Annotated in this window: 90 protein-coding genes and 1 pseudogene (1 of these 91 cut by a window edge); 59 read left to right on the top strand and 32 right to left on the bottom strand. The window is 71.7% G+C overall.

Annotated elements, in window-relative coordinates; translation table 11 throughout:
- Window positions 1-315 precede the first annotated feature (315 nt).
- Window positions 316-1911, top strand: coding sequence for a DHA2 family efflux MFS transporter permease subunit (locus ACF06X_RS12360; RefSeq protein WP_392287186.1), 1596 nt, complete (start codon window positions 316-318; stop codon window positions 1909-1911).
- A gap of 200 nt (window positions 1912-2111) precedes the next feature.
- Here ACF06X_RS12360 and ACF06X_RS12365 read toward each other — a convergent pair whose 3' ends face one another.
- The 3 genes from ACF06X_RS12365 to ACF06X_RS12375 all read right to left on the bottom strand — a co-directional run bounded on the left by ACF06X_RS12365 (window position 2112) and on the right by ACF06X_RS12375 (window position 4023).
- Entirely contained in the window at window positions 2112-2600 is a 489-nt protein-coding gene (locus ACF06X_RS12365) for an SRPBCC family protein (RefSeq protein ID WP_392287187.1), read from the bottom strand.
- A gap of 61 nt (window positions 2601-2661) precedes the next feature.
- Complete coding sequence (locus ACF06X_RS12370) at window positions 2662-3531, bottom strand: M56 family metallopeptidase (protein WP_392287188.1); 870 nt, start codon at window positions 3529-3531, stop codon at window positions 2662-2664.
- A gap of 135 nt (window positions 3532-3666) precedes the next feature.
- Window positions 3667-4023 (bottom strand): BlaI/MecI/CopY family transcriptional regulator, encoded by a 357-nt coding sequence (locus tag ACF06X_RS12375; protein ID WP_392287189.1) that lies wholly within the window; start codon window positions 4021-4023, stop codon window positions 3667-3669.
- 144 nt (window positions 4024-4167) lie between these two features.
- Between ACF06X_RS12375 and ACF06X_RS12380 the strand changes: the two genes are divergently transcribed.
- The 18 genes and pseudogenes from ACF06X_RS12380 to ACF06X_RS12465 all read left to right on the top strand — a co-directional run.
- Complete coding sequence (locus tag ACF06X_RS12380; RefSeq protein ID WP_392287190.1) at window positions 4168-5319, top strand: hypothetical protein; 1152 nt, start codon at window positions 4168-4170, stop codon at window positions 5317-5319.
- Window positions 5320-5323: 4 nt separating this feature from the next.
- Window positions 5324-5722: an iron-sulfur cluster assembly scaffold protein gene (locus ACF06X_RS12385; protein ID WP_392287191.1), complete on the top strand. Its 399-nt coding sequence runs from the start codon at window positions 5324-5326 to the stop codon at window positions 5720-5722.
- A complete protein-coding gene (locus tag ACF06X_RS12390) occupies window positions 5715-6920 on the top strand; it encodes a cysteine desulfurase family protein (protein WP_392287192.1) in 1206 nt (401 codons plus the stop codon). The genes ACF06X_RS12385 and ACF06X_RS12390 overlap by 8 nt, the downstream gene beginning before the upstream one ends.
- Before the next feature lie 70 nt (window positions 6921-6990).
- Window positions 6991-8037, top strand: coding sequence for a peptidase U32 family protein (locus ACF06X_RS12395; RefSeq protein ID WP_392287193.1), 1047 nt, complete (start codon window positions 6991-6993; stop codon window positions 8035-8037).
- 40 nt (window positions 8038-8077) lie between these two features.
- Window positions 8078-8905 carry a hypothetical protein gene (locus tag ACF06X_RS12400; protein WP_392287194.1) on the top strand — a complete coding sequence of 276 codons (828 nt, stop codon included), beginning with the start codon at window positions 8078-8080 and terminating at the stop codon, window positions 8903-8905.
- A gap of 8 nt (window positions 8906-8913) precedes the next feature.
- Window positions 8914-10113 carry an acyl-CoA dehydrogenase family protein gene (locus ACF06X_RS12405; RefSeq protein ID WP_392287195.1) on the top strand — a complete coding sequence of 400 codons (1200 nt, stop codon included), beginning with the start codon at window positions 8914-8916 and terminating at the stop codon, window positions 10111-10113.
- Window positions 10110-10418 (top strand): acyl carrier protein, encoded by a 309-nt coding sequence (locus ACF06X_RS12410; protein ID WP_392287196.1) that lies wholly within the window; start codon window positions 10110-10112, stop codon window positions 10416-10418. The genes ACF06X_RS12405 and ACF06X_RS12410 overlap by 4 nt, the downstream gene beginning before the upstream one ends.
- Window positions 10419-10429: 11 nt before the next feature.
- Window positions 10430-12109, top strand: coding sequence for an AMP-binding protein (locus ACF06X_RS12415; protein WP_392287197.1), 1680 nt, complete (start codon window positions 10430-10432; stop codon window positions 12107-12109).
- On the top strand, window positions 12110-12634 hold the full coding sequence (locus ACF06X_RS12420) for a flavin reductase family protein (RefSeq protein WP_392287198.1): 525 nt from the start codon (window positions 12110-12112) through the stop codon (window positions 12632-12634).
- Between the two features lie 94 nt (window positions 12635-12728).
- Window positions 12729-13541, top strand: a complete 813-nt coding sequence (locus ACF06X_RS12425) for a 4'-phosphopantetheinyl transferase family protein (RefSeq protein ID WP_392287199.1) — start codon at window positions 12729-12731, stop codon at window positions 13539-13541.
- Window positions 13542-13635: 94 nt separating this feature from the next.
- Window positions 13636-15315, top strand: coding sequence for a class I adenylate-forming enzyme family protein (locus ACF06X_RS12430; RefSeq protein ID WP_392287200.1), 1680 nt, complete (start codon window positions 13636-13638; stop codon window positions 15313-15315).
- Between the two features lie 104 nt (window positions 15316-15419).
- Window positions 15420-16622, top strand: coding sequence for an aminotransferase class I/II-fold pyridoxal phosphate-dependent enzyme (locus ACF06X_RS12435; RefSeq protein WP_392287201.1), 1203 nt, complete (start codon window positions 15420-15422; stop codon window positions 16620-16622).
- A gap of 32 nt (window positions 16623-16654) precedes the next feature.
- The gene (locus ACF06X_RS12440) at window positions 16655-17788 is read left to right on the top strand and encodes an acyl-CoA dehydrogenase family protein (RefSeq protein ID WP_392287202.1); all 1134 of its coding nucleotides are present in this window, start codon (window positions 16655-16657) and stop codon (window positions 17786-17788) included.
- A gap of 313 nt (window positions 17789-18101) precedes the next feature.
- On the top strand, window positions 18102-19388 hold the full coding sequence (locus ACF06X_RS12445; RefSeq protein ID WP_392287203.1) for an aminotransferase class V-fold PLP-dependent enzyme: 1287 nt from the start codon (window positions 18102-18104) through the stop codon (window positions 19386-19388).
- 232 nt (window positions 19389-19620) lie between these two features.
- Window positions 19621-20127 (top strand): DinB family protein, encoded by a 507-nt coding sequence (locus ACF06X_RS12450; protein ID WP_392287204.1) that lies wholly within the window; start codon window positions 19621-19623, stop codon window positions 20125-20127.
- Between the two features lie 793 nt (window positions 20128-20920).
- Entirely contained in the window at window positions 20921-21376 is a 456-nt protein-coding gene (locus ACF06X_RS12455; protein ID WP_392287205.1) for a hypothetical protein, read from the top strand.
- Between the two features lie 86 nt (window positions 21377-21462).
- A complete protein-coding gene (locus ACF06X_RS12460) occupies window positions 21463-21978 on the top strand; it encodes an RICIN domain-containing protein (protein WP_392287206.1) in 516 nt (171 codons plus the stop codon).
- A 61-nt stretch (window positions 21979-22039) separates the two neighbouring features.
- Window positions 22040-22183 (top strand): annotated as a pseudogene (locus tag ACF06X_RS12465) (IS630 family transposase); the annotation flags it as partial.
- A 68-nt stretch (window positions 22184-22251) separates the two neighbouring features.
- Here ACF06X_RS12465 and ACF06X_RS12470 read toward each other — a convergent pair.
- The 3 genes from ACF06X_RS12470 to ACF06X_RS12480 all read right to left on the bottom strand — a co-directional run bounded on the left by ACF06X_RS12470 (window position 22252) and on the right by ACF06X_RS12480 (window position 24177).
- The gene (locus ACF06X_RS12470; RefSeq protein WP_392287207.1) at window positions 22252-23046 is read right to left on the bottom strand and encodes an IclR family transcriptional regulator; all 795 of its coding nucleotides are present in this window, start codon (window positions 23044-23046) and stop codon (window positions 22252-22254) included.
- Window positions 23047-23140: 94 nt separating this feature from the next.
- Entirely contained in the window at window positions 23141-23374 is a 234-nt protein-coding gene (locus ACF06X_RS12475) for a hypothetical protein (RefSeq protein WP_392287208.1), read from the bottom strand.
- Window positions 23368-24177 (bottom strand): SDR family NAD(P)-dependent oxidoreductase, encoded by an 810-nt coding sequence (locus ACF06X_RS12480; RefSeq protein ID WP_392287209.1) that lies wholly within the window; start codon window positions 24175-24177, stop codon window positions 23368-23370. Before ACF06X_RS12480 ends, ACF06X_RS12475 begins: the two co-directional genes overlap by 7 nt.
- Window positions 24178-24588: 411 nt before the next feature.
- Here ACF06X_RS12480 and ACF06X_RS12485 point away from each other — a divergent pair, with 411 nt between their 5' ends.
- The 6 genes from ACF06X_RS12485 (at window position 24589) to ACF06X_RS12510 (ending at window position 32721) form a co-directional block, all read left to right on the top strand.
- Window positions 24589-25359 carry an IclR family transcriptional regulator gene (locus tag ACF06X_RS12485; protein ID WP_392287210.1) on the top strand — a complete coding sequence of 257 codons (771 nt, stop codon included), beginning with the start codon at window positions 24589-24591 and terminating at the stop codon, window positions 25357-25359.
- Between the two features lie 320 nt (window positions 25360-25679).
- Window positions 25680-27035, top strand: coding sequence for an MFS transporter (locus ACF06X_RS12490; protein WP_392287211.1), 1356 nt, complete (start codon window positions 25680-25682; stop codon window positions 27033-27035).
- Window positions 27036-27060: 25 nt separating this feature from the next.
- Window positions 27061-28125 (top strand): Rieske 2Fe-2S domain-containing protein, encoded by a 1065-nt coding sequence (locus tag ACF06X_RS12495; protein WP_392287212.1) that lies wholly within the window; start codon window positions 27061-27063, stop codon window positions 28123-28125.
- Complete coding sequence (locus tag ACF06X_RS12500) at window positions 28122-29291, top strand: PDR/VanB family oxidoreductase (protein ID WP_392287213.1); 1170 nt, start codon at window positions 28122-28124, stop codon at window positions 29289-29291. Before ACF06X_RS12495 ends, ACF06X_RS12500 begins: the two co-directional genes overlap by 4 nt.
- A gap of 387 nt (window positions 29292-29678) precedes the next feature.
- On the top strand, window positions 29679-30632 hold the full coding sequence (locus ACF06X_RS12505) for an immunity 49 family protein (RefSeq protein WP_392287214.1): 954 nt from the start codon (window positions 29679-29681) through the stop codon (window positions 30630-30632).
- Window positions 30633-30891: 259 nt separating this feature from the next.
- Complete coding sequence (locus ACF06X_RS12510; RefSeq protein WP_392287215.1) at window positions 30892-32721, top strand: SpoIIE family protein phosphatase; 1830 nt, start codon at window positions 30892-30894, stop codon at window positions 32719-32721.
- A 64-nt stretch (window positions 32722-32785) separates the two neighbouring features.
- Here the strand turns inward: ACF06X_RS12510 and ACF06X_RS12515 are convergent, their stop codons facing one another.
- The gene (locus tag ACF06X_RS12515; protein ID WP_392287216.1) at window positions 32786-33079 is read right to left on the bottom strand and encodes a YkvA family protein; all 294 of its coding nucleotides are present in this window, start codon (window positions 33077-33079) and stop codon (window positions 32786-32788) included.
- 208 nt (window positions 33080-33287) lie between these two features.
- On the opposite strand from ACF06X_RS12515, the gene ACF06X_RS12520 reads away from it, so the two are divergent.
- Window positions 33288-33989 carry a GNAT family N-acetyltransferase gene (locus ACF06X_RS12520; protein ID WP_392287217.1) on the top strand — a complete coding sequence of 234 codons (702 nt, stop codon included), beginning with the start codon at window positions 33288-33290 and terminating at the stop codon, window positions 33987-33989.
- Window positions 33990-34071: 82 nt separating this feature from the next.
- Here ACF06X_RS12520 and ACF06X_RS12525 read toward each other — a convergent pair whose 3' ends face one another.
- Entirely contained in the window at window positions 34072-35019 is a 948-nt protein-coding gene (locus ACF06X_RS12525; protein ID WP_392287218.1) for a methionyl-tRNA formyltransferase, read from the bottom strand.
- A gap of 260 nt (window positions 35020-35279) precedes the next feature.
- On the opposite strand from ACF06X_RS12525, the gene ACF06X_RS12530 reads away from it, so the two are divergent.
- From ACF06X_RS12530 to ACF06X_RS12545, 4 genes are all read left to right on the top strand, one after another.
- Window positions 35280-36632 carry a lysine N(6)-hydroxylase/L-ornithine N(5)-oxygenase family protein gene (locus ACF06X_RS12530; RefSeq protein ID WP_392287219.1) on the top strand — a complete coding sequence of 451 codons (1353 nt, stop codon included), beginning with the start codon at window positions 35280-35282 and terminating at the stop codon, window positions 36630-36632.
- A 152-nt stretch (window positions 36633-36784) separates the two neighbouring features.
- Window positions 36785-37822: an iron-siderophore ABC transporter substrate-binding protein gene (locus tag ACF06X_RS12535; protein WP_392287220.1), complete on the top strand. Its 1038-nt coding sequence runs from the start codon at window positions 36785-36787 to the stop codon at window positions 37820-37822.
- Window positions 37823-38045: 223 nt separating this feature from the next.
- Complete coding sequence (locus ACF06X_RS12540) at window positions 38046-53675, top strand: amino acid adenylation domain-containing protein (protein ID WP_392287221.1); 15630 nt, start codon at window positions 38046-38048, stop codon at window positions 53673-53675.
- Window positions 53672-53881, top strand: a complete 210-nt coding sequence (locus tag ACF06X_RS12545; protein ID WP_392287222.1) for an MbtH family protein — start codon at window positions 53672-53674, stop codon at window positions 53879-53881. Before ACF06X_RS12540 ends, ACF06X_RS12545 begins: the two co-directional genes overlap by 4 nt.
- A gap of 551 nt (window positions 53882-54432) precedes the next feature.
- Here ACF06X_RS12545 and ACF06X_RS12550 read toward each other — a convergent pair.
- Complete coding sequence (locus tag ACF06X_RS12550; RefSeq protein WP_392287223.1) at window positions 54433-56343, bottom strand: ABC transporter ATP-binding protein; 1911 nt, start codon at window positions 56341-56343, stop codon at window positions 54433-54435.
- The gene (locus ACF06X_RS12555; RefSeq protein ID WP_392287224.1) at window positions 56340-58052 is read right to left on the bottom strand and encodes an ABC transporter ATP-binding protein; all 1713 of its coding nucleotides are present in this window, start codon (window positions 58050-58052) and stop codon (window positions 56340-56342) included. Before ACF06X_RS12555 ends, ACF06X_RS12550 begins: the two co-directional genes overlap by 4 nt.
- A gap of 241 nt (window positions 58053-58293) precedes the next feature.
- On the opposite strand from ACF06X_RS12555, the gene ACF06X_RS12560 reads away from it, so the two are divergent.
- The 7 genes from ACF06X_RS12560 to ACF06X_RS12590 all read left to right on the top strand — a co-directional run bounded on the left by ACF06X_RS12560 (window position 58294) and on the right by ACF06X_RS12590 (window position 64600).
- Entirely contained in the window at window positions 58294-59358 is a 1065-nt protein-coding gene (locus ACF06X_RS12560; protein ID WP_392287225.1) for a FecCD family ABC transporter permease, read from the top strand.
- Window positions 59355-60479, top strand: a complete 1125-nt coding sequence (locus ACF06X_RS12565; protein WP_392287226.1) for a FecCD family ABC transporter permease — start codon at window positions 59355-59357, stop codon at window positions 60477-60479. Before ACF06X_RS12560 ends, ACF06X_RS12565 begins: the two co-directional genes overlap by 4 nt.
- An 11-nt stretch (window positions 60480-60490) precedes the next feature.
- Window positions 60491-61402 carry an ABC transporter ATP-binding protein gene (locus tag ACF06X_RS12570; protein ID WP_392287227.1) on the top strand — a complete coding sequence of 304 codons (912 nt, stop codon included), beginning with the start codon at window positions 60491-60493 and terminating at the stop codon, window positions 61400-61402.
- A gap of 36 nt (window positions 61403-61438) precedes the next feature.
- Complete coding sequence (locus tag ACF06X_RS12575; RefSeq protein ID WP_392287689.1) at window positions 61439-63019, top strand: amidohydrolase; 1581 nt, start codon at window positions 61439-61441, stop codon at window positions 63017-63019.
- Window positions 63016-63246: a hypothetical protein gene (locus ACF06X_RS12580; protein WP_392287228.1), complete on the top strand. Its 231-nt coding sequence runs from the start codon at window positions 63016-63018 to the stop codon at window positions 63244-63246. Before ACF06X_RS12575 ends, ACF06X_RS12580 begins: the two co-directional genes overlap by 4 nt.
- An 83-nt stretch (window positions 63247-63329) precedes the next feature.
- The gene (locus ACF06X_RS12585) at window positions 63330-63953 is read left to right on the top strand and encodes a 4'-phosphopantetheinyl transferase family protein (protein ID WP_392287229.1); all 624 of its coding nucleotides are present in this window, start codon (window positions 63330-63332) and stop codon (window positions 63951-63953) included.
- 113 nt (window positions 63954-64066) lie between these two features.
- Window positions 64067-64600: a GNAT family N-acetyltransferase gene (locus ACF06X_RS12590; RefSeq protein ID WP_392287230.1), complete on the top strand. Its 534-nt coding sequence runs from the start codon at window positions 64067-64069 to the stop codon at window positions 64598-64600.
- 37 nt (window positions 64601-64637) lie between these two features.
- Here the strand turns inward: ACF06X_RS12590 and ACF06X_RS12595 are convergent, their stop codons facing one another.
- From ACF06X_RS12595 to ACF06X_RS12635, 9 genes are all read right to left on the bottom strand, one after another.
- Complete coding sequence (locus ACF06X_RS12595; protein ID WP_392287690.1) at window positions 64638-65768, bottom strand: acetylornithine transaminase; 1131 nt, start codon at window positions 65766-65768, stop codon at window positions 64638-64640.
- A gap of 47 nt (window positions 65769-65815) precedes the next feature.
- The gene (gene argB, locus ACF06X_RS12600) at window positions 65816-66871 is read right to left on the bottom strand and encodes an acetylglutamate kinase (protein WP_392287231.1); all 1056 of its coding nucleotides are present in this window, start codon (window positions 66869-66871) and stop codon (window positions 65816-65818) included.
- A gap of 59 nt (window positions 66872-66930) precedes the next feature.
- Window positions 66931-68082: a bifunctional glutamate N-acetyltransferase/amino-acid acetyltransferase ArgJ gene (gene argJ / locus ACF06X_RS12605; protein ID WP_392287232.1), complete on the bottom strand. Its 1152-nt coding sequence runs from the start codon at window positions 68080-68082 to the stop codon at window positions 66931-66933.
- A complete protein-coding gene (gene argC, locus ACF06X_RS12610) occupies window positions 68079-69116 on the bottom strand; it encodes an N-acetyl-gamma-glutamyl-phosphate reductase (RefSeq protein WP_392287233.1) in 1038 nt (345 codons plus the stop codon). Before argC ends, argJ begins: the two co-directional genes overlap by 4 nt.
- 80 nt (window positions 69117-69196) lie before the next feature.
- Window positions 69197-69865: an isochorismatase family protein gene (locus tag ACF06X_RS12615; RefSeq protein WP_392287234.1), complete on the bottom strand. Its 669-nt coding sequence runs from the start codon at window positions 69863-69865 to the stop codon at window positions 69197-69199.
- A 99-nt stretch (window positions 69866-69964) separates the two neighbouring features.
- Complete coding sequence (locus tag ACF06X_RS12620) at window positions 69965-70684, bottom strand: siderophore-interacting protein (protein ID WP_392287691.1); 720 nt, start codon at window positions 70682-70684, stop codon at window positions 69965-69967.
- Between the two features lie 2 nt (window positions 70685-70686).
- Window positions 70687-71412, bottom strand: a complete 726-nt coding sequence (locus ACF06X_RS12625; protein ID WP_392287235.1) for a DUF2470 domain-containing protein — start codon at window positions 71410-71412, stop codon at window positions 70687-70689.
- A gap of 92 nt (window positions 71413-71504) precedes the next feature.
- Entirely contained in the window at window positions 71505-73004 is a 1500-nt protein-coding gene (locus ACF06X_RS12630) for a UDP-N-acetylmuramoyl-L-alanyl-D-glutamate--2,6-diaminopimelate ligase (RefSeq protein ID WP_392287236.1), read from the bottom strand.
- 219 nt (window positions 73005-73223) lie between these two features.
- Complete coding sequence (locus tag ACF06X_RS12635; RefSeq protein ID WP_392287237.1) at window positions 73224-73367, bottom strand: hypothetical protein; 144 nt, start codon at window positions 73365-73367, stop codon at window positions 73224-73226.
- 189 nt (window positions 73368-73556) lie between these two features.
- On the opposite strand from ACF06X_RS12635, the gene ACF06X_RS12640 reads away from it, so the two are divergent.
- From ACF06X_RS12640 to ACF06X_RS12650, 3 genes are all read left to right on the top strand, one after another.
- Window positions 73557-74240 (top strand): esterase/lipase family protein, encoded by a 684-nt coding sequence (locus tag ACF06X_RS12640; protein ID WP_392287238.1) that lies wholly within the window; start codon window positions 73557-73559, stop codon window positions 74238-74240.
- Between the two features lie 174 nt (window positions 74241-74414).
- Window positions 74415-74783 (top strand): PRC-barrel domain-containing protein, encoded by a 369-nt coding sequence (locus ACF06X_RS12645; protein WP_392287239.1) that lies wholly within the window; start codon window positions 74415-74417, stop codon window positions 74781-74783.
- 137 nt (window positions 74784-74920) lie between these two features.
- Window positions 74921-75262 (top strand): hypothetical protein, encoded by a 342-nt coding sequence (locus tag ACF06X_RS12650; protein WP_392287240.1) that lies wholly within the window; start codon window positions 74921-74923, stop codon window positions 75260-75262.
- Window position 75263: 1 nt separating this feature from the next.
- On the opposite strand, the gene ACF06X_RS12655 is transcribed toward ACF06X_RS12650, so the two are convergent.
- Window positions 75264-77357 carry a SpoIIE family protein phosphatase gene (locus ACF06X_RS12655; RefSeq protein WP_392287241.1) on the bottom strand — a complete coding sequence of 698 codons (2094 nt, stop codon included), beginning with the start codon at window positions 77355-77357 and terminating at the stop codon, window positions 75264-75266.
- Window positions 77358-77505: 148 nt separating this feature from the next.
- Window positions 77506-78006: a MarR family winged helix-turn-helix transcriptional regulator gene (locus ACF06X_RS12660; protein ID WP_392287242.1), complete on the bottom strand. Its 501-nt coding sequence runs from the start codon at window positions 78004-78006 to the stop codon at window positions 77506-77508.
- 103 nt (window positions 78007-78109) lie between these two features.
- On the opposite strand from ACF06X_RS12660, the gene ACF06X_RS12665 reads away from it, so the two are divergent.
- A complete protein-coding gene (locus tag ACF06X_RS12665; RefSeq protein WP_392287692.1) occupies window positions 78110-79282 on the top strand; it encodes a PP2C family protein-serine/threonine phosphatase in 1173 nt (390 codons plus the stop codon).
- A 78-nt stretch (window positions 79283-79360) separates the two neighbouring features.
- On the opposite strand, the gene ACF06X_RS12670 is transcribed toward ACF06X_RS12665, so the two are convergent.
- Both ACF06X_RS12670 and ACF06X_RS12675 read right to left on the bottom strand, forming a co-directional pair.
- Window positions 79361-79915, bottom strand: a complete 555-nt coding sequence (locus ACF06X_RS12670) for a hypothetical protein (protein WP_392287243.1) — start codon at window positions 79913-79915, stop codon at window positions 79361-79363.
- A 90-nt stretch (window positions 79916-80005) separates the two neighbouring features.
- Entirely contained in the window at window positions 80006-80464 is a 459-nt protein-coding gene (locus ACF06X_RS12675; protein WP_392287244.1) for an FhaA domain-containing protein, read from the bottom strand.
- 131 nt (window positions 80465-80595) lie between these two features.
- On the opposite strand from ACF06X_RS12675, the gene ACF06X_RS12680 reads away from it, so the two are divergent.
- The gene (locus tag ACF06X_RS12680) at window positions 80596-81018 is read left to right on the top strand and encodes a DUF6003 family protein (protein ID WP_392287245.1); all 423 of its coding nucleotides are present in this window, start codon (window positions 80596-80598) and stop codon (window positions 81016-81018) included.
- A 135-nt stretch (window positions 81019-81153) separates the two neighbouring features.
- Complete coding sequence (locus tag ACF06X_RS12685; protein WP_392287246.1) at window positions 81154-82872, top strand: SpoIIE family protein phosphatase; 1719 nt, start codon at window positions 81154-81156, stop codon at window positions 82870-82872.
- A 34-nt stretch (window positions 82873-82906) separates the two neighbouring features.
- On the opposite strand, the gene ACF06X_RS12690 is transcribed toward ACF06X_RS12685, so the two are convergent.
- Together ACF06X_RS12690 and ACF06X_RS12695 are read right to left on the bottom strand one after the other, a co-directional pair.
- On the bottom strand, window positions 82907-83647 hold the full coding sequence (locus tag ACF06X_RS12690; RefSeq protein ID WP_392287247.1) for a class I SAM-dependent methyltransferase: 741 nt from the start codon (window positions 83645-83647) through the stop codon (window positions 82907-82909).
- 192 nt (window positions 83648-83839) lie between these two features.
- Window positions 83840-84241, bottom strand: coding sequence for an STAS domain-containing protein (locus tag ACF06X_RS12695; protein WP_392287248.1), 402 nt, complete (start codon window positions 84239-84241; stop codon window positions 83840-83842).
- A 211-nt stretch (window positions 84242-84452) separates the two neighbouring features.
- Here ACF06X_RS12695 and ACF06X_RS12700 point away from each other — a divergent pair, with 211 nt between their 5' ends.
- The 6 genes from ACF06X_RS12700 to ACF06X_RS12725 all read left to right on the top strand — a co-directional run bounded on the left by ACF06X_RS12700 (window position 84453) and on the right by ACF06X_RS12725 (window position 89966).
- Complete coding sequence (locus tag ACF06X_RS12700; RefSeq protein ID WP_392287249.1) at window positions 84453-85382, top strand: STAS domain-containing protein; 930 nt, start codon at window positions 84453-84455, stop codon at window positions 85380-85382.
- The gene (locus tag ACF06X_RS12705; protein WP_392287250.1) at window positions 85379-85798 is read left to right on the top strand and encodes an STAS domain-containing protein; all 420 of its coding nucleotides are present in this window, start codon (window positions 85379-85381) and stop codon (window positions 85796-85798) included. The genes ACF06X_RS12700 and ACF06X_RS12705 overlap by 4 nt, the downstream gene beginning before the upstream one ends.
- Before the next feature lie 185 nt (window positions 85799-85983).
- Entirely contained in the window at window positions 85984-86367 is a 384-nt protein-coding gene (locus ACF06X_RS12710; protein ID WP_392287251.1) for an ATP-binding protein, read from the top strand.
- Window positions 86364-87368, top strand: coding sequence for a SpoIIE family protein phosphatase (locus tag ACF06X_RS12715; RefSeq protein WP_392287252.1), 1005 nt, complete (start codon window positions 86364-86366; stop codon window positions 87366-87368). Before ACF06X_RS12710 ends, ACF06X_RS12715 begins: the two co-directional genes overlap by 4 nt.
- Complete coding sequence (locus ACF06X_RS12720; protein ID WP_392287253.1) at window positions 87365-88627, top strand: PP2C family protein-serine/threonine phosphatase; 1263 nt, start codon at window positions 87365-87367, stop codon at window positions 88625-88627. The genes ACF06X_RS12715 and ACF06X_RS12720 overlap by 4 nt, the downstream gene beginning before the upstream one ends.
- A 142-nt stretch (window positions 88628-88769) precedes the next feature.
- Window positions 88770-89966: a PP2C family protein-serine/threonine phosphatase gene (locus tag ACF06X_RS12725; RefSeq protein ID WP_392287254.1), complete on the top strand. Its 1197-nt coding sequence runs from the start codon at window positions 88770-88772 to the stop codon at window positions 89964-89966.
- 15 nt (window positions 89967-89981) lie between these two features.
- Here the strand turns inward: ACF06X_RS12725 and ACF06X_RS12730 are convergent, their stop codons facing one another.
- Window positions 89982-90488 carry a MarR family winged helix-turn-helix transcriptional regulator gene (locus tag ACF06X_RS12730; protein WP_392287255.1) on the bottom strand — a complete coding sequence of 169 codons (507 nt, stop codon included), beginning with the start codon at window positions 90486-90488 and terminating at the stop codon, window positions 89982-89984.
- Between the two features lie 195 nt (window positions 90489-90683).
- On the opposite strand from ACF06X_RS12730, the gene ACF06X_RS12735 reads away from it, so the two are divergent.
- Window positions 90684-91460: a SigB/SigF/SigG family RNA polymerase sigma factor gene (locus ACF06X_RS12735; protein WP_392287256.1), complete on the top strand. Its 777-nt coding sequence runs from the start codon at window positions 90684-90686 to the stop codon at window positions 91458-91460.
- A gap of 150 nt (window positions 91461-91610) precedes the next feature.
- Here the strand turns inward: ACF06X_RS12735 and ACF06X_RS12740 are convergent, their stop codons facing one another.
- Window positions 91611-92117, bottom strand: a complete 507-nt coding sequence (locus ACF06X_RS12740) for a MarR family transcriptional regulator (RefSeq protein WP_392287257.1) — start codon at window positions 92115-92117, stop codon at window positions 91611-91613.
- 407 nt (window positions 92118-92524) lie between these two features.
- Between ACF06X_RS12740 and ACF06X_RS12745 the strand changes: the two genes are divergently transcribed.
- Window positions 92525-93385, top strand: coding sequence for a PP2C family protein-serine/threonine phosphatase (locus ACF06X_RS12745; protein ID WP_392287258.1), 861 nt, complete (start codon window positions 92525-92527; stop codon window positions 93383-93385).
- A gap of 54 nt (window positions 93386-93439) precedes the next feature.
- On the opposite strand, the gene ACF06X_RS12750 is transcribed toward ACF06X_RS12745, so the two are convergent.
- Complete coding sequence (locus ACF06X_RS12750) at window positions 93440-94684, bottom strand: globin domain-containing protein (protein ID WP_392287259.1); 1245 nt, start codon at window positions 94682-94684, stop codon at window positions 93440-93442.
- 155 nt (window positions 94685-94839) lie between these two features.
- On the bottom strand, window positions 94840-95235 hold the full coding sequence (locus ACF06X_RS12755) for an ATP-binding protein (protein ID WP_392287260.1): 396 nt from the start codon (window positions 95233-95235) through the stop codon (window positions 94840-94842).
- Between the two features lie 194 nt (window positions 95236-95429).
- On the opposite strand from ACF06X_RS12755, the gene ACF06X_RS12760 reads away from it, so the two are divergent.
- The gene (locus ACF06X_RS12760) at window positions 95430-96164 is read left to right on the top strand and encodes a restriction endonuclease (protein ID WP_392287261.1); all 735 of its coding nucleotides are present in this window, start codon (window positions 95430-95432) and stop codon (window positions 96162-96164) included.
- A 73-nt stretch (window positions 96165-96237) separates the two neighbouring features.
- Here ACF06X_RS12760 and ACF06X_RS12765 read toward each other — a convergent pair whose 3' ends face one another.
- Window positions 96238-97134, bottom strand: coding sequence for an RNA polymerase sigma factor SigF (locus ACF06X_RS12765; RefSeq protein WP_392287262.1), 897 nt, complete (start codon window positions 97132-97134; stop codon window positions 96238-96240).
- Between the two features lie 289 nt (window positions 97135-97423).
- Between ACF06X_RS12765 and ACF06X_RS12770 the strand changes: the two genes are divergently transcribed.
- A complete protein-coding gene (locus tag ACF06X_RS12770; protein ID WP_392287263.1) occupies window positions 97424-101473 on the top strand; it encodes a HAMP domain-containing protein in 4050 nt (1349 codons plus the stop codon).
- Complete coding sequence (locus ACF06X_RS12775; protein ID WP_392287264.1) at window positions 101470-103893, top strand: SpoIIE family protein phosphatase; 2424 nt, start codon at window positions 101470-101472, stop codon at window positions 103891-103893. Before ACF06X_RS12770 ends, ACF06X_RS12775 begins: the two co-directional genes overlap by 4 nt.
- 33 nt (window positions 103894-103926) lie before the next feature.
- On the opposite strand, the gene ACF06X_RS12780 is transcribed toward ACF06X_RS12775, so the two are convergent.
- Window positions 103927-105147: a phosphatidylserine/phosphatidylglycerophosphate/cardiolipin synthase family protein gene (locus ACF06X_RS12780; protein WP_392287265.1), complete on the bottom strand. Its 1221-nt coding sequence runs from the start codon at window positions 105145-105147 to the stop codon at window positions 103927-103929.
- Between the two features lie 148 nt (window positions 105148-105295).
- Window positions 105296-105709 carry an STAS domain-containing protein gene (locus ACF06X_RS12785; RefSeq protein WP_392287266.1) on the bottom strand — a complete coding sequence of 138 codons (414 nt, stop codon included), beginning with the start codon at window positions 105707-105709 and terminating at the stop codon, window positions 105296-105298.
- 313 nt (window positions 105710-106022) lie between these two features.
- On the opposite strand from ACF06X_RS12785, the gene ACF06X_RS12790 reads away from it, so the two are divergent.
- The 5 genes from ACF06X_RS12790 to ACF06X_RS12810 form a co-directional block, all read left to right on the top strand.
- A complete protein-coding gene (locus tag ACF06X_RS12790; protein WP_392287267.1) occupies window positions 106023-106595 on the top strand; it encodes a VanZ family protein in 573 nt (190 codons plus the stop codon).
- Between the two features lie 144 nt (window positions 106596-106739).
- Window positions 106740-109829 carry a type 2 lanthipeptide synthetase LanM family protein gene (locus tag ACF06X_RS12795; RefSeq protein WP_392287268.1) on the top strand — a complete coding sequence of 1030 codons (3090 nt, stop codon included), beginning with the start codon at window positions 106740-106742 and terminating at the stop codon, window positions 109827-109829.
- A 109-nt stretch (window positions 109830-109938) separates the two neighbouring features.
- Window positions 109939-110145, top strand: coding sequence for a hypothetical protein (locus tag ACF06X_RS12800; protein WP_392287269.1), 207 nt, complete (start codon window positions 109939-109941; stop codon window positions 110143-110145).
- 117 nt (window positions 110146-110262) lie between these two features.
- A complete protein-coding gene (locus tag ACF06X_RS12805) occupies window positions 110263-113376 on the top strand; it encodes a helix-turn-helix transcriptional regulator (RefSeq protein WP_392287270.1) in 3114 nt (1037 codons plus the stop codon).
- 240 nt (window positions 113377-113616) lie between these two features.
- On the top strand, window positions 113617-115343 hold the 5' portion of the coding sequence (locus ACF06X_RS12810) for a BTAD domain-containing putative transcriptional regulator (protein ID WP_392287271.1). 109 nt of this gene lie beyond the right edge of the window; the window shows 1727 of its 1836 coding nt (coding positions 1-1727); it begins with the start codon at window positions 113617-113619; its stop codon lies beyond the right edge, outside the window.

Genomic DNA, 115343 nt, shown 5'->3' on the forward strand with positions numbered 1-115343 from the left:
ACGTTCTGCGACGACGTCTGCGACGACGTCTGCGACGACGTCTGCGACGACGTCTGCGACGACGTCTGCGACGACGTCTGCGACGACGTCTGCGACGACGTCTGCGACGACGCCTGCGGCTGCGCCCCAGGATGTGCCTGCTGCAACTGACCTGAACAACGCTGCTGCTCGCGGCAGCCGGGGCCTGGCGCCCTGAACTTCATGAGGGGGCTGTGCATCGGCCCCCTGAGCGGCATGGCAACAGCTCAGGGGGCTTTCGACTGCGCACCCCGGCACTTCATCGACTCTTAGTCTGCGCCCTGCTGAGGAGCATCCATGGCAATGCCCGGCACCACCGCAACTGATCCATCATCGCCCGGAAACAGCGGGCTCGCACGTAACCGCTGGCTGGCTCTGGCCGCGCCCGTCTTCGGCTTGATGATTGTCGGCCTGGACGCGACGATCCTGACGGTCGCGCTGCCGACGCTGGCCACGGATCTCGAGGCGACGACCACTGAGCTGCAGTGGTTCACCGACGGCTACACCCTTCCCTTCGCCGGTCTGCTCCTGCCGTTCGGCGTGCTCGGCGACCGCATCGGACGCCGACTCGTCCTTGTCGGTGGCCTGTTGCTGTTCGGCATCGGCTCCCTGATGGTCCTGGGCGTCGACAGCCCTGACGGCCTGATCGTCGCTCGCCTCGTCATGGGTGCCGGAGCTGCGGCGATCACCCCGCTGGCGTTGTCGATCGTGCCGCTGATGTTCCCCCAGGAGGAGCGGTCCAAGGCCATGGCGATCGCCACCGCCGGGTTCGCCCTCGGGCTCCCGCTCGGCCCGCTGGCCGGCGGCTGGCTGTTGAACAACTTCTGGTGGGGCTCGATCTTCCTGATCAACGTCCCCGTCGTCATCGTGGCCGTCATCGGCATGCTGCTGTTCGTGCCGGAGACCCGCGACCCGCACGCCAAGCGACTCGACTTCATCGGCGCCGCCCTGTCGCTGCTGGGCGTTTCGGCGTTCGTCTACGGCGTCATCGAGGTCCCGAACGCCGGCTGGGACGACCCCGTCGTCCTGCTGACCATGATCGGCGGCCTTGTCCTGTTGGGCCTGCTGCTGGTGTGGCTGCGTAAGGCGTCCAGCCCGCTGGTGGACCTGGGCTTCTTCCGTAACGCCCGCTACACCTGGTCCAGCGTCGCGATCTCCGCGGTGATGTTCATCCTGTTCGGAGTGCTGTTCGTGGTGCCTCAGTTCCTGCAGCAGGTACAGGGCAAGGACGCCATGGACACCGGCCTTCACCTGCTGCCGATGATCGGTGCGCTGATCATCGCGGCCGCGGTCGGCGGCCGTCTGGTCGGCAAGATCGGCACGAAGGTCATCGTCGCCACCGGAATGGTGCTGTGGGTCGCGGGGCTCGGGCTGCTCTCCACCGTGGATCCCGACACCGACTTCACCGTGACCGGCGCGGCACTGGCCATCATGGGCCTGGCGCTGGGCTTCACCATGCCCACCACGCTGGACGCGATCCTCAGCTCCCTTCCCGCCGACCAGGTCGGTGCGGGGTCCGCGCTGGCCAACAGCATGCGCCAGATCGGCGCGTCGGTGGGAGTCGCCGTCCTCGGCAGCTCACTGAACTCCGCTTACCGCAACAATGTCGAGGACGACATCCCCTCCGCGCTGCCGGAACAGGCGCAGGAGACGATCCGGGACAACGTGGCCGGAGCCATCCAGGTCGCGGAGAAGCTCCCTGCCGCACAGGCAGGTGGCATCGCGGACTCGGCACGCGATGCCTTCGTGGCCGGCATGTCCACGGTCTCGCTGATCTGCGCGGCCCTCGCCGCGGTCATCGCGGTGGTGGTGGTCGCACTGCTCCCTGCCCGGGACAAGACTCCGGTCCCGGCAGAGCCGACCGGTGCGAAGGTCGAAAGCGCGAGCCCGTAAAGGCCCCTGGCCGCCCCGGCCCGTGCCGGGGCGGCCAGGCCGGGCGCGGTACGGCTCCTTCCCCCGTGCCGTGCCGCGCCCACCCGCTGTGGGGCCGGTCACCCCCGCCCGGCCTGGCAGCACGGCCCCCTGGGCCGACTGCCCGCGGACAGCGGCGGGAGGGGCACACCATGCCGGCGTGCCCCTCCCCGTCCGCGCGGTCAGGTGGACCGGTGTTCCTTCTCCAGTGTCTCCTTCAGGCGCTGGAGGGTTACCCGCATGGTCTGTCGGTTGTGGGTGGCCCGGTCGTGGATGCCGCTGACCTTGGGGCCGATGAAGTGCATGAACCAGCCGCGCTGGTCGATCCAGGTCTCGGTGACCTTGGTCGCCCGGCCGTGGTCGAGCGGCTCGAAGCGATAGCTCCACAGGGCGACGCGCAGCCCCACACCGCGGGAGAGGAAGGTGAACTTCACGCCCGGCTCCGCCGCGGTGACGGTGCACTGGGTGGACCACGGCCGCTTGGCGGAGCGGTTGTGGCCGGTGAACTTCATACCGGCCCGCACCTGCCGGCGCGGGCCCTCGTCCTTGACGCTCGCGCCGGTGCATTCCGGGCTCCAGCGGCCCATGTCGGCTACGTTCGTCACCGCCGCGTACACGACGCTCGGCGGCACAGCGATCTCGATGGACTCGGAGACTCGCGACTCTGTCATCAGCGATCCCTTCTCGAAGAACGTTCTCGGCTCAACAAAAAAGCCCTCGTGTGGAGGGCGGTCAGTGGCACATCCAGGCACAGAGGGCGGCTAGGACGCCGGCGGCCGTGAGGGCCGCGGGAGCGACAGCGACGGCGCAGGCCACGCAGAAGACCGTGGAGGCGGTCAACGAGGTGCAACATCGGTCGTTGGTCAGCAGGTGCCGGCGTCGTGCGGCCACCGGGCAGCCGAAGTCGGCGTCGGTGTCAGGGCTCTTGTCGTACGCCATACGCGCGAGCGCGGACGCGGTGGCGCGGCGGCCGCACCGGACGCTGGCGGCGCAGTCGGCCCGCATCTCGATCAGACCGTGAAAGCGCTCGGCGAAACGGACGGCGAAGGAGCGCTTGGACAGCGCCGCGCACCAGGCGTCGCTGAACTCGGTGAGCAGGTGATGGCGTTGCCGCAGGTGGGCTTTTTCGTGGGCGAGGACGGAATCGACCTCCTCGCGGGTGAACTCGGCCAGGACGCGGTCGGAGATGACGGCGTGGCCGCCGTCGGGTCCTGGCACGCTGTACGCGAGGGGCTGACGGCTGGGCAGTATCACCGCCTGGAGGTCGTGCACGCTCTTGCCGAACAGCGTCAGCAGGTGCAGATGCCGCTGACGCCGCTTTCTTCCTTTGCGATGGATCCGGACGTAGGCGCTCAGGACGCGACCGGCGAAGCCCCAGGCGACGAGGACAGCGGTGAGGTCGACGGGCAGCAGCAGGATCTGGTGCCGCGCGATCTCCTCGAAGTGGACGACCATCGCGTAGCTGGCGGTCAGCAGGCCGGTCAGCGCGGCGACGCATCCGGCGAGCCAGAGGCACAGGGCCGCGCACGGGGCGCGGTAGGGCCATTTGGTGTGGGTGACCACAGCTGACACTCCTGCCAGCAGCAGGATGGACAACAGCACAAGACACAGCGCATCCACGTAACCCCCCGTTACTTTGGTTTCACTTGTTCTCGCCTGTGCGGCCTGGCTTCCACCCCTGGAGTCAGGCTTGGTGCCGGCGCGGCGTCACGCTGTCCGGCCTGTGGCGTCGCTGGATCACGCCCGGTTGTCGCGCTCGAGCCTTTCGGCCAGGGCCGCGCGGGCCTCAGGGCTGATCCCGTCGACGAACCGGAGCATCGCCTCGTGCTCGTCGCCGGCGATCCCCAGGGCGTCGGTCATGAGCTCGGTGAACATCTCCTCCCGGGTGGCCACCGCGCTGAAGAGGTGGGCCCGGGCCTGCGCGTCCTGGGTGACCATGCCCTTGCGCGCGAGGCGCTGCAGCGTGGTCATGACGGTTGTGTAGGCGAGCTGCCGTTCGGCGAGCGCCTCGTGCACCTCGCGCACGGTCTGCGGCTGCTCGGCCTGCCACAGGCAATCCAGTACCGCTCGCTCAAGGTCACCCAGTCTCGCCATGGCGAGCAGCATAGGACATCGGACGATCCTTGACTATCCACGTAGTACTACTGCAATAGTAGGTCGCGCCGCGGTCAGGGTCGGTTCGAGCCAACCACCCGACCGCAGTGTGCAGTTCTCGCTGCCCAAATCCAAGGGGGATTCATGGAACTCGCTGCCATGCTCGGCTGTCCGGACGTCGCTTTCCGCCAGCCCGAGAGCGAGTGGGAAGCCTCGGTGACCGCCGCGATGCGCGGCTCGTTCGCCGAGCACGCCGAGCACAACGCCTTCTACCGCGCCCAGTGCGAGGCCGCCGGTGTGTCGGCCGACGACATCAGGACGCCGGCCGACCTGGTGAAGATCCCGCTGCTGCCGGTGCGGATGTTCAAGCAGCCCGACGCGCACGTGCTGATGACCGCGCCGCTGACCGATGTCGAGCTGGAGATCCGCTCCACCGGCACCGGCGGCGTGCCGAGCGTCGCCCGTCGTGACGTGAAGACGGTCAGCCGCGTGATGACCGCGATCTTCGCCCAGTACCGGGAGTTCTTCCAGGTCGGCAAGGGCGCGGGCCTGTTCCTGTGCCCTTCGACGGCCGAGACGCCGGAGATGGGCATGGTCAAGGCGTTCAACGTCCTCAACGGCCTCCTGGACGACCACGCCTACATCGTGCGCGACTACGCCTTCGACCCCGAGGAAGCGCTCGGTCAGCTCGACAAGTGGGAGGAGTCGATGACACGGCACATCATCGGCCCGCCGTTCCTCGTCGGCCGGCTCCTGCGCTACCTGGAGCTGGAGGACATCACTCTCAAGCTCGACCCCGAGTCCCTCGTGATCACTCTCGGCGGTTGGAAGCGGTACACCGGCGAGTCGATCAGCCGCGAGGAGTTCAACGCCAAGATCGAGAAGTACCTCGGCATTCCCGCCGACCGGGTCCGCGACATGTACGGCATGATCGAGTCGAACATGCTGGCCATGGAGTGCGAGCACCACCGCAAGCACGTCCCGCCGTGGTCCTACATCTCGATCCGGGACGTCGAGAACACCGACGTCGAAGTCGCTCCGGGCAAGACCGGCGTCATCGCCCTGCTGGACGCTCTGTCCACCGGATACCCGGCCTTCATCCTCAGCGAGGATGTCGGCGAGGTCGACCACACTCCCTGCCCGTGCGGCCGCACCGGTCAGACGGTCTCCTTCCGCCGCCGCCTGCAGGGCGCCGAACTCGGCTGCTGCGCGGTGAGCATCGAGAAGTTCATCGACAGCCAGGAGATCGTCGCCGAGTGCGAGGTCCCCGCCGCTGCCGCGCCGATGGAGGGCTGACACGATGCCCCGCTACAGCCCCACCGTGGTGGACCACTTCACCAACCCACGCAACGCCGGCGAGCTCGAGAACCCCGATGTGCGGGCCTTCATCGGCAACCCGGTGTGTGGCGACCAGATCATGCTGACCGCCCGCATCAACGACGGCACGGTGGCCGAGATCCGCTTCCGCGCCCACGGTTGCGCCGCCTCGCTGGCCACTGCCAGCGCCATCACCGAAGCCGCCCTGGGGGCCGAGCTCGGCGAGATCGAGGCGTGGGACGACGAGCGGGTCGAGGCCCTGCTCGATGGCCTCGCCCCCGACCAGCGGCACGTCGCCGCGCTCGGCCGGCAGGTGGCACACCGCCTGGTGACCAACCACCGGGAGGGGGTCGACGATGACGCACCCCTCATCTGTGCCTAGCCCGCCCCAGCCCACGGTGGGCGGCCCGGGCATCTACCTCGACCACGCCGCCACCAGTCCCGTCTGCCGTGAAGCGGTCGACGCGGTCCTGGCCGGGATGAGCATCACCGGCAACCCCTCCAGCCGGCACGACGCCGGCGACGAGGCCAAGGAGGCCCTGGAGTCCTCCCGGGCCCAGATGGCGGCCCTGCTGGACTGCGCGGCGGACGACGTCGTGTTCACCGGCGGCGGCTCCGAGGCGGACGCACTCGCTGTGTGCGGCACCGTCCTGTCTGCCACTTCCGGCGGCAGGCCGGTCCACGTGATCACCACCGCCATCGAGCACTCCGCGGTCCTCGAATCGTGCGCCATGGCCCGCGAACTGGGCGCTGAGATCACGGTCCTCAGGCCGGACGGCAGGGGCTGGATCGACCCCGAGGACGTACGTCGCGCGCTGCGGCCGAACACGGCGCTCGTGTCGGTCATGCACGCCAACAACGAGACCGGCGTCATCCAGCCCGTCGCCGCCATCGCCGCCATCGCCCACGAAGCCGGTGCGCTGATGCACACCGACGCCGTGCAGACCGCGGGCAAGATCTCCCTCACCGGACTCGGAGCGGACCTGGTGTCCGTCTCGGCGCACAAGTTCTACGGCCCCAAAGGCGTCGGCGCGCTGAAGGTCGCCCCAGGGGTGAGACTGTCACCGCTGATCCGCGGCGGCAGCCAGGAGCGCGGCCTGCGCGCGGGAACCGAGAACGTCCCCGGCGTACTGGGCATGGCCGCGGCCGCCACAGCGGCCCTGCGCCACCTGGACGATCCTTCCTATCAGGCGTACCGGCACACGGTGCGTGCCCATCTCCTGAAGGGGCTTGAGGAAGCGGGCGACATCGCGGTCAACGGCGACGGGGCGCCGTGCCTGCCGGAGACGCTGAACGTGTCCTTCACCGGAGTGCGCGGCGACACCCTTGTCGACGTCCTCGCGGCGCACGGCGTCTGCGTCTCGGCCGGCTCCGCCTGCCATGCGGGCAGCGACGAGCCGTCCCATGTGCTGACCGCCATGGGGATCGGGGCCCAACGGGCCCGCTCCGCGGTCCGGTTCAGCCCCGGCCGTACCACCACCGTGGAGTCCGTCACCGCGGCCGCGGCGCGAACGGTCGACGCGGTCGGCAAGCTGCGGGCGCTCGGCCCGGCCGACGCGCCACAGCCGACCCACGCCTGACATCCGGGGACCGGCCCGGGGCCGGTATCCCAGCACGACACACAGCGGTAAGCGACGGGGGCGCAGAGCAGTGAGCAATGACGCGAGCGAGCAGTGGGAGATGGCGCCGCCGCACACCGAACGCGAAGTGGCGTTCGTGGCGGTGCCCGATCCCGCGGCGGCGGCATCGGTGGGGATCGACGCACCGGTGCGCAACCTGCAGATGCTGGAACTGCAGATCACCGGAGGCGCGACCGAGATCTACCTCGCCCACCGGCCACCGGCCGGTACGGGAGCCAGCTTCGACGCCCTGCCGGGCAAGCGGGACGGAGACCCCACGCAGGTCTCCAACCGGCGTCTGCTCAAGGAGATCATCACCCAGGCCCACGCGGCCGGTATGAGAGTCCACTTGTGCGCGGACGCCCCCGCCGTCACCACCGGCGACAAGGACACGTTCCTGGCCCATGTCGCCCAGGGCATCGACGCGGGCGCCGACACCGTCGTCGTCGGCGCCCTGGCCGCCGCCCGCTGGATCGCCGACGAGCATCCGGGCGTGCCGCTCGTCGCCGGCTCCCACCTCGGGGTGACCACCGTCGCCTACGCGAAGCGGCTGCGAGAGGTCTACGGGGTCGGGCGGATCGTCGTCCCGCACGCCACCACGCTGGATGAGATCGCGGCGTTCTGCGCGGTCGACGGCCTGGAGGTCGAAGTCCCCGTGCAGACCGGGTCCGGCGGGAACTGCCACGCCTGCCGACTGCCCGACCAGCCCGGCTCCGGCCTCGGCTGCCGCGCCGGCTACCAGGGCAGCCCTGCGCCTGAGGAAGCGGTGAGGGACCTGGGCGGATTCCTCGACGGGGCGTCCGACTGCGCCCTGTGCGACGTGCCCTCCCTGGTGGCGCTCGGAGTGACGGCGCTGCAGATCCCCGGCCGGGAGAGCCCCATCGTCCGCCAGAACGCCAAGATCACCCAGATGTACCGGCGTGCTCTGAACGGTGTCGCCAAGGGCTGGAGCACCAAGCGGACGATCGCCGACATCGACCGCGTCGAGCTGATGTGGCAGATGGGCTGGGTGCCCCGGATGTGCGAGCAGCAACGCTGCCGCTTCCGTGACACCGCCCGCCGCCGCGCCCACGTCTGACAAGAAACGCGCCCACGTCTGACAAGAAAGGGGGGAAGCAATGACTGTGGAAGTCCGCCTGACCACCCTGGGCCGGCTCGACGAGGTGCTCGGCCTGCCGGTCGACGCGGTGAGCATCGGGCAGGAAGGCTGCGCGGCCAAGCTGCCTGACGAGAACGCGTTGCGCCAGGCGATGGACAGGATCCGGCAGGCGGGGCTGCGAGCCGGTGTCGTCCTGCCGGCCGCCTGGCAACGCACCGGTACGCGCCTCGTCGGCCTGGCACGGGACCTGGCGGGGCACGGGCCGCTCACCATGACCGTCAACGACCTCGGTACCGCCGCCGCGCTCACCGACACCTGCTGCGAACTGGCCGCGGGCCTCGCCCTGATGCCCGGACGGCCCCACGACGCCGCTCAGGCGCCGCGCGGCCCGCTCGAGGAGCCGGTGTTCGAGGAGGCTTACCTGCACGAACTGGCCGTCTTCGGCATCACGGCCCTGGAGAGCGAGGCCGCCGCCCGCGTCCCCGAGAAGAGCGGTCTGACGGTGCGGCGCCTGCTCGACGTCACCCCGCTCGCCTGGGCCCGTTCATGCCCCACCGCCCGCCACCACCAGCTCGCCCCGCCGGCCTGCGCGAGCGCCTGCGACAGGCCCACCGACATGGTGGCCACCCACCGTTGGCAGCTCGGACACGGGCACCGCGAACCCATTCCCGTCGCCGACCGGCCGGCCCAGCTTTCGTTGACCGTGTACGGGAACGCCGTCTACGCCGGCACACCAACGACCGCACCGCCCGCCGGTGACGTCATCATCGACGCCCGCTTCTACACGCCGGAACAGCTGGCCACCCGTGTGACCTCGCTGCGGCACCCGGTGTCCGCGGCCTTCTAGGAGCTTTCATGGTTGACCTCGCACTGAGCAGTGAACAGCAGGACATCGTCGACCAGGCCCGGGCGGTCGCCCGCCGCTGCCTGGCACCCCGCGCCGCCGAGCACGACCGCGACGCCGGCTTCCCGACGCGGAACTTCGCAGACCTCCACGACGCCGAGCTCCTCGGCCTCCTGGTGCCCACCCGGTACGGCGGCACCGGCGCCGACCTCACGTCGTGGGGACTGGCCGTCGCCGAGCTCGCCGAAGCATGCGGATCGACCGCGCTGATCTTCGCCATGCACTCGGGGGCCGCACGCCTCCTGGCCGCCGACGCCGCGACCAACCCGGTCGCCGAACGCGTCCTGAAGGAGGTCACCTCCGAGGGGAAGCTGCTCAGCTGGGGATTCTCCGAACCCGGCACCGGCGGCAACATCCTCAACCCTCAACTGCGCGCCACCCCCGACGGGGACACGGTCCACCTGGCCGGTACGAAGGCGTTCTGCACCGGCGCCGGGCACGCCGACTACTACCTCATCAACGCCCACAGCGGCGAAGCCGAGTTCCGCCGCAGCCAGACCATGGCCGTCATCCCCGCCGACCACGACGGCCTCACCGTCAAGCAGACCTGGGACGCGATGGGCATGCGTGCCAACAGCGCCAACACCCTGCTGCTCGACTGCCGTATCCCCGCCGCGAACTGTGTCGGCGGCCCCGGCGGCGGCATGACCCGTCTCACCCACGCCCTGCCGGCCCTCATCCTCGGACTGGCCTCCGCCTCCCTCGGCATCGCCCGAGCCGCCCAAGGCTTCGCCAAAGACCACGTCATGCGCCGCAAACTGGCGCCTACCGGCCAGCCGCTGGCCGCATTCCAGGGTGTACGCCTCCACGTCGCGGACATGGCCACCACCGTCCACACCGCCGGCCTGTCCCTGCTGCACGGAGCCTGGACGGCCGAGAACGACCCCCTCGAAGCACTCCCCGCGCTGAACATGACCAAGTACATCTGCAACAAGGCCGCCATCGCCGTCGCCGACACCGCCATGCAGGTCACCGGCGGTCACGGCTTCCTGCGCGCCAACCCGCTCGAGCGGCACTACCGCGACGCCCGCGCCGGCGCCGTCATGGGCGCCAACCTCGACGCCCTGCGCGACATGATCGGCAAAGCCGCGCTCGGCCTCGACCCGCGAAGCGACACCATCACCGCACCCACAGGAGAGACCCGGCCGTGACCACCACACCCGCCGCCGCCACCCCCACCGACGACGAGCTGCTCACCGCACTGCGCGAGGCCCTCACCGAGGTCCTCGACCCGGCCGACCTCGCCCACGTCGACCTCGACCAACTCGACCGCACGACGCCGCTGCTCAGCCTGCCGCTCGACTCCATCACCCTGGTCGCCGCGATGAGCCGCATCGAGAACACCTTCCGGGTCTTCATCCCCGAGCAGAAGGCGTTCGCCTTCACCCACATCGGCGACCTCGCCGACTACGTCCGCGAGCGAGTGACCGCCAAAGCCGCCCGCGCCTACAAGTGAAGGACCAGCCCATGGCCGTCACCACTGTCGACGAACCCGCCCTGCTCGACTACCAGGCCCTCGGTGACCACACCGCGGACATCTCCTTCCTCGACTCCCGCGGCACCACCGCGTCCCTCACCTACCGTCAGCTCGCCGAACAGGCCAGGAGAGTCGCGGGGGCGCTCCTGGCCCGCGGCCTGAGGCGGGGAGACCGCGTTCTGCTCCCCCTCGGCACCGGCCCCGACCACCTGGCCGCCCTGTGGGGCTGCCTGCTGACCGGCCTGGTCCCGTGCACGATCGTCGTCCCGCCCAACCCGGGCGACGACACCGCGACCGGCACCCGCCAGTTCCGGGCCGTCGTCACCGTCACCGAACCCGCCGCCGTCATCACCGCCGACAGCGCCACCGCCGCCGCCCTCGCCACCGACGACGGCCCGCGGTTCCTGACCATGGCCGACCTCCAGCACCCGCCGGCGACCGACGAGATGCTCACCCCACCGCGCCCGGACGACCCGCACCACATCCAGCTCACGTCCGGATCCACCAGCGCCCCCAAAGCCGCAGTGCTGACGTACGCCCAGGTCAACGCCAATGTCCGCGCCATCCACCGCGCCCTGGACCTCACGCCCGAGCGGGACCGGGTGTGCCACTGGCTGCCGCTCCACCACGACATGGGCTTCATCCTGACCCTGTCCACCCTCACCCGCGGCGTGCCGCTGGACCTCATGCCGTCCATCAGCTTCCTGCGCGACCCGCTGTCCTGGCTGCGGCACATCGCCCAGCGCGGCGCCACCATCACCACCGCTCCACCCTTCGGCTACCGCACCGCCACCGAACGCTTCCGCCGCACACCGGACTTGGACCTCGACCTGTCCACGCTGCGACAGGCGTACGTCGGTGCCGAGCCGATCCCGCTCCAGGTCCTCACGGACTTCCGTGACACCTTCGCCAAGCAGAACCTCGGCGAAGACGTGATCATCCCCTGCTACGGCATGGCCGAGACCGTCCTGGCCGCCACCATGTCCCTCGACCGGCGCCCGCCGGGCGACCTGTCATGGGGCCGCGTGAAAGCCCTGCGCCTCGACCGCGAAGCCCTGCACCACCACAACAAGGTCACCGACGCGACCGGAGACCGGCCCTCCCTCACGGTTGTCGCCTGCGGCCGACCGCTCGGCGGGCTCACCGTCCACATCCGCACCCCCGACGGCACCACCCTCGGCGACAACGAGATCGGCGAGATCCACCTCCAGGGCGACTCCGTCATGGCCGGCTACCTGGCCGCCGGCGGCGCCCCGATCCCGGTCACCGACCGCACGCACGCCACCGGCGACCTCGGCTTCACCCGAGACGGCGACCTCTACATCGTCGGCCGCGTCAAGGAACTCCTCATCGTCAACGGACGCAACCTGCCGCCCTACGACGTCGAAGAGACCATCGAATCCCACCCCGACATCGACGCCGGCAACAGCGCTGTCTTCTCCTACACCGACGACAGCGGGGAACACGTCATCGCCGTCATCGAAACCCGCCTGCGCGCCGACGAGCACCCCCGCCTCAAACGCGAAGCCGCCACGTTGGTCCGCCAGTCGTTCGGGTTCAACCTGCATGGGGTGATCGTGCTGCGCCGCGGCGGAATCCCCCGTACCACCAGCGGCAAGCGTCAGCGCGGTCGTCTACGCGAGGACTTCGTGACCGGGAGGTTGGCGTAAATGCCGCACAGCACCGTGCCCCGCACGGGTTCCGCCGCCCCCGATGTCCCCGCCCAGGAGCGACAGCAGCAGTTCCGCCGTGTCATGGGCGAACTGGCCGGCGGGGTCACGGTGCTGACCACGATGTCCCCGTGCGGGCCGGTCGGCATGACGACCAGTGCCGTCACCTCACTGTCGCTCGACCCGCTGCTCGTCCTGGCCTGCCTGGCCAACCACTCCGGCACTCTCGCCCTCATCCGCGAGCACGGAGCTTTCGCGGTGAACATCCTCGCCGTGACCATGGCCCACACCTCGCAGGTCTTCGCCGAGAAACCCCTGATGGAGCGGTTCGCCGGCGTTCCGTACCACTACCAGGACACCGTGCCGATCCTCGACGAAGCCGTCGCCGCCGTGACCTGCCGCGTCCACGCCACCCACCCTGGTGGGGACCACACCATCCTCATCGGCACCGTCACCACCACTGCCACTCACGGAAGCGGCGACCCACTGTTGCGCCACCGCGGCACTTACCGCCGCCTCGCCTGACGGAGCGGCGCCACTGCCGCCGCCTCGCTCCGACCGGTCGATCACCGCCACACCGCCACACCGCCGCACCGCCCATCAGGCGAGAGGAAAGCGGATGACAGCCTGGACACAGCACCACCTCCTGCCCCAAGTCGCCCTCCCGCCCACGGGATATCGTCCGGCCGCCGACCACATCGATGTGTGGACCCTGCACGCCGACCCGGACACCGCCGGCCGCGCCCAGCGCCTCGGGAACCTGCTCGACGCCACCGAGCGCCGGCGCGCGAACAGCTTCCTCAGCACCGACCGCCGCGACACCTACGTCCTCGCGCACCTGGCCCTGAGACTCATCCTCGCCAGCTGCCTCGGCACCGCGCCACGAGCCGTCACCATCTCGCGCGCCCCCTGCCCCTCCTGCCACAAGCCCCACGGCAGACCAACGCTTCCACAGAGCAACCTGCACTTCTCCCTGTCCCACACCCGCACCACCGTCATGCTCGCCCTCGCCCGCACGAGCGTGGGTATCGACGTGGAGGCCGTTGACCGCGCCGACGCGGCACTGCTGCGCCGTCTCCACCCGAACGAGCAGGAAGCGATCCACCGACTGCCCTCGGCGCACCGCCCCCGCGCGCTGCTCGATTGCTGGGTCCGCAAAGAGGCGTACCTCAAGGGATACGGAGCCGGCCTCGGCGCAGGCCACCTTCGAACCATGGACATCGGACTGGGACCCGAGTTCGCCGGCCACCGCGCCGACGCTCCCGCCGGCTGGCTCGTGACACCGCTCGCCGCACCTCCCGGGTATGCGGCCGCCGCGGCACTGCGGTCCCGTACGGCAGCCTGCCGGCATCCGGCCATCGCCCATCACGGATGCGACCTGTGCGGTCAGCCGGCATACGCGGCAGATGCCGGAGCCGCGCTGTCGGCATGAGGCGGCTCGCTCGACGCGGTGTCGGCTCCTGCCGCTTCCCGCATCCCGGGAGCGCCGCGAACCCCCTATCCGTACTCGACATCCAAGGCCAACCATGACGACCGATGTACCGGAATTCCTCAAGGTCTATACCCCGAGCAGGGGCATCAAACGGATCACGCCGTTCTCCCGGACGCCGGCCACCGGTCGTTACGGTGAGGCGTGGCACCTCGCGGCTCAGCGCTTTCCGAACCAGCGGATCGTCCTGTCGCGGCCCGCGGACATCGCGCCCGACGCAGGCACTCTCTTCAGCTACCGGCGGTGGGCCGCACTGGTCGACGACGTGGCCGCTCGCCTCTACGCGGCCGGAGTGCGGCCGTGGGACCGCGTCGCGGTGATGAAGGCGAACCACCCGGACGTCCAGGTCATCGGGTCGGCCGCGGCCCGCATCGGCGCGATCCCCTTCCAGCTGGCCTGGAACCACGGCAATGAGGTGGCCACGACGTTGCTGCGGCGGATGGAGCAGCCCTTCCTGGTGACCGACCCGGGTCGGCTGAAGATCGCCGAGCTGGACGCGGAAGCCCTGGCGAAGCTGACCCGCACGACCATCGTCATCGGCGCCGGTGACGCACCGCCCGGCGGTGCCCTCTCCTTCGAGAGTCTGGCCGGCAGCCCCGCCGCGCCCGTCGAACTGCGCGAGTTCGACGAGCCGATGGTCGCCACCCACACCTCGGGTACGACGGGCATCCCGAAGTTGGCGCTGCACAGCGCCGAGACGCTGCACTCCATCGCGCACGTCCAGACCGAGCGCTGGGGCGGGATGGGCTTCCGGCACAGCGACACCTTCGCCTTCTTCGACCCCTTCTTCCACCAGCACACCCTCACCGCGCTGTTCGCCATCGCCACGGTGGGGCCGAAGTACCTCGCGGTCTCGGACGTGCCCGACGACCGCATCGCCGATCTGATCGCCGAGCACCGCCCGACGATCGTCGACATGCTCCCGAACATGTACCTGCGCCTGGAGCACCTGCTCGACGACCCGCGCAGGCTGTTCAAGCAGGTCCGCTTCTACATCAGCTCCTTCGACGCCGTGCACACCCGCTCGATCCGCAAGTTCCTCAACGCCTCGGACGTGCGGCTGCCGGTCTGGGTGCAGTCGTGGAGCCAGACGGAGAACGGCGGTCTCGTGCTACGGCCGTACTTCAAGTCGGTCGTGCGCAAGGTCGGCCGGTTTCCGCCGCCCACGCAGTACATGGGCTGGCCCCTGCCCACGGTCGCCAAGATCCGTATCACCGACCCAGCCACCGGAAGGGAGCTTCCGAAGGGGGAGGTCGGCCTGGTCGAGATCAACCAGCCCGGCCGTTGTCTTTCCTATGTCGGTGAGCAGGACCGCCACGACAACAAGGTCAGCGGTTGGTGGTGGAACACCGGTGACCTCGGCATCAAGTCGCGCAGCGGGATGATTCGGCTGGTCGACCGGGAGATCGACCGGATCGAGGGCACGAGCGGCATCGCCATCGAGGACGTGCTGTTGGACCGGCTGCCCGAAGCGAGCGAGGTGATCGTGCTGGCCCGTCGGCAGAGCAAGCCCGGCATCGTCTACTCCACCTACTCCGGCGAGGAGATCGACCCGCGGCGGTGGCGCGCCGCTCTGACCGGTCTGCCCGACCTCGACAGCCCGATCCACCTGAGCTGGAGCGACATCCCGCGCACGGCCACCTGGAAGGTCAAGCGAGTGGCGCTGCGGCAGCAGCTGTTCAACGAGGGGCCTGTCGGCAAGGGCAACTGGAGCTGATCTCCATCCGCACCGGACACACGACTTTTTCTCGAAACGGGGGGCCTTTCGTGCCCAGGAATCAGAAAAGCCAGATGGTACGGCGCCTCCAGGAGAACTGGAGCATGAAAATCCTTCGGGCCCTGGAGCTGGAAGGCAAGTCGCCCTACTTCCGTGCCATGCAGTCGGCCAACTCTCCCAGCATCGACATGGACGGTCGCCCCCGCATGATGCTGGGGTCGAACAACTACCTCGGCCTCGCCGACCACCCGCTGGTCATCGAGGGCGCGCGGCGGGCACTGGAACGGTTCGGAGCCGGGTCCACCGGCAGCAGGCTGCTGAACGGCACGATCGACCTGCACCTGGAACTGGAGGCCGAGATCGCCGACTGGTACGGCACCGAGGCCGCGATCGTGTTCACCACCGGGCACCAGGCGAACCTGGGGACCGTGGGCGCCCTGGTCGGCCGCGGCGACGTGATCGTCTCCGACTCCGACGCACACGCTTCGCTCCACGACGCGGCCAGGTTCACCGACGCGCAGTCCGTACGGTTCCGTCACAACGACGTCGACAACCTCGCCGCGAAACTGGCCGCGGCGGCCAAGCACGGCAGGCCGGCCATGGTCACCGTGGACGGCGTGTACTCGATGGAGGGCGACCTGGCGCCGATCGACCGGATCGCGGAGGTGTGCCTGGAGCGCAACGCCCTCCTGCTGGTCGACGAGGCGCACTCGGTCGGCGTGCTCGGCCCGAACTTGACCGGCGTCACCGAGCTTTACGGAAAGGCAGGCAAGACACCCCTGCGCACGGGCACGTTCTCCAAGAGCATCGCTTCCACCGGTGGCTTCGTGGTGGGCTCACGCGACCTCATCGACGCGATCCGGACGAACGGGCGAGCGTTACTGTTCACCGCGGCAGGGGTGCCCGCCGCCATCGGTGCCGCACTTGCCGCGGTCCGGCTCATCCGATCCGCCGAGGGCCAGGAGCGAGCCGAGCGATGCCTGGCGAACGCCCGATTCCTTCGAGACTCCCTTGCCTCGCGGGGGGTTCCGCTGGCCGACCCGGCGATCGGACCCGACGGTGCCGAGGCGGTGACGCCGATCGTGCCGGTGGTCGTGGGCGAGTCTTTGCGGGCGTTCGCGAAGTGGCACGAGCTGTACGAGCGCGGGGTGTTCGCCGCCCTCGCGCACTACCCCGCGGTGCCGCTCGATCGCGCCCTGCTGCGGCTGGCCGTGACCGCCGAGCACACCTTCGCCGACCTGGAAGAGGCGGCCGAGGCCATCCACACCGTGCTGGAGCTGGACGCTGACCGCCAGCTCGTCGCCTGACAAGACACCTGACAACACACAGGGGGGACATCGTGACGATCCGCATGATGGCGACGGAGCGCGCGGCTCTTCAGCGCTACCTGCCCGGATTGCGTAAGGAACTCGCCGGGCACGACCTGCTCGACCTCGAGGCCCGCGACAGCGGGGTCATCGAGATGTTCAAGAATTCCGACGCGCCCGCGCTGGTGGTGCCCGAGGAGTGGGGTGGTCTCGGCGCATCCGCGTTGGAGGCGGTCCGCGTGCAGAGGGCCATCGGCGCACTGTCGCCGTCGCTCGGTGCCGCCACCGCCATGCACCATCTGTCGATCGCCACACTCATCGAGCACAGCGCCACTGGCACCGACGACGAGAAGGAACTCCTCAAGGCCGTGGTGCTCGCGAGGATGCTGCTCGCGTCGGGCTTCTCCGAGGGCAACCTCGGCACCAGCGCGGCGAGTGCCTTCAAGCCGACCGTGACGGCGCGGGCGGTCGAGGGCGGCTTCAAGGTCAACGGCAGAAAGCAGCCGTGCAGCTTGTCCGGGTCCATGGACCTGCTCACCGCCGGCGTCGCCGATGAGCCGACGGGCCGTCGCGGCGTCATCGTGATCCCGGCCGCGTCCGAGGGGATCACGGTCGAGCCGTTCTGGGAGACCCACGTCCTGGCGGCCTCGCAGAGCGACACCGTCGTGCTCAAGGATGTGTTCATTCCCTCGGACATGCTGTTCTGGAACGATGTCGACGACCCGACCGGCCAGCACGAGAAGACCGGCTATGTCTGGTTCGGCCTGCTGATCTCGGCCACCTACCTGGGCGCCGCGTCGCTGCTGCTCGAGCGGATGCTGGCGAACCCGAAGATCAGCCCGATGCTCTACGCCGACGCCGCGTGCGAGATCGAGATGTCCATGGCGGCGCTCGAGGCCATCGCCCGCGCCTTCGACGAGGGCGACCGGTCCGACGAGCTCAGCGCGCGGGTGCTGTTCGTGCGGGAGGGGGTCCGGCACGGCATCAAGCGTGCCGCGACGACGGCGGTGGACGCGCTGGGCGGCATCGCCTTCATCAAGTCGCCCGAGATCGCCTACCTGTTGGCGGCGGTGCAGGCGGCCGGCTTCCACCCGCCGTCCCGCAGGGCGACCGCGGACACGCTGCACGCGTACCACGCGGGCACCGGCGCGGTGACGCTGCGCTGACCAAGCTCCGCCCGCGCTCCGAGCCGCGCTCCGAGCCGCGCCCCGAGACGCGCCCCGAGGGGCCCCGGCCCCGGCGTGCCCACCGAGGTCGTGCGGGGCGCCGCTCCCTGCAGCGGGGCGTCAGCGGCACTGGACAGCGAGAGCGATCCCGGAAGAAAGGGTGTCCGACTCGACATCGCATCACGGGCAGAAGCCGTTTGGCCGATGGTGCTGTAGGCACACCCGCAGCCCCCTTGCGTAACCTCGTCGCCAGAAGGGCACCGGACAGCTATTCGGCCGCCGCGACGCCGGTCGCGGTGCAAAGGGGTGCTGGATGTCGATGACGAGTCGACGTGACCTGCTGGCGAGATCTGCGGGAGCGGTGGCGGTCGCCCTCGTGCCCGGCTCCGGCGTGGTAGGGATGGACGCACAGGGGGAGCGGCCGGTCACCAAGCCCGACGGGCGTGTGGACTGGGACGCCTTGCGGGCGCAGTTTCGCCTGGAGCCTGGATGGGTGAACCTCGCGTTGTTCTACCTGGCCTCGCATCCGAAGGTGGTGCGGGATGCGGTGGACCATCTGAGCGCACAGGTCGACGCCAATCCCCTGTCGGTGCCCACGGGGATGGCGCTGCCCGACGGTCCCACCGGATGGCCCCGGGTACGCCAGGCGCTCGCGGCCTATCTGGGAGGCCGGGCCGAGGACATCGCGATGACGGCCAGCACGAGTATTGGTCTGGGCGTCGTCTACAACGGCGTCGTGACCCGTCCGGGACAAGAGTTTCTGTTGACCGAGCACGACCACATCTCTCATCGCACCGCTGCCCGGGTGGCCGCCGAGAAGCATGGCAACACGCTACGGCTGGTCTCCTGGTTCGCCGATCCGGCGGCCGCTACGGTGGAGGGCATCGCAGCGGCCGTCGGCGAGGCGATTCGCCCGAACACGAGAGTCGTGGGGATCACCTGGGTGCAGTCCAGCACCGGGCTTCGGATGCCGGTGCGTGCGGTGGCCGAGGTGGTGCGCCGGGCCAACCAAGGGCGTAGTCCTGCCGACCGGTGCCTGCTGGTCGTCGACGGCGTGCACGGGCTGGCGGCGGTGGACGAGGACGCCGCCGGCCTGGGCGCGGACGTGGTGATCGCCGGAACGCACAAGTGGTTGTTCGGTCCACGGGGAACGGGGCTGGTCTGGGTGGCGCCGGACGTCCTCGACCAGCTGCGGCCCACGTTCGTGAGCTTCATCGGGAGCGGGGGAGCAGCCTCTCTGTCGCCCGGCGGGTTTCTGGCGTTCGAACATGCCTTTGCCCTGCCGGTGGCGGTAGCGCTGCATGAGCAGCTGGGGCGAGCTCGCGTTGCCGCCCGCATCACACAACTGTCGACGCAGGTGAAGCAAGGACTGGGCCGCATCCGGGGGGTCACCGTGCACACTCCTGCCGACGCGGAGCTGTCAGCGGGGATCACCTGTTTCAGCGTGGCAGGCCATACTCATCAGCAGGTCGTCGACCACGCGGCCGCCGCGCGCGTGCGGCTGTCCACGTCGACCTACACCCGGATGGGTACCGCCGTTGTCAACACTTCAGCAGAGATCGACACCGCGCTCAACAGCCTGGCTGATCTCACCCGCTGAAAACCGTTCTGGACGGTCATGGACCCCACAGCGCACACCACACCGGCACCGCCCACGTGGCCGAGGACATGCTGGATCGACCAGGGCCTGTCCGGCGGATCATGCCAGGCGGCCCGTCGGCGCTGAAGCGCTGTAGCGACACACCGGACGAGGACCGGACCTGGGTGGGGCAGGTAGGGCCCGTCGTCAAATGCCTCGACATTGGGTGCGGAGATCGGGGACGCTTCGCGCGATGACAAGAATCGATGACACGCCGCCCGCGTGGGACGAGCGCACCCAGCTCACCACGTTTCTCGACTACGCACGTGACACCGCCCGAGCCAAGTGCGCCGGCGTCTCGGCGGAGAACGCCCGCAAGGCGCTCCTGCCGGGCTCACCGCTGATGACCATGAGCGGAGTGATCAACCACCTCCGCTGGGTCGAGTACTACTGGTTCCAGGTGGTCTTCCTCGGCGAGGAAGACCGGGCCCCCATGACGGAGGAGGACCCCGACCGCGAGATGCGTATCGCCGTCGACTTCCCGCTCACGCAGTTGCTCGACGAGTACGCGGAACAGAGCGCCCGCTACCGCGAACTGGTCGCCGGAAACGACCTGGACGAGCGGGCCGAGGGAACCATCCGCAACGGCCTCCACGTCGACCTGCGCTGGATCCTCCTCCACCTCACCGAGGAGACGGCCCGCCACAACGGCCACCTGGACATCCTGCGCGAGATGCTCGACGGCACGGTCGGCGACTAGAACCGGCGGAGATCACGGGCGGAGCCAGAGTCGGATCGAGGCGACGGTGACGGTGCCTTGGAAGACCTAGCCGCGTTTGTCGACCCCGCCGCCACGGCCCGACAGCGGTTCATGGCCGGGACGAGCTGGGGAGCGTCGCCCCACTGGCCCCGAGTGATCAGCGGGGCCAAGGGGGCGGCGTCCACCCTCACCGGCGGGGTGGATCTTGCAGGTCAGGCCGCACCGGGAGCATCCGAGTCCCTCGTCGGTGCGGTGCTGCCGGGACATGCGTCTCTTCCCGTCACTCGTGGCCCAACGGCCGTCGCTTTGCAGGGACTTCGGCAGATGCGGCCTCAGCCGGCCCCCACTCCCATGCGTTGAAAAAGCACGCCGGTGGAATCGTCTCGCCAACTCCTCAGTTCCTACGCGGCGTTGCTGACTCCAGATGCCGGAAATCGACGACATGGCGAGTTGACGCCTTTGCCCTTTCGCTCCTGCTCGCAGAGGGAATCAAGCCTGTACAGCAGGCAAGAACGCAGCCAGGGCAACATTGGGCAGTCGACCGCGAAGGTCGGCCGACGCGGGTCGAATCCGCAACCCCTGAGGTGGAAAACCCGGGACCGCAATGGCCCGGGAAGCTCGCGGCCACCCACAGAACCATACGTAAGCCATCGTTCACCAATTCGTCTCTTGTGGAACTCAGGCATGTCCGCGTGAACGCAGGCGAGTGTGGAGCCGCCATGCCCAGCGGCCTGGCGCTCATGCAACACGCCTCCACAAGCGGCAACCAGGAAAACAGAAGGGAGAAAAGCGCATGGCCGAAGAAAACATCACCAAGATCGAGGCGTCCGTCCGGACGGCTGCCGGAAGTGATTCGGGGACTGACGGCTGGGTGTACCTCGGTATCGGGGGCCGGGAGTTCCTCCTCGATACGCCGGCCGACAACTTCCCGTCCTCGTCGGAGGGCACGACGGAGACCTTCGTCCTGGGCGAGGGTGCCAACGTCTCCAATCCCGGCGACAACGACCCGCGCAACCCGCAGCTGCACGCCTCCGACCTCGACCGCTTCCCGACCTACATCCGCTTCAGCCACAAGGACAAGGACGACGTGTGGCACCTGGAGCGAGTCGACGTGGCCATCACCACCTCCGGCGACGGCGGACACATCCGCCACTACGACTACCGGGCCTTGGCGGACAACGGCACGAAGAGGTCCCTGCGCCTGGGCGCCGGCTACGGCGCCGTGGTCCACCTGGCATCGGTGTACTGACCCGCCCGCCCGCCCACCGGCACGTCCCGGAGCCGGACAGGCTCCAACTCCGTCCGAACGCATCTCGACACAACAGGAGCGCAATCATGCCCAACCCCCGTCCTGACCAGCCGCAGCAGCCCAACCAGCCGGGCGACCTCGGCCGCCTCACCGACGGCAAGAAGGTGATCGTCAGCGCCCTGTCCGGGGGCCTGCTCACCCCGAACGACGCCAACGGAAACCGCCACATCGCCCAGGCATGGCGCCAGGACTACAACAAGGTCGGTGGTTACTACACCTGGGAGTTCACCCGCGTCAACGAGGGTGTCTACACCATCAAGAACTCAGACAGCGGCCGCTACCTCGAACCGAAGCGGAACAACGAGACCCAGGGCGGCTACACCCTGGGCTGGAAGAGCGACGTGTACCTCGAAAGCGGCGACCCGACGGGCGCCAAGCGCGAATGGTCCATCGAGCGCAGGGGTGATCTCTACCAGATCCGACTGAAGGGTGAGAGCTGGTCCATGGGCCTCAAGGACCGCAACGCGGACGACAGTCACATCGGCCTGCTCGAACCGTGGTGGACCGTCGACCGCCTCTGGTACATCACAGACCGCCCCTAGTGACCTGAGTCGTCCGGGTCCGAAGATTCCGCCGTTGCCGGTTACTGATGTCCAACGGGCGGTGCTGGAGGGCTGGTTACGCCGCCACACCACGGCCCAGGCATTGGCTCAGCGGTCGCGGATCGAGCTGGAGTGCGCCGAGGGCCACTCGATCACGGAGGCGTCGCGCCGGCTGCGGATCGCTCCGGACACGGTCCGCACCTGGCGGCGGCGCTTCATCGAGAGGGGGAGGCGGACGCGCGAAGCGCGTGGCCGGAGTCGAGCGACGCGTCGTCACAGGGGCGGAATCATGGCGCCGAAGTCCGTTTCGATGCGCTCCTTGGCCTGTGACAGGGCATCGCTGATCGCCTGTTCGCGCCCGGCGAAGCGTTGTGTCGGGGTCGGCACACTGATGGCCGCGGTGCCCCAGGCCGCGGTGCGGATGGCGACGCCGGCCGCGGATATGCCGAGGGTGTGCTCCTCGCGGTCGAAGGCGACGCCGGTGCGGCGGATGTCGTCGAGCTCGCGGTGCAGCTCGGTGCGGGTGGTCAGGGTGTGGGGGGTTTCGGGGGTGAGCCGGTTCGGTACGGCGTGTGCGAGCGCGGCCGCCGGGAGGGCGGCGAGCAGTGCCTTGCCGGGGGCGCAGCAGTGCAGGGGGAAACCGGCGCCGACCGCGCTGACCGCGCGCAGTCGGCGGTCGGCGACGACCTGGTCGACGAAGACGACCTGGTGGTCCTCCATGACCGACAGGTCGATGGTTTCCCCGAGTTCGCGGGACAGATCCTCGAGGTGGGGGCGCAGGTCGACGATCATCGCCGACCGCACGGAGGCGGCCATGCGGGGGATCTCCGGGCCCAGTCGGTACCGCCCGCCGGTGCCGGCCACGGTCACCAGCCCCTCCGCCTCCAAGGCGCCGAGGATGCGGTGGACCGTGGACTTGGCGAGGCCGATCCGTTCGACCACCTCGGCCTGGGTGAGGCCGGACGGGGCCGCCTGGAGCAGGCGCAGCACCTCAGCCGCGCGTGCGATGACCTGGATGCCGCTCGGACTGCCGCGCCCCGGCCTGGACTGCTCGTCAACCGCCGTCATGGTGTGTGTTCCTTTCGCGCCGCGTCCCCGGACAGCCTGCCGTACGGGTGCGGTTCGGTGGCACGGCGTCCAGGCCCCTCTGTCTCCTGTCTCCTCAGTTTTTGCGGTCCGGCAGGCCGAGGAGCTGTTCGGTCTCCTCGACCCCGGCGAGGGGCAGGTCCACGCCGCGGGCCAGGGCGACCCGCCCGGTGGACGAGGGCCCGGTTGCCGTTTGGCCCTCCAGGCTCTCGGCGACGACCTCGACGACGAGGCCGGCTTCCGTGACGACTTCGGCGAGTTCCGTGCTGCCGTCGACGGCCCCGGCGACGCCGACGGCGATGGTCAGCATGCGGTGTACCCCCCGTCGAGGTACAGGACCTGTCCGGTGACGAACGAGGAGGCGTCGCTCAGCAGGTAGATCAACGCCCCGGCGAAGTCCTCCGGTTCGGCCAGCCGGCCCAGCGGGATGCGGGCGAGCATGGCCTCGCGGGTCGCCGTGGCCTTCTCGTCGTCCTCGTACATCCAGGCGGTCAGCTCGGAGCGGAAGACGGTGGGAGCCAGCACGTTCACCCGGACTCCGGCACTGCCCCACTCGGCGGCGAGACTGCGGCCGAGCAGGTCGACCGCGGCCTTGGAGGGACAGTACGCGGAGTACCCGGCGGGGTGACCCAGCCGGCCGCGGGTGGAGGAGACGAGTACGACGCTGCCCCCGCCGTCGCGGCCGAGCATGCGCCGCCCCGCCGCCTGGCACATCAGCCAGGAGCCACGGACGTTCGCCGACTGCACGGCGTCGAAGTCCTCGACCCTCATCTCGGTGATCGGCGCGACGTGGTTCGTGCCCGAGGCGACGAGGAGACCGTGCACGTCACCGTACGTCTTCACCGCGGCGGAGAGGATCGCCTCGGCATCGTCAGGGGTGTCCGGCCTGCGCCGGACGGTCTCGACCGGTCCTGGCCCGTCCAGTTCCCCGGCCAGCGCGTCGAGCTTGTCGGCGTTGCCACCGGCGAGGGTGAGCCGAGCTCCCAGGGCGTTCAGGGCGCGTGCCGCCGCACTGCCGAGGGCGCCGGTGGCGCCGGTGATGACGACCGAACGCCCGTCGACGGTGAAGCGGGAGAGAGGAGAGAGAGGAGAGACAGCAGGAGCGAGAGCCACGAGAACCTCCCAGGTTCCGTGATGCGAATCAATCGTGCCGGAATGCGGTTCAACGTAGGGGCGGCTCGACGGCTGGTCAACGGACCGCGCCCCATCGGTCGTTCACGTGTTCCGAGGCTCTTGGCCCCGTACGGACGAATCCCGGGCCGGGACCACGTGCTCCTTCGACGTCTCGACGTGACCGCGACCTTCTTGCACACTGACCGCCACGGCGTCGGACGAGTCGCCTGCAAAAGGCCGTCAGGCCGCCGCGGGCGGCCGCGTGACGGCCGCGTGACGGCCGACCGGAACGCACAGTCGGGATTCGCACAGTCGGGAATCGGTGAGGGCGCCTTGGAAGACTCGCTCGTACGTGAGCCGCAGCATGCCGATGAGGAGTCCTCACCGGCGGCGGACGGAGGAGGCGCCCCGATGACCCGTCGCCGCGGCTCCGAGTCGGCCACCGGACCCGTGCTGGGCCGCGCCCTGCAGATCCTCGGGGCGTTCAGCGCGAGCTGCCCGGAGATGACGTTGAGCCAGCTGTCCCGGCGGTCCGGGCTGCCGGTGTCGACCGTGCACCGGATGCTCGGTGAGCTCATCGCCTGGGGAGCGCTGGAGCGCGGTGACCAGGGGTACTACCGCGTCGGCCTGCGGCTGTGGGAAGTCGCCTCCCTCGCGCCGCGCGGACAGGGCCTGCGCGAGCGGGCGCTGCCGTTCCTGGAGGACCTCTCCCAGATCACCCGGGAGAACGTTCAGCTCGCGGTGCGCGAGGGTACGGAGGTGGTCTTCGTCGAGCGCATCGCGGGGTCCGGTGCGGTGCCCGTGCTGACGCGCGTGGGCGGGCGTTTCGCCCTCACGGCCACCGGCGTCGGGCTGGTACTGCTCGCGCACGCCCCCGCCGAGGTGCAGGAGCAGGCGCTCGCCGGCCCCTTCGAGCGCTTCACGCCCCGCACGGTCACCGATCCGCGCGAGCTGCGGCGCATGCTGGCCGAGACGCGGACCCATGGCTACGCGGTCAGCGACCGCCAGGTCACGATGGACGCCCTGTCGGTCGCCGCCCCGGTGCACGGCCGTGACGGTGGAGTGATCGCCGCGGTCTCGCTGGTGGTACGCCACGGCAGCACCTCCGCGCACGCGCTGGCCCGGCTCGTCTGTACCAGCGCCCGGGCGATGTCCCGCGCCATGATCACGCCGCAGGTCTGAACCCCGCCGTCCCGCGCCTGAGCTTCCGTACCGCCCATGCCGTGTGGCGAGCCGAGCCCCAGCGGCCAGGGCCGGTGTTTCGCAGATGTTTCCCGGCATCCGGCAAGACCCATGGTGACCCGAGGGCGCCGACCCCACGATGGTCCGCACCGGTCGACGCCCGGCCCCGGTCCGCCGGGGCCGCACCCGTGCCCACTCCCCGTAGGCCCTTGCGGAGGGTGTCGACGACCACCACGCAGTCGACAACGGAGTGCTGCCATGGTTCTGCCACCCTCTTCTCCCCAGCCTTCCGGTTCTCCCCATCCTTCCGGAACCGTCCGGTGACCGGCCCCTCTCTGCGCGCCGCCCTCGACGAGGGGCCGATGAGCCGCTTCCAATGGGGCGCGATCGCGGTGTGCGTCCTGCTCAACATGCTCGACGGCTTCGACGTACTCGTCATGGCCTTCACAGGAAAAGCCGTGTCGGCGGAGTGGGAACTCAGCTCTTCCGAGCTCGGGCTGCTGCTCAGCGCGGGCCTCGTCGGCATGGCTCTGGGCGCCCTCTGCGTCGCCCCGTGGGCCGACCGGATCGGCCGCCGGCCGGTCATCCTCGGCTGCCTGGCGCTGGCCGCCGCCGGGATGCTGCTCTCCTCGGTCAGCCAGTCACCCGCCCAGCTCGGAGCGCTCCGCGTGCTCACCGGCGTCGGCATCGGAGGCGTCCTGGCGGGCAGCAACGTCATCGCCGGCGAATACGCCTCCCGCCGCTGGTGCGGGCTCGCCGTCAGCCTCAACTCCACCGGCTACGCGGTCGGCGCCACCGTGGGCGGGCTGCTCGCGGTCGGCATGATCGGGCAGTTCGGCTGGCGTTCGGTCTTCCTGACCGGCGGCCTGGCCACCGCCGTCGCCGTCCCGCTGGCGTACTTCTGCCTGCCCGAGTCCGTGGACTTCCTGGCCTCCCGCAGGCCGAAGGGCGCCCTGGAGAGGATCAACGCCCTGGCCCGGCGCATGGGCCAGCCGCCGCTGGAGAGCCTGCCCGAGCCCACCGCCGGACCGTCCGGAGTCGGGGCAGGATTCCGCGAGCTGCTCTCACCCGCGCTGCGCCGCTCGACGCTGCTGCTCTGGTCCGCGTTCTTCCTCGTCATGGCCGGCTTCTACTTCGTGACCAGCTGGACGCCGACCCTGCTGGTCGAGGCCGGCCTGTCCGGCACCCAGGGCCTGACCGGCGGGACACTGCTCAACCTCGGCGGCATCTTCGGCGCGGCCGGGCTCGGGGCCCTCGCCGCCCGCTACGCGCTCCGCTCCGTCCTGATGGCCTACCTGATCACCACGGCCGTGATGCTGTCCGCCTTCATCGCCTCGACGTCCTCGCTGGGGGCGGCCTTCGCCCTCGGCGCGGTGATCGGCCTGTTCGCCAACGGCTGCGTGGCCGGTCTGTACGCCCTCACCCCGGCCACGTACGGCCCAGGAATCCGGGCCACCGGACTCGGCAGCGCCCTCGCGGTCGGCCGCGTCGGCGCGATCCTCGCCCCGACCGTCGCGGGCGGCATGCTCGACGCCGGCTGGACCCCGCAGAACCTCTACCTGGCCGTCAGCCTGATCTTCATCACCACCGCGGCCCTCCTCCTGCTGCTGCGCCCCGCCACGGCAGCGCACACGGAGCCCGCCGCCGCGGCCCCGGCGGCCGGCACCACGCACTGAACACCCCACTCCGGAAGGAACGATCATGACTGCCTTCGTACGCGATCAGTGGTACGTCGCCGCCTACGGCCGCGAGGTCGGCCGAGAGTTGCTCGGGCGCACCGTACTGGGCGAACCGATCCTGCTGTACCGCACGGAGGACGGCCGGCCGGTGGCGATGTCGGAGCGCTGTGTGCACCGGCGCTTCCCGCTGTCGCAGGCGCCGAGCCGGCTGGACGGCGACCGGGTGGTGTGCGGGTACCACGGCTTCACCTACGGCACCGACGGCGGCTGCGTCTCCGTGCCCGGCCAGCAGCGCGTCCCGCGCACCGCCCGCCTGAAGACCTACCCGGTCGTCGAGCAGGACTCCTTCGTGTGGGTGTGGATCGGCGACCGCGAGCCGGGGGACACCCTGCCGCCCCGCGCCCCGTGGATGGACTCGCCCGACTACACCGTCGTGTCGGGCATGGAGCCGATCGACGCGGACTACGGGCTGCTCGTCGACAACCTCATGGACCTCTCCCACGAGACGTACCTGCACGGCGGTTACATCGGCACGCCCGAGGTGGCCGAGACGCCCATCACCACCGAGGTCGACGACACGGTCGGCATCGTGTACGTCAGCCGCCACATGGACGACGCCGAATGCCCGCCGTTCTACGCGAAGTCGACGGGCATCGAGGGCCGGATCACCCGCTGGCAGGACGTCGAGTACCACGCGCCCTGTCTCTACCTGCTCCACTCACGCGTCGCGCCCGTCGGCGCACCCGGCCCGAATCCGGACGGCAGCGACCCGCACGCCTTCCACGTCGAAGTCGTCTACGGCATCACCCCGTCGACGGAGAAGACCACGTACGACTTCTGGGCCGTGGCCCGCGACTTCGCCCTCGACGACCAGGACGTCACCGACTTCCTGCGCACCAACAACCACACGGTGGTCATGCAGGACGTCGTGGCCCTCAACGTGCTGCAGAAGTCCCTGGACTCCGAGCAGGCCGGCTACCAGGAGCTGAGCATCAACATCGACACCGGCGGACTCGCCGCCCGCCGCATCCTCGCCCGCCTGGCAGCGCAGGGGGCCGCGACGCAGGCCCGGGCGGTGGCCCCATGACCCCCCTCCACCCACCCGCCCTCTCCGGCGAGAACGTCCACCGCGTCCACTGGGTGCTCGGTACCGACCGGCTGCTGGCCGTCTGTCACTGCGGTGCGCGGCGGGAGTTCGAGGACCCGGTGGAGCTGTGGGACTGGCTGCTGGGCCACCCCGAGGACCACCGCCCCGGCCTCAACCGCCCCGGCCTCAACCGCCCCGGCCTCACGAGTCCGCGACGCACCGAGGTCGAGCTCGACCTGACTCTGGTGCGCAAGGAGCCCCTCGCCGAGGGCGTCGTCCGGCTCAGCCTGGCCCACCCCTCCGGCGAGCGGCTGCCCGCGTGGAGCCCCGGCGCCCACATCGACCTGGTGCTGGGCCCCGACCTGGTACGGCAGTACTCGCTCTGCGGGGACCCGGGGGACGCCTCCGTCCTCCAGGTCGCCGTGCTGCGCGAGCCGGAGAGCCGGGGCGGTTCCCGCTATGTGCACGACACGCTGGCCGAGGGCGACACGGTCCGGGTGCGCGGCCCGCGCAACCACTTCCCGCTGGTCGACTCCCCCCGCTATCTGTTCATCGCCGGCGGCATCGGCATCACACCGGTCCTGCCGATGATCGCCGCCGCCGAGCGGCGGGGCGCCGACTGGCGGCTGGTGTACGGCGGACGCAGCCGCGCGGCCATGGCCTTCGCCGGGCAGCTCTCCGCGGACCACCCGCGCCGGGTGGAACTGTGCCCCCAGGACGAGACCGGCCTTCTCGACCTGGACGGGCTGCTCGGCAGCCCTGCCCCCGGCACCCTCGTCTACTGCTGCGGTCCCGAACCCCTGCTCAACGCGGTGGAGCGGCGGTGTGCCTCCTGGCCGGAGGGCACGCTGCACATCGAGCGGTTCACGCCGAAGGCGCGGGAGGACGACGCCCCTTCGGCCTCCTTCGAGGTGGAACTCTCCCGGAGCGGCATCACGGTGACCGTCCCACCGGACAAGACCGTCCTCCAGACGGTCGAGGAGGCCGGTGTGCGGGTCCTGTCCTCGTGCCGGGAGGGCACCTGTGGCACCTGCGAGACCGCGGTCCTCGACGGGGTGGTGGACCACCGCGACTCCCTCCTCACCCCCGCCGAGCAGGCCCGCAACGACACGATGTTCCTCTGCGTCTCGCGCGCCGCCTGCCCGCGCCTCGTCCTGGATCTGTGACCCACCCCACCGGCATCGCCGGGAGTCCGTTCCCGCTCGACGACGTCGGCGAGGCGGCGGCCCGCGGCGCTGCGGCTGGAGGCGAAGGGGGTGAGGGTCATCACCGGCATGATGCGACGCATCGCGAACCGGGACAGGTGGTTGGCGAGCATGGTGATGCGAAGGTGGCCTCGAACCCGTCGGGTCCCTCGGTCAGCGCGTTCGTGTACTGCGTGCCGGCGTTGCCCACGAAGCCCCGCAGCGGCGGCAGTTCACCGCGGTCGAGCCCTGCGGCAGCCGTCTTGAGTGGGTGCGCCCTCCAGTGAGGTCGGGCGGGCGGGGAGCGGTGTCCGAGGCCGCTGATAGCGTGCCGCTCGATGGTGGATCGATCGTGAAGGGACGGCACTTGTGCGGGAAGTGGCGGTTCACGAGCTGAGCGAAGCACGCATGGCTCAGGCTCTCGACGACATCGAGGGGCGTGCCTTCGGGAGGTGGCACAGCATGCGTTACGGCAGCTTCCGCCTCGACCGGCTGCGGGACATGGCCGACGAGCTGCTCGATCACGTCGCCGCTCGGACGGTGGCGGAGCCCGGACTCGACGACACCTCGCGCCTCGCGTTGCGGACCGCCGCGGAGTGCTCGTTGGGCGTGATCAGCCTCGGCTGCTACCCCGACGGAGACCAGGAGATCAGTTTCCCGCTCGTCGGACAGGAGCTGACCAGCGAGGAGTTGGCGTTCCAGGACGTCATCGACGAGGCACCCACGGCTCGTACGTGGCTGGATTCGTTCGCAGCGGTCGTGGTCAGCGGACTGGTGTGGGACTGGCAGCGGGTCGCGGGGCTGCTCCTGCGCGGTGACTTCGCCCGCGCCATCCGCGAGGGAGTGCCGTATTCGAGGCACCCTTCGACGTCGGAGCCGGCCGACCTGGCCGCGATGGACTCGCTCTGTCTCTACCTGACCGAGGCGAGCGGGCACCTGCCCCGCGACTGGCCGACCGTACCGCTGCGCAAGCCGGATCCGCAGGAGCGAGCCGGCGCCGCCGAGCGCCTCGACGCTGCCGCGCCGCTGACGCCGGATCAGCGACTGCTGCGTGTCCTGCTCGACGACGACCGACCCGCCTTCGAGCGGGCTCTCGCGGACCGGCTCGTCGTCCACCGCGAGAGCGTGGGCCCGGACCCGGCACCGCGCACGCTGTTGCCGCTCGACGCCCTCGCGCTGACGACGCTCGCGGTCCAGGTGCACGGATGGGATCTGGACGTCCGCTCCGCGTACCTGCCGCACGGCATCACAGGCCGCCCGGACGCCCTTCAGCGCGCCGCGGACGCGGGAGCGAACAGCCTCGGGCACTGGTACGCGAAATAGGCGCGGGGCGTCACACCCTCGCTACGTCCCGTACACGCACTACGCGAGTAGCGGCGGCGAGAACCAGCGGCGAGCGCCGGACGGCGCGGACCTCCCTGTGCGGTGACGGTGAGTGACTACCCCCGGCGTGTGTCGGCAGTCCGATGCCGTCTCCGGCCCGGTCCGGCCGGGTTCCCGTGGCCGGATCGGCGCAATCGGACGGGAAGAGGTGCATGCTGGGCACCAACAGCGGTCGAGTTCGTGTCTGGAGGCCGAAACATTGAACGGCGGCAAGGGGAGACGGCGCCTGACCAGCCGCGCCTCGGCCGGGAGGGGTGCCGTGGCGCGCCGCTCGGCCGGCGCCCGTAGGCGGCTCGGCCGGAGCCCTGGAGAGGTCCCCCTCGACCGGATCACCACACGCGGCCGGCTCGCCTGGCTGAATTCCGCCGGCTCCAGGATCGGCACCACCCTCGACCTGGAGCGCACCGCACAGGAGCTGGCCGAGTTCACCGTGCCCAGCTTCGCCGACGGCGCCGCCGTCGACATCCTGGAGAGCGTCCTGCGCGGCGACGAGGGCTCACGCTGGACGGGTACGGGCGTCCCGCTCATGCGGGCCACCGCGATCTGCGCCATCGAGGAGCTGTCCTCCCTGGAGCCCACCCCCGTGGGCGAGACCTCCGCCCGCGCGGAAGAGGCGCACGAGACGCTGCTCCACCGCTACTGCCTGCGGCAGGGCAGGCCGGTGCTGCTGAGCCGGATGAGGAACGACGACTACATCAAGGTCGCGCCGACGGAGAGCGCCGCGGCGAAGATGCGGGCCGCCGGAGTGCACAGCTATCTCGCCGTGCCGCTGATCGCCCGCGGGCTGCTGCTCGGCAGCGCGGACTTCGTCCGCGGCCCCGGCACACCACCGTTCTCCACCACCGACCTCGCACTGGCGGAACAGCTGGCCTCCCAGGCCGCCGTCTACATCGACAACGCTCGTCTGTACGGGCGCGAGCGCGAGCACGTCGTCTCCTTGCAGCGCACTCTGCTGCCGCGCGCGACCCCGGTCACGCCCGGGCTGCGTGTGCAGGCCGAGTACGCCCCCTCGACGGCCCACCACGGAGTGGGCGGGGACTGGTACGACGTCATGGCCCTGCCCGGCGGACGTACGGCCCTCATGGTCGGCGACGTCATGGGCCACGGGCTGCCCGCGGCTGCCACCATGGGGCGTCTGCGGACCGTGGCCCGCACCCTGATGACCCTGGACATGGCTCCGGAGCGTGTCCTGGCCCGGCTCGACCTCGCCACGCGCGACCTGGAGGACGAGCAGGTCGCCACCTTCCTCTGCGCCGTGTTCGACCCGGCCGACTCCACGTACACGCTGGCCAGCGCCGGGCACCTGCCACCGCTGCTGCTCGACGGACAGGGCTCCGCCGAGTTCGCGGACGTCCCCATCGGCGCGCCGCTCGGCACGGGAGTGATTCCGTACGACCCGATCCGGCTGACCGTCCCCGAGGGCGGCAATCTGGTCATGTACACGGATGGTCTCGTGAAGTCCCGGCAGGCGGACCTGGACCACCAGTTGAACCGGCTGCGATCGGCGGCGCGCGGCCTGACACCCGAGGCGCTCGAAGGCGGCGGCCTGATCGAGTGCGCCCCTGCCGACACCGCCACCCGTTTCGACGAGGCCGTGCTCCTCATCGCGACGACCGCCTCCGCCGCCTCGACCGCCTCGACCGCCTCCGACCACCCGGCCGACCTGCGCGAGTGGCAGCTGCCGCGGGAAGGGCGCGCGGCGTCCGTCGCCAGGGGCCTGGTCACGGAGCAGCTCGCGGCATGGGATCTGACGGAGCTCGCCGACGTGTGCGAACTCGTCGTCTCGGAACTGGTGGGCAACGCCCTGCGGTACGGCAACGGCCCCGGCCGACTCCGGCTGCTGCGCGGCGAGCGCCTCGTCGTGGAGGTCTCGGACACGGGACCCGACCTGCCCCAGATCCAGCACGCGGACCTGAGCGACGAGGGCGGCCGGGGCCTCCAGCTCATCAACATGCTGTGCCGCCGATGGGGCTCCTGCCGCACCGTGACCGGCAAGGTGGTCTGGGCGGAACAGAACCTGCCCTCCTGAGGCCGGCCCGGGGGGACCGGCCACGGAGGCCTCCACCCGGACACCCCTCCACCCGGACACACCGTCAGCGGGGCAGCTCCTTGGGCTCCGCCCCGCTCCGGGCGGCCGCCGTGTGCAGCGCCCGCAGGGCGACCAGGAGTACGCCGATGTCGTCCAGGTAGACGGGGTCCGGGATCAGGTCGATCGGCGAGACCGTGTAGACCACCGCTGCCCAGAAGAGGGCCTTGGACCGCAGCGGGACACCGGCGTCCAGCAGCTGCCTGCGAGCCTGGAAGACGCGGACGAGCAGAACGGCCGCGAACCCCGCCACCACGAGCAGGAGAAGCACGGCCACGACGAGCCAGAAGGTACTGTCCATGCCGCTCTTCTACCCCGTGACGCCGTGACGTCCCCGGTCGGGTCGGTCGGGCAGGTCGGGCCGGGGAGCCCGTCGGCCGGGGTGCGGGCAGCGGTCCGGTAGCGTTGTCCGGCCCAGGGGAGACCGTCGGGACGGTACGGTCCGAGCTCGTCGGCGCCGAGTGGCCCGGGCGACCGGCTCCCGCGCACGACACGAGAGGTACAGCGAGATGAACTGCGACGACCCGGCACTTGACGACCCGGTGGGCCAGTCACTCGGCGGTCATCACGCGCGTTTCGCCCGCCGGCTCGGCCGGGCCGCCACATACGAGCCGGGAGTCGCGACCTTCTCCGCCGTGTCCACCGACGCGGACGAGGCGGCCTGGGACGACCTGGCCCGGCTGCTCGGTCCAGGTGAACTCGCCGACATGTTCAGCTGCCCGGTCGGGCAACCGTCCGGCTGGGAGCCGGTCTTCGACCTCGAGGGCCGCCAGATGACATGGCCCGGCAGGGGTCGGCCCGTTCGCCCTCGCGCCGGGACGGACATCGGTGTGGTCGAGCTGGGCGCGGAGGATGTGCCGGAGATGCTCGATCTCGTCGCGCGGACCCGGCCGGGACCCTTCTGGCCGCGCACGCACGAACTCGGCACCTACCTCGGCATCCGCGACAACGGCACGCTGGTGGCGATGGCGGGCGAACGGCTCCGGCCGCCGGGCTGGACCGAGATCAGCGCTGTCTGCACCGCGCCGGAGGTACGCGGTCGCGGATACGCCGCCCGTCTCGTGAGCGCGCTCGTGGAGCGGATAGTGGCGCGCGACGAGCGCCCCTTCCTGCACGTGGCCGAGGCGAACAGCGGCGCGATCGCCCTCTACGAAGGCCTCGGCTTCAAGACCCGGCAGCACGTCACCTTCCGCGGCTGGCGTACTCCCTGACGGTCCCGGTGTCATCGCCGGTCGCCGGCCCACCCCGGGACCGTCCGGGGTGGGCCGGTGTTCTTGAGGGGGTCCCCAGGCGTCAGGGACGGCTGGTCAGATAGCCGCCCATGGAGGTGAAGTACTCCGTCGCGGGCATCTCGCGGCCGTCCTCGGTCCGCACGCGGGTGATCGCCAGGCCGTGGTTGCGGCCCGTGCGGGCGTCGGCGCCGGCGACGATCACCACGCCCTCGCCCTCCCGGTAGAAGATGCGGCCCGGGGTGCCGCCGTAGCGGCCTTTGGACACGACGGCGGAGACGATCTCGAGCCGCTTCCCCTTGTGGAAGGTGAAGGCGCTCGGGTACGGGGCGGACTGGGCGCGGACCAGGCGCTCCAGGACCTCGGCGGGCCAGTCCCAGTTGACCCGGATGTCGTCTTCGGCACGCTTGTGGAAGAAGGTGGCCTGCGAGCGGTCCTGCTTGGTGAACTCGGTCTCCCCGGCGGCGATCCGGGCGAGGGCGCCGATCGTGACCGGGGCGATGAGGTCGACCGTCTTGTGGAAGAGGTCGGTGGCCGTGTCCGTGGGCTCCACGGCCACCGCGCGCTGGTCCACGATGTCGCCGGCGTCGAGCTCCTCGTCCATCATGTGGGCGGTCACGCCGACTTCGGTCTCGCCGTTGATCAGAGCCCAGATCAGTGGCGAGAACCCGGCGTACTTGGGCAGCAGCGAATCGTGGACGTTCAGCGTGCCGTGCCGGGGCAGCGTGTAGATGCGCGGCGGGATCCAGGTGCGCCAGTTGTTGGCCACGATGATGTCCGGGTCGGCCTCCTTGAGCTGCTGGAACAGCTCCTCGTCGTCCGGCCGGTTGCGGATGATCACCGGGACGCCGTGCTTCTCGGCGAGGTCGGCGACGGAGTCGCTCCAGATCTTCTCGTAGGCGTGCTCGCTCTTCGGGTGGGTCACGACCGCCACCACGTCGTGCTCGGAGTCCAGGAGCGCCTGCAGGGTGCGATGGCCCCAGGTCTGATAACCGAACATGACGACCCGCATAGGGGTTCCTCCTCAGAAAAGCGATTGACCGGGATAAGTAAAGCAAGCCTTACCTAAGGATGCAACGAGCCCGAATTTCCCGCCCACTTGGAGGGGGAACGACTCTCGTGTCCGTTTTGCCCCGTCGACAGCCCGGCCAGATCAGGTTAGCTTTACCTAAGTTCCGCTCGGCAGTCGGGTCACCGGCGTGCCCGGGCTCCGCCGTTCCCCACGCCTGACAGCACGCCTGACAGGCGGCTGTCCCGCACGATGGGAGTGACATGTCTCAGGCTCTTCCTGACGACGCACCACTGATCCACGACCTCATAGGCATCGGCTTCGGGCCGTCCAATGTGGCCATGGCGATCGCGCTCAGCGAGCACAACGCAAGCGTCGGAAGGCAGGAGGCGGTCACCGCTCACTTCTTCGAGCGGCAGCCCCGCTTCGGCTGGCACCGCGGCATGCTCATCGACGACGCGACCATGCAGGTCTCCTTCCTCAAGGACCTCGTGACGCTCCGGAACCCGAGCAGCGAGTACACCTTCCTCCGCTACCTGCAGAGCAAGGACCGGCTGATCGACTTCGTCAACCACAAGAACCTCTTCCCGCTGCGCGTGGAGTTCCACGACTACTTCGAGTGGGCGGCGGCCAAGGTCGACGACATGGTCTCGTACGGCCACGAGGTCGTCTCCGTCGAGCCCGTCGTACGCGACGGTGTGATCGAGTACCTCGACGTGACCGCCCGCTCCGGCACGGAGACCGTCGTCCACCGGGCCCGTAACCTCGTCGTCGGTACGGGACTGCGCCCGCTCATGCCCGAGGGCGTCGAGCGGACCGAGCGCGTCTGGCACAACTCCGACCTGCTCGCCAAGGTGGACGGCCTCGAGGGCACCGACCCCTCCCGCTTCATCGTCGTCGGCGCCGGCCAGAGCGCCGCCGAGAACGTCGCGTACCTGCACCGCCGTTTCCCCGACGCCGAGGTCTGCGCCGTCTTCTCGCGCTACGGCTACAGCCCGGCCGACGACAGCGCCTTCGCCAACCGCATCTTCGACCCCGCGGCGGTCGACGAGTACTACACGGCGCCCGACGACATCAAGCGCAAGCTGATGGACTACCACGGCAACACCAACTACTCCGTGGTGGACATCGACCTGATCGACGACCTCTACCGGCAGGCGTACCAGGAGAAGGTCCTCGGCACCGAGCGCCTCCGCTTCCTGAACGTCTCGCGCCTCACCGACGTCGAGGAGAAGGCCGACACGGTCACCGCGACCATCACCTCCCTGGTCACCGGCGAGCAGAGCCGGCTGGACGCCGACGTCGTCGTGTGCGCCACCGGTTACGCGAGCGCCGACGCCGTCGGCCTCCTCGGCCCGGTCGCGGACCGCTGCCACCGTGACGACCAGGGCCGCGTCCGGGTCGAGCGCGACTACCGCCTGGCGACCGACCCCGAACTGCGCTGCGGCATCTACCTGCAGGGTGGCACCGAGCACACCCACGGCATCACGTCCTCCCTGCTGTCCAACACCGCGATCCGGGTCGGCGAGATCCTCGACTCGATCCTCGACCGGACGCCGAAGCCCGTCCTCGACGAGGTCCGGCCGGTCGCCGACGGAGTCGGCACCGCCCGCTAGCCCCCGACCCGGGGAGTCCCGTACAAAGGGCCCCCGGGCTCCCCGGGATCACCCTCACCCCCCACACCCCGCCCGGCCCGCCGGTAGCGCCGTCGTACACGGCGGTCCGGGCACGCAGCACGCACCGTGAAACCCCCGTGAAAGGAACCACCGTGTCCACTGGTACACGCCCCGCGCTGACGCGGCTCGTCAGAAACATCCCCCGTGCCGCCGTGGCGGCTGTGGCCGCGTTCGCCCTGACCGCCTGTGGGGGCGGTACGGAGAAGGCCGAGTCGAAGCCCTCGGACGGCGCGGGCACGAAGTCCGCCGCTTTCCCGGTGACGGTGGAGCACAAGTACGGCAGCACGACGATCGACGCCGAGCCGAAGAAGGTCGTCACGCTCGGTCTGTCGGATCAGGACGCGGTGCTCGCGCTGGGTGTGAAGCCGGTCGGTTCGGTGGACTGGTTCAAGGAGCAGCCGTACGGCAAGTGGCCGTGGACGAAGGACCTGTGGGGTTCCGCGAAGCCGCAGATCGTCGGTGAGCGCGACGAGTACAACGTGGAGAAGATCGCGGCGCTGAAGCCGGATCTGATCGTGGCGCAGTACTCGGGCATGAAGAAGGAGCAGTACGACACCCTGTCGAAGATCGCCAAGGTCGTCGCACAGCCCAAGGGCCACGAGGACTACCAGGCGCCCTGGCAGGACATGACCCGCCAGATCGGCAAGGCGCTCGGCAAGAACGCCGAGACCGAGAAGCTGATCGCCGGCATCGACGCCCGCTTCAAGGCCGTCCGCGACAAGCACCCCGAGTGGAAGGGCAAGACGGTCACCGTCGGCGAGCCCTACGAGCCCGGCAAGTTCTCGGCGTTCTCGCCGAAGGACCCGAAGGTCATCTTCCTGTCGGAGATGGGCTTCACCACCTCCGAGAAGTACCGCGCCGCCCTCGGCAAGGAGAACATCGCGGACCTCAGCGTCGAGCGCCTCGACGTCATGGAGGCCGACCGCACGGTGTGGCTGGGCACCCCGGACACCGAGAAGGCCATGAAGGCCGACCCGCTGTACAAGAAGACCAAGGTCCACCAGGAGAAGCGCGACCTGTTCCTCCCGTACGACAGCCCCGACATCGGCGCCGCGCTCTCCTTCAACACCGTCCTGTCGATCCCGTACGCCATCGACCAGGTCGTCCCGATGCTCGAGGCCATCAAGTAGGTCCGGCAAGGTGCCGACTCCCCGCGGCACCCCTCCCGGGGCGACCCGCCCACCCCCCACGGCCGTCAGGCCGTGGGGGGACCCCCGGTGGGCCGACGCGGTTCGTCGGACACCTCCACGGGGCGGTGGCGGCGGCCGCGCGCTCTCCGACCCGGCGACGACCGACCACCGACCCACCACCGACGCACCACAGACGCACCACCAGGGAAAGGCCACACGAACGATGTTTGACGCCGAGTCGGACCGGACACCCGCTGCCGGTATCCCCGTCACCGGGGGGCAATCCGGCATCTGGCTCGCCCAGCAGATCGAGCCGGAGAGCTCGGCCTACAACGTCTCGTTCGTCCTCGACCTGCGCGGAGACATCGACCTGGAGCGCCTCGCCGCCGCCGTCCGGCAGGCGGTCGCGGAGGCCGAGAGCCTGCACGTCCGGATCGTCGAGGACAACGGCGTACCGCGTCAGGTGACATCGCCCGTCCCCGTCCCCGTGGACCTCCCGACCGTCGACCTGCGCGGCGCGTCCGACCCCCTGGACGCCGCCCACCGGTGGACCGAGGCCGACCGGGACCGCCCGGCCGACCTCGCGACCGCCCCGCTCCACGCGCACGCGCTCCTCCGCCTCGCGGACGACCGCGTCTGGTGGTACCAGCGCTACCACCACATCGTCATCGACGGCGTCGGCATCGCCGGCATCTCCCGCCGGGCCGGTGATCTCTACACCCACGGAGACCAGGCACCCGCCCCCGACTGGTCGCTCTCCCGGCTGGTCGACGCGGAGACCGCCTACCGCGCGTCCGAGAAGTACGGTGAGGACCGCGCGTACTGGCTGCGACGCATGGCCGACCGGCCCGAGCCCGTACGGCTCGTCGAGCGGTCGTCGGGGATGACCGTACGGCGCCTGCGCCGCACGACCGAGCTCACGGCGCCCGCCGTCGGGCGGCTCCGCGCCGCCGCGGCCGCCGCGGACGTCCCGCTCTCCCGCATCCTGCTGTCCGCCGTCGCCGCCTACCTGCACCGTGCCACCGGCGAACAGGACCTGGTCCTCGGCCTGCCCGTCACCACCCGGCAGGACCCCGCGACCCGGCACATCCCCGGCATGGTCTCCAACATCCTGCCGCTGCGCCTCACCGTCCGCCCCGACATGACCGGCGCCCAGCTCGCGGCAGCGGTCGGCACGGCGGTGTCCGAGACGGTCGCCCACAGCCGACACCGCGCCGAGGACCTGGCCCGGGACCTCGGGCTCGTCGACGGCGTGCAGGAACTCGTCGGCCCCACGGTCAACATCCTTCCCGGCGGCGAGGGGATCCGCTTCGGCGACCTCGACGCCGACCTCACCCCCCTGTGGCTCGGCCCGGTCAGCGACCTCGCGATCACGTTCGGCGACTTCCAGGCCGGCCAGGGCCTTCGTGTCCTGCTCGACGCCGACGCCGACGTCTGCGACGAGGAGAAGCTGATCGAGCACGAGCAGCGCTTCCTCATGCTGCTCCACGACTTCGCCCGCGACCTGACCCGCCGGGTCGGACATCTCGAACTGACCTCCGGCGCCGAACGCGCCCGGCTGCTCGGCGAGTTCGGCGTCGCCCCCCGCGAGGTGCCCGAACTCTCCTGGCCCGCCGCCTTCGAGCGGCAGGTGCGCAGCACACCGGACGCCGTGGCGCTGGTGTACGAGGACCGGGAGCTGTCGTACGCGGAGCTCAACGCCGCCGCCAACCGCCTCGCCCGGCTCCTCGCCGCCCGGGGCGTCGGCGGCGAGGACGTCGTCGGCGTGGCGCTGCCGCGCTCCCCGGAACTCGTCGTCGCCCTGCTGGCCGTGATGAAGGCGGGGGCGGCCTACCTGCCGCTCGACGCCGACCACCCGCAGGACCGGATCGCGTACATGCTGGACGACGCGGGCGCCCGGACCATCGTGACCACACGGGCGCTCTCGACCGACCTGCCGGCCGCGCCGGGCGTCGAACGCGTGGTGCTCGACGAGCCGTCCGTGGCCGCGGAGTGCGCCGGCCTCGACGACACCGACCCGGGTGTGGCCGTCGCGCTGAACCAGGCCGCGTACGTCATCTACACCTCGGGCTCCACCGGCCGCCCCAAGGGTGTCGTGGTCCCGCACGACGGCGTCGGCAGCCTCATCGCCACCGCGACCGACCGCATCGGCATCACCGCCGACAGCCGCGTCGTGCAGTTCGCGTCCGTCGGCTTCGACGTCACCGTCTGGGACCTGATCATGTCGCTGTGCGTCGGCGGCCGGATCATCGTCGTCCCCACGGAGCGCCGCGTCGCCGGACCCGCCCTCACCGAATACATCGCGCGCCACCGCGCCACCCACATGATCCTGCCACCGTCGCTCGTCTCGGCGCTCCCGCAGGACTGCGAACTCCCCGACGGTTCCGTGCTGATCGTCGGCACCGAAGCGGTGCCCAGCGAACTGATCGCCCGCTGGGCCGGGCACGTCCAGGTCGTCGTCGCCTACGGCCTCACCGAGGCGAGCGTCAACTCCACGCTGTGGGTCGCCGACGCCGACCGCCCGGGCCCCGCCCCGATCGGCGTCCCCGACCCCAACACCCGCGCCTACGTCCTCGACTCGGCCCTCCGGCCCGTCCCCGTCGGCACCGAGGGCGAGCTGTACGTCGCCGGTCGCGGCCTCGCCCGCGGCTACCTGGGCCGCGCCGGGCTCACCTCGGAGCGCTTCGTGGCCGACCCGTTCGGCGAGCCGGGCACGCGCATGTACCGGACGGGCGACCGGGTGCGCTGGGGCGCCGACGGCAACCTCGAGTTCCTCGGCCGCGCGGACGGCCAGATCAAGATCCGCGGCCACCGCATCGAGCCCGGCGAGATCGAGAGCGCCTTCATGGCCTGCCCCGGCATCGCCCAGGCCGCCGTCCTCGTCCGCGAGGACCACCGGAACGTGAAGCGACTCGTGGCCTACCTGGTCGCGGAGGCCGGTGCTGGCTCTGGTGCGGCTGCTACTGCCGGTTCTGGTGCGGCTGCCGCTGCCGGTACCCGTACCGACGCCGTCCCCACGGACGCCGAGACCGCCGTGGCCGAGGCCCGTACCCGGATCGCCGACACCCTTCCCGACTACATGGTGCCGTCCGCCGTCGTCCGCCTCGACGGCCCCCTGCCGCTGACGCCCAACGGCAAGCTCGACCGCCGCGCCCTGCCCGAGCCCCAGTGGACGGCGATGGGCGGCGACGACGCGCCGACCACCCCCGCCGAGACCGCGCTCGCCGGGCTGTTCGCCGACGTCCTCGGCCTGCCGTCGGTCGGCGTCCACGACAGCTTCTTCGAGCTGGGCGGTGACAGCATCGTCGCCATCCAGCTCGTGAACCGCGCCCGCGAGACCGGCCTCGCGCTCACCCCGCGCGACGTGTTCCGCCACCGTACGGTCGCGGCGCTCGCCCGCCTCACGGGCGAGCCGGCGGACACCCCCCGCGCCCTGACCGCTGACGTGCCCGCCCCGTTCTCGCTCGTCACGCTCACCGACGCCGAACGCGCCGAGTGCGACGCCGCCGTCCCCGGCCGCCTCGTGGACGCCGTGCCGGCCACCCCGCTCCAGGAGGGCTTCTACTTCCACGCCTCCGTCGACGAGACGGGCGCCGACGGATACACGGTGCAGGACACCGTCGAGCTGGCCGGCGACGTCGACCCCGAGGCGCTGCGGACCGCCGTCCAGGGCCTCCTCGACCGCCACCCGCTGCTGCGTGCCGCCTTCCACCAGCTCCCGGACGGCAGGATCACGCAGCTCATCGGCGAACGCGTCACCCTGCCCTGGCGCTTCGACGACCTGTCCGGCCAGGACGCCGACAGCCGCGCGGCGGCCGTCGACGCCATCGCGGCGCGGGAGCGGGCCGAAGGATTCGACCTGGCCGTCCCGCCCCTGCTGCGGGCCGCCCTGATCCGCCACGGCGCCGAGCGTTCCCAGCTGGTGCTGACGCTCCACCACATCGTCGTGGACGGCTGGTCGGTGTCGCTCCTCATGCGCGAACTCCTCAGCGGCTACCGGCCCGGCGCCGAGGCACCCCGGCCGGCGGAGGACCCGACGTACCGGGCGTACGCCGGCTGGCTCGCCGCACGCGACCGGGACGGCGCGCTGAGCGCCTGGTGTGACGCCCTCGCCGACCACGACGGCCCCGCCCGGCTCCCCGTACGGGGTACGGACGCCGGCGAGCACCGGACCGGCACCATCGCGGTCGAGCTGACCGCGGCGGACACCGCCGCGGTCACCGCACGGGCCCGCGCGCTGGGACTGACGCTCGGCAGCGTCCTCCAGGGCGGCTTCGGGCTCCTGCTCGGGGACGTCACCGGCACCCGCGACCTGGTCTTCGGCAGCACCGTCTCGGGCCGCCAGGCCGCCGTCGAAGGAGTGGAGACCCTCGTCGGCCTCCTCATCAACACCCTCCCCGCCCGGCTGCGGTGGCGCCCCGAGCAGTCGCTGGTCGACGTGCTCACCCGGTTCCAGGACGAACAGGCCGAGCTGCTCGACCACCAGCACGTGGGTCTCGCCGAGATCCAGCGCGCCGTGGGGCGCGGCGAGCTCTTCGAGGCACTGGTCGTCGTCGAGAACCTCCCCGACGCGGGCGAGCCCTCCGACCCGGCCGGACTGGTCCGGATCACCGGCTCGCACATCCGCGACGCCGTCCACTACCCGCTCGCCCTCACCGTCCTTCCCGGCGAGCGGCTCCAGCTGCGCCTCGACCACGACCCGGCCCGCCTCGACTCAGCGGCCGCCCGCCGGTTCGCCGACCGGCTGCTCGCCCTGCTCGACCAGCTCGTCACGGACCCGCTCCGGCCGGTCGCGCGGCTCGCGTCGCGTACCCCCGCCGAGGAGCGTGCCGCGCTCGACCGGCTGGCCGGCGCGGACCACGCCACGCCCGGCGACACCCTGCACGCGGCCTTCGCCCGCCAGGCCCGCCGTACCCCCGACGCGACCGCACTCGTCCACGACGCCGGGCGGACGACCTACGCCGAACTGGACGCGCGCGCCGAGGTGCTTGCCGGCAGGCTGCTCGCCCAGGGCGTCACGCCCGAGTCCGTCGTCGCCGTCGCCGTACCCCGCTCCGCCGAGACGCTGATCGCGATGCTCGGTGTCCTCAAGGCGGGCGCCGCCTACCTGCCGGTCGACGTCGACTACCCGGCCGACCGGGTGCGGTACCTGCTCGAGGACTCCGGGGCGCGGACCGTCGTCGTCACCGCCGGGTCCCGGACCCGGCTGCCCGCGCTCGACGGCGTGGCCCACGTCGTCGTCGGTGAGAAGAGCGAGGAGAGCGAGGAGAGCCCCACGACCGTCCCGGTCCCGGTCCCGGTCTCGGTCTCCGTCCACCCGGACAGCGCCGCGTACGTGATCTACACCTCCGGCTCCACCGGCCGCCCCAAGGGCGTCGTCGTCCCGCACCGCGCGGTCGTCGGCCAACTCGCCTGGACCGCCGAGCGGTTCGGCTACGGCCCCGACGAGCGGGTGCTGCACCAGTACTCGACCAGTTTCGACCCGTCCGTACTGGAGATCTTCACCCCGCTGCTCACCGGCGGCACCGTGGTGATCGCACGGCCGGACGGACACCGCGACCCGGCGTACCTCATCGACCTCATCCGCACCGAGCGGGTCACCAGCGTCGACCTCGTCCCCTCCCTCTACGGCGCGCTGCTGGCGGAGGACGAGGCGGGGGAGTGGTGGGCGAGCCTGCGCCGCGCCTTCAGCGGCGGCGAGGCCCTGCCCGTTCCGCTCGCCCGGCGCTGGCGGGAGCGCACCGGAGTGCCGCTGTTCAACGTGTACGGACCCACCGAGGCCTCCATCCAGGTCACGAGCTGGGAAGCGGGCCCGGCCGCGTCCACGGACGGGGCCACCGTGCCCATCGGGCGGCCGGTGTGGAACACCCGCCTCTACGTCCTCGACCGCCACCTCCGCCCCGTCGCGGAGGGCGAGCCGGGCGAGCTCTACATCGCGGGCGCCCAACTGGCCCGCGGCTATCACGCACGCGCCGCGCTCACCGCGGAGCGCTTCGTCGCCGATCCGTTCGGCGCTCCGGGAGAGCGGATGTACCGCACCGGAGACATGGTTCAGTTCAGTGGAGACGGTGTGCTCACCTACCTCGGGCGCACCGACCACCAGGTCAAGATCAGGGGTAACCGGGTGGAACTCGGGGAAATCGAGGCCCGGCTGCGCGACGAGCCGGCCGTCGCCGACGCCGTCGTCGTGGCACGCGACGACGAGCGGGGGGTCAAGCAGCTGGTGGCCTACCTGGTCCCGGCCGCCGGTTCGGCGGACCTGGACACCGAGGCCGTACGCGCCGCGCTGAGCGGCTCGCTGCCCGCGCCGATGGTGCCCAGCCACTTCGTACGGCTCGACGCGCTGCCGCTCACCCCCGGCGGGAAGACCGACCTCAAGGCCCTGCCCGCCCCCGAGGCCCGCAGGCGGCCGAGCCGGACCGCGACCGCGCGTGAGGGCTACGAGCAGCGGCTGTGCGGCATCTTCGCCGAGGTGCTCGGCATCGACGGGGTCCACGCCGACGAGGACTTCTTCGTCCTGGGCGGCGACAGCATCCTGTCCATGGCGGTCTCCAGCCGCGCCCGCAAGGCGCGCCTGGCGGTGACCCCGCGCGACGTCTTCGAGCACCGCACCCCGGCCGCCCTGGCCGCCACCGTCGCCGGTGCGGCGTCGGCGGTCCCGGCCCCGGTCGCCGACTCCGACGGCGTCGGCGACGTCCCCCTCCTGCCGATCGTCCACCAGCTCCGCGAGGACGGCGGCACGATCGGCCGCTTCAACCTCTCCATGCTGCTCCAGGCTCCCGCCGCCGCCGACACCGAGAAGCTGACGCGTGTCCTCCAGGCGGTCCTCGACCACCACGACGGCTTGCGGCTCACCCTCACCCGCATGGACCTCGGCCCGGCGATCCCCGCCCTCTGGTCCGCGCGGACCACACCCGCCGGCTCGCTGGACGCGGCCGGACTGCTCCGCCGCGTCGACGTGCACGGCCTGGACGACTCCGCGCTCCGCACGGTCCTCCGCGAGGAGTCCGACGCGGCGGCGGACCGGCTCGACCCCGACACCGGCGTGACGGTGCAGGCCGTCTGGTTCGACGCCGGCACGGACCGGCCCGGCCGGCTGCTGCTCGTCGTCCACCACCTGGTGATCGACGGCGTGTCCTGGCGCGTGCTGCTCGGCGACCTCGCCACCGCGTGGGACGCGGTCGTACGAGGCGAGTCCCCGGAGCTCGAGCCGGTGCCGACCTCCCTGCGCAGGTTCGCCCGCGACATCGCCGAGCAGGCCACCTCCCCGCAGCGGCAGGCCGAACTGCCCTACTGGGCCAAGACCCTGGCCCCGGGAGCCGACCTGGTCGCCGGAGCCGGCCGTACCGGCACGGCGGGTGCGGCGCGGGAGCACGTCGTCACCCTGCCCGCCGAGGAGACCCGCGCGCTGCTCACCGCCGTACCCGCGGCGGCCGGCGCCGACGTCACCGAGGTCCTGCTCGCGGCCCTGCGGCATGCCGTCACCCAGTGGCGCCCCGACGGCGACGGCGACCTGCTGGTCGACCTGGAGCGCCACGGACGCGACGGAACGGACGCCGATCTCTCGCGCACCGTGGGCTGGTTCACCAGCCTCCACCCGGTGCGTCTGCCCGCCGCCGGCGACCCGCTCGATACGCTCAAGCAGGTCAAGGAGGCCGTCCGGTCCGCCCCCGACTCCGGCGCCGGATACGGCATGCTGCGCTACCTCAACCCGCAGCTCGCCCCGGTGTTCGCCCAGCTCTCCTCCGCGCAGGTGCTTTTCAACTACTTCGGTCGCCTGCCCGCCGAGCGGACCCACGACTGGGCGCCGGCCGTCGAGTCCGACGCGCTCGCCGTCGAGCCCGATGCCGACCTCGCCATGCCCTACCCGCTCCAGGTCAACGCCGTCTGCGCGGAGACCCCGAACGGCCCCGAGCTGCGCGCCACCTGGACCTGGCCCGAGGGCGACACCCTCACCGACGACGACGTGCGGACACTGAGCCGCGCCTGGGCCGACGCCCTGCGCGATCTCGTCGCCAAGGCCGCCGCCCCCGGCGCCCTGCCCTCCCTCACCCCCTCGGACGTGCCGCTCGTCACCCTCGCCCAGGCCGACATCGAGCTGGTCGAGCGGGTGAGCCCGGCGCCGGTCGCCGACATCTGGCCGCTGTCGCCGCTCCAGGAAGGCATCTACTTCCACGCCAGCTACGACACGACCGCGCTCGACGTCTACACCGCGCAGGACACCTTCGACTTCGGCCACCGGCTCGACGCCGACCGGCTGCGCGCCGCCCTCGCGACCCTGCTGCGCCGGCACCCCAGCCTGTGCGCCGGCATCGTCAGCGACGGCCTGCCCGAGCCCGTGCAGTTCGTCTGCGCGGCCGCCGAGCTGCCCGTACCGCTCACCGAGGTCGACCTGACCGGGCTGAACGACGCCGAGCGCCAGACCCGGCTCACCGAGATATCCGACGCCGACCGGCGGCAGCGGTTCGACCTCGCCGCGCCCCCGCTGTTCCGGCTCACCCTGATCCGGCTCACCGACACCACCGACCGGCTGATGCTCAGCCACCACCTGGTCGCCTGGGACGGCTGGTCCCAGTCCCTCTTCCTCGACGAACTGCTCGGCCTGTACGCGGCCGCCGGCGACGACAGCGCCCTGCCCGCCGCCGGAAGCTACCGCGACTACCTGAGCTGGCTCGCCGGCCAGGACTTCGACGCGGCCCGCGAGACCTGGCGCGGCGCCCTCGCCGGACTCGACGAGCCGACCCTCGTCGCCCGCGAGCGGGGTGCCGAGCCGACCATCCCGCACCGCCGCACCCTCAGTCTCGGACGCCCTCTCAGCGAGCGGCTGCGCTCCTCCGCACGCGAGCACGGACTGACCATCAACGCGGTGCTCTCCGCCGCGTGGGCGCTCGTCCTGTCCTCCACCGTGGGCCGCGAGGACGTGGTGTTCGGCGCCACGGTCGCCGGCCGCCCGGCGGACGTGCCCGGAGTCGACACGACGATCGGCATGTTCCTCAATACCGTGCCCCAGCGGATCACCCTCGACCCGGCCGAGCCGGTCGGTGACCTGCTGCGCCGCATCCAGAGCGAGCGCGTCGCCCTGATGGACCACGAGTACCTGGGCCTCGCCGAACTCCAGCGCGCGGGCGGTCACCCGACCCTCTTCGACACCCTGTACGTCCTGCAGAACTTCGCCGACGAGGGTGCCTTCCGGCGGCTCACCGAGCGCCACGGCATCACGGGCGTGGGCAGCGTCGACGCCACCCACTACCCGATGACCCTGATCGTCAACCCGGCCGAGACCGTCCAGGTCAAGCTGGAGTACCGCCCCGACCTGGTCGAGGACGAGCAGGCCACGGCCACGCTCGACCGCTTCGGCGCCCTGGTGGAACGGCTCATCGGAGACCTGACGACCCGGGTCGGCGCCCTGGACCTGCTGCTGCCCGGCGAGCGGGAGTCCCTCGCCGCCGACTGGGCCGGCAGCCGGGAGCCGGTGCCGAACGAGACCGTCGCCGACATGCTGACCGCCCAGGTGGCCCGTACCCCCGACGCGGTGGCGCTGGTCTTCGGTGAGCGCGCCCTCACGTACGCCGAACTCGACGCCCACATCAACCGGATCGCCCGGCTGCTGCTCGCCCGGGGCGCCGGACCGGAGAAGGCCGTCGCCCTCGCGCTGCCGCGCTCCATCGACATGGTGGCCGCGCTCTTCGCCGTGCTGCGCACGGGCGCCGCGTACCTGCCGCTCGACCTGGACCACCCGGCCGACCGGCTGCGGCTGATGGTCGAGGACACCCGGCCGCTCTGCCTGCTGTCCACGACCGCCGTGGCCCCCACCCTCCGCGGCGAGGCCGGGCCCGCCGCGCCGGAACTCCTCCTGGACGACGCGGCCGTGGCCGCCGAACTGGCCGCCCTGGACGGCGGCGAGATCACCGACGCCGAGCGGCCCGCGTTCGCCCACGACCGGGCGGACCGCCTGGAGCACCCGGCGTACGTCATCTACACCTCCGGCTCGACCGGCAAGCCCAAGGGCGTCGTCACCCCCTACCGGGGCCTGACGAACATGCAGCTCAACCACCAGAAGGAGATCTTCGACCCGGCCATCGCCTCGGCCGGCGGACGGCGGCTGCGCATCGCGCACACCGTGTCCTTCGCCTTCGACATGTCCTGGGAGGAGCTGCTCTGGCTCGTCGAGGGACACGAGGTCCACGTCTGCGACGAGGAGCTGCGCCGCGACGCCGAGGCCCTGGTCGCCTACTGCGACCGCCACCGGGTCGACGTGGTCAACGTGACCCCCACCTACGCCCAGCTCCTCATCGAGGAGGGCCTGCTCGACCAGGACGTGACGGCCGGCAAGCACCGGCCCGCGCTGGTCCTGCTCGGCGGCGAGGCGGTGTCCGACACGGTGTGGACGAAGCTCCGGCGCACCGAAGGGACCTACGGCTACAACCTCTACGGCCCGACCGAGTACACGATCAACACGCTCGGCGGATCGACCAGCGACAGCGCCACCTCCACGGTCGGCCTGCCCATCCGCAACACCCGCGCCTACGTCCTCGACGGCATGCTGCGGCCCGTTCCGCCGGGCTGCCCCGGCGAGCTGTACATCGCGGGCACCGGTCTGGCCCGCGGCTACCACGACCGGCCCGGCCTGACCGCCGAGCGGTTCGTCGCCGATCCGTTCGGCGAGCCCGGCGAGCGGATGTACCGCACCGGCGACCTCGTACGCCAGCGGGCCGACGGCCTGCTCGACTTCCTCGGCCGCACCGACGACCAGGTCAAGATCCGCGGCTACCGCATCGAGCTGGGTGAGATCGCCTCCGCCCTGTCCACGCACCCCGAGGTCGCCCACGCCGCCGTGGTCGTGAACGAGGCCACCGGAACCAAGCGCCTGGTCGGCTACTTCGTGGCGGAGGACGGTACGGAGACGGGCGAGGAGCTGCTCCAGCGGCTCCGCGACCACCTGAAGGCCGGCCTGCCGGACTACATGGTCCCCTCCGCGCTCGTCGCCGTGGACACGCTGCCGCTGACCGTCAACGGAAAGCTCGACGTCCGTGCCCTGCCCGCCCCCGACTTCGGAGGTACGGGCCCCAGCCGCGCCCCGCGCACGCCGCGGGAGGAGACCCTCTGCGCCCTCTTCGCCGAGGTGCTCGGCCTGCCCGAGGGCAGCGTCGGCATCGACAGCGACTTCTTCGAGCTCGGTGGCCACTCGCTGCTCGCCACCCGGCTGATCAGCCGCGCCCGCACCGCGCTCGACGCCGAACTGGCCATCCGCGACCTCTTCGAGGCGCCGACCGTCGCGGAGCTCGTGGAATGCGCGGCCCGCTCCGGCGGCGCCGCCCGCCCGGCGCTGACCGCCGGGGAGCGGCCCGAGGAGCTGCCGCTGTCCCACGCCCAGCAGCGGCTGTGGGTCATCCAGCAGATCGAGTGCACCTCCGCCGCCTACAACTTCCCGCTGGTCATGCGGCTGCGCGGCGACCTCGACACCGACGCGTGGACCGCCGCGCTCGCCGATGTCACCGCCCGCCACGAGGCTCTGCGCACGGTCTTCGCCGAGCGCGACGGCCAGGCGTTCCAGCGGGTCCTGCCGGCCGATCAGGCCCGGCCGACGGTCGAGATCGTCCGCGCCACCGAGGACGAGGTGCCCGGCATCGTCGACGCCGAGACCAACCGGCCCTTCGACCTCGCCGCCGAACTGCCGCTGCGGGCCACCATCGTGGAGGTCGCGCCCGACGACCACGTCGTCATCCTGCTGCTGCACCACATCACCACCGACGAGTGGTCCGACCGCCCGTTCCTGCGCGACCTCGCGACCGCGTACGAAACCCGCCTCGCGAACGGCACGGCCCCCGACTGGGAGCCGCTGCCCGTCCAGTACGCCGACTACGCCCTGTGGCAGCAGCGGCTCCTCGGCGACCCGGCCGACCCGGGCTCCCTGGCCGCCCGGCAGCTGGACCACTGGCACTCGACGCTCGAAGGCGCCCCCGAAGAGCTCGAACTGCCCACCGACCGGCCCCGGCCCGCCCGCCCCGCGTTCACCGGAGCCGAGCTGGACATCGACTTCGACGCCGACGTCCACGAGGGGCTGAAGCGGCTCGCCCGCGAGACCGGCGCCAGCATGTTCATGGTGGTGCACGCGGCCGTGGCAGCCCTGCTGCACCGCATGGGCGCGGGCACGGACATCCCGCTCGGCTCGCCCATCGCGGGCCGGAGCGACGAGGCCCTCGACGACCTGGTCGGCTTCTTCGTCAACACCCTCGTGCTCCGCACGGACCTGAGCGGCGACCCCAGCTTCACCGAGCTGCTCACCCGGGTCCGCGAGACCGACCTGGCGGCCTTCTCCCACGCGGACGTGCCCTTCGAGTCGGTCGTGGAGAAGCTCAACCCGACCCGCTCGCTCTCCCGGAACCCGCTCTTCCAGGTGATGGTCGGCTACCACGCCCGCACCGGCGACGAGCTGGAACTGGCCGGACTCCAGGTGGAGTACGTGCCCTTCCGCATCCGCTCCGCCAAGTTCGACCTGGTGTTCAGCTTCACCGAGCACACCGACGTGCACGACGGCGCGGGCTCCCTCGTCTGCCGTCTGGAGTTCGCCACCGAGCTGTTCGACCAGGAGACCGCCGAGCGGATCGGCGACCGGCTCCGGGCGCTCGTCTCGGCCCTCGTCGCCGCGCCCGAGCGGCCCGTCTCGCAGGCGGAGATCCTCGCCGCCGACGAGCGTCACCTGGTCCTGGAGGGCTTCAACGGCGCCCCGAGGCCGGTCGACGAGGAGACCCTGCCGGAGATGTTCGCGCGGCGGCTCGCCGAGCGGCCCGACGCGGTCGCCGTCGTGGACCGCTCGCACGAGGTGACGTACGAGCGTCTGGACGCGCGGTCCAACCGGATCGCCCGGCTCCTGGCCGCCCGCGGTGTGGGCGCCGAGAGTGTGGTCGGCGTGGCCGTGCCCCGCTCCGCCGACATGATCGCCACGGTGCTCGCCGCCCTCAAGCTGGGCGCCGCGTTCCTGCCGCTGGACCTGGCCCACCCCGCCGACCGGCTCGCCTACATGATCGAGGACTCGAAGGCGACCCTCGTGGTCGGCACCGAATCCGTGGCCGGGAAGCTCCCGGACGTGGCGGGCGTACCGGTGGTGCTGCTCGACGAGCCGTCCGTGACCGCCGAGCTGGAAGGGCTCCCGGAGAGCGCCGTCGAAGGCGGACCCGTCGGCCTGGACCAGGCGGCGTACGTCATCTACACGTCGGGTTCGACCGGCCGCCCCAAGGGGGTCGTCGTCCCGCACGAGGGCATCGCCAGCCTCGTCGCCACCGCCGTCGACCGGATGGGCCTCGAAGCCGACAGCCATGTGCTCCAGTTCGCCTCGATCGGCTTCGACGTCTTCGTCTTCGAACTGTCGATGGCGCTGTGCCACGGCGGCCGGCTCGTCCTCATCACCGACGAGGCCCGCGTCGCCGGCCCCGCGCTCACCGACTTCCTGGCGGAGCAGCGGATCAGCCACATGATCCTGCCCCCGTCCCTGGTGTCGGCGCTGCCGCCCGGCTGCGAGCTGCCCGAGGGCTCGACCGTCCTCGTCGGTACGGAGACCGTGCCGCCGGACCTCTTCGAGCGCTTCGGGACCACGGCCCACCTGATCTGCGCGTACGGACTCACCGAGGCGACGGTCAACTCCACGCTGTGGCCCGCCCGCGAGCACGGCGGCCGCCCGGGCGGCCGGGTGCCCATCGGCCGACCCGACCCCAACACCCGCGCCTACGTCCTCGACGACAACCTGCGGCCGGTCCCGCCCGGCGTCGTCGGCGAGCTGTACGTCTCCGGACGCGGCCTCGCCCGCGGCTACCTCGGCAAGGCCGGGCTGACCTCGGAGCGGTTCGTCGCCGACCCGTACGGCCCGCCCGGCAGCCGGATGTACCGCACCGGCGACCGCGCCCGCTGGCGCGCGGACGGCAACCTCGACTTCCTCGGCCGGGTCGACACCCAGGTGAAGGTGCGCGGCTTCCGCATCGAACTCGGCGAGATCGAGGCGGCGCTCGCCTCGCACGCGTCGGTCGCGCAGGCGGCCGTACTGCCGGACCGCGACGGTGACATCGTCCGCCTCGTCGGCTACGCCGTACCGGAGGCCGGGGAGACGGCGCGGGAGCTGGACCCGCAGGAGCTGCGCGCCCATGTGGCCGGGCTGCTGCCGGAGTACATGGTCCCGTCGCTCGTCGTACCGCTCGACGGACCCCTTCCCCTGACCCCCAACGGCAAGCTGGACCGCAAGGCGCTGCCCGCGCCGGACTGGTCCGCGATGACCGGCGACGCGCGCCCGGCCACGGAGACGCAGGCCCGCCTGGCGGACCTGTTCTGCGAGATCCTCAAGCTGGAGAAGGTCGGCATCCACGACAACTTCTTCGCGCTCGGCGGCCACTCCATGGCGTCGATGCGGCTCCTGGGCCGCATCCGCGCGGAGTTCGGCGTCGAGCTGAGCATCCGCGACGTCTTCGACGCGCTGACCGTCGCCGGTCTCGCCGGCAAGCTGGAGGGAGCGGCGGCCGCCCGCCCGGCGCTGCGGCCCACCGAGGTGACCGACGGCGTCCCGCTGCCGGTCGCCCCGGTCCAGCGCTGGGAGTGGGAGTCGCACCGCCGCACCCCCGGCTTCGACCACGCGCTGGCGCTGCGCGCGCCGGACGGCGGCCTGGACGCGGCGGCGCTCGCCGACGCCCTCGCCGATGTCGTCGCCCGCCACGAGCCGCTGCGGACGGCGTTCTCCGAGCGTGACGGCGCCGTGCTCCAGCGGGCGGCCGAGGCCCCGGCGCTCGTACTCGACCAGTGCGCCGACCTGGACACCCGCTTGGCGGAACTGGCCGCGCGGGCCCCGGACCTGGAGCGGGAGGCGCCGCTGCGGGCGACCCTGCTCACGGACCCCGCCGGGCACCAGGCGCTTCTCCTGACCTCGCACTACCTGGCGGTGGACGAGTGGTCGGTGGTGCCGCTGTTCCGCGACCTCACCACGGCGTACGCGGCCCGCACGGAGGGCCGGGCGCCCGAGTGGGAGCCGCTGCCGGTGACGTACGCCGACTACACCCGCTGGGCGCACGAGGTCCTCGGTGACCTCACCGACCCGGAGAGCCGGGGCGGCCGTCAGCTCGCCTACTGGCGGCGGACGCTGGAGGACGTACCGGCGGAGCTGGCGCTCCCCACGGACGCCCCGCGCCCCGGCGCCCAGAGCGGCGACGACTACCTGGGCTTCGTCCTGGACGAGCAACTGCACGCCGCCGTGGACGAACTGGCCCGGGCGACCGGCACCAGCATGTTCATGGTGCTGCACTCGGCCCTCGCCGCGCTGCTCACCGCCCACGGCGCGGGCACCGACCTGCCCATCGGTACGATGGTCGCCGGCCGTGGCGACGAGCAGCTCGCCGACCTCGTCGGCTGCTTCCTCAACACGGTCGTGCTGCGCACCGACACGGCGGGCGACCCGACGTTCGCGGAGCTGCTGACCCGGGTACGGGAGACCACCCTCGGCGCTCTCGACCGGCAGGACGTACCCTTCGACGCGGTCGTCCGGGAGACCGGACTGCCCCCGCGGGGCCCGCAGGTCATGGTGATCCACCACGAACAGGCGGACCTCGGGCAGCTGGAGGGCGGAATGGGCTCCTTCCACGCCGTTCCGACCCGCTCGGCACGGGCCGAGCTGACCCTCAGCTTCTACGAGCCGCGGGGCGAAGGACCCGTGCACTGCGAGCTGATCCACACGGCCGACGTGCTCGGCCCGGAAAAGGCCCGGCAGCTCGCCGAAGAACTTCAGACACTGCTGCGCACCGCCGCGGCCGACCCCGAGCAGCCGCTCTCCGAGCTGTTCACCGTAAAGTCCACGTCCACGAGGAGTGACGACGCATGAGCACCAACCCGTTCGAGGACCCGCAGGGCCGCTTCCTGGTCCTGGTCAACGACGAGGACCAGCACTCGCTGTGGCCCTCCTTCGCCGAGGTACCGGCCGGCTGGCGCACGGTCTTCGGCGAGGACACCCGGGAGGCGTGCCTCACCTACGTCGAGTCCCACTGGACCGACCTGCGCCCCAAGAGCCTGGTGGCCCAGCAGGCCTGACCCCGCACCCATGAACGCTGCCGCCGCCCGCCGAGAATCTCCCTCGGCGGGCGGCGGCGTTTGTGCGGGAGGGGTGGCGGCGACGCGGAGGGGGTGTGCGCGACGTGGTGATGGCGGGCGCGGGCGGCGTTGGGGGTGTGGGCGACGTCCGGTGGGGGCCGTGACCGGGCGGCGCCGACGACCAGGGCGGGGGCGGCGGACGGGCTGGTTCTACGAGCGCGCGGGCGACTTCGCGGCGGGTCGACGACCGGGCAGGGCCGATGACCGCGCCGGGGCGACCACCGGGCAGTGTCGACGACCGGCGCGGGGCGCACGACCAGCGTGGGTCGACGTTCGCGCCGGGGGCGACGTCCGGGATGGTTCGACGACCGGCGCGCGAGGCGGCGTTCGCGGCGGGTCGACGACCGGCCGGAGCGACGTGCAGCGCCCCCGCTGCCGGGTCCACCGGGGCGAGCGTCGCCCGCGTGCTCGGCGGGCACAGCGAAGGGCCCCGTCACCGACTGGTGACGGGGCCCTTCAACTGCCGCCGGCGGGGCGACGGCTCGGGCGGTTCACGCCTCCCGTGGTGGCTCGCGGCGGCTGTCGGACCAGGCCGACCAGAGGGCGGCGTAGAGGCCGCCCGCCGCGACCAGTTCGTCGTGCGTGCCGGTCTCGGCCACCCGGCCCTGGTCGAGGACGACGACGCGGTCGGCGGAGGCGGCCTGGGGGAGGCGGTGAGCCACCATCAGGCCCGTACGGCCCTCCAGCGCCCGGACGGCGGCCGACTCCAAAACGCGGGCGCCGGCGCTGCCCGCGTCGGCGGTCGCCTCGTCCAGGATGGCGATCGGTGGGTCCGCGAGGACGAGGCGGGCCAGCGCCAGGTGCTGTGCCTGGGTCACCGTGAGCCGGTGCCCGCCCTCGCCGACCACTGTGGCGAGACCTTCGGGGAGCGCATCCACCCAGTCGAGGGCCTCCACCCTCCCCAGTGCCGCGCGCAGTTCCTCGTCCGTCGCCTCGGGACGTGCCAGCCGCAGGTCCTCGGCCAGAGGTCCGGCGAACACATGGACCTCCTGGCTGATCAGCGTCACGGCGCGCCGGACACCGGCCGGGCCCAGCTCGCGGACATCGACGCCGCCGAGGACGATCGAACCGCCGGACGCCTCGTGGACGCCCGCGACCAGCTTCGCCAAGGTGGTCTTCCCGGCGCCGCTCGCGCCGACCAGGGCGACCCGTTCGCCGCTGCGGACCTCCAGGTCCACATCGCTCAGGACCGGGTGTCCGTCGACGTACGCGTGGCTGAGCCCGGAGACCTTGACCGAGCCGTCCGGGACGCCCGCTCGGGACTCGGGCTCGGACTCGGACGCGGACTCGGGCTCGGACTCGGCCGGCAGGTTCGACACCCCCACCAGGCGGGCGAGGCTCGCGCCTGCCGACTGGGCGTCGTCGATCAGGAAGAGCGCGGCGTTGATCGGATTGAAGAGGCTGTGGAAGTAGAGGGCGGCCGCCGTCGCCGTACCGATGCTCACCGAGCCGTTGTCGACCAGGAAGAAGCCCGTCACCAGAACGCCGGTCAGCCCGATGAACTCGCCCGCGTTGAGACGCGAGAAGAAGCCGGAGACCAGCCGGATTCCTTGCAGCGCGAGGTCGACGGCCTCCCCGGACCGCCGCTCCAGTGCCCGCGCGTGGCCGCCGGTGAGCCGGAACGCGCGGACGGTGCGGACACCGCCGACGCTGTCGAGGAGCTGGTGCTGGAGCGCGCCGCTCGCCACCCGGTGCCTGGCGTACACCGACGCGGCGCGCGGGATGTACCAGCGGACCGTCAGGACGTGCACCGGTACGGCGAGCAGGACGGCGAGCAGGAAACGCCAGTCCAGGACGGCGAGTCCGACGAGCGTCAGCGCGATGGTGAGGAGGGCCGCGGCGAACTCGGGCAGGGCCTGGCGTACCGCCTTCGCGATGATGGTGACATCCCCGGTCACCCGGGAGGTCAGGTCGCCCGAACCGGCCTCCTCGACCCGTTCGAGGGGCAGGCGCAGCGCCCGTCCGACGAACCGCTCGCGCAGGTCCGCGAGGACGGTCTCGCCGAGGCGGGCGACGAGGGAGTGGCCGATCGCGGTGGCCACGCCCCGGGCCAGAGCCACCGTCAGGAGGAGCACCATCGGTACGGTCAGCGCGCTCGCGCCACGCCGGGCGGCGACGAGGTCGACGATCCGGCCGAGCAGCGGGGCGGTCAGCAGGCCGATGCCCGTGCCGGCGACGAGCACGGTGACCGCGAGCACGGTCAGGGCCCGGTGGTGCCGCAGCAGCTCCCGGACGGCGGCGAACGTCTGCGCGCCGGTCGCGGTGGGCAGCAGCTCGCGATCGCCGCCCGAACCGCTTCCGCCGCCCGGACCACTTTCGCCGCCCGGACCACTCGCGCCGCTCTCGCGGATGTCTACCGTGGTCGGCTCGGTCATCTCGCGTCCTTCGTCCTTCACGGTCATGCCAGCACCGCCGCACGGTAGGTCTCATGGGAGGCGACGAGTTCCGGATGGCGGCCGTCGGCGGCCACGGCGCCGTCGTCGAGCAGCACCACCCGGTCGGTCGCGGCGAGCAGCGCGGGGCTGGTGGTGACGAGGATCGTCGTACGGCCGGCCCGAAGCTCCCGCAGACGGGCGGCGATACGCGATTCGGTGACCGTGTCGACCGCGGTCGTCGGGTCGTGGACGACGAGCACCGGGGGATCGGCGGCGAGCGCCCGGGCCAGGGCCACCCGCTGACGCTGACCACCGGACAGGGACCGGCCCCGCTCGGCGAGGACGGTGGCCGTGCCCTGGGGGAGCGCACGGGCGACGTCGTCGGCCGCGGCAGCCGCGAGCGCGGGCGCGAGGTCGGCTTCCGGAGCGTCGGAGCCCGCCCGTACGTTGTCGAGCAGACTGCTCTCGAACAGGTCGGCGTCGTGGTGGGCGACGAGGATCGCGCGGCGGGCGCTCTCCGGGTCCAGCTCGGTCAGCGGTACGCCGTCGAGTTCGACGGCCCCTTCCGCCGGGTCGAGTTCGCGGCCCAGACAGAGCAGCAGGTCGTGCGCCGCCGCCGGGTCCTTCGCGACGACGCCGAGGACCGATCCTGCGGCGATGTCGAGGTCGACACCGCGCAGGGCGCCGTGACCGAGCCCGCGCAGCCGGACCCCTCCGGTGACGGGCCCGGGAAGCGGAGTCCGTCCGGTCGCGACGGCGGGCGGCGAGGCGAGCACCTCGGCGATCCGGTCGGCGGAGGCGCGGCCCAGCGCGAACTCGCCGTTGACGTATGTGAGGAGCTGGAAGGGGCCGAGCAGGTACTGGGCGAGTCCGACGGCCGCCACCAGTTCGCCCACGGTGATCGAGCCGCGCATGGCGAGATGGGCGCCGGCGAGGCCGATGACCGCGATGAAGACTCCGGTGAGGGCGAGGATCGCGCCGTCGTGCCAGGCCCGGCTGCGGGCGGCCCGCAGCGCGGCGGCCAGCGAGTCCTGGCTCGTGCGCCGGTAACGGGACACGGCGGCGGCCTCCGCCCCGATGCCCTTCAGCACCCGCAGGCCCGCGACCAGGTCGGCGGCGACGCCGGAGGCGTGCGCGGCACGCTCCTGCTCGACCTCGCTGCGCTCTTCCAGGGGGCGGCTGATCCGGTGGCCGAGCCACAGCAGGGGCGGGACGCCGAGCAGGATGAGCAGGCCGAGCGGCACCGAGACGCGCAGGAGCGCCACCGCGCTGACGACAAGGCCGGTGAGCGCCGATATCGCGTACGGCACGGCGGCCGCGACCGCTCCGACGCGCGTCGCGTCGCCGGTGGCGACGGCGGTGAGCGCGCCCGGCAACCGCCCGGCGTCGGCTCCGCCGCGGGGGTCGAGCACCCTGGTGCCGAGGTCGAGCCGGAGCCGGTGCGCGGCGTGTTCGGCCGCCCCGTCGGTGATCCTCGCGGCGGTCCGGTAACAGGTGGACAGGACGAAGAAGAGAACGGCGAGGACGACCAGCCAGCGCAGGAGAGCGGCGGAGGAGCCGGTGGACACGGCCTGGTCGATGATGACGCCGATCACGACGGGGACCAGGGCCTCGCACGCCTGGTGGGCCATGCCGAGGAGCGACGCCCCGACGACCCGCCGGCGCTGGCCCCTGATCGTTCTCCGGAGGACGAGGCCCCCCGTCGGGCCCCCCTCGTTCGGTCCCCCCACGGGCATGCGGTACCTCCGCGAAGACGTTGATTAGTTAGGTAAGGCTACCTTAATGAGGTGAGATGCCAAGGCGGCGGGTGGCCGCGCCCGACTCGCGGCCGACTCGCGGCCGGTCTTCGGCCCCTCGTCCGTGGAGCGGGCGCGTTGACCCTTCCGAGTCGATTCGGTTAGCCTCACCTAAGTCGCTGTCTGTCGTCGCATCACATGTGTTGTCTCGCACGCGAGTCGCCACCAGGGGGAGTTGTCGTTGTCGGTCGAAACCCAGGCGGCACCCGGTCGGGCAGGCTCCAAGGCCGTGCCCGGGACCCGTCGGTCCGTGGCCGCGCTGCGTGCCCTAGGACTGCTGGTGACCTTGGCCGCCCTGGTCGTCGTCGGGCTGCTCAGCGTGTGGGTGGGCACCCGGGGCATCCCGTTCACCTCCACCTGGAGCGTGCTGTGGCAGCCCGACGGCTCGGAGACCTCGGTCATCATCCATGAGTACCGCATCCCCAGGACCCTCCTCGCGCTGCTCGTCGGCGTCGCCCTCGGGCTGTCCGGCGCGCTCATGCAGTCGCTGACCCGCAACCCGCTCGCCGACCCGGGGCTGCTCGGCGTGAGTCTCGGTGCGTCCACGGGAGTCGTCGTGGCCATCGCCTTCTTCGGCGTGGGCACCGCCCTGGGTTACGTGTGGTTCGCCTTCCTCGGTGCGGCGGTGGCGTCGGTACTCGTCTACGTCCTGGGTTCGTCGGGCCGGACCCTGGCCACACCGGACCGGCTCGTCGTCGCCGGAGCCGCGGTGACGGCGGTGCTCTTCGCCTTCAACTCCGCGGTGCTGCTGCTCAATCCGCGCGCCTTCGACCAGTTCCGGTTCTGGACGGTCGGCTCCCTGGCGGGCCGGAACATGGACATCGTCCTCATCGCCCTGCCCTTCGTGGTCGTGGGCCTGCTCCTCGCGCTCGGCCTCGGCCCCTCCCTGAACGCCCTGGCCATGGGCGACCAGGTGGGACGCGCCCTGGGCGTGAACGTCGGCCGGACCCGGGTGCTCGGCGCCGTCGCCGTGATGCTTCTGTGCGGCGCGGCGACGGCGGCGGCCGGCCCGGTCGGTTTCGTGGGCCTGGTCGTTCCGCACGTCGCCCGGTTCGTGGTCGGCGCCGACCAGCGCTGGATGCTGGCGTACTCGATGCTGCTCGCTCCCGTTCTGCTGATCGGCGCCGACGTTCTCGGACGGGTCCTGGGCTCCCCGGGCGAGGTCCAGGTCGGCATCGTCACCGCCTTCCTCGGAGCCCCCCTGTTCATCGCGCTGTGCCGCCGCCGAAAGCTGGTCATGCTGTGAGTGCCGTACGGGAGTCGGAGGCATCCACCTCCGACCCACGCCCGACCCCTCCGCCCGCCAAGGGCCGTGCCACGCCCCGGGTCGTCACCGGGACGGTCCTGCGCACCCGGAAGGGCGGCCTCTCCCTGCGGGTCCAGGGCCGCGCCGTGGCCGTCACGGCCGTCCTGGGCGCCGTGCTCGTCCTGGTGATGGGCACCACCCTGACCACCGGCGACTTCGAACTCTCCGTCGGCGAGGTCCTCCAGGCGCTGTTCGGCAACGGCTCCGGTGCCGCCGACTTCATCGTCAACACCCTGCGCATGCCCCGGCTGCTGACCGCCCTGTGCGTCGGCGCCGCCCTGGCCGTCAGCGGCGCCATTCTGCAGAGCCTGACCGGCAACGCGCTGGGCAGCCCCGACATCATCGGTTTCACCAACGGCTCGGCCACCGGCGCCCTGATCGTCATCGTCGTCCTGAACGGCAGCATGACCCAGATCGCCCTCGGCGCGCTCGTCGGCGGCCTCGCCACCGCCGCGGCCGTCTCCCTCCTCATGGTGGGCCGGGGCCTGCAGGGCTTCCGGCTGGTCGTGGTCGGCATCGGCGTCAGCGCCCTGCTCCTCGCCGCCAACTCGTACCTGATCACCCGGGCGAGCTGGGCCGAGGCACTGGAGGCGCAGGCGTGGCTGGTCGGCAGCCTGGGGAACCGCCTGTCGATCCACGCGAACACCATCGGCCTCGCCGTCGTCGTCCTGCTGCCCCTCGCCTTCTTCCTCGCCCGCCGTCTCTCCATGGTGGAGATGGGCGACGGCATCGCGACCGCCCTCGGCGTGAACGTGACCAGGACCCGTGCCGCCCTGCTCGTCATCAGCGTCGCCCTGGCCGCCTTCGCCACCGCGGTGACCGGCCCGATCGTGTTCATCGCCCTGGCCGCGCCCCAGCTGGCCCGCCGACTGACCCGGTCGTCCGGCCCCGCTCTCCTGCCGTCCGCCCTCATGGGCGCCGTCCTGCTCGCCCTGAGCGACCTCGTCGTACAGCGTCTCTTCGCCCCCGCGCTTCTCCCCGTGGGCACGGCGACCGGGATCATCGGCGGGCTGTACCTCATCTGGCTGCTGATCACCGAGTCGCGAAAGAGCCGCGCATGAAAGAGCCGCGCATGACCGAAGAGAATGTCCCCACGCCCCGGCTGCGCGCCGAGGACCTCACGCTCTCCTACGACCAGCGGACGGTGGCCACCTCCCTCGGCGTGGACATCCCCGACCACTCCTTCACCGTGATCCTCGGGCCGAACGCCTGCGGCAAGTCCACCCTGCTCAAGGCCCTGTCACGGATGCTCACGCCGAAGGCGGGCCAGGTCTGCCTCGACGGTAAGGCCATCTCCTCGTACCGCTCCCGCGAGGTCGCCCGCCGCCTGGCCCTGCTCCCGCAGTCGTCGAACGCGCCCGGCGGCATCACCGTCGGCGACCTCGTGGCGCGCGGCCGCTACCCGCACCAGCGGATGCTGAAGCAGTGGTCCGCCGAGGACGAGGCGGCCGTGGCGGAGGCGATGCGGCAGACCGGCGTACTGGAACTCGCCGACCGGGCCGTGGACGACCTCTCCGGCGGCCAGCGTCAGCGCGTCTGGCTCTCCATGGTCCTGGCCCAGCAGACCTCCCTCCTGCTGCTCGACGAGCCCACCACGTTCCTGGACATCGCCCACCAGGTCGAGGTGCTCGACCTCTGCGCCGAACTGCACGCCCGCAAGGGCCACACGGTCGTCGCGGTCCTGCACGACCTCAACCAGGCGTGCCGGTACGCCACCCACCTCATCGTGATGCGGGCCGGCGGCACGGTCGCGGCCGAGGGCGACCCGGCGACCGTCATGACCGCCGAGCTCGTCGAGGACGTGTTCGGACTGCCCTGCCGGATCATCGAGGACCCCGAGACGGGCACGCCGCTGATGGTGCCGGCCGCGCCCAGGCGGTACGAGCCGGAGGCAGGCGCACAAGGCGCGCACGACACACGGGGCACAGGGGGCCGCACCGAAACCACCCCGGCCACCGACGCCGTGCTCGCCGAAACCTCCTGACCTCCTGACCTGCTGAAGACGGACGGACCGCCCATGATGCTCTGCACGAGGCTGACGAACGCGCGCGTCCTCACCATGGATCCGGACCACCCGGTCGCCCACGACCTGGGGGTCTGGCGGGGCCGCGTCGTGGGCGTGGACGAGGCCGTGACCTCCCTGCCGGCCCGCGAGGTCATCGATCTCCAGGGCGCCACCGTGCTGCCCGGGTTCATCGACAGCCACGTCCACCTGGCGTGGACGGGCCTGAAGGCGAGCTCGCCGAGCCTGGCCGGCCTCGAGCGGGTCGAGGACGCCCTCGCCGTCGTGCGGGAGGCGGTCACGCGCCCGTCCGCGCCCGGCGCGTGGGTGCACATCGGCGGCTACGACCAGCGGGCCCTCGGACGCCACCTGACCGCGGCCGAACTGGACCCGGTCAGCGACGGCCGCCGGGTGTTCCTGATGCACGACTCCGGCCACGCCTGCGTGGTCAACAGCGCCGTCCTCGACCAGCTCCCGGCCGACATCCCCCACGAGGACGGCCTCCTCGTGGAGAGCGCGATGGGCGCCGTACGGCGGCTGCGCCTTCCCTACGCACAGGAGGAGCTCGCCGACGCGATCGAGTACGCGGGCCGCGCCTGCCTCGCCGAAGGGATCACGGCCGCCGCCGAGGCCGGCATAGGCGGCGGCCTGCTCGGCCACAGCCCCGTCGAGCTCGGCGCCTACCAACTCCTGCGGGACCAGGGCCGGCTTCCCCTGCGGGTCCAGCTCATGCCCGGGGCCGACACCCTGCGGCCGGTCGGCGCGCACGAGCGGGACGGCATTCCCCGTGGCCTCGACCTCGGCCTGCGCACCGGGTTCGGCGACGACTGGCTGTCCGTCGGCGCGCTCAAGATCTACACCGACGGCGGCATGATGGCGCGTACGGCCGCCCTCACCGCCCCGTACGAAGGCACGGAGGGGACCGGCCAGCTCCAGGACGACCCGGAGCGCCTCGCCTCCCTCATCGTGGACGGGCACCTCGCCGGCTGGCAGCTCGCCGTGCACGCCATCGGCGACCGGGCCGCGGACCTCGCCCTCGACGCCCTGGAGCACGCGCAGACGCTGCGGCCCCGCCCCGACGCCCGGCACCGGATCGAACACGCCGGGCTGATCCGCCCCGACCAGCTCCCGCGCTTCGCCCGCCTCGGGCTCAGCGCTGTCGTCCAGCCCAACTTCCTGCGCTACTTCGGCGACGACTACGCGACGATCATGGGCCCGCACCGGGCGCCGTGGATGTACCGGGGACGGGGCTTCCTCGACCACGGCATCACGCTCGTCGGCAGCTCGGACCGGCCCGTCACCGACGGATCGCCGCTGCGAGCCGTGCAGTTCATGGTGGAGCGCGCCTCCACTTCGGGCCGGTCGATCGGCCCGGACGAGTCCATCACCGTCGACGAGGCCCTGCGCGCCTACACGGTCGCCGGCGCGTACGCCTGCCGGTGGGACGAGAGCGCGGGCAGCCTCAGCCCGGGCAAGCGCGCCGACTTCGTCGTCCTGGGCGACGACCCGCGGAGCGTCGAGACCTCCCGGATCGGAGACATCGAGGTCGTGGCGACCTTCGTGGACGGGCGCGAGGCGACGGAGGGACAGAAGCTGTGAGCGAGCGAACGATATCCCTGGACCATCACTCCGACCTGTGGCAGGCCCCCTCGACCCCGCCCCGCTGGGTGATCTGGCACGCGGGCGAGGGTGAAGTCATGGTCTTCGACCGGGAGTTCAACATCCCGGCGGAGGTCGACGACGAGTCCCTGGAGGAGGTCCTGCGCCGGATGCGCCGCGCGGGGGCCCCGGAGGGCGACGACTACCCCGGCCGGCCGTGCGGATAGGGACGGCGCCGGCCCGTCTGGGTGCGGACCCGCTGCCCACGGCCTGGCGGGGCGGGCGGGAACCCAGCCTTTGGACCGTACGCGTGAGCGAGTACGCGACACGGGCCGAGGCGCTGTCCGCCGTGCTCGACGAGGAGGAGCGGGCCCGATGCCGGGGCTTCCTGCGGACCGTCGACCGACACCGGTACCGCGTCGCCCACGTGGCGCTCCGCCAACTGCTCGGCGCGTACCTGGAAGCCGACCCGGCGCAGGTGCGTCTCACACGTGAGCCGTGCCCCGGGTGCGACGGGCCGCACGGCCGCCCGGCCGTCGCCGGCGCGCCGCCCGTACCGCTCCACTTCTCCCTCTCGCACGCCGGTGACGCCGTCCTCATGGCCTTCGCCGGCACTCCGGTCGGCGTCGACATAGAGGAGCGGCCGACCCCGGAGGTGGCCGCCGAGGTGGGGCGGATGCTGCACGGAACCGAGCGCGCCGAGCTGGCGGCGCTGCCGCCGGCCGCCCGTCCCGCCGCAGTGGGGCGCTGCTGGGCCCGAAAGGAGGCCTACCTCAAGGGAGTCGGTATCGGTCTCGGCGAAGAGCCGTCCGTCACCTACGTCGGTACGGGGGCGGTTCCGGCGTCCGTTCCCGGGTGGACGGTCATGGACGTACCGGCCTTCCCGGGCTACGCGGCGGCCTGCGCGACCCGTACGGAGAACGCCGTGCGATGACCCGACTTGGTCATTCACTTAGGTAAGGCTAACCTTGGGTCGAAGTGTTTCACCTGGGTCACGCGGCGACGTGACCGCCCCTTCGCGCACGGTGGAACCGAGGAAGGAAGGCCTTGATCACGGCCACGCCGCGCCCTGCCACCTTGTCGCCCCGCGCGCTCCACCCGCCCGGCTTCCCCATGTTCTCCGTCCGGCCCGCGCGGCCCGGCGACGCCGCCGCGCTCGCCGCCCTCTCCCGGCCGTTCGCGCGCTCGGGAGCGCTGCGTGAGCGATCGCCGGCGCAGTACGCCTCCCAGGCGCAGGACTTCCTCGTCGCCGAGGCGCCCGACGGCACCGTCGAAGGATGCCTCGGGCTGAGCGTCCACCCCGCCGAGACGCCGGCCGGCCGACCCGCCGCCGGAGTCCTCTACAACTTCTGCGTCGCCGGCCACCGGCAGGGGTGCGGCATGGGAGCCCAGCTCCTGCACGCCGCGCTGGCGAGGGCACGGGACCGGTCGGTGCGAACCCTGTTCACGGCGACGACCGGCAGCGGCCGGCTCTTCCTCCGACACGACTTCGCACCCACCTCCCCGAGCCGGGCCCCGGCAGCCTGGGCCCGGTCCCTGGACCCCCGCCGCAACGCGACGGTTCTGGCCCGCGCGCTATAAGGTCACGAAACGCGGAGGACGGGCAGCGTCCCGAGCCTCAGGCGTCGAGGATCTTCGGCAGCGCACTCACCAGCGCGTCGACCTGATCGTCGGTCACCGTCAGGGCGGGAGCCAGCCGGACGGTGGCCGGGCCCGCCGCGTTCACGAGGAACCCGGCATCCTGCGCCGCCCGCTGGACGACGGCGGCCCTCGGTTCGGCGAGCACGACGCCCAGCAGGAGACCGGCGCCCCGCACCTCGGTGACCCCGGGGTGGTTGAGCGTCTCGATCCCCCGGCGCAGTCGCTCACCCACACGTACGACCTGGGCGAGCAGCCCGTCGGCTGCGATGGTCTCCAGTACGGCGAGCCCGGCCGCGCACGCGACCGGACCGCCGCCGAAGGTGGTGCCGTGGTGCCCGGGGCCCAGCAGCTCGGCGGCCGGGCCGAAGGCCACGGTGGCGCCGATCGGAAGTCCGCCTCCCAGGCCCTTGGCGAGGGTGACGACATCGGGATCCACGCCCTCGGCGGCCTGGTGCGCGAACCAGTGGCCGGTCCGGCCGATCCCGGTCTGCACCTCGTCCAGGACGAGCAGACTGCCGGTCGACCTGGTGATCTCCCGGGCGGCCCGCAGATACCCGTCGGGCGCGGGGACGACGCCGGCCTCCCCCTGGATCGGTTCGAGGACGACCGCCGCGGTCTCCTCCGTGACGGCCGCACGCAGGGCCGCCACGTCCCCGAACGGGACGTGCGTCACCTCTCCCGGCAGCGGCAGGAAGGGCTCGCGCTTCGCCGGCTGACCGGTGAGGGCCAGCGCCCCCATGGTGCGCCCGTGGAACCCGCCCTCCGCGGCGACCAGGTGCGGACGCCCGGTCCGGCGGGCGATCTTGAAGGCCGCCTCGACCGCCTCCGTACCCGAGTTCGCGAAGAAAACCCGGCCCGGCCTGCCCAGCAGGCTCAGCAACCGCTCGGCCAGCGCGACGGGGGGTGCGGAGACGAAGAGATTGGACACATGGCCGAGCCGGGCGATCTGGGTCCGCACGGCGGAGACGACGGCCGGATGGGCGTGGCCCAGCGTGTTGACCGCGATTCCACCGGTGAAGTCGGTGTACGCGCGCCCCGACTCGTCCCACACCGTGCTGCCCTCGCCCCGGACCAGGGCCAGTGGGGGAGTGCCGTACGTGTCCATCATGACCGCGCGCCAGCGGTCCCTGAGCGATGTCGCGCTGTCGTCGGCGCTCACGCGTGCGCCTCCTCGGGCTCGACACCGGCCGCAGAAAGCCCGCGGCCCGGGTCCGGCTCCGCGTCCGGCTGCGGATTCGGCTGAGGGTTCGGCACCGCGTCCGACACCGGGTCCGGCACCACCGTCGTGCCCGGACCGTCCGCGGCGAAGACCCCGCCCAGCAGCGCGTGCGGCACCCGGCCGTCGATGACCTGTGCCCTGCGGACACCCGCGCGTACCGCCCGCAGACAGCCCTCCATCTTCGGGAGCATGCCACTCGCGAGCCCTGGCAGCAGCGCCTCCAGCTCACCGGCCGTCAGGCGGCCGATCACCTCGGTGCTGCGCGGCCAGTCGGCGTACAGCCCCTCGACGTCGGTCAGCACCACCAGGCGTTCCGCGCCGAGGGCCACGGCGAGCGCGGACGCCGCGAGGTCGGCGTTGACGTTGTAGACCTCCCCGTCCGCACCCCGCGCGACGGGCGAGACCACGGGGATGCGGCCCTCTTCGAGCAGGGAGCGTACGGCGCCGGGCTCCACCGCCACGACCTCGCCGACGAGACCGATGTCCACGGGCCGGCCGTCCACCCACGCGGGGCGCCGCACGGCGGTCATGGTGTGCGCGTCCTCGCCCGACATCCCGACCGCGAAGGGGCCGTGGGCGTTGAGGGCGCCGACGAGTTCCCGCTGGACCTGGCCGGTCAGCACCATGCGGACCACGTCCATGGTCTCCGGCGTGGTCACCCGCAGGCCGGCCTCGAAGCGGACCTCCAGGTCGAGGCGGTCGAGCATGGCGCTGATCTGCGGTCCGCCGCCGTGCACGACGACCGGGCGCAGCCCCGCGTGCCACAGCTCCACGACGTCCTGGGCGAACGTCCGGTGCAGCGCGGGGTCCACCATGGCGTTGCCGCCGAACTTGACGACGACCGTCCGGCCCTGGAGCTCTTCGAGCCAGGGCAGGTCGGCGGCTGTGAGGTCGGCGGTGGCTTCGGCGGTGGCTTCGGCGGTGGCTTCGGCGGTGGCGCCGGTGGCCGCCTCGGGCCGCCCGAGGGGAAGCGTCCCCGGCTGTGTCGTCATCCCTGCCGTCATCCGTGTCGTCATCCGTGGTGTCGTCCGGGTCGTCCCGGGCGTGCTGCTCATGAGCTGTACGCGCTGTTCTCGTGGACGTACTCGGCCGTGAGGTCGTTGGTCCAGATCACCGCGGCGGAGTCGCCGGAACGCAGGTCCACCGTGATCGTGATCCCGCGCCCCGACAGGTCGACCTTGTCGCGCGACTCGCCCGCCGCCCCGTTCCGGCACACCCACACGTCGTTGATCGCCACGTCGAGGAGGTCCGGATCGAAGGCGGCCGATGTGGTGCCGATCGCGGACAGCACCCGGCCCCAGTTCGGGTCCTCCCCGTGCAGCGCGCACTTGAGGAGGTTGTTCCGGGCCACGGACCGGCCCACCTCGACGGCGTCCTCCTCCGAGGCCGCGCCGACGACGGTCACCTCGATCTCCTTGGACGCGCCCTCGGCGTCCGCCACCAGCTGTCGGGCCAGATCCAGGCACACCGCGTGCACGGCCTCGGTGAAGCTCTCCGGATCAGGTACGACCCCGGAGGCGCCGGACGCGAGCAGCAGAACGGTGTCGTTGGTGGACATGCAGCCGTCCGAGTCCACCCGGTCGAAGGTGGTGCGCACCGCCGCGCGGAGCGTCGAGTCGAGCACGGCCGCGCTCGCGTCGGCGTCCGTGGTGAGCACGACCAGCATGGTGGCGAGACCGGGGGCGAGCATGCCCGCGCCCTTCGCCATGCCGCCCACCGTCCAGCCGGACCGGGAGACGACGGCCGTCTTGTGCACCGAGTCCGTCGTCTTGATCGCGACGGCCGCGTCCACGCCACCCTCGGGCGACAGCCGGCCGGCCGCGGTGGCGATGCCCGCGGTGACCCGGTCCATCGGCAGCCGCACGCCGATCAGGCCCGTGGAGCACACCGCCACCTCGTGCGGGTCCACATCGACCGCCCGCGCCGTGTGCTCGGCCATCAGCAGCGCGTCGACGGCGCCCGCCTGTCCCGTACAGGCGTTGGCGCCACCGGAGTTGAGGACGACGGCCGATATCCGGCCGTCGGCCAGGGCGCGCCGGGACCAGCGTACGGGCGCGGCCTGCACGCGGTTGGAGGTGAAGACGCCGGCGGCGGCGCGCGACGGCCCCCGGTTCACCACCAGAGCCAGATCGCGATCGCCGGACTCCTTGATCCCGGCGGCCACACCGCCGGCGAGGAATCCACGGGCAGCGGTCACACTCACGGAGCGACTCCATTCACGGGCAGGCCCAGCCGTTCCGGCAGGCCGAGGGCGACATTCATGCTCTGCACCGCGCCACCCGCGGTGCCCTTCGTCAGGTTGTCGATGGCGCTGACGCAGATCAGCCGTCCGGCGTCCGGGTCCACGGCGATCTGCACCTGCGCGGTGTTGGAGCCCAGCACGGCGGCCGTCGAGGGCCACTGCCCCGGCGGCAGCATCCGTACGAACGGCTCGTCGGCGTAGGCGGCTTCGTACGCCTCGCGCACCGCCTGCTCCCCGGTCGCCGCCGTGTCCGGGCGGAGGCGGGCCGAGCAGGTGGCGAGGATGCCGCGGGGCATGGGAGCCAGCGTCGGGGTGAAGGAGACCGTGACGTGTTCGCCCGCCACCAGGGAGAGGTTCTGCGTCAGCTCGGGGGTGTGCCGGTGGCCGCCGCCGACTCCGTACGGGCTCATGGAGCCCATCACCTCGGCGCCGAGCAGCTGCGGCTTGAGTGCCCGTCCGGCGCCCGACGTCCCGCTGGCCGCGACGATCACGGCCTCCGGCTCCACCAGCCGGGCCGCGTAGGCGGGAAACAGCGCGAGGGTGACCGCGGTCGGGTAGCAGCCGGGTACGGCGATCCGCAGCGCGCCCTTCAACTCGTCGCGCGCGCCGGGAAGTTCGGGGAGACCGTAGGGCCAGGTGCCGGCGTGGGCGGAGCCGTAGAACCGTTCCCAGGCCGCCGGGTCGCGCAGCCGGAAGTCCGCGCCGCAGTCCACGATCAGCGTCCCGGGATCCAACTCACGGGCCAGTGCGGCCGACTGCCCGTGCGGCAGGGCCAGGAAGACCACGTCGTGACCGCGCAGGGAAGCCGCCGAGGTCTCGTCGAGGACGCGGTCCGCGAGCGCGGTCAGCTGCGGCTGTACGGACCCCAGCGAACGGCCCGCGCTGCTGTGGGCGGTCACCGCGCCGATCTCCACGCCGGGATGCGACACCAGCAGGCGGAGGATCTCCCCGCCCGCGTAGCCGCTGGCGCCGGCCACCGCGACCCGTACGGTCATGTTCTTTCCGTCTCTCTCGGTACGTGTGAGGTCTGCGGTCACAGGATGGGCGCCGCAGGGTTGCCACCACGGGGACTCGGTCACGCGTCCCGGCGAACGTCTCGCGGCGTCCTGCCCCGCAGGAGGTCGCGCAGCAGGGACTCGGTCGTGCACACCACACCGCTGCGGGCCGCCCACCGAAGGGCCATGACGTGTTCCTCCGGGGAGAAGTCCGCCACGGCGTCGGCGACGACGAAGGGCTGGATGTCGTTCATGAAGGCGTCCGCGGCCGTCAGCAGGACGCCGAGGTGGGCGTACACCCCGCAGACGATCAGCTGGTCGCGCCCCTCCGAACGCAGCAGTCTCCCGAGGTGGCTGCGGAGGAAGGCGTTCTGGCGGACGTTGGCGAGCAGATGCTCGCCCGGGCGGGGCGTGAGCGAGGCGATGATGGCGGCCGCGTCGCTCTCGTCGCCGATGCCCGGTCCCCAGACGTCCGCGACGAGCCCGCGCTGGCCGGGCCGCTGGGCGGCAGGCTCGGCGCTGAAGACGACCGGCATGCCGAGAGCCCCGGCGAGTTCGCGCAGGGCCGCGATGTTGTCGACGAGTTCCACGACCGGCGACCGCCCGGCCGGGAACGCCTCCACGAAGTGGTTCTGCATGTCATGGACGAGGAGCGCGGCGCGACCGGGGTCGATGGTCCAGGAGGCGCGGGAGCGGGGGAGGGCGGCGGGGCCCGGCATGGGGTAGGAGTCGATGGCCGGCAGGCCCATGGTGATTCCTCCCCTGATGACGTGCGCGCACCCGCGCCCACCCCTCGAACTTGCGGTTTAGCTTAGCCTAACCTAAGTCCGCACTCGCGGGGGCTCGGGTTAGGAGGCTCGCCAGTACCCCAGCGCGTGCAACCGCTCCTTGGGTACGCCGAGTTGCCTGCGCGCGAAGGCGGCGAGCGTCCGGGTGGTCGCCGTGTCGCAGGCGATCCAGACGTGGGAGCCGGCGTCCAGCCGCGCGGGCAGGCTCGCTCGCACGGTCTCGACCAGGTGGGCTCCTCCGTCGCGCCGGGGCACGCGGACGACCCGGCGGGCGGAGGTGTCCTGGTGGGCGATGCCGTCCGCCTCCGAGGGGTCCGAGGTCTCGAACCAGATGGTGGCCGGGGTCGACGGCATGGACGCCAGAAGGGAGTTGATGGCGGGACGCGAGGCGGGATCGCCGACCACGAGGAGCCGCGACGGCAGCGGGTCCGGCACGGTGAAACCGGTGCCCTGGACGGTGGCCTCGATCGTGTCGCCGGGCCGGGCGGTGCGGGCCCAGTCGCTCGCCCGCCCCGCGTGCAGGACGAACTCCATGCCGAATGTGCCGGCGACGGGGTCCGGGTCCACGAGGGTGTAGGCCCGCTGATGCGGACGTCCGTCGTCATCGAACCAGAGGCGCACCCACATCGTGGGGTGTGTCCCGGTGGCGCCCAGCATGCCGCCGTCGGTGAAGGTGAGCCGGTGGAGGTGGTCCGAGACCCGCTCGTTCGAGCGCACCGTGATCGTGAAGTCCTTGCCGCGCATGAGCTTCAGGGCCACGCCCTGCCAGCCGTGTCCCATGGTCAGTGCCGCGCGTCGGAGGCGTGCCGGTGGTGCGCGCATCGGGGCGTGGTGAGGAGCCGGCGCACCTGCTCTCCGGCCTCGGCGGCGTCCCGGGCGGGGGCGGGGAAGAGGAGGCGGAGGTCGCAGTGGCCCTCGCGGTACTCGCAGCGCACGGTGATGCCGTGCCGGTCGACGGCCAGCGGCATGGCCCGGACGACGCCGTGCGGCAGCCGCGACCCGGCGAGGACGACCAGATCCGCCACCATGTCCTCGTGGGCGTCGGCCAGATGGGTCAGCATCGCGGCCTCCTCGACGGCGAGCGGGTCGGGTGCGGCGAGGGCGTACGCGTCCAGGCCGACGTCCTGGATCCCCGCCGCGGTCCGCAGCGTCACGCGCGCCAGATCGAGGCGCAGCTCGTCGCGGCTCTCGGGGCCCGCCGGCGCCAGCCATCCGGAGATCGTCACCCTGGCTCGCACCCGGTCGCGGAGCGCGGTGGGCGCGATGTCGGTGAACTCAAGGAGGACGGCGAGGCTGCCCCGCGGCGCGGAGGCGACCTGCGCGGCCAACGGACTGTCGGGCTGCGGGCGGAGAGTGATCCGCCCCTTGCGGCCCACGGAGTGCATGCCGATCAGGTCGTAGTCCTGCCCGTCCGTGGTGAGCGACAGGGAGACCGCCCGGGCCAGCACGGAGCGGACGCGCTCCGCGGCGGTCTGCTCGGGCAGGGTGATGTCGGTGGCGGCACTCAAGGTAACTCCTCGCGAGACGGCTCGGACGGGGTCGGCACCCCGGCCCCTTATGCTGAGGTAAGGCTAACCTAACCTGCCCGCCGTCCGTGCGTCTACCGCTCGTCCGGCCCTCCGTTCGAGGCGAGTTCACGCACGGTCGCCATGTCGCTGAAGGGCAGCAGCTCCTCGCCGACGATCTGGTGCGGCTCACTGCCCTTGCCGGCGATCAGGACCGTGTCCTGCGGACCCGCCGCGGACAGTGCGAACGCGATGGCCTCGCGGCGGTCGGCGATCCGCTCGAACGGCGTGCCGGTCGCGGCGAGGCCGGGGGCGATCTGGTCCAGGATCGCCTGCGGGTCCTCGTCGCGCGGGTTGTCCGAGGTGAGGACGCACAGGTCCGAGTGGGCCCCGGCGATCCGCCCCATGTCGGCCCGCTTCGTCGTGTCCCGGTCGCCGCCGCAGCCGAAGACGGTGATCACCCGGCCTCCCGCGTAGCCGCGGATGGTGGTCAGGACCTTGTCCAGGGAGTCCGGGGAATGGGCGTAGTCCACGACCACCGAGGTGCCGCCCGGGGTCTCGAAGCGCTCGAACCGGCCGGGGACGGGCGGCATCCGGTCGAGTGCGGCGACGAGGGCGCCCAGCTCGTGTCCGAGGACGTGGCAGGCGGCCAGCGTGGCCAGCGCGTTGGCCACCGAGTACCGGCCCGGGACCGGGATCGACACCGGATACGTACGCCCCCCGTGGTGGAGGGTGAACCGCGTCCCGGAAGCGCTGACGGCGAGGTCCGTCGCCCGGTAGTCCGCCGGCGCGTCGAGGGCGTACGTGGTCACCGCACCCGGCATCATCGCCACGATCCCGGCCCCCACCGGGTCGTCGGCATTGACCACCGCGCGCCGGCACAGCCCCTGGAAGAGGCGGAGCTTGGCGTCCCGGTAGTTCGCCATCGTTCCGTGGTCGTCGAGGTGATCCTGCGTCAGGTTGGTGAACACACCGACATCGATGAACGTACGGTCCACCCGGTGCGTCAGCAGCCCCATCGACGTGGCCTCCAGCACCACACTGCCCGTCCCGCGATCGCGCATGCAACCCAACAGATACTGCAGGTCCGGCGACTCCGGCGTGGTCAGCACCGATCGTGGCATCGGGATCAGCTCGTCGCCGATGCGGCTGCCCGCCGTCCCGATGACTCCCACCTTCATGCCCTCGGAGATCCGCAGGGCCGACTCGACCATGTACGAGACGGATGTCTTGCCGTTGGTGCCGGTGATCGCCACCACGTCCATCTGCCGCCCCGGTTCGCCGAAGTAGCGGGAGGTCACGATCGCGGCCGCCCTCCGGATGTCCGGCACGCGCACGGCACACGCGCCCGGCGGCCACACGGACGCCGGCAGCGCCGGTTCCGTGCCGTCGACGAGTACGGCTGCCGCACCGCGGGCGAGCGCGGGCGCTACGGAGCCGGGCCCGCCCTCCCGGTGTCCGGGCACCGCGATGAACAGGCACCCCGGCGTCACCCGGTCCACGTCGAACGTCGTCCCCGCGGTGATCGGCGTACTGCTCGGATCACCCCGAAGTACGTGGTGCTCCTGCCCGGCCAGCAACTGGCTCAGCTTCACAATGATCCCTTCGAGGTGGCCCGGCCCGGTCGTGCGGCCGTAGCCAGGCGGCAGCGCCGGCGAGCGCCGGAGGGCTGCTGTGGTGACGTGGAGCGCGCCGAGCGTGGAGCCGGACGGAGACCGTCCGGCGCTCTTCGGGCGAGGCCGCCCGGCGCTACGGGCGAGGCCGGGGAGGGGCCTGCGTGCGGCGTGCGGGGCGGCGCGCCGGGGAGAGGACCGCTAGCCGTGGCCGTGCAGGGCGATACGGCGGATCCGGGGCGTCTCGACGTCAGCGGCGGTGGCCGGGGCGACGACGGCCGGACGCACGTCGGAGGCGGCCTGCCACAGGCACTGGCACTGCCTCGTCGAACTCGTGCGCCCCATGGAGCGAGTGTACGGCCGTTCCGGCGGCCCGCCGCCCACACAGCCGACCACCCAGGTCACCCGCCGCCCTGACACCACCGGAGCCGATGCCCTGACCGGCCGTAACCGGGACGCCGTGTCGCAGTTGATCGAGACGCGGAACGGACGCCGCCGCTCGACTCAGACCCCCACGCCTTCAAGGAGTTCGACATGCGCCTCTCTCGCCGCGCCGCCCTGGGCGCCCTCGCCGCCGCCGCGCTCGCCGGCCTCACCCTCCAGGCACCGGCGGCCGGCGCCCGGCCCGCCGCGGCCGGGCCCGACCCGATCGTCTTCGTCCACGGCTGGAACTCCAGCGGCTCCACCTGGAACACCATGGCCGGCCGCTTCGCGACCGACGGCTGGCCCGCGAGCCACCTCAGCCAGTGGAGCTACAACACCAGCCAGTCCAACGCCACCACAGCCTCCCAGCTCGCCCAGGAGATCGACCGCGTCCTGGCCGCCACCGGCGCCACCAAGGTGGACGTCGTCACCCACTCGATGGGCGGACTGTCCTCCCGCTACTACACCAAGAACCTCGGCGGCTCCGCCAAGGTCGACGCCTGGGTCTCGCTGGGCGGCCCCAACCACGGAACCGACGCCGCGTACTGGTGCGGCGGCCCCTCCTGTACGGAGATGCGCCCCGGATCCACCTTCCTGAACGCCCTCAACTCCGGCGACGAGACTCCCGGCGCCTCCCGGTACGCCACCTGGTGGTCGCCGTGCGACAGCGTCATCAACCCGGACAGCAGCGTCGCCCTCAGCGGCGCCACGAACACCCGGACCGCCTGCCTGGGCCACAGCGACCTGCACGCCGACGCCACCGTCTACGGCCAGGTCAAGTCCTTCGTCGGCTGACCCCGCCGACCCCGCCGGCCTCGCCGACAAGCGCTCTGCCAATGGACGGTGTGTGACCCGCCTTACGGGGCAAACGGAGCTCGTATCGCTGGCAGCCATATCGCCGAACGGCATATTCACAAGTGCCCTCGGAATGTGGGTGGTCACCGTATTCGGAAAAGGAGTGAATTTCACATGAGCGAGAACGCGTGGAGTTTCGCGGAGACGTCGGGCCACCTGGCGGGGACGGATCTGACCGGGTGGAGGGTCGAGGCGACCGACGGCCACATCGGGAAGGTGGACAAGCACTCCGACGAGGTCGGTGACGCCTACCTGGTGGTCGACACGGGGGTGTGGATCTTCGGCAAGGAGGTGCTGCTCCCGGCGAGCACGGTGACGCGGGTCGACCTCGTCGAGCACACGCTCTACGTGGACCGCACGAAGGAACAGATCAAGGCCGCGCCGGAGTTCCACTCCGACAAGCACCTCGCCGACCAGCAGTACCGGGAGGAGATCGGCATCTACTACCGCACGGGCGGCCCCTTCGGTGGTACGCCGGCCTGACCGGACGCGTAGGCCATCTCGGGCGGCCCGCCCCTGGGGGGTGGGCCGCCCGACGCCGTGGTGCCGGGGCCGCCCCGGCTTCGATGTCACGCGGATGGCGGACACCGGCATCACCCCTGGAAGGGAAGTGGAACGACATGACGACGAGTACGGAAAGGGGCGAGCCACGGATCGGTGTCCGGACGTACACCGATGTCGACCTGGCACTCAACCGGGTGGCGACACGGGCGCGAGAGACACCGCAATTCCGCGCCGGCGTGGCCGCGGCCTACCAATGGGCGCTGAGCCGCACGGAGCGCTCCCCCATCACGGGTGCGGACGCCGGCGGCACCCCGGACCTGCCGATCCTCACCGCCGAAGTCGACGCGGCGCTCGTCCAGTTGGGAGACCCCGCCATTCCGGACGGCAACCAGGAGTACGTCCGCGGAGCCCACGACGCCCTCGCCTGGCTCTGCGGCCAGAGCGACCGGGCGGCCTGACTCACCGGTCGGGCGGGTGGAGCGCGTCGAGGTGTCCGGCGCGGGCGAGGAGGAGGGCGACGTCGTCGCGCTCGCCCGGTTTGCGCAGGGCGTGGAGGAGCCGGTCGCAGGTCGCCTGCAGGGACGGGTCGTGGACCTCCAGGAGGTGGAGGAGCACCTGGAGGCGCTGGTCGATGGATTCGTCGTGGATCTCCACGAGCCCGTCGGTGTAGAGGAGCATCCGGTCGCCGGGGTCGAACTCGACGGTGGTGGCTTCGAAGGGGACACCGCCGACGCCGAGGGGCGCGCCGGTGGGCAGGTCCAGAAGCTCGGGAGGGCGGCCGGCGCGCATGAGTGCGGGGGGCATGTGTCCCGCGTTGGCGATGCGGCATTGGTTGCGATGCGGATCGTAGACGGCGTAGAGGCAGGTGGCGATGTAGTGCTCCAGCCGCGCGGTGATCTTGTCGAGATGCTTCAGGACCTGGGTCGGTTCGAGGTCGAGCTCGGCGAACGCGCTGGTGGCGGTGCGCAGACGTCCCATGGTGGCGGCCGCGTCGATCCCGTTGCCCATCACGTCCCCGACGACCAGTGCTGTCTTGTCGCCGCTCAGGGTGATGACGTCGTACCAGTCGCCGCCCACTTCGCTGGAGGCCTGCGCGGGCTCGTAGCGTGAGGCGACTTCCAGGCCCGCGTGGTGGGGCGGGTGGCGTGGCAGGAGACTGCGCTGGAGGGTGGCGGCGGAGTTCCGCACGCTCTCGTACCAGCGGGCATTGTCGATGGCGACCGCCGCCCGGGACGCGAGTTCGCCCGCGAGGATGATGTCGTCCTCGTCGAAAGGAAGCGGATTGCGGGCCCGTACGAGGTCCAGAGCGCCGAGCACCTCGCCGCGGGCGATGAGCGGGACGGCGAGATACGAATGGACACCGGCGCCGGCCAGGATCGAGGCGGCATGGGGGTCCCGGGCGATGCGCGGGAAGTCGTCCTCTCCGACGTGGGAGACCAGGACCGGCCGGGCGGTGTGCACACACTGGGTGATCAGGCGGTCGGCGGCGTAGGAGGCGAGGTCGCCGGCCGTGTCCGCCGCGCCGACCATGTCGGTGGGGTAGGCGGCCGCCACCGCCAGCGCACGGAAGAGCTCGGGCCCGCTGTCCGTCATGCCGGCCCGCCGCAGGGCGAGGATGGAGTCCAGGACGTCGACCGCGGCGCCGTCGGCGAGCTCCGGCACGGCCACCTCGGCCAGCTCGTGCGCGGTCCGGTCCACCTCCAGGGTGGTGCCCACGCGGGCGGAGGCGTCGGCTATGAGCGCGAGCCGCCGCCGGGCCCGGTCGGCCTCGGTGGCCGCGAGGTGCCGTTCGGTGATGTCGACGACAGAGGTGGCCACCCCCAGGACCTGCCCGCCCGACCCGTCGAGCCGGTAGAACGACACGGACCAGGCGTGTTCGTCGTCGGGGTCGGCGGGCGTGCGCCCCACCGTGTACTGGTCGACCAGGGGCGTGCCGGTGTTCAGGACCTGGAGCAGAGCGGACTCGATGGTGTCGACGTCCAGGAACGGAAGGGTCTCGCGCAGGGTGCGGCCCAGCTGCTCCTCGGCGGGGACACCGTTGATGCGCTCCATCGTGGGGTTGACCAGCAGATAGCGGAGGTCACGGTCCATGACCGCCAGGCCGATCGGGGACTGCGAGACCAGTCGTTCACACAGCGCCAGCTCGGTCTCGACCCGCTCGACGGTACTGTGATCGGCGACGATGCCCAGGGCGTAGGCGTCACCCAGGTCGTCCAGCAGCCGCACGTTGCGGAACTCCATCAGCCGGGTGCTGCCGTCCTTGTGCCGAATGGGAAAGCTTCCGGCCCAGCTCTGACCGCTCTCCATCACCTCGGCGAACAACCGGATCACCAGGTCCACGTGTTCCTCGTCCACCAGCAGCCGACCTGCGTACCGGCCGAGCGCCTCCCGGGCGGTGTAGCCGAACAGCTGCTCCGCCTGCGGACTCCAGAAGACGATGCGCCCGCCGGCGTCGAGCACCACCGCGGCGACGCCGAGCACATCCAGCACTCCGCGCGGCTGGGGGATGCCCTCGCCCGGTTGCTCGCCGCGAACCCGGAAATAGTCAGGCACCCTGCGCCTCCCACACCGATCTCGGGGGTGGTCCGTCGAGGCTCCTTCTTTATTTTCCTCTGAGTCACCGGATGCCGCAGCCACGAGCGGCTTCAGGTCCGCGGGCCCGGACGAGAGTGACGGCCTGTCGCCGTGAGTGACCGGAAAGTCAGGCGGATTCCACGGCGGCGCCGCCGCGTCCCTCGTTCTTCCGGCCGGTGGACTCGACGGCCGAGCAGAAGCTGCTCAGGCCCTTGGCGAGTGCGACCTGCTCCTCGGGCGGCATGGAGGCGATGATCTTCAGAACTCCGAGTTCGCGGCGCTCTCTCACATCCTTGAGGTAGCTTTCCCCTCGGCTCGACAGACGCAGCTCCAGTTCCCGCCGACTGGCCGGGCTGGGGGAGCGCTTGATGAATCCCAGGGCGTGCAGGCGGTCGCACATCCGGCTCACCGAGGAGGGCGTCGAACCGAGTGCCTCGCCCAACGTCCGCAGGTTGATACCCCGGTTGCGGTCCAGGACGTAGAGCACGCGCAACTGCGACGAGGAGACGGGAGCGGTCGGCGTCATGTCCCGGCCCTGGCTCCAGAGCACTTCGAGCAGTTCGATGACCCCACGGGTGGTCCGCGCCACTGCATCCCGATCGCGGCTCGGGGAAGTTTCGGAATGCATGCCCCTCACTGTGACACTGCACAATGGCTCTGTCAGTCGCTGAGGCATGAGAGCTTTTCCTCATTCATCTCGGATAGGTGGGAACCCAACGGTGGACAGATTCATGGTCGTGGAACGCGCACTGCGAAGAGCCGCGCCTCACGCCCTCCTCGAAGCGGTCCAGGACACGCTTACCACCCACTACGCCGCCGACTCCGTCGACCTGCTCATGGCCGACTACGCGATGACCATACTGCAACCCGTCAGCGCGCTTCCCTATACCGCCGAGCCCATTCCCGTCCACAGCAGCGCCCCCGGCAGGGCCTTCGGCGCACAGGAACCCTACGTCGAGACCGACAGCCGGACCGACCTGGTGACCGCGCACCTTCCCATCAGCGTACGAGGGGACCGCATCGGCATTCTCACCGTCAGGCTTCCGGCAGCCTCCTACGACCGTGACACCGCACGGGAGCTGGAGGACATCGCGGAAGTCCTCGGCCACGCCATCGTGGTCGCCGAGCGGGACACCGACGTCTATCTCCAGGCCCGCCGCGCGGACCGCCTCACACTCGCCGCGGAGATGCAGTGGCAGTTGCTGCCCGGCCGTTCCTGCTCCCGGCCCGAGTACGAACTGGGCGCCCAGCTCGAACCCGCGTACGCGATCCACGGCGACAACTTCGACTGGTCCACCTCCGCCCACCATCTCACCCTCACGGTGACCAACGGCATGGGCGAAGGCATCGAGGCGGCGCTCCTCACCAACCTCGCGATCAACGCGCTCCGTAACGCCCGCCGCGCCGGCCTCTCCCTCTCCGACCAGGCGTGCCTGGCCGACCAGGCCATCTACGGCCAGTACCAGGGATCCGTCCATCTCTCCGTGCTGCTCCTGCGCTTCGACCTGGCGACCGGGGAAACGGAGATCATCGACGCCGGCTCTCCCAAGATGTGGCGTCTGAGGCACGGCAAGGCGGAGCCGATGGAGCTGGAGGCGCAGCTCCCGCTCGGCATGTTCGAGGAGACCCTCTACACCGCGCAGCGTTTCCGGGTGGAGCCGGGGGACCGGCTCCTCTTCGTCAGCGACGGTGTGTACGACGTGGCGTCTCCGGCGGGGGAGCGCTACAGCGAGCGTGCCCTGGTGCGCGCGATGGCCAATACGCGTCTTCTCCCACCGTCGCAGGTGCCCCGCGCGGTGCTCCAGGAGCTCTCCGGGCATCGCGGCCCCATCGACGCCGAGGACGACGCGATGGTGGTCTGTCTCGACTGGCACGGCCGCCCGCAGGCGTCACCGTCTCCGTGACGACGTCTCGGCGCCCTGTGCGACGCGGGACCGTAGCGGGTGGACGGTCCCGCGCGCGGAGTTGTCAAACGGTCATGTTCAGGGCGTGGGCGCCTGGTAGAGGCCCCGGCCCGCACGGTGGGCGCGGGACGTCGCGACCAGTCGGTCGAGGGTGCTGCGTACGGTGTTGATGGCGCCGGTCGAGCCGTCGCGGCCGAGGGCCTCTGCCACCTCTCTGGCGCGCATCGGCGTACCGGCCTTGCCGGCGAGCACGGCGACCACCTGGTCGGTCAGGCCATCGCCATCGGAAAGGGAAGGCGCGCCCTTCTTTCCGGTCGGCGTCCTGCCCTTCGGCACCTTTGCCGCCGCGGTGGCCGCCGGCTCGGTTTCCTCAGCTTCCTCGGTTTCTTCAGCCGCGGCCGGTCGCGCCGCGGGTACCAGTACGCCGGTCTCGGCGCCCGGAATCACCGAAGAACCCGCGGCGGACAGCGCCTGAAGCGCGGCGAGGGCGGTGCGCACGGATTCGAGCCGCAGGGTGACGGCCGCGATGTCCGCTTCCAGCGCGGCCCGGCGCTTTTCCAAATACGGCAGTTCCGCCTCGAGTTGAGCAGTGGTGGCTTCGAGACTGTCCGTTGCGGTGGCTGGCGACGGCATATCGGCCTCCTGGAGGTAGGCGTGAGGAAAGGGCGCTACGCAGCAGACTATGACCGTGGCGTTGCGAACCGCAAACAACTCAATGCGGGACTACGGCGTTTGAAAGGAAGCAACTGTTGCCGTGAATGCGTTGTCAGTGCCGGGCGCGGCCGGCCGGCCGCTCGGCGGCGTCGCGTGGGCAGGTGCGATGCGGCTGTGGACCCGGAAGCGGACGGTCGCCTCGCCTGTCGCCGGGCGGAGATCGACGGCGACCCGTCCGGCGAAGCTGTAGCCCTGTTCGGCGGCGTACCGATGTACCACCGTCACGAGGCAGGGCTCCAGTGGCACAACATGAGCCGTGAGTTGTCGGTGGATCTCCGGGAGCAGTTCGACGACGAAGACGTTGGGGACCACGACACGCCGTCTGCCCAGGATCAGGGCGTTGTCGTCGCACTGCCGGCGCAGTATCGCCACGACCTCCCCCTGTCGCTGTTTCGGAGGCAGAAGCAGGCCCCAGAGCGGGGTGGTCCATCGCTCCATCGCGCGTTCGGCGGTTCTGAGGAGGTACATCGCGTGCCCCTGCCCGGCCCTCCGCCTCTCACGCTCACCCGAGAGGGTGACACCGCGGTCCTGGCGGCCAAGGGCGGGGGCGATAGCATCAGCACCCCTCTGAGGTTCGATCGAGAAGGCGACTCCACGCGATGGCCGATGACGCATACCTGTTCCTTCTCCCTGATCGTCACCCTCGCCTGGGCGCGGCCCTTGCCGGGGTCGGTGCCCTGGAATGCGCCCAGACACCTGCCGTACTGGGATGGCTGCAGGCTCATGGAGTCTCGGCCTCTTCGGAGCAGGTCAGGATCGTGCCGGCCGAGGCGGAGGCGTTCATCCCCGAGGGCGCGGAGCGCCTGCCTCTCCCCCTGAGCGAGGACGAGGCGCTGCGCGTGCAACGGGAGTGCGCGCCCCCGTCCGTCACGGAGATGGAGGGCGAGCTGCTCGACTTCCGGGAGACGACCCAGGACTGGGAGTCGCTCGTCCACCGGGCGTTGACGGCGGGCATTCCCGCTCCCCGCATCGCGCAGTTGACCGGCATCGACCCTCATGACATCGGCCGCCTGACCATGTGACCACTCGACGGTCCGCCACGGTGTCGGGACGGGCTCGTGCGCGCTTCGCGGCGATGGTGTTTGCGAGTGAGGTCCGGGGGCGATCAGGAATCCTGACGACAACGCCGTGGCTGAGCCGAGGAGGCGCGGGCGACCATGAAGGACGAGGTAGTCGAGGGCGAGCCCGGGTGCGGTGCGGCCTCGTCTTCGCAATTGCCCGCCCGGCTGGGGGCGGCGGCGTGCATCGTGGACGACCGCGGGGTGATCGCCGCGGTGAACACCCACGCGGAGCGGTTGTTGAAGGTGACCGCCGACAGCGTCGTCGGCAAGGATGCCCACGATCTCCTGCACCGCGATCCGCACGGCCAGCCACTGGCGCGGGCCCAGTGCCGGGTGGAGGAAGCGGTCCTGGCCCGGCGCACGCAGACCGGCCGCGGCTGGTTCGAGCAGGGCGACGGCGGTCTGACCGAGCTGTCCTGGCTGACTGTTCCCTGCGCCGCGGGGTGGGACACCGGCGCGGACACACTGGTGATCTTCCATGACCAGCGCACCGAGTCGTTCCCTCCCGAAGGGGACACGGGTGACGGCTCGACCCTTTCGGAGCTCGAGCGCCTGGCGCTGCTGGCCCAGACCACCACGCAGTTGACATCGACGCTCGACAGCGACGAGGCGTTGCGTCGCCTGGTGCGACTGGTGGTACCCAGGCTCGCGGACTGGGTGGTGGTCGACCTGATCACCGAGGTGGGTGAGGTGGAGCGGGCCATCGTGGTCCATCATCAGGACGGCGAACTGGTCTCCAGGGAGGACCTGGAGGGGCCGATGCCACCGGTCCCGGAGGAATCGCCGATGCCGCTGTCCCGGGCACTGCGGGGGGCTGCTTCGACACTGGTGACACCGGCGACGTATCAGGGGCCGCCCGACTCCGGCATCGCCATGGAACAGCGTCGCCTGTTCGAGGTGACGGGCATGCATTCGGCGGCGATCGCACCGATACGGGGTGTACGGGACGTGTTGGGGGCGCTGACGCTGGGGCGGTCCAAGCGCCCCGACGCGATGACCCCGGCAGACCTGTCCCTGGTGGAGGACATCACCCGCCGTACGGGACTGGCTCTGGACAACGCCCGTCTGTACCAACAGCAGCGCAAGGTCGCCGAGACGATGCAGCGCCACCTCCTGCCGCAGCTGCCGTCGATCCCCGGGCTGCAGATGACCGCGCGCTACGTCCCTTCGCCCGACGCCTCACAGGTCGGTGGCGACTGGTACGACGTGTTCACCCGCGCCGACGGCACGACGGCGCTGGCGATCGGGGACGTCGTCGGGCACGACCTGGACGCGGCGGCAGGCATGGCCCAGGTCCGCAGCATCCTCCGTGCCTACGCCTGGACGCACCACGAGCCGCCCAGCGCGATCGTGCACCGGCTCGACGAGTCGGTCATGCACATCGCCGGGGTCTCGATGGCGACCCTGGTCTTCGGCACCCTTGAGCGGAATGCCGACGGAGCCTGGCGGCTGACCTGGACGAGCGCGGGCCACCCGCCGCCGCTCCTGGTCACGCACGACGGTCAGGCCCGCTACCTCACGGAAGGGCATGGGCTGCTGCTGAGCACCGGCCTGTCGTCCAGCCGGGCCGACGCGCACCTCACGCTTCCGCCGCGGGCGACTCTGATCTTCTACACCGACGGGCTGGTGGAGAGCCGTGACCGCTCGATCGACGACGGTCTCGACCGGCTTCGCAGACACGCCGCCTCGCTGGCGCACCGCCCCCTGGCCGCCTTCACCGACCTGCTGCTGGAGCGCGCCCGACCGGCCCGGAACAACGACGACGACGTCGCCATCCTGGCCCTGAGGACACCGGAGGAGCACCCGGCCGGGTAGGGCGGCCGGGTGCTCCGGTCGGATCGGCCCGTCGTCAGGCCCGGCAGCGCAGCATCTCCAGCGGGGGGTTCGCGTCGAAGTCCGCCCAGAAGTCCGCACCGAACTCGCGTACGCCGGCCTCCGACACCTTCAGCGGGACCCAGGTCAGCTCGCTGAATCCGGCTGCCCGCAGGCACGTCTCGTAGACGTCGCGGCGCGGGCGGTTCGCGACGATCGAGACCGGCGGGTCGAGCAGCGCCGTGGTCCGGACCTGCGGTCCCGTCTCGGCCTCCGCGCCGGTGAGCACGCTGCGGAAGCCGTACTTCTCCGGGGTCGGCCCGTCGAAGCGGAAGTCGGGCGACTGGTTGAGCAGGAAGAGCTCGCCGCCGGGCTTCAGGCTCCGGTGCACGTTGCGGCACATCCGCTCCGTGGTGGCGATGTCCTCCGCGTAGTTGAGCAGCTGGACCGCCAGGGCGATGTCGAAGCGTTCCTCGAAGGACCGCAGTTCGGCCGCGTCGCCCACCTCGTAGCGCACACCGAGTGGATCGCGCTCCTCCAAGTCCTGTGCCACGGCGATCATTTCACCGGAGATGTCGATTCCGAGCACGTCCGCGGCGCCGCGCCGCCTGAACTCCCTGCTGTAGAAGCCGGTGCCGGAGGCGAGGTCGAGGACCGACTTGCCGCGCACGTCCCCGACCAACGCCAGGAAACCGGGCACCACCACGTACTGCTCCAGCGGCAGGGCCTTGAAGCCCTCGTACGCCTCACCGATCTCGTCATACTGCTGCACGCTCACGTGCGTCTCCCCTGCGCTCGGTCATGTCCGTGGCCACAGCCCCTCCGTCCCCAAGGGCTACCGCGGCCTCTCGCTGGCAGTCTCTACGGACCCGGGCAGGCCGTCGTACTGGCAGAAGCCACGAAGATGGCGCCATCGTTTCGGCTCCGTGTACGGACGGGCGTACGGCTTTCGCCTCGGCGCCGCCGGTGTTCAGGCGTCGGTGCGGGGGGTGGTGAAGGTGAAGTAGGTACGCGTCCCGGTGGTGTCGAGGAGCCGGTCCGCGGTGACACTGAGCGGGCCTGTCAGATAGAGGAGGGCGCCGTGCGCCCGGTGTTCGCGCTGTGCGTCGATCAGTGCTTGAAGGAGAGTGGAGTCGGCGAAGTCGACGGCGCCGAGATGCACCGTGGTGGAGCGGCAGCCGGTCTCGCGGGCTGTGGTGAGTGCGAGCCGGACGATGTCGACGTTCGCGTGGTCGACGTCGCCGACGACGGTGACGGTGGTGACCGTGGCCCGGTCCGAGTCGGGTGCGGAGGCGGTGTGGAGGGTGACGGTCGCCGGTCCTCGGGCGCCTGAGGCTGTCCAACGCCTTGGCGGGGTATCGGGGGTGCGCATTGCGTCGTCCCTTGTCGAGCCTGGTGTTCGGACAGCGTGGGAGGGATTTTACCGCGCGGCGAGACAAGTGTTGCCGCACGGCATGATTTGAAACAGAAAGAAGGAGGGGCCCGGCGGCCTGGCTGCTCGAATAGTTGTCGTACGGCTACTATCTTGGCCAGGTCGTAGATTCGGCCGAGTAGGACAAGAAGAGGGCGTCTGAGAGGCGAAGATGAGTTCCACCGAGTCCGCCGTGCGGGATCGTCTGGCCGAGGTACTGACACGGCGCGGCGCCGAGATCGCCGACCGATGGGTACAGCTGCAGCAGGAGCGTTCCGATCCCGGCGGGCAGAGCGTGCACGAGGCCGTGCTGCGCGAAGAGGCCGACGCGCTCGTCGCCGCTCTGGGCGCCGGCATGGACAGCGACGTTCCGGTCGAGCACCTCGTCACTCGGCAGCGTGAACTCCAGGAGACCGTGGTCGACATGTCGCTGCGCCGGGCGCGCGCGGGAGCGGTTCCCACGGCCACCTCGCTGGCGGTGCTGGGGCTCAAGGAAGCTCTGCTGGAGGCGGTACGGCACGAGCCGTTCGAGAAGGACGACCTGTACGAAGCCGCCGTGCTGATCAACCGGGTCCTGGACGCGGCGGGCGCTCTGTCCTTCGAGACGTACGTCGAGGGCCGTGAGGAGATCATCCGGCGGCAGAGCCGGCAGTTGCTGGAGGCGTCGACGCCGGTGGTGCGGCTGTGGCGGCATGTCCTGGCCGTTCCGCTGATCGGCAACCTCGACACGGCCCGCAGCCAGGTGGTGATGGAGAGCCTCCTGGAGGCCATCCAGAAGGACGAGGCGCTGGTCGCGATCATCGACATCACCGGTGTCGCGACCGTGGACACCTCGGTCGCCCAGCACCTCATGCAGACCGTGAAGGCGGTGCGGCTGATGGGCGCCGAGTGCATCGTCAGCGGCATCCGGCCGGCGATCGCCCAGACCGTCGTCCAGCTGGGCATCGATCTGTCGGACATCCTGACCCGTGCCAGCCTCGCCGACGCGCTGGCGACCGCCATGCAACTGACCCGGCAGGAGCCCGCCGCGGTCGCCGCGGTCGCCGCGGGCGCAGCGGGCGCCGTGCAAGAGGGGACGGACCACGGGCGGGTCGAGCGATGAGCCGGCCGGATTCCGCCCGGGTACCGATCCTGCGACTGGGAGACACCCTGGTCACCGGGCTGCTCAGTGAACTGGACGACACGTCGGCCGTGGCGCTGGCCGAGGAGCTGACCGCCCGCATCGCGGACGACGGCGCGCGGGGCGTCCTCGTCGACATCTCGCGGGTGCAGATCATCGACTCGTTCGTCGCGCGCGCGTTGATGGAGCTCAGCACGATGGCTCAGTTGCTGGGGGCGCGGGTGATCGTCGCGGGCATGAGCCCGGCCGTGGCCGTGACACTGGTGGAGCTCGGCATCGACCTCACCGGTGTCGAGACGGCGCTCAACGCCGAGCAGGGCATGGCCGCCCTGGGCTGGTCGAAGACCGGCTCGGGTTCGGCGCCGGGGCAACCGACGGGTGATGGGATGTCAGCGTGATGCGCTCCGAGGAGGCAGGGCCGACACGGCCCGGCAGGTCACCCAGGTCATCCGGGTCGGCGGGGGGCGCCACGGCCACGGCCACGGCGACGGGTGCGCAGGTCGGAGCCCAGCGGGGCTCCGTCGCCACCTCCCGCGGCCCGCGGGGCGCCGCGGGCGCGGGCGGCGGCGCTCCCCTCGAGTGCGTGGTCCGGACCGAGGAGGACCTGCTGAGGGCCCGCCACGCGGTGCGCGCCGCGACACAGGAGCTCGGGTTCAGTCTCGTGGATCAGACGAGGGTCGTCACCGCGGCGAGTGAACTGGCCCGGAACGCCTTCATCCACGGCGGGGGCGGCGTGCTCTCGATCGAGCGTCTGCGCCGGGCCGGCGCGGTGGGCCTGCGCCTGACCGTCCGCGACGACGGCCCGGGCATCCCCGACCTGGAAGGAGCGCTCAGGGACGGATTCACCACCGGCGGGGGACTGGGCCATGGACTGGGCGGAGCGCGGCGCCTCATGCACGAGTTCGAGGTGCGTTCCGCGCCCGGTCGGGGCACGACGGTGACCGCCGTGCGGTGGACCGACCGGTGACTCTCCGCCCGTACCCGCTGCCGCCCACGATCCAGGTGCCGATCGACCACTACAGCGCCGTCCACCTGGCCGCCACCCACGCCCGTGAGATGGCCGTGCGCTGTGGGATGGAGGCATCGTGGCCCGACCAGGCGGCGGCGGTGGCGAGCGAGTTGGCCAGCAACCTCGACAAGCACGCGGCCGACGGGATCGTCTACCTGCAGCCGCTGCCGATGGGGGAGGGCCTGGAGATCCTCGCCGTCGACCGCGGCCCCGGCATGGCCGAACTCCAGCGGTGCCTGACCGACGGATACACCACCACGGGCACGCTGGGCACGGGCCTGGGGGCGGTGGGCCGGGTCGCCACCGACTTCGTCATCCGCACCCAGGTGCCGGAGGGAACGGTCGCGTCGGCACGCGTCAGCGCCGTCGGCAGGACGACCGCCTCGGGTACGGGCATGGTGTGCCTGCCCGCGGACGGCGAGGAGGAGTGCGGTGACGGCTGCGCCCTGTTCGAGACGGGCGGTCGCCTCACGGCCGCCGTCGTGGACGGCCTCGGCCACGGAGAGGCGGCGGCCCGGGCGACCCGTACCGCACTGCAGGTCTTCCGCGACACGAGCGAGCAGCCGCTGCCCGACATCATGCGGTCGCTGCACCGATCCCTGCGCCACACCCGTGGCGCCGCGGTCGGCCTGATACGACTCCTGCCCGGGAGCGTGGAGTTCTGCGGTGTCGGCAACATCCGGCTGTGTCTGCTCTCCGTCCACCACGTGCGGCGCCGCCTCGACGGCAGGCCCGGAGTCGTCGGATGGAACCTGCCCACCCCGCAGGTGCAGAACGCCCCCGTGGAACCCGGCGAGGTCCTCCTCGCCCACTCGGACGGCATCGAGTCCCGCTGGTCCCACGATCCGTCACCCTTCCTGCTCCGCCTTCCTGCCGAACTGCTGCCGGCGGCACTGGCCCACCGCCACCGCCGGTCACGAGACGATGCGACCGCACTGAGCCTCACGGGACTTCGATGACCGAGCACACCTACGGTGAACACCCCTTGTCCACCCTGCCCGAGGTGCGGCGGGCCGTACGCCGCCTCGCGGCCCGGCACGGCCTGCCGGCGGGGATCCGTGCCCGGCTCACCGTGTCCGTCGCGGCGGTGGCCCGCGCCGCCCTGGAGGACGGGCAGGGCGTCCGTATCACCGCCCGGCGCGGGCCCAAGGAGGAACCGGCCGGCGGCGGCACGCTGACGTTCACCCTCACCACCCCCACCGCCCCGCTGCCGGCCGGCCCCGGGCCCCTGGCGGGGCTGCCGCTTCCCGCCGTCGCCACCGAAGGCGGAGCCGACTGGCACATCGCCCTCCCCTCACCCCCGGACGAGCTGGAGACGGCTGCCTCCGACGACGCGGCCGAGGAAGAACTGGCCGCCCTCCTGACGGAGCTGGACACCCTCGCCGCCGACCATCAGCAGCTGAAGGACGAACTCGACGAGACCAACAGCGGCGTCCTCGCCCTCTACGTCCAGCTCGAAGAACGCGACGAGCAACTGCGCCGCGCCCACGGGCAGATGCTCCGCGAACTCGAGGACGCCCTGCGGCCCGCGCCGCTCACCGTCCCCGGTCTCGAACTCGCCGTCCACTACGCACCCGCCGACACCGACGCCCCCACCGGCGGCGACCTGTACGACTGGTTCGTCCTTCCCGACGGCAGCGTCCACATCACCGTCGTCGACGCCCTCGGCCACGGAGTGGGCAGCACCCGCGCCGCACTCGACGTCACGCACACCGTCCGCACGCTCGCGCTCGACGGCTACCCGATGAAGGCCATCGTCGGACGCGCCAGCGAAGTCCTGGGCGGCATGGACCCCGACCTGATGGCCACCGTGCTGCTGGCCCGGGTCGACCCCGCCACCGGGGAACTCCTCCTCGCCAACGGCAGCCACCCGCCGGCCCTCGTCGTACGGACCGACGGACCGACCGAATACCTCGAAGTGCCCGGCCGGGGCGTCGGATATCCCCTCCCGGGCAGCGAGCAGGTGCTGCGCGGCCACCTCGACCCGGGCGATCTGCTGATGCTCTACACCGACGGTCTGACGGAGAGCCGCCGGGACCCCCTGGAGGGCGAACTGCGCCTCGCCGCGTCAGCCACCCGCCACGCGGGACGTCCCATCGACGAGATTCCCGGCGCCATCGCCCAAGACATGCACACGGTGGTCCACCACCCCGATGACACTCTGGCGCTCACGCTGCGCCGCCGTCCGGGTCCGGACGGTGCTTCACGCACCGTATAATTGCCCTGTGGCAAATGTTGTGCTGATTCGTACCATAGATGGTGTGACTGTGCCACGGACCGTCGTACGCTGACCGACGTGGGAGCGTATGTGGCCCTGGCCTGCCGGGCCTGGCTCCCGGCACATAGAGAAGCTGGATGACGTGGACAAATTTGCCGCTGTTGAGCGGGCTCTGCGCAGCGCCGCACCGCACACCCTGCTGAATGTGGTGACCGTCGCGCTCATGGAGCAGTACGGCGCCGAGCGTGTCGAACTCCGTTTGGCGGACTACGGAATGCGTTCGCTGCAGGCCGTCGAGAACGTCCCCTACACCACGGAGCCGGTGCCCATCCACGACTCGCCCCAGGGCCGGGCATTCGGCGCTCAGGAACCGTGCGTCACCCGGGACAACGGCTTCTTCGACGTCCATCTGCCCGTCACCATCCGCGGCGACCGCATGGGCGTGCTGACCGTGAGGCTGCCCGAGGACCGCTACGCGCAGTCGTTGCTGCCCGAGATCCAGCACGTCTGCCAGGCCCTCGGCCACGAGATCCTGGTCGCCGAGCGTGACACCGACCTCTACGTACTGGCCCGGCGGGCCGCCCGGCTCACCCTCGCGGCGGAGATGCAGTGGCAGCTGCTGCCCGGTCGCTCCTGTGTGCGCCCGGAGTTCGCCCTCGGCGCCCACCTGGAACCGGCCTACGCCATTTTCGGTGACAACTACGACTGGTCCGCCTCGGCCAATCACCTCACACTGACGGTGACCAACGGCATGGGGGAGGGCATCGAGGCCGCCCTGCTCACCAACCTCGCCGTCAACGCGCTGCGCAACGCGCGTCGAGCCGGCCTCGACCTGGCCGGGCAGGCGGCGCTGGCGGACCAGGCGGTGTACGCCCAGTACCGAGGCAGTGCGTATGTCTCGGTGCTGTTGTTGCGTTTCGATCTCGACACCGGCGAGGTCGAAGCGGTCGACGCCGGCTCCCCGCGCATGTGGCGGCTGCGAGAGCGTTCGGTCGACGCCGTCTCCTTCGACGCGCAGCTGCCGCTCGGCATGTTCGAGGACACGGTCTACGTCCCCGAGCGGTTCACCGTCGAGCCCGGGGACCGTCTGCTGTTCGGCAGCGACGGTGTGTACGAGGCGTCCTCCCCGGCGGGGGAGCGTTACGGCGAGAGGGCCCTGGCCCGGTCGTTGCTGGCCACCAGGCTGCTGCCGCCGGCCCAGGTGCCGGGGGCGGTCCTGCGCGAGCTCGCCGGCCACCACGGGGAGACGCCGCTGGACGACGACGCGCTGGTGGTCTGCCTCGACTGGTACGGGCGGCCGGAGGGCGAGGACGGCGAAGGGGCCGGCGGGGCCGTCTAGGTCGAGCAGCGGGCCTCAGGCGGTCTGCGGTGAGGTGCGCGGCGGAGTCTGTTCCCCGACGGGTTCGGAGTCCTCCAGGGCCTCACGAAAGGCGCTGAGGCCGTCCAGCAGGGCGGCGCGGGCGGCGGGCGGCATGTTCCGGATCGGCGCCATGAGGGTCTCCTGCCGCAGTGCTCGCAGTTCGGCCAGGTAGGCCTTGCCCTGGCCGGTCAGGCAGAGCGTCAACTCGCGTCGGCTCACCTGACTGGGAGTGCGCTCGACGAGGTCCATCGCCTCCAGGCGGTCGCAGAGACGGCTCACCGACGGAGGGGCGGCGCCCAGGAGGTGGCCCAGGCGGCGGAGGTTCATCCCCTCCTCCCGCTCCAGGCAGTACATGACCCGTAGCTGCGAGGCGGAGACGGCCGCGGTGGCGGTGACGTCATTGCTCCGTTCCCACAGGACCTCGAGCAGTTCGATGACGGCACTCGCGGCTTGGGCGGCGCCTTTGGCGGGTTTCGGACGGGGGGCGGGATCTGTGCTCATGCCGTGACACTCCGCTTCACTCCGGACCGCAACCATATCTCTCCTGCCCCGGGGTGCCGGGGATAGCCGCATACGTCCGGGCGTGTGGGAGATGGCCCCCGGTGGGCGAGGGGGCTTGACCGACCCTTGCTCTCGGGCAACTGTTGATAGGGTGGAAGGATTCCCGGCGGCACGCGAGACGGCCAAGGAGGTGTCATGACCACCATGACGCCGAGTGCGGAGCGATCGCTCTCGAAGGCGTTCCTCGGCCGGCTCGAGGAGCTGGAGGAAGGCTCGCCGGAGTACCAGCGCGTCCGCAACGCGCTGATCATGACGAACATCTCGCTGGTCACGTTCGTGGCGCGTCGTTTCCGGCACCGGACGGAACCGGAAGAGGACGTCGTACAGGTCGGAACGATCGGGCTCATCAAGGCGATCGACCGGTTCGACCTCGGCCGTGAGGTGGAGTTCACGACGTTCGCCATCCCCTACATCGCGGGCGAGATCAAACGGTTCTTCCGGGACGCGACCTGGGCCGTCCATGTGCCCCGGCGCCTTCGGGAGCTGCGCTCGGAGCTGGTCCAGGCGATCAACGACCTCTCGATCGGCCTGCACCGTACGCCGACGGTGGCGGAGCTCGCGCGCCACCTCCGCCGCCCGGTCGAGGAGGTCTCCGAAGGCCTCGTGGCCATGAACGGGTACGTGGCCGGCTCCTTCGACATGTGGAATCCCGATCGGGACGCCGGCGACGGAAGCGCCCTCCAGGCGCGCTTCGGGGATCTCGATCCGGCGCTGGAGCTGGTGGACGACATGCAGGCCCTCAAGCCCCTCCTCGACGGCCTGGACGACCGCGACCGCCTGATTCTGCGGCTGCGCTTCGGCGGCGAGTGGAAGCAGTCGGAGATCGGGGAACTGCTGGGCATCTCGCAGATGCAGGTGTCCCGGCTGCTCACGCGGACCCTCGCGAAGCTGCGCGAGGAGATGCTGACGTGACGCACCCGTGGCAATAGTTGCCTCCAAACAACTGTACCCTTGAGGCAACACCACGGGTCGGACCCGCGAGGTGCCGGCTGTGACGTCCCCGTATCGGAAAGTGAGAAGTCGGGAAGTGCGAATCGACTCGGCAGTCCTCGTGCGGCGAGGTCAGGCGGACCGGACGCCCTTGACCGAAGAGGATCGCTGCGGGCCGTCGCCCGCGTCGTTCAGGGCGTCCTGGAAACTCGTCAGCCCCTTCAGGAGCGCGTTGCGCGCCGACGGGGCCATCGAGTCGATGACCGCCAGGAGCGCCTCCTGCCGCTGGGCCCTCAGATCGTGCAGGTACGCCTTGCCCCGCGTCGTCAGATGCAGCTCCAGCTCGCGCCGGCTGACCGGACTCGGCAGCCGCTGGACGAACCCCAGCGCCTCCAGCCGGTCGCACAGGCGGCTCACGGACGGGGGAGCGGAACCCAGCACCTTGCCCAGCGTGCGCAGGTTGATGCCCTCATCCCGGTCGAGGCAGTACAGAACGCGCAGCTGGGACGCCGAAACGGGGGTCGAGGACACCATGTCCTTGCCGCGCTCCCACAGCACCTCCAGGAGCTCGATGAGCTCGCGGGCAGCCTGAGCGGTCTCCTGCGGCCGACGCTGAGAAGAAGCGGGGTTCGCGTCCATATCTAGTGACACTCCGAATCAGACGTCCTCGGCCGGCGGCGCTGCATGTGCGCCACGTTTCTAGTCTCCACATCTCCCCAGAAAGCGGTAACGGTTCGGTGGAACGACGTGTGATGGTGGAACGCGCCTTGCGCGGAGCACCGCCCCATGGCCTTCTGGACTCCCTCCGTACTCATCTTGCGCAGCACTTCGCGGCAACCGCTGTCGACCTGCTGCTGATCGACTACGGTCTGAGCAGTCTCCGTCCCTTCGGCCGCGGTGACGCCGTTCGCGGGCCGGTTCCCGTGGAGTCGAGCCCGGCGGGCAGGGTCTTCTCCGAGCAACAACCATATCTTTCCACCGGGGCGGGCCCCACGGCGACGGCGTATCTTCCCGTGGCGGTTCGGGGGGACCGGTACGGAGTTCTCGTGGTGACGCTGGAGCGGGGCCACGAGCCGCCCGAGGTCCTCCTCGATCATCTCGGTGCCATCGCCCAGATGCTGGGCCATGCCCTGCGGGTGGCCGAGCGGCACACCGACGTCTACCGCGAGGCACGGCGGAACGGCCCGCTCACGCTCTCCGCCGAGATGCAGTGGCAGCTGATGCCGGGACGCTCCTGCTCGCGCGAGGAGTTCGACCTGCACGCGCACGGCGAACCCGCCTACGCCTCCGGCGGACACCTCTTCGACTGGTCGGCCTCGGCGGACCAGCTCACGCTGGTCGTCGCCAACAGCGCCGGAACGGACGCCGAGGCCGTCCTGGTGAACAACCTCGCCCTCAACGCGATCCGCAACGCCCGCCGCGCCGGCCTCGACCTCGCCGGCCAGGCGGCCCTGGCCGACCAGGCCTTGTACGGACAGCACCGCGGGTCGAGGCACCTGTCGACACTGCTGATGTGTTTCGACCTGCGCACCGGAGCGGCGCAGATCGTCGACGCCGGCTCGCCGAGCGTGTGGCGCGTGTCCGGGGGGACGGTGCGGCGGGTGGAGCTGGAGAGCCAGCTCCCGCTGGGCATGTTCGAGGACACCGTCTACACCGCCCAGCATCTGCGGACCCGGCCCCGGGAGCGGTTGCTCTTCGTCGCCTGCGGTCCTGAACTGCCGGCCTCGGACCCGGCCCACGCGGACTTCGAGCAGGCCGTGAGACGGGCGATCACCCGCACGCGTCACCTGCCCGGAGCGGACACCCCGAAGGCCGTCCTGCGCGAACTCGCCGCGCACGGAGCGGCGCCGGACGGGGGACTCGTGCTCTCCCTCGACCTGCGCGGACCGTCGGCCGGCGGCCCCTGACACGGCCCGCCCGACACGGCCGCCCGGCACGGGCCCACGAGCCGTGCTCCCGGCTCAGGGGCCCGGCCAAGGCGGCTCCTCCAGCTCTGCCTCGGCGAGGTGGGCGGGTTGCAACGGCGCGTCCAACACGGGCACATCGAGCGGGTCGTGATGGATCCGCGCGCGGGGGACCCCTCGCTCCGTGAGCACCTGCGCCGCTGCCGTGACCATGCCGGGCGGGCCGCTGAGGAACACCTCGTGACCGCCCCACGGGCCGAACTCGGAGATGACCTCGGGAAGGCTTCCTTCGGTTCCGGCGATGCGTTCGTGCGACACGGAGGCCCGCACACTCAGCCAGTGGTGGCGTTGTGACATACGGAGCATGTCGTCCAGGCCGTAGAGCTCCTGAGCCGTGCGGGCCCCGATGAACAGCGCGACCTCACGGTCCGAGCGCTCCGCCGCGACCTGCTCGATCAGGGCCTTGATGGGGGCCAGCCCCGTGCCGCCGGCCACGCACAGGAGGTCCCGGCGCGAGTCGGGCGGCAAGGTCATGTCGCCTTCGGGCGGCCCGAGACGCAGGAGGTCTCCGGGTCGTGCCTGGTGGACGAGGGCGGTGCTGACCCGGCCCTGGGGGACGGCCCTGACGTGGAAGGTCATCGTCGAGTCGGGCCGGGGCGCGTTGGCGGGTGAGTAGGAGCGCCACTGCCGGGGCCACCACGGGGTCTCCACGCTCACGTACTGGCCGGCCGCGTAGGGGTAGTGCTCGTCCGTCCGCACCGTCACCTCGGCGATCCCGTGGCCGTGGCGGCGGTGGTCGACGATCCGGGCGGTCCAGCGCGCCGGACGCAGCCGGGTGTCGTCGTCGGCGGCGAGCATCATGGTGCGGGAGGCTGTCGCGTACGCCCGTTGCCACGCGCCCGCCAGTTCGGCGTTCCACGCTGGTCCCGCGAACCGGGCCAGCGCGTCGAGGAGGCATGCGCCCACGGCCGCGTAGTGGGCGTTGAGGGTGCCGAACTTCCGGTGGTCCCGGCCGAGTCGGGAGCAGAAGCGGACGAGATTGTCGGCGTCGTCGACCAGGTCGACGATGCGGAGCAGGGCGCGCAGCAGCCGGTCGCGCTGGGCGTCCATGTCCGGCGGGAACAGGGCCCGGACTTCGGGATGGCGCAGGAAGAGGATGGCGTAGAAGTACACCGCCATCTCCTCGGACCGCGGCTCCACGACGGTGAGACTGGCCCGGATGAGCGCCACGTCCGCGGGCGCGAGGGGGGCCGGCAGCGTGGCGAAGGGTTCGGGACGCGGCAGACGGGGGTTCCGGCTCACCGCGGTTCTCGCGCGATTCCCACTCCAGGTCCGTGGATCCTGGTGTTGTGTTGCCCGTTCACGCGATGCGCCCTCTTCCGTGAGCATTGCCGTGCGGCAATGCTTTCTATTGGTAATGCACGAGGAGTGCTTCTGGCAAGCCGGGGCGGTGAGCGTCAGCGCGGGGACGGGGCCTTGAGGATGTGGGCCCAGATGCGCTTGCCGTCCTCATGGCTGTCGACACCCCACCCCGCGGCCAGGTGGTCGAGAAGGTGGAGGCCGAAACCGCCGGTGGCGGTCTTGATGCCGGGCTCGCGTTGGGCGGGCTGGGCGGGGCTCTCGTCGCGGACGGCGATGCGAGCGCCGTCGGGGAGGGGTTCGAGATGGAGCCAGGCGTCCGTGCCGGCGTGACGGTGGGCGTTGGTCACGAGTTCGGAGACGAGGAGCACGGCCACCTCTATGCGCTCCGTCGGCCAGCCCCAGGTGCCGAGCGCGGTGGCGGTGAGGTCGCGGGCGCGGGCGAAAGCGCCCGGCTCTAGCGGAATATGCCAGATATGCCCGCTTATGTTCATCTCATCCACCAGGGTCCTGGGCCGCCGCACACTCGAAAACGTCGGATGGAAGGGTACCGGGAACCATCGCGGCGCACCGGGCTTCGGTCCGGTGCGAAGCGGTTCGGAGGACGGGTTGTTTGAAGCGGCTTCGCGGGGCATACGGCAGCCATGAGTGATCTTGACGCAGTCAGCCCCGGCGGTGACCACCGCATATGACCGTTCCCCTCAGGCGGCCGGCACGCGAGAAGCGGCGCCCCGCCTTCAGTCTGCGGCAGTTGGCGCTGGGCCTCGGACTCGCCGCCATCCTCCTGTGCGCGACCGGGCTGACCCTGAAGCTGATCGTGAGAACGGCGACGGACCGTCCTGGCGCGGCACTGGCCGGACTGCTGCTTCTCGGCTGCCTCGTCGCACTGATGAGAAGCAGGCGCCGCCGCCGAGCCGCGCGCCGTGTCGCGTCGAGCCTCGACGGTCTCGCCCACCGCATCGCCGAGGCGCCCGCTCCGCCTCTTCAGCCCTCCTCTTCACCAGGGGGCGTCGAGGGCGAAGCGTCCGAAGCCTTCCGGGCCGAGGACCTCGCCGCGATGGACCCGGAGAGTTTCGAACAGGCCGTCGCCGCCCTGTGCGAGCGTGACGGCTGCGGCGACGTCCATGTGGTGGGAGGCGCGGGCGACCTGGGCGCCGACATCATCGCCACGACACCCGACGGGCGGCGCGTCGTCATCCAGTGCAAGCGCTACGGCCCCTTGAACAAGGTCGGCTCCCAGGACGTACAACGCTTCGGTGGCACCTGCTTCTCGGTGCACGAAGCCCAAGTGGCGGCCGTCGTGACCACGGGCGAGTTCACCCAGCCGGCGGCCGAGTACGCCCAGCAGTGCGGGATCCGCTGCGTGGATCACGACGAACTGGTCGCATGGACCGAAGGTACGGGTCCCGCCCCCTGGGACTGAGCCGCCTGGGACTGAGCCCCCTGGGACTGAGTCGGCAGCCCCCGGGAACCCGGGGGCGTCGCACATCAGGCCGTCACTCGGTGGTGAGCATGCCCTGGCGGAGGGAGGCGAGGGCGCGGGAGAGCAGGCGCGAGACGTGCATCTGGCTGACGCCGAGCCGTTCGCCGATCTGTGACTGGGTCAGCTCGTCGACGAAGCGGAAGTGGATGATCTGCCGGTCGCGCTCGTTCAGGGCGGTGATGAGGGGAGCGAGGGCGTGGAAGTCCTCGACCCGTTCCATGGCCGGGTCCTCCGTTCCGAGGAGGTCCGCGAAGGCGTCCTCGCCGTCGGAGCTGTCGGTCCCGCCGATGGGGGCGTCGAGGGAGGAGGAGGTGTAACCGTTGGCGGCGATCCTCGCCTCGATGACCTCCTCCTCCGAGAGGTTCATCAGGGCGGCGAGCTCGCCGACCTTGGGGGCGCGGCCCAGCCGGCTGCTGAGCTCCTCGGTGGCCCTGGCCAGTTCGACCCGGGCCTCCTGAAGCCGGCGCGGCACATGGACCGCCCAGGAGGTGTCGCGGAAGAAGCGCTTGATCTCCCCGACGATGTACGGCACGGCGAAGGTCGTGAACTCCACCTCGCGCGACAGGTCGAACCGGTCGATGGCCTTGATGAGGCCGATCATGCCGACCTGCGTGATGTCCTCCATGTCGTCGCCTCGGCCGCGGAAGCGCCCGGCGGCGTACCGTACGAGCGACATGTTCATCTCGATCAGGGTGTTACGTGCGTACTGGTGCTCGTGCGTGCCTTCTTCGAGGACGGCGAGCTGGTCGAAGAACAGCTTGGAGAGCGAGCGGGCGTCCTTCGGGGCCACCTTGTGCGGCGCCGCCACCTCGGGCAGCACCGGGGCCTTCGCCGCGGCGGTATCCGCAGCCGCAGCCGTGGGTGCGGCCGTAGCGGTGGCCGTTGACGCGGACGCTGCCATGACGCTCATGAAGTTCCCCTCCCTCGGTGCCCGCCGACCAGCGCGGACCGGGCGATGGGCGCCGTATACCCCGGGAGCCGGGGTGTATGTATGGATCTCGCGGAAAGATCACCGCCTCTGACGGGAGGTGGCCGTATCGCCTCCCGCTCGGCTTTCGCCTGTGAGCCGCGGCGGGGTACCCTGCCTCGTATTTGTCGTACGGCAACGATTGCCGAAGAGGGGGGCGGCCCGGGTCCCGGGCCGTGGCGGTGTCCCGTTCTCCGACGGGGCGCCTGACAGCGTTCAACGAGGAATGGTCATGGCTGCTGAGGCGACGGTGGACAACGCGCGTCCGGTACCGCGGACACGTGCGCGTGGTGCGGGCAAGGTGGGGGAGCCGGAGCTGCGGCAGCTGCTGGCCGGGCTGACCGCGGTGCGCGACGGCGACTTCGGCACGCGGCTGCCGGACGACGCGGACGGCCTGCTCGGCGAGATCGCCACGGTGTTCAACGGCATGGTCGACCAGCTGTCCCTCTTCACCTCCGAGGTGACCCGCGTCGCCCGTGAGGTCGGCACCGAAGGCACCCTCGGCGGCCAGGCCGAGGTCCCCGGCGTCTCCGGCACCTGGGCCGACCTGACCGACTCGGTGAACGCGATGGCCGGGAACCTCACCACCCAGGTCCGTGACATCGCGCAGGTCGCCACGGCGGTGGCGCGCGGCGACCTGTCGCAGAAGATCGACGTGGACGCCCGCGGGGAGATCCTGGAGCTGAAGAAGACCATCAACACGATGGTCGACCAGCTGTCCGCGTTCGCCGACGAGGTGACCCGGGTGGCCCGTGAGGTCGGCACCGAGGGCAACCTCGGCGGCCAGGCCGATGTGAAGGGCGTCTCCGGCACCTGGCGCGATCTGACCGACTCGGTCAACTTCATGGCCGGCAATCTCACCGCGCAGGTCCGCAACATCGCGCAGGTCACCACGGCGGTGGCGAAGGGCGATCTGTCGCAGAAGATCACCGTGACGGCGCGGGGCGAGATCCTGGAGCTGAAGACGACCATCAACACGATGGTGGACCAGCTCTCGTCGTTCGCCGACGAGGTCACGCGTATGGCCCGTGAGGTCGGTACGGAGGGGATCCTCGGCGGCCAGGCCGATGTGAAGGGTGTGTCGGGCACCTGGCGGGACCTGACGGATTCGGTCAACTTCATGGCCGGCAATCTGACCGCGCAGGTCCGCTCCATCGCGCAGGTCGCCACGGCGGTGGCGCGGGGCGATCTGTCGCAGAAGATCACCGTGACGGCGCGGGGCGAGATCCTGGAGCTGAAGGAGACCATCAACACGATGGTCGACCAGCTGTCCGCGTTCGCCGACGAGGTGACCCGGGTGGCCCGGGAGGTCGGCACGGAGGGCCGCCTCGGCGGCCAGGCACGGGTGCCGAACGTGGCCGGCACCTGGAAGGACCTCACCGACAACGTCAACTCCATGGCGAACAACCTCACCGGGCAGGTCCGTAACATCGCCCTCGTCACCACCGCCGTCGCCAACGGAGACCTCTCGAAGAAGATCGACGTCGACGCCCGGGGCGAGATCCTGGAGCTGAAGACGACCATCAACACGATGGTGGACCAGCTCTCGTCATTCGCCGCCGAGGTCACCCGCGTGGCCCGGGAGGTCGGCAGCGAGGGCCGTCTCGGCGGCCAGGCCGAGGTCGAGGGCGTCTCCGGCACCTGGAAGCGCCTCACCGAGAACGTCAACGAGCTGGCCGGGAACCTCACCCGGCAGGTCCGTGCCATCGCCGAGGTCGCGAGCGCGGTCGCCGAGGGCGACCTGACCCGCTCGATCACCGTCGACGCCTCCGGCGAGGTGGCCGAACTCAAGGACAACATCAACGCGATGGTCGGCTCCCTGCGGGAGACGACCCGGGCCAACCAGGAACAGGACTGGCTCAAGTCCAGCCTCGCCCTGATCTCCGGCCTGATGCAGGGCCACCGCGACCTGGCCGTCGTCGCCGAGCTCGTCATGGACGAACTCACCCCGCTGGTCTCGGCACAGTACGGAGCCTTCTACCTGGCCGAGGAAACCCCCGAGGGCACCGAACTGCGCCTCGTCGGCTCCTACGGCCGGCCCACCGACACCACGGGCCACGACCGCTTCAAGTTGGGGGAGTCCCTGGTCGGCCAGGCCGCCCGCAGCCGGCGCACCATCGCCGCCGAAGGAGTCCCCGCCGACTACATCAGCATCTCCTGCGGCCTGGGCCGCACCGCACCGGGCAGCCTGATCGTGCTGCCCGTCGTCGCGGACGACCAGGTCCTCGGCGTCATCGAACTGGCCTCCTTCACCTCCTTCACGCCCATCCACCGCGACTTCCTCGAACAGCTCATGGAGACGGTCGGCGTCAACGTCAACACCATCCTCGCCAACGCCCGCACCGACGAACTGCTCGACGAATCCCAGCGCCTGACCGGCGAACTCCAGGCCCGCTCCGAAGAACTGCAGGTACAGCAGGAGGAACTTCAGCGCTCCAACGCCGAACTGGAGGAGAAGGCAGCGCTGCTGGCGGCCCAGAACAGCGACATCGAGGGCAAGAACCTGGAGATCGAGCAGGCCCGGCAGGAACTCGAGGACCGCGCCCAGCAGCTCTCGCTGGCCTCGAAGTACAAGTCCGAGTTCCTCGCCAACATGAGCCACGAGCTGCGCACCCCGCTCAACAGCCTCCTGATCCTCGCCCAGCTCCTCGCCCAGAACCCGACCCGCAACCTCACCGCCAAGCAGGTCGAGTACGCCGGCATCATCCACTCGGCCGGATCCGACCTGATGCAGCTGATCAACGACATCCTCGACCTGTCCAAGGTCGAGGCCGGCAAGATGGACATCAACCCCGAGCGCGTCGCGCTGCGCCAGCTCCTCGACTACGTCGAAGCCACCTTCCGGCCCATGACGACCCAGAAGAGCCTCGACTTCACGATCACCACCGCCCCCGGTGTCCCGGCCGAGCTGGTCACCGACGACTCCCGACTGCGGCAGGTGCTGCGGAACCTGATCTCCAACGCGGTCAAGTTCACCGAACAGGGCAGCGTGGAGCTGCGCATCGAACGAGCCGCCGAAGCGGCGCTGCCGGCCCCGGTCCACCGCGACGGCCCCGTGCTGGCGTTCCGCGTCAAGGACACCGGCATCGGTATCGCCGAGCAGCAACTCGAAGCCATCTTCGGCGCCTTCCAGCAGGCGGACGGAACCACGAGCCGCAAGTACGGCGGCACCGGTCTCGGCCTGTCCATCAGCCGCGAGATCGCCCACCTGCTCGGCGGCGCCCTGACCGCCGAGAGCACCCCCGGCCAGGGCAGTACCTTCACCCTCTACCTCCCGGTCGCCCGCCTCGACCTCCCGCGCGAAACCGACCGGACCGCCCCCGAGGACACCGCCACGGCGGGCTCCTCGACCACGGCCGAACTCCCCGACCCCCGCCGCCCCGCCCGAGCGGAGAGCGAACCGCGCAAGCCTCGCCGACTGCTCGTGATCGAGGAGCGCCCGCGCGGACTGCTCTCCCTCGTCGCCGAGAGCGCGGTCGCCGAACTCGCCGGCGGCCACGACCGCGACACCATCGAACTCGTAGCCGCCGTCGGACCGGAGGAAGCCGCCAGCGCCCTGGCGACCGCACCCGTGCACTGCGTGGTTCTCGAACTCGACCGCGCCGACAGCGAGGCCATGCACTTCCTCGACGCGATGGACGGTGACGCCGCGCTGCGCAGCGTGCCCGTCCTCGCGCACAACAACCGGCGACTCGACGCCACCTTCGAATCCACCTTGCAGGACCGAGCCCGCAAGCGGCCCCTGGAGCTGCTCTCCAGCCTGGACGAACTGCGCGAGCGGATCGCCCTGCACCTCTCCGCCGAACAGCCGGGCGACGTCGTGCCCCTGGTCCGTATCGAGGAACCGCGGCCGCAGACCTCACAGACCGTGGACGCCTCGCTGCACGGCAGGACCGTCCTCGTCGTCGACGACGACGCCCGCAACCTCTACGCCCTCAGCGGCATCCTGGAACTCCACGGCATCCAGGTCCTCCACGCGGAGAACGGCCGCAAGGGCATCGAGGCACTGGCCGAGCACCCGGACGTCGACCTGATCCTCATGGACGTGATGATGCCCGAGATGGACGGCTACACCGCCACCGCCGAGATCCGGCAGATGCCCGCCCACGCCGACCTGCCCATCATCACCGTCACCGCCAAGGCCATGCCCGGCGACCGCGAGAAGAGCCTCGCCTCCGGCGCCAGCGACTATGTCACCAAGCCCGTCGACGCCGACGACCTCATCGCCTGTGTCCGCCGCTGGCTGAACCCCCAGCACCACGACGCGCGGGTGACGTCATGACCTTCGCCGACCTCGGCAAAGAACCCGCCTCGCCCGCCGGCGCGGAGGCCACGGCCACCCCTGATGCTCCGGACACCCTCGAAGGGCATCAGGCCTCCACCGTCGGCCGCCTGGCGGCCACCGTGGAACGACTCCGCGCGGAGGTGCGCGCGGCCCATGCCGCCGCCGAGGGCCGGGCCCTGATGGAGCTCGCCAAGGGCGTGCTGATCGAACGGCTCGGCTGCGGACCGGCACAAGCGGCACGGCAGTTGAACGAACTGGCCCAGCAGGCCGGTCTGTCCTCGCTCGAACTGGCCGCGGACATCGTCAACCAGGCCGCTCACGACCAGGTCGCCGCGGTGGCGGAAGACTTCGTCCGGCACGCGAACGGCACGGAGGGCGAGCCCGCACCGTCCGTCGCCGTCCGGCTGCGCACCGCCGAGAGCGCCGCCCTCGCCGCGAGCGACACCCAAGCCGTCGCCGAATCCCTCCTGGAACACGCCCTCGCCCCGCTGGGAGCGACCGCCGTGGCCGTATGGGCGGCGGGCCTGGAAGCCTCGCTCACCCTGTGCGGCCACGCCGGATTCAGCGCCGACGAGGCAGACCGCTGGCGGTACGTCCCCCCGGGCGTCGTGACCGTGGCCCGACAGGCGCTCGACGAGCGACGCACCGTGCGGATCGAGTCCCTCTCCTCGGTGGGCCTGCCCAGCATCGGCCGCGCCCAGTCGCTGGACGGCGGCCGCGTCGCACTGCCCGCCGGCACCGGAGGCCGTGTCCACGGAGTCCTCGAGATCTGCTGGCCGGAGGCGCTCACGCCGCACCCACCGGCCGTCACCCGCCAGATCGAAGCCCTCGCCGAACTCTGCGCGCACACGCTCGAAAGCCTGCCGTCGCCCGCCGGGCTCCTGACGGGTACGCGGGAGTCGGCCGACGTCTCGGAACTCGTCGACCTCTCGGACGGCCTGTACGACCCCGCGCTCGTCCTCACCCCCCAGCTCGACCCCGAGGGCCAGCTCACGGACTTCCGCATCCGCCACGCCAACAGCAGCTTCCTGGACCCCGCCGGGCGCCCCCGCGGCGCCGTCCACGGCGCCCTGCTGCTGGAGGCCTATCCGACGGCCGCCGGCGACAGCGAACTCTTCGAGAAGATCGAACGGGTCTACGCCACCGGCGAGCCCTTCCGCGCCCAGCGCATGACGCTCACCGCCCTGGTGGACCAGGTACCGCTGGCCACCGTCGCCGACCTCAGCATCAGCCGGCACGCAGGCAGCGTCCTGCTCATCTGGCGTATCGAGGACGAGACGGCACGGCTGGCCAGTCTCCTCCAGCACGCCCAGCGCCTCGGGCGCATCGGCGGCTTCGAGGAGAATCTAGTCACCGGCGAGATCACCTGGAACGGGCAGCTCTTCGCCCTGTACGGACGAGCGGTCACCGACAACCCGGTGTCCCTCCAGGACCTGGCCGAACACGCGCACCCCGACGACGCCGTGGCCATCGGCCGCTTCCTGCAGGCGGTGTTGCACCATCGCCGCGCCACCTCGACGGCCTTCCGCCTTCAGCGGCCCGACGGGGTCACCCGCCACATCCGGGTCATCGCCGAGCCGGTCCTCGACTCCGACGACCGGCTCCTCGCCGTGCGCGGCGCCTACCAGGACATCTCCTCCCAGCACTGGACCGAGGTCGCCCTGGCCGCCACGCGCGACCAACTCGCCCACACCGAGCAGGAGTCGGCGGAGCGCAACCGGCTGGCGCTGCAACTCCAGCACGCCATCATGCCGCCGACCCGCGCCCCTCTCGACGCCCCGGGCCTCGACGTCGCCGTGCGCTACCGGCCCGCCGAGACGGAGTCCCTGGTCGGCGGCGACTGGTACGACGCCGTCGTCCTGCCGTCCAAGCGGATACTGCTGTGTGTCGGGGACATCGCAGGCCACGGCATAGAGGCCGCCACCGGCATGGTCGTCCTGCGCAACGCGATGCGCGGCCTCGCCGTCACCGGCGCCGGCCCCGGCCAGCTGCTGTCCTGGCTCAACATCGTGGCGCACCACCTCGCCCAACAGGTCACCGCCACCGCCGTATGCGGCGTGTACGACCCCGAAACCCGCGTGCTGCGCTGGGCCAGAGCGGGCCATCTCCCGCCCGTACTGGTCCGCGGGGCGGAAGCCAGCACGCTCCCGCTGCTCCGGGGACTCCTCCTGGGCGCTCTGCCCGAGGCGGAGTACGAGGAGGGGGAGGTGCAGCTCGAACTGGACGACACGCTGCTCATGTACACCGATGGCCTCGTCGAGCGCAGGGACACCGCCGTTCAGGACTCCCTGTCCCAACTGCTCGCCGCGGCGAAGGACCCGGCCGCCTCACTGGAACGCCGGCTCGACCGGCTGCTGCTGCACAGCAAGTCGGACACGGACGACGACACCTGCCTCATCGGCATCAAGGTGTCGTGAAGCGAGGCGGCGGGGCCCGGCATCGGTCCGGCGTCAGAGGAAGCGGCGAATGGGAAGGACGGCCGTCTCCCCGGTGCGCTGGAGGAACGAGCGGCGCTTCCAACGGCCCGGCATGATCTCGACGCTCGACCGGAGGTCGTGCTCGAAGTGTTCGTCGAGGGTGGCGGTGAACGCCGTGTCGAGCACGGCGAGCATGACCTCCTCGTCGTGGTCGAGCGAGCGCCGGTTGAAGTTCGTCGATCCGATGAGGGCGGCGGCCCGGTCCACCGTGATGACCTTCGCGTGCATCATGGTCGGCTGGTACTCGAAGATCCTCACGCCGCACGCGAGGAGATCGTCGTAATAGTGCTGCCCGGCCAACTGGCAGACCCTCTTGTCGGTGTGCGGGCCGGGCAGGAGGATCTCCACCTCGACTCCGCGGCGCGCCGTGGCACACAGCAGCTCGATGAAGAAGATGTCGGGGGCGAAGTAGGCGGTGGTCAGCCGAAAGCGTTCCTCGGCGCTCTCCAGCATGACCCTCATCAGGGTCTGCATGTCCTGCCAGCCGAAGCTGGCCGAGCCGCGCACGACCTGGACCACGGCATCACCGTGCGGGTGGTGGTCGATGAACCGGTCACGTTCGTCGAAGAGTTCCTCGTGACACTCCGCCCAGTTCTGCGCGAAGGCGGCGGCGATGCCGTCCACCGCGGGGCCACGGACCTGGACGTGGGTGTCACGCCACTCCCGAGCGTTCCGGGCGTTGCCGCACCACTCCTCGGCGATGCCGACACCGCCGGTGAACGCGACCTCCTCGTCGACGACGAGAACCTTCCGGTGGCATCGGTGGTTCTGCTTGAACGGAGAGAGACGAAGCGGCCTTCGGAACCAGGACACCTTCACCCCGGCCTCCTCCATCGCCCGCAGCTGCTCCTTCTCGATGAGCCGGCTGCCGAAGCCGTCCAGGAGCAGCCGTACGCGGACCCCCTGGCGGGCACGGTCGGCCAGGGCCTCCGCGAACTGCCGCGCGATGTCGCCCCTCCAGTACACGAAGGTCATCATGTCCACCGTGTACCGGGCCGAGCGGATGCTGCCGAGCATGGCCGAGAAGATCTCATCGCCGTTGAGGAGGGGGACCAGCGCGTTTCCCTCGGTCGCCGCGATGCCGATCAGCCGCTCCAGGCGCCGTCGCAGACGCGCACCGGAGTCGGAGGCCGCCGCGCCCCGCGCGTCCTGGGTGAGCGAGACCGGGCGCAGCGGGTCCTGCGTACTCGTCATCGTGCGTCATCTTCCTGATCGTGCCCCGACTTCAGGGACACACTGTGCCGCACGGGGGTGGCCCCGCGTTCCTCTCCGGGCGGGGCCACCCCGTGCGTAGCTCTGGCGGACCGGTGTGCGCTCTGTTCCCGCGCTCTGTTCCCGCGCTCTACTCCTGCGCGCTCTCCGGGTTCGCGGGCTGGGCGTCGGCGGCGGAATCCTTCTCCCGCACGGCCCCGAGTGCTTCGTCGACGTCCGCGTGGATGGGTGTCGTCACATTGAGCCCGGTGATCTCCAGGAGGCGGCGGACAGCGGGTGTCGGAGCCACCAGGTGCAGATCCCCACCCATCTCCCGGGCTTCTCTGGATCCCTTGATCACCACGTTGAGACCCGAGGAGTCCATGAAGCTCAGCGCCGAAAGGTCCAGCACGAGGTGACGGCGCCCGTGCAGGAACTGATTGGCGACGTGGTGGTGCAGGAACGTGGCTGTCTCGATGTCCAGTTCGCCGCCGACGGTCAGAATCGCGGTGACGGCATCGCGGACCTCGACCTCGACGTCCAGGTTCTCTTCTCGAACGGGCATAGTTCCTGCTTTCTGCAAATATGGTCAGTTCGGGCTGAGCGACGGATCGCGGCCTGACAGCACAGCAGATGCCTCCCAGCGACCGAGCCTCACGGCGGATCGCCATGTCGGATGCCCAGGCGGCAGCCGCGTCATCGACGCGACCGGTGAGTGAGATCAACCACACACTGCCCAGGTCGGTAGCTTGTCACCCGGCAAATATTAGCGGGTGCGTCAACTCTCGGGGACGGGGCGACCGGGGGCGGCATGGCCGTCCTCACCGCGGGCAACCGCAGGGCCAGTGCCGTAACGGCGAAATGAGGGGGGATCGACGATGAGACGCACGCCTCACCATGACGATCACGACAGCGGTGACGCGGGGAACGACGGCACGCCCCACGGTCCCGGTCAGCCACCGATGCACCCCCTGCTCCGGGCGACCGCCGTGCTCGTCGCGTTCGCGGGAACGGTCGCCTTCAGTGTGGTGCTCGCTCACCTCACCCTCGAACCATCGGTCGCATCGGAAGCTCTCACCCATAGCAATCTTCGACCCGGTGACTCGATCAGCGACTACCTCGGCCAACCGGTGCTCCAGGACACCGTCAAGCAGCTGGGCGGAAACATCGTCCTCGGCATCCCGTTCGGCCTGCTGCTCCCCGTCCTGGCTCCCCGGGCACGCGGACTGTTCCGCGTGGTGATCCTCACCGCCCTCACCATGCTTCTGGTCGAACTGGTCCAAGGCGCCCTCGTCACGGGACGAGCCTTCGACATCGACGACGTCATCCTCAACACCACCGGCGCCGTGCTGGGTTACCTCCTCCTCGGCCGCCGCCTCGGCAGGGCCGTCCACCCGCGCCGCCACCACTGGTGGCACCGCTGGACGAAGGAGCGGGCGGCGCGGCCGTAAAGGGGTTGCGGGGCCGGCGGCGTGGGCGGCGTGGCGGCGGACGGCGGGAAACATGGGGGGTCATTCCCCATGTGGCCGAGACACCTCCCGTACCAGGATCGGGGTGTGGCTCCGAGCGGTGGGTCGGGTGGTGGAGGAGGGACGATGGCGGCGGAGACAGGACTGGGGCGGGCCGGGGCTTCGCTGTCGGGGGCCGAGCGGTGGTGGGAGGCCGGGCTGGTTTCCGGGGGCGAGGACGAGGGCGAGGACACGGGTGAAGGGCGGCCGGACTGGGCCGCGCTGGCCGAGGACGCGTCGGCCGCCGCACCCGAGGAGGCCGTGGCGCCCGAGGGGGAGTACCCGGGCCTGAGCGGGTTCGAGTGGGTGCTGCGGCCGTTCACCGTCTGCGCGGGGGAGCGGCTGGAGCGGGGCGTGTCGGGACCGGCGCGGCGGCTCGTGGACATGCCTGCCGTGCGGCGTGACCTGGAGCGGCGGCTCAGCGGCCGGCTCGCGCGGGCCGCGGCGCGGACGCTGGTGCTGGAGCTGTACGAGGCGCGGACCGCCGAACGCCTCGACGGGGCCGACACACAGGCCCGGTTCCGGGACTTCCTGGGGCGTACGGCGTCCCGGCGCGGCCTCACGGCCCTGCTGGCCGGGCGCCCGGTCCTCGCGCGGATCCTCGGACGGGCCGCGATCGACGCCGCGGACGCGATGGCGGAGGCGCTGGAGCGGCTGGCGGACGACCACGCCCGGCTGACCGCCGCCGGTCTCCTTAATTCCGGGGATTCGGGGGATTCAGGGGATTCAGGGGGTTCGGGGGATTCCCGTCAATCCAGCGGTGGTCCGGGGCTCCTCGTGGGCGTCGAGCCCGGCGCGGGCGACGGTCACCGGGGCGGACGGAGCGTGATGCTCCTGCGCTTCGCCGACGGGACCCGCCTGGTCTACAAACCTCGGCCCCTCGCCGCCCACCGCCACTTCAACGACCTCGCCGCCTGGTTCAACAGGCTGCCCGGCTCCGTGGACCTCCGCACGCTGCGGCTGCTCGACCGGGGCGACTACGGATGGGTGGAGTTCGTCGCCGCGCGACCCTGCGTCCGGGCCGCGGAGGTCGAGACGTTCTACCGCCGCCAGGGCGCGCTCCTGGCGCTGCTGCACCTCCTCGACGGGACCGACCTGCACCACGAGAACCTGATCGCCGTCGGCGCCCACCCCGTACTGGTCGACGTGGAGACCCTCTTCCACCCACCGCTGCCGGGCGCCACCGCCACGGACGACCCTGCCGCCCGCGCACTCCACGACTCCGTCCACCGCGTCGGATTGCTGCCCCAACTGCTGGTCGGCGACCACAGCGCCCTGGACGTGTCCGCGGTCGGCGGCGGCGGCGCGGCGGCGTCGCCCGTGGCCCGGGCGGACTGGGCCGACGCCGGCACCGACCGGATGCGCCTGGTCCGCAGGGCCGGGAGGTTCGGCGAGTCCGCCAACCGGCCACGTCTGGCGGGCGGCGAGCCCATCGAACCGGGAGCCCACACCGAGGCGCTCTGCGCCGGATTCCGCGCCGCGTACACGGCGATCGGCGCGGCCAGGGACGAACTCCTCGCCGAGGGCGGCCCCTTGAGGGCGTTCGCCGAGGACGAGGTGCGGGTGGTGATGCGCCCCACCTGGGTCTACGGCACGCTGCTCGACGAGTCGACCCACCCCGACCTGCTGAAGGACGCGGAGGCACGGCAGCGGGTCCTGGAAACCCTGCGGACCGACCTGTTCGGCCCCGTCCTCGCGCCCGGCCTGGTCGCCGAGGAGATCGCCCAACTCTGGGCGGGAGACGTGCCCTTGTTCACCGCCCGCCCGGGCCACGACCACCTGTGGGGCGCGCCGCAGCGTCCGCCGGCCGGCCGCACCGACCTGCCCGGGATCGCCCGCGTCGCCGCGAAACTCGCCGCCCTCGACACCGTCGACCGGCAGGACCAGGAATGGATCGTACGGGCCGCGATGGCGACGGCCTCCCGCGCGCCCGCGCACCGGCCCGCCGAGGGCCGGCGCGCCCGTACGGCGGACCGCGCGCCGGAGCCGGAGCGGCTGCTGTCGGCGGCCCGGTCCGTGGGGGACCAGCTGGTCTCCCTCGCGTACCGCGCGGGACCGCGCAGCAACTGGATCGGCCTGGAGCTCCTGGACGACCGCTACTGGCGGATCGGCCCCATGCCGGCCGACCTGGCCGGCGGCTACACCGGACCGGCGCTCTTCCTGGCCCAGTTGGCGGCGCTCACCGGGGCCGGACACTACGCGGAGGCGGCCCGTACGGCCCTGGCGCCGGTGCCCGCGCTGCTCGACGCGCTCCGCGCCCGGCCCGCGGACCTCGGCGCGGTGGGCTCGGGCTCCTTCTCCGGCCTCGGCGGCATCGCGTACGCGCTCACCGAGACGGCACGGCTGCTGGACGATCCGGAGGTCGGCTCCTGGGCGTCCGCCACCCTGCGGCTGGCCGGCGAGGCGGCGCGGACCGAACGGGAGCACGGGGTGGGCGCGGGCGTCGCGGGCGGCCTTGTCGCCCTGCTGGCCGCCCACAGGGCCGGGGGCGGCGAGGAGGGGCGGGAGACCTGGCGTACGGCACGGGCCTGCGCGGACCGGTTGGCCGCCGCCGAGCCCACGGCCGGGGGGCGGGGTTTCACGACGGGGGCCGCCGGGGTCGGATGGGCCTTGCTGCGATTCGCGGAGGCCGAGGCCACCGCCGTAGAGGGAAGTGAGGCGGGTGAGGCGGGTGAGGCGGGTGAGGGAGGCGAGGCCGGTGAGCGGTACCGGGCCGCGGGCCTCTCCGCGCTCCGCGCGGCCGTGGACGGGGGGCCCGAGGGCGGTGCCCGGGACTCGGCCTGGTGCCGGGGGCGCGCCGGCATCGCACTCGCCGTACTGGACGCGCCGGGAGCCCTGGACGACCCGTACCTCGCGGCCTGGTCCCGGAGGACCGCCGAGGAGGTGGGCCGGGGCCGGCCTGCCCCCGACGACAGCCTGTGCCACGGCGAAGCCGGAGTATGCGAACTCCTGGGCCACAGCGCCCTCCCGGAGGCCCGCCCGCACTGGATCCGTAGAGCCGGAGCGCTCCTCGCCTCCGTCGAGGAGTCCGGTGCCCGCAGCGGCGCCCCGGGCGGAGTGGCGCACCCCGGCCTGCTGACCGGTCTCGCGGGGATCGGGCACGGACTCCTTCGGGCGGGGTTCCCGGAGCGCGTACCGTCCCTGCTCCTCCTACGGACCTCCGGCGCGGGCCCCTGATCGGACAGGCACCGCTCAGGTCGTGTCCGAACGACCCGACCGCACCACCGCACGACCCGCACAGCTCAGCACGACCACCACTCCTGCGGATGAAGGACGAGTGAGGACCATGCAGATCAGTGACTCGGTGACGTACGTCGACGGCGGCGCGGGCGCGGAGACCGCGGCCGCGGCCCAGGATCACCCGGTGGGTGAGGTGACGCTGGGGTCGAGCGGGGCGCTGGGGCTGCGCAGCCGGCTGCTCGGAGCGGCGGGCTCGCACGTCGCCGCCTCCATGGACATGCCCTTCACGACCGGCACCCTCACGCTGTCCTGAAACGGGGACGGGGACGTCACCCGGCGGTGCGTGGCGGATGACGCCCTGACGGAGTGGTGGGGGCCGGGGTCCCCCGGCCCACTGCCGTGAGCGAAACGGACCAAGTAGCCTGCGCCCATGCGAGCGACGTCGGCGGTCATCGTGGGGCGGGAAGCCGAGATCGGGCTGCTGGACGAGGCCCTGAAGAGTGTGGAGAGGGGCGCGGGACGGGCGGTGTTCCTCGTCGGTGAGGCGGGGATCGGCAAGTCCCGGCTGGCCGGTGAGTGCGCGTTACGCGCGTACGACCGGGGCCTGCCGCTGCTGCGCGGCCGCGCCACCTCCACCGGGCTCGTCGTGCCCTTCCGGCCGCTGATCGAGGCGCTGTCCTCGCGGTTCCGGGCGGCCGGTGCCCCCGACGACCCCGAACTGGTGCCGTACCGCCCCGCTCTGGCCGGCCTCGTGCCGGAGTGGCGGGCCGGTGCGGTGGCCCCCGGATACACGATCTCGCTGGTGGAGATGGCCGAGGCGCTGCTCAGACTCCTCGCGGTGCTCGGCCGAGAGCGGGGCTGCGTGATCCTGCTGGAGGACCTCCACGACTCGGACACCGAGACGATCGCGGTCGTCGAGTACGTCGTCGACAACGTGGCGGACCTGCCGGTGCTGCTCGTCGGCACGCTCCGGCCCGACCCCGGCCCGGCGCTGGACCTCGCGCTCGCCGCGGAGCTCCGCAACACCGCCGCCTTGAGGGAGCTGGGGCCGCTGGACGAGACGGCCGTACGGGACATGGTGGACGCGTGTCTGGACGCCGGACCGGGTGACGTGCCCCAGCCCGCGCATCGGCACCTCGCGCAGCGGGCGGGCGGGAACCCGTACCTGGTGGAGGTGCTCCTGGCCGACCTGCTCGACACGGGACGCCTCAGCAGGGCCGACGGCCGCTGGCAGCTCGCCGATCACGGCGATGCGCCGGTCCCGACGGGCGCCGTCCGCAGCTGGGCGCGCCGCCTCGACCGGCTCGACGAACCGGTGCGCGAACTGGTGCTCCTCGCGGCGACGCTCGGCGGCCGGTTCTCCGTCGGGGCGCTCAGGGCGGTGACGGGGCTCGACGACCGGGCGCTGTTCGCCCACCTCCGGTCGGCCTCCGAGGCGGGGATCATCACCCCGGACGGTGCCGCCCACGACCACTACACCTTCCGCCACGTCCTGACCGCGGACGCGCTCAGAGCCTCGCTGCCGCCCGCCGAGCAGGCCGCGCTCGCCCGGCGCGCGGCCTCGGCCATCGAGGAGTCCGCCGGCGTGCTCTCCGGCGAGGAGCGCCAGCTGGTGGCCACGCTCCGACTCGCGGCGGGGGACAAGGCGGTGGCGGCCCGGCAGTTCGCGCAGGTCGGACGGCAGATGCTGGACGCCGGTGCGTCGGGCTCGGCCGCCGTGCTCCTGGAGCGGGCGCGAGGGCTCGCGGCCGAGGAGGAGCGGGACGAGGTCACGGTGCAGCTGGCGATCGCCCAGGCCGAGTCCGGGCGGCTCGACGCGGCGGCGGCGCTGCTCGACGATCTGCCGCCGGCGCCCGTCGGGTCGCGAGCGGCGGAGGAACGGGCCCAGGCGCACACGCAGGTCGCGTGGGTCGCGACCATGGCGGAGCGGCAGGAGGAGGCACGCCGCCGGATCCGGGCGGCCCGCGCCCTGTTCGGCGGCGCGCCCAGACCGGAGCAGGAGGCGGCGCTCGTGGTGGTCGAGGGCCATCTCGCGCTGCTGCCGGACGAGGGCGGCCGGGGCGAGCGGCGTGGGCCGGGGGGCCGGGACGGATGGGGTGGTCAGGACGGCCGGGGTGGTCAGGACGGTCGGAGCGGCCGGGACGGCCGAAGCGGCCGGGACGGCCAGGACGGGGGTGGCCGTGAGCGGCTGAAGGAGGCGGAACGTTCCGCCCGGCAGGCCGCGCTCACCGCCGAGGAGCGTGGTCGGCCCGTGGTGGCCTGCCAGGCATGGCAGTTGCTGGCCCTGCTGTCCCGGGAGCGCGGCTTCGACGAGGCCGACGCCTGCCTGGTGCGGATGCTCGCGGTGGCCGAGAAGCACCGGCTCGCGGTGTGGCGGGCCGAGGCACTGGTGCGGCTCGGCACCAACGCGTTCATGCGGACCGGAGAGGCGACCCAGCTGGAGACCGCCCGCGCGGCGGCTCACGAACTCGGTTCGCTGGCCCTGCTCCAGACCGTCGACGGCCTTCTCGCCATGCAGAGCGTGCTCACCGGACGGTGGGACCGGGCCCGGGAGATCGTCGAGCGGTCCGTCGAAGCCAGCGCCCGCCTCCAGAACCTGTCGGCGCACCGCTATCTGCTCCTCGTCGACGCCATGGTCGCCGCCCACCAGGGGCGGGCCCGCGAGCAGGAGCGGGCGCTGCTCCGGTTCCGCCGGGCGGGCGGAGAGGAGTCGATGCTCGTTCCCTTGCAGCGCGGTCTGTGCCAGGCCGTGGGCGCGCTCATGGGGGAGGACCGGGAGCGGGCGACGGCCGAGCTCGACGCGGCGCTGGCCTGGGAGCGGCAGCACCCGAGTTTTTTCTACCTCAGCGGTCGGTACGGGCTCCGCCCCCTGCTGCGGGCCCTCGACGGCGCAGACGGAGGCGGCGACGGCGGGGAGGACGGCGGCCGGGAGGCGTATCGGGAGGCGCTGGCATCGCCGGGCGGGCAGTTGGCCTGGAACCGGATGTTCCTCGGCATGGCGGACGCGGTGCTACGCGGCCGCGACGGCGACGCGGACGGCGCCCGGCGCGCGGTGGAGGAGGCCGGCCGCGCCGCGGCGGTGTTCCCGCAGGCGTGGCATCTCGCCCTCCGGCTGACCGCCGAGGCGGCGCTCGCCGACTCCTGGGGCGAGCCGGTCGCGTGGCTGCGTACCGCCGAGGAGTACTTCCACGAGGCCGGCGTCCCACCGGTGGCCGGGGCCTGCCGGGCCGTCCTGCGACGGGCGGGGGTCAGCGTCCCGCAGCGCCGGGGCGGCCGGGAGCGGATCCCGGCGGAGCTGCGCACGGCGGGCGTCACACCCCGCGAGTACGAGGTGTTCGTCCTGCTCGCGGAGCGGCCCGGCAACCAGCAGATCGCGCAGCGCCTGTGCATCTCGCCCCGCACGGTGGAGAAACACATGGCGAGCCTGATGACCAAGACGGCCTGCGTGGACCGCTCGGCGCTGTGCGCGCTGTCGGCCGAGCGGGCGGAGGAGCATGGACCGTCCGGTACCTCGGCCACCTCGTCACGGGCGCGGCCGGCCTGATCCCGCCTGACCCCGACTGATCAGGCCTGCCGACCGGGCATCCTGTGCGCGGACCGGGGCCGTGGGGGTACGGCGGGGCCCGGCATGGGGGACGTTCACGGCTCCTTGGGGCCCCGTCCCCCATAAGGCGGTCGTCGGCGGCACGACTCTGCGGGCCCCGCACCGATGTGCGACCGGGTTGCCGCGGCGGATCATCGAGCCGACCGATCAACTCCCGTCCCCCCTACGGAGGTTCGCTCGATGCCGCGTCCGACCGCGCAGCCCGCAGCGTCACCCGGCACGCTCCGGTTCTCCGTCCTCGGCCCGCTCGCCGTCCACCGGGACGACCGGGCGCTGCCGCTCGGCCCCTTGAAGCAGCGCGTCGTGCTGGCGACGCTGCTCGCCTCCGCCAACACCCCGGTCTCCGTCGACGCGTTGACCGACGCGGTCTGGCCGGAGGAGCCCCCTCGTACCGCCCGCAAGAACCTCCAGGTGTACGTCAGTGCCCTGCGCGCGCTGCTCGCGGAGGACGAAGGGGACCGGCCGCGGCTCAGCCACGTGCACGGCGGATATGTACTGCGTGTGGCGGAGGAGGAGTTCGACCTCCTGCGGTTCCGCTCCCTGGTGCGGGCCGCCGAGGGGCAGCCGTCCCGCCCGGCCGCCCGGCTGCTGCGTCAGGCCCTCGACCTGTGGCAGGGACCGCCGTTCGGCGACGACCTGCGGCAGTCGCCCCGGCTCGCCGAGGAGGCCGAGCGGCTGGAGCTGCGCCATCTGACGGCGTACGAGAGCTGGGCGGAGGCGGAGCTCGAACTGGGCGGCGCGCCGGCGGTGGCCGAGGGGCTGCGCGACCTGGTGGAGCGGCACCCGCTGCGGGAGCGGCTCCGGTCCGCCTGGATGAGCGCGCTGAGCGCGTCCGGCCGGCAGGCCGAGGCGCTCGCGGTCTACGACGACTACCGGCAGCTCCTCGCCCGGGAACTGGGCCTGGAACCGAGCGGCGCCATGGTGGCCCGCTACCGGGCGATCCTCGCGGGCGCGATCGCGGAGCCGACACGCGGCCCGGCCGCCCCCGCCCCCGCCCCCGCTCGCGGTCCTGCGACGTCGACGGCCGCTCTGCCGCCCGACCTGGTCGACTTCACCGGCCACGGCGAGGAACTGCGCGACCTGGTCGATCTGTTGGAGGACGACGGCACCAGTAGCGTCGTGCTCCTGTCCGGCCCCGCCGGGGCCGGGAAGACCACGCTGGCGGTGCGGGCCGCCCACCTGCTCGGCGACCGGTTCGCCGACGGGCGGCTCCGCGTCTCCCTGCGGGCACCGGACGGCGGGGCCCGCCCGCTGCCCGCCGTGCTGGCGGAGATCGGCGAACGCATGGGCCGAGCGGGGCTCTCCGGACCGGAGGCGTGGCGCGAGTGGCTGGCGGAACACCGCGTGCTGGTGATCCTCGACGACGTGCCCGAGGAACGCGCCGTACGACCACTGCTCCCGTGCGGCGGACAGGGCAGGGTGCTGCTCACCGCACGCGGCCAGCTGGGCGGCCTGGCGCCCGTGCACCGCGTCAACGTCCCGCCGCTCGGCACCGCCGAGGCCGTGCAGCTGCTCGCCGGGCTCGTCGGCCCGAGCAGGGTGCGGGCCGACCGGGAGGCCGCGCTGCGGATCGTCCGCGCCTGCGGTGGGTCGCCGCTGGCCGTCCGGGTGAGCGGTATGCGGCTCGCGGTGCTCCGCCATGTGCCGCTGCGCGAGTTCGCGGACCGGCTCACCGACCCCGCCGGGGCGCTGGACGAACTGACCTCGGGGGACGTGTCCGTGCGAAGGTGGCTGGCACGCGGCTGGAAGGCGCTGCCGGAGGAGTGCGGGCGGCACGCGGGACGGCTGGCCACGGGGACCGGAGACGGTCCGTTCGGCCTGAGCGAGGCGGCCGAGGCCCTCGGGTGCGACGAGCGGAACGCCGTACGGGTGGTGGAGGGGCTCATCGACGCCGGGATCGTCACCTC

The organism is Streptomyces sp. NPDC015346 (assembly GCF_043078785.1).
Lineage (GTDB): Bacteria > Actinomycetota > Actinomycetes > Streptomycetales > Streptomycetaceae > Streptomyces.

Bases quoted from the DNA above. Each gene is read 5' to 3' on its own strand.
- ACF06X_RS12665 (WP_392287692.1), top strand. From the start codon at position 78,110: ATGGTCGTGGAACGCGCACTGCGAAGAGCCGCGCCTCACGCCCTCCTC.
- ACF06X_RS12640 (WP_392287238.1), top strand. From the start codon at position 73,557: ATGCGCCTCTCTCGCCGCGCCGCCCTGGGCGCCCTCGCCGCCGCCGCG.
- ACF06X_RS12470 (WP_392287207.1), bottom strand. From the start codon at position 23,046: ATGACGGCGGTTGACGAGCAGTCCAGGCCGGGGCGCGGCAGTCCGAGC.
- ACF06X_RS12675 (WP_392287244.1), bottom strand. From the start codon at position 80,464: ATGTACCTCCTCAGAACCGCCGAACGCGCGATGGAGCGATGGACCACC.
- ACF06X_RS12670 (WP_392287243.1), bottom strand. From the start codon at position 79,915: ATGCCGTCGCCAGCCACCGCAACGGACAGTCTCGAAGCCACCACTGCT.
- ACF06X_RS12800 (WP_392287269.1), top strand. From the start codon at position 109,939: ATGCAGATCAGTGACTCGGTGACGTACGTCGACGGCGGCGCGGGCGCG.
- ACF06X_RS12660 (WP_392287242.1), bottom strand. From the start codon at position 78,006: ATGCATTCCGAAACTTCCCCGAGCCGCGATCGGGATGCAGTGGCGCGG.
- ACF06X_RS12730 (WP_392287255.1), bottom strand. From the start codon at position 90,488: ATGAGCACAGATCCCGCCCCCCGTCCGAAACCCGCCAAAGGCGCCGCC.
- ACF06X_RS12375 (WP_392287189.1), bottom strand. From the start codon at position 4,023: ATGGCGAGACTGGGTGACCTTGAGCGAGCGGTACTGGATTGCCTGTGG.
- ACF06X_RS12485 (WP_392287210.1), top strand. From the start codon at position 24,589: ATGACCCGTCGCCGCGGCTCCGAGTCGGCCACCGGACCCGTGCTGGGC.
- ACF06X_RS12415 (WP_392287197.1), top strand. From the start codon at position 10,430: ATGGCCGTCACCACTGTCGACGAACCCGCCCTGCTCGACTACCAGGCC.
- ACF06X_RS12620 (WP_392287691.1), bottom strand. From the start codon at position 70,684: ATGGGACACGGCTGGCAGGGCGTGGCCCTGAAGCTCATGCGCGGCAAG.
- ACF06X_RS12760 (WP_392287261.1), top strand. From the start codon at position 95,430: ATGACCGTTCCCCTCAGGCGGCCGGCACGCGAGAAGCGGCGCCCCGCC.
- ACF06X_RS12445 (WP_392287203.1), top strand. From the start codon at position 18,102: ATGTCGATGACGAGTCGACGTGACCTGCTGGCGAGATCTGCGGGAGCG.
- ACF06X_RS12650 (WP_392287240.1), top strand. From the start codon at position 74,921: ATGACGACGAGTACGGAAAGGGGCGAGCCACGGATCGGTGTCCGGACG.
- ACF06X_RS12365 (WP_392287187.1), bottom strand. From the start codon at position 2,600: ATGACAGAGTCGCGAGTCTCCGAGTCCATCGAGATCGCTGTGCCGCCG.
- ACF06X_RS12755 (WP_392287260.1), bottom strand. From the start codon at position 95,235: ATGAACATAAGCGGGCATATCTGGCATATTCCGCTAGAGCCGGGCGCT.
- ACF06X_RS12400 (WP_392287194.1), top strand. From the start codon at position 8,078: ATGACTGTGGAAGTCCGCCTGACCACCCTGGGCCGGCTCGACGAGGTG.
- ACF06X_RS12530 (WP_392287219.1), top strand. From the start codon at position 35,280: ATGTCTCAGGCTCTTCCTGACGACGCACCACTGATCCACGACCTCATA.
- ACF06X_RS12550 (WP_392287223.1), bottom strand. From the start codon at position 56,343: ATGACCGTGAAGGACGAAGGACGCGAGATGACCGAGCCGACCACGGTA.
- ACF06X_RS12795 (WP_392287268.1), top strand. From the start codon at position 106,740: ATGGCGGCGGAGACAGGACTGGGGCGGGCCGGGGCTTCGCTGTCGGGG.
- ACF06X_RS12475 (WP_392287208.1), bottom strand. From the start codon at position 23,374: ATGCTGACCATCGCCGTCGGCGTCGCCGGGGCCGTCGACGGCAGCACG.
- ACF06X_RS12720 (WP_392287253.1), top strand. From the start codon at position 87,365: ATGACCGAGCACACCTACGGTGAACACCCCTTGTCCACCCTGCCCGAG.
- ACF06X_RS12420 (WP_392287198.1), top strand. From the start codon at position 12,110: ATGCCGCACAGCACCGTGCCCCGCACGGGTTCCGCCGCCCCCGATGTC.
- ACF06X_RS12785 (WP_392287266.1), bottom strand. From the start codon at position 105,709: ATGCCCGTTCGAGAAGAGAACCTGGACGTCGAGGTCGAGGTCCGCGAT.
- ACF06X_RS12520 (WP_392287217.1), top strand. From the start codon at position 33,288: ATGAACTGCGACGACCCGGCACTTGACGACCCGGTGGGCCAGTCACTC.
- ACF06X_RS12435 (WP_392287201.1), top strand. From the start codon at position 15,420: ATGAAAATCCTTCGGGCCCTGGAGCTGGAAGGCAAGTCGCCCTACTTC.
- ACF06X_RS12765 (WP_392287262.1), bottom strand. From the start codon at position 97,134: ATGAGCGTCATGGCAGCGTCCGCGTCAACGGCCACCGCTACGGCCGCA.
- ACF06X_RS12450 (WP_392287204.1), top strand. From the start codon at position 19,621: ATGACAAGAATCGATGACACGCCGCCCGCGTGGGACGAGCGCACCCAG.
- ACF06X_RS12775 (WP_392287264.1), top strand. From the start codon at position 101,470: ATGACCTTCGCCGACCTCGGCAAAGAACCCGCCTCGCCCGCCGGCGCG.
- argC (WP_392287233.1), bottom strand. From the start codon at position 69,116: ATGACCGTACGGGTCGCGGTGGCCGGCGCCAGCGGCTACGCGGGCGGG.
- ACF06X_RS12575 (WP_392287689.1), top strand. From the start codon at position 61,439: ATGCTCTGCACGAGGCTGACGAACGCGCGCGTCCTCACCATGGATCCG.
- ACF06X_RS12500 (WP_392287213.1), top strand. From the start codon at position 28,122: ATGACCCCCCTCCACCCACCCGCCCTCTCCGGCGAGAACGTCCACCGC.
- ACF06X_RS12695 (WP_392287248.1), bottom strand. From the start codon at position 84,241: ATGCGCACCCCCGATACCCCGCCAAGGCGTTGGACAGCCTCAGGCGCC.
- ACF06X_RS12780 (WP_392287265.1), bottom strand. From the start codon at position 105,147: ATGACGAGTACGCAGGACCCGCTGCGCCCGGTCTCGCTCACCCAGGAC.
- ACF06X_RS12555 (WP_392287224.1), bottom strand. From the start codon at position 58,052: ATGCCCGTGGGGGGACCGAACGAGGGGGGCCCGACGGGGGGCCTCGTC.
- ACF06X_RS12705 (WP_392287250.1), top strand. From the start codon at position 85,379: ATGAGCCGGCCGGATTCCGCCCGGGTACCGATCCTGCGACTGGGAGAC.
- ACF06X_RS12430 (WP_392287200.1), top strand. From the start codon at position 13,636: ATGACGACCGATGTACCGGAATTCCTCAAGGTCTATACCCCGAGCAGG.
- ACF06X_RS12735 (WP_392287256.1), top strand. From the start codon at position 90,684: ATGACCACCATGACGCCGAGTGCGGAGCGATCGCTCTCGAAGGCGTTC.
- ACF06X_RS12770 (WP_392287263.1), top strand. From the start codon at position 97,424: ATGGCTGCTGAGGCGACGGTGGACAACGCGCGTCCGGTACCGCGGACA.
- ACF06X_RS12700 (WP_392287249.1), top strand. From the start codon at position 84,453: ATGAGTTCCACCGAGTCCGCCGTGCGGGATCGTCTGGCCGAGGTACTG.
- ACF06X_RS12380 (WP_392287190.1), top strand. From the start codon at position 4,168: ATGGAACTCGCTGCCATGCTCGGCTGTCCGGACGTCGCTTTCCGCCAG.
- ACF06X_RS12460 (WP_392287206.1), top strand. From the start codon at position 21,463: ATGCCCAACCCCCGTCCTGACCAGCCGCAGCAGCCCAACCAGCCGGGC.
- ACF06X_RS12740 (WP_392287257.1), bottom strand. From the start codon at position 92,117: ATGGACGCGAACCCCGCTTCTTCTCAGCGTCGGCCGCAGGAGACCGCT.
- ACF06X_RS12570 (WP_392287227.1), top strand. From the start codon at position 60,491: ATGACCGAAGAGAATGTCCCCACGCCCCGGCTGCGCGCCGAGGACCTC.
- ACF06X_RS12425 (WP_392287199.1), top strand. From the start codon at position 12,729: ATGACAGCCTGGACACAGCACCACCTCCTGCCCCAAGTCGCCCTCCCG.
- ACF06X_RS12455 (WP_392287205.1), top strand. From the start codon at position 20,921: ATGGCCGAAGAAAACATCACCAAGATCGAGGCGTCCGTCCGGACGGCT.
- ACF06X_RS12545 (WP_392287222.1), top strand. From the start codon at position 53,672: ATGAGCACCAACCCGTTCGAGGACCCGCAGGGCCGCTTCCTGGTCCTG.
- ACF06X_RS12385 (WP_392287191.1), top strand. From the start codon at position 5,324: ATGCCCCGCTACAGCCCCACCGTGGTGGACCACTTCACCAACCCACGC.
- ACF06X_RS12540 (WP_392287221.1), top strand. From the start codon at position 38,046: ATGTTTGACGCCGAGTCGGACCGGACACCCGCTGCCGGTATCCCCGTC.
- ACF06X_RS12360 (WP_392287186.1), top strand. From the start codon at position 316: ATGGCAATGCCCGGCACCACCGCAACTGATCCATCATCGCCCGGAAAC.
- ACF06X_RS12680 (WP_392287245.1), top strand. From the start codon at position 80,596: ATGGCCGATGACGCATACCTGTTCCTTCTCCCTGATCGTCACCCTCGC.
- ACF06X_RS12595 (WP_392287690.1), bottom strand. From the start codon at position 65,768: ATGATGGACACGTACGGCACTCCCCCACTGGCCCTGGTCCGGGGCGAG.
- ACF06X_RS12405 (WP_392287195.1), top strand. From the start codon at position 8,914: ATGGTTGACCTCGCACTGAGCAGTGAACAGCAGGACATCGTCGACCAG.
- ACF06X_RS12685 (WP_392287246.1), top strand. From the start codon at position 81,154: ATGAAGGACGAGGTAGTCGAGGGCGAGCCCGGGTGCGGTGCGGCCTCG.
- ACF06X_RS12515 (WP_392287216.1), bottom strand. From the start codon at position 33,079: ATGGACAGTACCTTCTGGCTCGTCGTGGCCGTGCTTCTCCTGCTCGTG.
- argB (WP_392287231.1), bottom strand. From the start codon at position 66,871: ATGACGACACAGCCGGGGACGCTTCCCCTCGGGCGGCCCGAGGCGGCC.
- ACF06X_RS12635 (WP_392287237.1), bottom strand. From the start codon at position 73,367: ATGGGGCGCACGAGTTCGACGAGGCAGTGCCAGTGCCTGTGGCAGGCC.
- ACF06X_RS12525 (WP_392287218.1), bottom strand. From the start codon at position 35,019: ATGCGGGTCGTCATGTTCGGTTATCAGACCTGGGGCCATCGCACCCTG.
- ACF06X_RS12615 (WP_392287234.1), bottom strand. From the start codon at position 69,865: ATGGGCCTGCCGGCCATCGACTCCTACCCCATGCCGGGCCCCGCCGCC.
- ACF06X_RS12495 (WP_392287212.1), top strand. From the start codon at position 27,061: ATGACTGCCTTCGTACGCGATCAGTGGTACGTCGCCGCCTACGGCCGC.
- ACF06X_RS12805 (WP_392287270.1), top strand. From the start codon at position 110,263: ATGCGAGCGACGTCGGCGGTCATCGTGGGGCGGGAAGCCGAGATCGGG.
- ACF06X_RS12790 (WP_392287267.1), top strand. From the start codon at position 106,023: ATGAGACGCACGCCTCACCATGACGATCACGACAGCGGTGACGCGGGG.
- ACF06X_RS12645 (WP_392287239.1), top strand. From the start codon at position 74,415: ATGAGCGAGAACGCGTGGAGTTTCGCGGAGACGTCGGGCCACCTGGCG.